This window comes from Cytobacillus sp. Hm23 (assembly GCF_051842895.1).
Classification (GTDB): Bacteria; Bacillota; Bacilli; order Bacillales; family SM2101; genus Nanhaiella.
Genome location: NZ_JBPXRQ010000003.1, coordinates 115,343 through 207,298, shown reverse-complemented (window position 1 = coordinate 207,298; position 91,956 = coordinate 115,343). Strand labels below are relative to the sequence as shown.

The following is a 91,956-nucleotide window of genomic DNA, read 5'->3' as shown; positions in this document are numbered from 1 at the left end:
CAAAATGAGGTTAATGCGTGAGGCATTACAAAACCTTAGAGTAGTATTAAACAAGTCTAAATATTTAGATGATAGGTGGAGAGCCGTATACATTGAGAGGTGTACGTACGGTTCGGAGGAGAGCGTTTGGAAACCTATCGTAGAAATATGACAAGGCGCTGGGCGCTTACCCTACTACTAATTACAGTTATTTCACAATCTGGCGCAAATCTGATATATGAAGATATGCGTCTTTTTTAATTTATGTAATTATTGTTGAAAAACGAAGATAAGGGTAAATGCTAAAATTAGTAAGATAGTATGAAATGTTTTTTCGAGCAAATCAGCGGAAAAAAAAGGACCAATTCCAAAAACCTTTGACAAATATTGGGTATTTTTATATTATATAAGATGTAAAACATGTTTTACACCTTGTTTATGGTGGTGACAAAAAATTGGAAAATAAAATTAAACAATACAGAGAGAAAAAAGGTTTATCACAGGGTAAGTTAGCCGATCTTTGTAATGTTAGTAGGCAGACAGTAAATGCAATTGAAAATAATAAATATGACCCCAGTCTTCAATTAGCTTTTGATATTGCATTTCACCTAAATAAACCTATGGAAGAAGTTTTTAGACCTAAAAGACGAGATGACATATAGAGTAATCAATTATTATACAAAGGAGGAGGAAGGATAAATCATGAGTACTAGAAAAATTGAGGGGCTTATTTTGGGATTAGTTATTTTATCTGTACTAAGTTTTACAATATTTAAAACCATAACAGGTAAAGAAGTTGGGTTTAATGAAATTTTGGTGTTTAGTAGTTTATTTATGATGTTTTTTTCTGCTATTACATGGGGAGGAGAAAAAGAAAAAGATGGGATTTTACAAAATGAAGAATTAGGCAGAAAGATTACCGAGCAAAGTTCAAAAATTAGCTATTATATTTTAGTAGTAATTATAATAATCTTTGTCTTCTTAGATTATTCCGTAAACGGTACATATAACTTCTTTATTTTAGGGATTATGGGTATAGCTATGGTTTTGTTACCATTAGTAGAATTTTTAGTTTCACGAAAGTATCAGTAATTGAATACAGGGTATAGAAAATTAAGTTAAAGAAAACAAAGGGGAAAGAATGAAACCGAGATTAATAAAATTACGACCAAAAGTTCCTTGGGATTACATAAAAGAACAAGATGATAGAGGTAACTATATTCCATATGAAGGTGTAGTTAGCAAAAATACCGATAGACAGAATCATATCAAATCTCTGTTTAGAAAAAATGAAAATCCTCCCCAATTTGCATACCAACAATTTTATCATGCTGACATAGTTATAGATTCTTTAAATAAAACTCTAGGGGTCATTAACACCATTTATAGGCCATATTATGTAGGATCCGAAGATTGGATAATAGATATGAGTAATGGTATCCAATTGATAATTAACACCTATGATGAATATGGTGGAGATAGTGGTATTAAGCTAACAGGCTTAATAACTGATGGAAATATAAATGACAAGGAGGTGTATAAATCTATTAATTGGTTATCGAAGGTGTATCAACTATAGGACACATTGATTATTGAGTAGATTAGTTTTAAGAAATAAGTTCATCTTACTATTGGGCAACAAGAAAATGTAACAAACGTGTTAGAACTGACCAGACGTTGAGGTGTAGAATCCATCTTAAAATAATGGATATATTTTGATTAACTGTTAATGGGGGAAGGTAGGATGGGTAAACAGATTGAACTTTTCAGAAGTGAAAAAAAGAAATCCGAGTATCTAAAAATATATGATCTAGCCTTATCTCAACTAACTACACCATTTACTAGTAAGTATATTGGAACAAGCTATGGTAATACTCACGTTATCCGTTGTGGACTGGAAAATAGTCCGAAGTTATTGATGCTACATAGCATGGGGTTCACCTCCATTGCTTGGCATAAAAATTTAGAAGGGCTCTCTAAGCATTTTGATATTTTTTGTATTGACTTAATCGGAGAACCAAATAGAACAGAAAGTAACAGAATAAAAATAACTCTAACAGACTATTTACAATGGTTAGTAGAAGTATTAGATGCATTAAACTTGAAAAAAACCAATCTGGTTGGGTGGTCATATGGAGGATTTTTAGTAACTGCCTTTGCAATGAATTTTCCTAACCGTATTGAAAGAGTCGTAACAATGTCTCCTGCAGGAACTATTTCACCTTTGACTACTAGTTTTTATATAAAGCTCCTTCCTGCATTATTTAGTGGGAAAGATAAAAAAATCAATAAATTTTTAAAATGGATAAGTGGCAAGGATAATAATAATTACCCTAACCCTGCCTTTTTGTTGTTTACTGAAGGAATGAAGAATTTCAAAGGATGGGCCAGGGGTACAAAAATTATCGTATATTCAGATGATGATTTTATGAAACTTAAAGTACCTTATTTACTATTAATTGGAGATAAAGATCCTATTTACAAAAAAGAAATACATAATCAACTTATAGACAAATTCAATAATATTAGCCCCAATATTAAAGCAAGTATAATAGGTGGAACACACGGATTCCCAATGCAGAAATCTGAAGTCGTAAATAAAAAAATAATCTCATTCCTTACGAACTAAAAAATTGTGACTAATCTTTCTTTTGTTTATTATGCCAGTCTAGGATTTACAAATGTCAGGATGCATAGTTCGTTATTCAAGTAGTTAAAATAGATTGATTCAACAAAAAGGCGCGTGTTTGAAAGGAAGTAGTGATCCAATAAAATAAGCTGAATATTTACTGGAATAAGTAATATTTTAGTCTGCGGGCTGAAGAATATCTGAGTATTATAGGAAATATAATATTTGGGGGAGGCGAATTTTATGGACGGGGATATTTTCTACACATTATCGATTATTGTTACTATAATGTTTGTTTCTATAGCTGCTTTTCAGGTTTTACTTGTACTAGGGTTACCTTTAGGCGAATATGCGATGGGTGGATTTTATAAAGTTTTACCTAAAAAACTACGTATTGTAAGTGCCATAAATGCTATCATCCTTTTGTTTATGGGAATTGTTTTTTTACAGCATAGTGACTTGTTAAATATCTTTAATTTTTTACCTACACATATTTTAGTTTGGATAGTAACAGTTTATTTGGGCTTAAATACGATAGGAAATCTAATATCCAGAAGCAAAAAAGAAAGATACGTAATGACACCTTTATCGAGTATTGCATTTATATTATGTTTAATGGTTTCTTTATCATAGGGTAGAAGATTATCACATTTATATACCTCCACAATCTGGCGCTAATCTGAAATACATATAAGCGTCATTTTTTGTTGTTGAGCCATAACGTTAATTAGTAAGTAGTATAGTTCTATTTTTTCAGAAATGAAAAGTAGGGGAATATTCTATTGGAAATTTTGTATTGAAAATATATAAATACCAAAAAGAAAAGATAATTGTGTGAACGAGTATTTAAGCACAATAATAAAAAATGAACTATGTAACGGCACTAGCACTAGGTATAAAAAAGTAAAGATAGATTTTTATAGTAAAGAACACTTTCGTATACTATTCTAAACTTTTTTCTGTTAATTCTTCTACTATTGTTGATTCTCCAAATCCAGTTACTTTATATTTATGGCCATCATCTAATTGAAATACTATACCTAAAATCGATCTCTCATAACGATCTTTTCGGTCAATGCTCTCTTTAGTAAGACCATCTGAATCATAATGTACGCTACCTTCAATATTAATGAAATTCTCATCTTGATTTTCATTAATATTACTAATCTCATGATTTATCAGCCTACCTTGTATCCATGTCCCTAATACTGGTTCAATGCTATTAATATCTAAAACCATTCCTTCTTTGTAATATAAAGTTATAGAATATTTTACGAATTGTTCACTAAAATCCTCATTGCCTCCGTGTCCATAATATGATTCATATATTCTAAAATCATCAATGTCATTATAAGAGTTAGTACACGCTACTAGTGTTATGATTTGTAAAATAATTATTATTCGCTTCATTAAATCACCCCATACCCATATTATATTTGAATTTGCAAAAAAATAATCTACATTTTTCAAAATGTAGATTATCAAACCTTCTTATTAAATAATCTGGCGCATTTCTATAAGGAGAAGCCACTTTCTTTATGAAAGATCCGCATTAACTTTCTGGACAGTCTCTTTCCATAATAGACCTTCTCGGGGGATAAGGAAAAAACTCAACTAAGTCAAATATGTTTATAGACTATATCCTACTTTTCGATTTGTTGATTTCATTAAGCCCTTAACATACAGAAGAACGGGGAACCCAAGTGAAGAGACTAGTGCCAACACACTAAACAAAGTAAAGTGGTTTGTATAACCGAAATACTCTAACATAAGCCCACCAATCAAAGGACCGAATGAACTTCCAATTGCAGTAAAACCCATCGCACCAAAATACAGACCTTTCATTTCATTTGGTGATATTTGATCAATAAATAAATCTGTCATTGTAAACATCATTACTTCACCGACCGTAAATACGAAGATCGACAAAAATAAAAAGGGTATAGAAGTAAAAAATGCAAAGCCTAGTAACCCAATAGATGTCGTTAACGTTCCAATCATTATTGATGTTAGTGCAGAATAACGTTTTCCTATTCTTGTTACTGGGTATTGGACAATTAATACTGTTATAGCATTAAACACAATAAGGTAAGAGAATACCTCTACACCATTCGTAATAAGTGGTGAGGAGGCTAAATATTGTGGGATGGTTGAACTGAATTGGGAATAACCGCATACCCCCATAACTAGCCCAATGACTGCGAAAAGAAATACACGATCAGCACTAAGTACCTTCAATGCTTTTGCCATCGTTACCCGTTCATTTGTTTTAGTGTTTAAACTATCATCAATTTGGTTTATAGAAAACATGGCAAGCAGAACAATAAAGTAAAGAGAATAAATAACTGCAGTCACAAAAAATGCAGACGTTGAAGACGAGCTACCTATCTTTAATCCAATAAGGGGACCTACTGCAGCACCGATATTAATGGCTGCATACCTAAGATTAAACACCAACAGTTTATTTTTTGGTTTAGTAACCTTTGAAAGTAATGCCCTAGACGAAGGCTCAAAAAAAGAACGACATAAACCATTTAAGGCATTTAAAATAAAAAACGTAACTACACTTTCTGCTAAAGCAAAGCCAACAAAAACAAAAATCCAAATAAAAATGGAATATTTCATGACCTTTTCTTGCCCATATAAATCCGATAAAAAGCCACCAATAAAACCACCAAATAGCCCTACAATTGAACTTATTCCAATAATAGCACCAGCAAAACCTGGACTAACCCCCTTCACTGAAGTGAGGTAAATTGCTAGAAATGGGATTGTCATAAATGTAGCCATTCGAGCAAAGAGTGTACCAATGATTATGGTGAGACTTATTGGATGAATTCTTGTTATTCCCAACCTACACTCCTCCCTCCGAGTATTTACTCTATGTATCCTTTGCTCAACTCTATCGTAGGTTGAAAGAGTTTGATTCTCTAAATCAGCATACTTCATTATACTAAATATGTCTAAAGGACGGTATGAGAATTAAGAATGATATATTAATACAACTTTAGAATGAGAGTTTAGTAATCCATGGAAGTTAAATCAGCTAGGTCGAGTATGTTAATAATATGTAAAATACTAAGTTTGGACAGTAAAACACTAAGTTTGGACAGTAAACCACTGAGTTTGGACAGTAAACCACTAAATTTGGACACTGAATTTATTAACAAAGTGAAAATTCTTTTTTATTGATCAGACTAAATAAGAACACATAAATAATATGGTATAAACTTAATTTTAACTTACGAATATGGATAGGAGTTCGTTTGGAGGGGGAGTAGATTGACCAAAAAAGAGGTATCATATATTTTATTATTGATTTTTGGGGTGTTATTGGGTAGCTTCTCTATTTATATGCCTGCTTTAGGGTATAAAAATATTGAGTATATTGAACAAACATCTAATTATCAGATTACTAATTATAGTTGGTATGGTAAAAGAATACATCAAGAAACTTTTGATGGAGATAATAAGGAAGGATTGGTGATATATCAAAATCAAAGAAGAATTCAAAAAATAGAGGCTTGGATATTATTCTTTACAATAGCGTCGTTGATGTTATGGAGGTTTAGAGATAAGAAATTTCGTATTTATGCCTGTGTCTTTTCAGCGATTGCATTTATAGTAATGGATATTGTATTGGTAAACAAATTCAATTAATCCCTAACCTTTATTCACCATAATAGATAAGTTTAGCTTAAATATTTGATTTGAAATTGTTATTCCAATCTGGCGCTAATTTGAAATAAGGATTAGCGTCTTTATCATTTTAGGACCAGATTGTTGAGAAACGATGTATAAAAACTAGGTGTTATCCTTCTAGAAAGATATTTAGAGTTATTTTATAATGACCTTTTGTTGACCTAAAGAGATTAAATTCAAAGTGTTAGGTATTCGGGGCGACTAAACAGAAAATCTTATTCTATCTTTATCTGTGGGAATACCATTAAACACTTTACGCCATTTCCCGTTCTGAAATAATTCATATTGTTCAAAAGCACAAGGTAACCCATTTGCAGTGACTATATCACTGCTATCCATGAGCTGAAAATGTAAATGAGGGCCAAAAGAATTACCGGAATGACCTACTTTACCGATAACATCCCCCTTTTTCACGCTTTGACCAACTGAAACCTTGATTGACCCTGTTTGAAGATGAACTAATCCAGCAAATACATTATCATCACATTTCATAATGATGTAATTCCCAGCAACAGATTGTATATTGTCTTTGCTTGGATCGAAAGCATAGGCAGCTTTTAATGCAACATACAAGTCTGAAAGTAGATGCGCCCTTGCGCGCTCCTTGTAACCATCCTCTGCCTTGACAATGATCCCATCACAAGGCGCATGCACATCCTTACCCCAACAGTAAAAATTATTCAGAGGAGCACCTAAAAGAAAATATCGTAATGGAAGAACACGATAGCTGGGCCAACTTTTTCTGTCCCAATTCACTTGCAAAAAATCGTAAGCATATCGTGTTCCTAAGCGGTTTGATCCGTGGCTCGGAATTCTTTTTCCTGGAGTATTCGGAGAAATCCACTCACCTCTTAAAGGAAATTCTACAATTATCGGTTTACTCACTTTATCCATGTTAACTTACACTCCTTTCGCTGTGATTATGGCGCAAGTAATGAAATTTAATTCTTGTGTATTTAGAGAAAGATAATGGCTTAGAAGAAGTTTTTTTAAAAAAAGAACGTACATTTTCTAATTGGAATTATTGGAGTTTAAATTTTGTCATGGAATGAGAGGTGATAGTAATGCAATATCTTTAAAAATGATTATAGCAAATGGAATTGAAATCTAAGAATTATCTTTTAAAGATGTATCTAAACTACTTATGATAAACTTAGTTTATCAGAATTTACCAAATGACGAAATATTCATTGTTCCATGAATAGGCAGTAGAGTTGAAAAAGAAGCAGGGGGAAGTAATTTGTTTACAGTGTATGATGTTGTTGTAATCGGATCTTTATTTTTATTGTTCTATATTATTGTAGATTTTATTATGAACAAATCAAAGGATATAGTAAGGAGACTGATTTTTTATAGTTTTGTTTTCTATTTACTTAATGTAGTTCAACTTACTACTGGAGGCATCGTGTTCCCGCCTCAAAAGGACTTTCTACCAACTACTCAATTAATTCCATTTTATTTTATTGGTGACCTGTTTAGTATGTATCGCACTAATGGTTTAGATTGGTTTTTTTGGAATTCTTTTAAGCTAACATTTTTTAACTTGATTATGCTCATGCCTCTAGGTGTTTATATGTCTTTATTTTATAAAGTGAAACGAATATCTAGAGTATTTTTAATTATATTCCTTGTAAGTCTTACTATTGAAACTATTCAACTCACTTTTACTTACTTAGGATTGGTAATGGGTCGAGGATTTAATGTAGACGATTTAATTGTTAATACTTTAGGCGGTGTAATTGGATTTGTACTTTTTGGGCTGACAAAGAAAGGGGTTTTTACGATTATACCAAGCCTTAATATTAAAAAGGAGATAATGTAGAAAGTTGGGGGCTATTATGAGGAGTAGTACAATTTATAAAAGTGAAGAGGGTAAACAATTTATTCAAAAGCATTATGAAGATTATTTACAGACACTAAAATTTAATGTGGAACGAATGTATATAGACACAAGCTTTGGTAAAACCCACATTCTTGTATCAGGTCCAGCTCAAGCAAAACCATTATTTATCTTTCAAGGAGGTAACTGCATTAATCCTATGACAATGTCCTGGTTTTCTCCATTAACAAGCGAGTAAGAAGTATATGCTCCAGATACAATTGGTCATCCAGGTTATAGTGATGAAAATAGAATTTCTGCAAAGGATGACAGTTTCGCTCTTTGGATAAAAGAAATGATGGATTACTTAAATATAAAGAGTAGTGCATTTATTGGCCCATCATACGGGGCAGGTATTATATTGAGACTAGCCACATTTATGCCGGAAAAAATAGATTGTTCCATCTTAGTTTCACCAGCAGGGATAAAATTAGGTTCTAAACTTAGTATGATTAAGGATATTTTACTTCCTTTAATTTTATATAACATCACATCATCAGGTAAACATCTTAATAAAATCACAAAAATTATGTCTTCCGATTCAATGAAGGAGCATGACAAAAAAATTATAGGTGATGTTTTCAAATATGTAAAACTTGAACAAGATATGCCTAAATTAACTGAGAAAAAAGAACTACTAAATTATAAATCTCCGACATTAACTATAGTAGGGAAAAAGGACATTTTCTTTCCTGAAAATAGATTGAAAGAAAAAACAAAAGAAATCATACCAAATTTAATATCATTCAAATCATTCGATATGGGGCATTTTCCTTCCGGAATTTATTTAGAAAAATTAAACAATGAGATAATTGAGTTTCTTAAATTTTATTACTAAAGACTATGAAATTAGTGACAAAATATGAACCTGGACAAACCATTGGATTATTCCATAATCTTGGCCCTAATCTGTAATGAGAGAGGTGTCTTTAATTGTGGAACAGGGATTGTTGAAAAATAGAAGACATGAAAAGTAAAGATGTTATTTAAGGACTGATAGAACTACTTATGAAATAGTATCGATAGCTCCCTGCATAAAAGCAAACATCATTTAAAGGCAGGAACGAAAGAAGATGAACCTTACTTTTATAGAGAATTTATGGAATATTTCACAACCGTATAAAGTAACAGAAATTACTATTGGACATTTTAATAAAATATACAAAATTGATCATTTTCAATCATCATACATCCTAAGAATTTATGAAAGTGAGAATAATATTAATAAAATAAAACGAGAACTAAAGGTACTAAACCTATTAAAAAAAGAGCATTTATCCTTTGCAATTCCCCATTTTAAACAAACAGTTGATAAAGAACAAATTGTATTCTTACCTGATCAAAACACTTATGCGATATTGATGCCTCTAATTAAAGGAGTACATCCGAATTTAGAGGATCACAAACATCAATATCAATCTGGAATGGCATTAGGAGAATTAAATTTCATTTTCTCAAAAATGAAAAAAGGTATTTTTAGTGATTTGAACCCTTCTTATTCAAATCTAAACTCCTTTCATCCAGATATTACAGATATCAAAAAAATTGTAAATCATTTACCTTCATCTAATATAAAAAAAGAACAACTACAATATTTATTTGAAAATATATTCGAAAAAATTGAAGATGTATATAAATATTTACCAAAACAATTTATTCATGGAGACTATACAAATGGTAATCGTTTAATCCATAAGGGGAGTATTTCTGGAATTATTGATTTTGAATTTTTTTGCTTTGATTTAAGAGTTATGGATTTGGCTATTAGTATAGGTGGCGGACCATCTGCATTATGGAAGCATGGCAATGGATGGGGTATAATTGAGGCATTTTGTAAAGGGTACTTCAATAAGTTTACAATTGCAGATATTGAAATAAAGCACATACCATTCTTAATTCAAGTCCGAAGAATTGCAATGTTAATTTACTTTTTTGGAAGATATGAAAAGGGATTGGATGATGAATCTTGGATGAGAGGGATTATAGATTGGGTTTTAGATGCAGATGAGTGGTTAAAGTATCATTCTTCAGACTTAATTTCAAATTTATTGAAGTGGAGAGAATAAAGGTAACTATGTTCTATATTATTTACTTTCCATAATTTTAAATATCCATTTAATTGATCACAAAATAGAAGCATTCGATTTTGATTGTGGTAGTATTAGATATCGTTCTTATGATTTAGCTGTGTTTTGGTGGAATTTAAAACAAAATTATTCCGATTTAGAAAATATGTTGGATCAGTTTATAAATGGATACCTAAGTCAAAAAAGTATAAACGATGATGTTTGGGGAACAAATAGAACAAGATGCAGAGATGTTTAAATTTGGAATATTTTGTAATGGGATTTTGTCTGTTATGGCAATTGAAACTGAATATTCAGGCTTAAACATGTTTGCCATTAAGGGAATCTGAAAAGATACTGTCGTATCCTACCAAAGTCTAATTCAACTTAGACAACACAATGGGTGAAAGAACTTAAATCGATAAAGAAGGTTTACTTTCTATAAAGATACATTGAGTCAAGTACACTCCTCTACTACAGCACATAAGATAATTTGTAAATAACAATAAATTCATCTGAGGGGATTGATGGAAATGTACTGTGTGCCCTATATGTATCAACATTCTAATAACGTGAATAGACCAATTCTTACTTACAGAAATCCTACACCGTATTACGCTCTTTCTAATAAGATATATAGCTCGTATCCACCATTTTATAGTCATAATAGGGTGGTGTTAAGAGATTATGGAGCAAACCCATTTGTTTTAAATATCAATGAAGCTACCAAACAAAATAATTCGTACCGTACAGCAATCTGGACGGGTAAACATTTTCAAGTTACATTAATGAGTCTCAATGTTAGTGAAGATATTGGTTTGGAAATTCACCCTAACACTGATCAATTTTTAAGAGTTGAACAAGGTCAGGGAATTGTACAAATGGGTAAGCAGAGAGAAGATTTAAGTTTTCAAAAAAGAATTTTTGATGACTCTGCCATAATGATCCCTGCTGGAATGTGGCACAATGTGATAAATACAGGAAATGTTCCTTTAAAGCTATACTCGATATATGCTCCACCAAACCATCCATTTGGTACGATTCATAGGACTAAAGCAGATGCAATGGCTTTAGAAGAAGGTTATGGAAATAGAGATGGAATTCAGTAGTTCTTCAGAATAGTCATTTAAAACAGTAGAAGATTATGTAACCTCCCTGTTCCGTGGCATGAAAGGAGGGTGAGCAGGGAGGCTGGCAGAAGGATCCTATAAAATATGGTATGCCAATTATAAAGAATAAGCATGTACTGGTGTACTAGGTAATTTACATCGATTTGTATCTTTTTTTAGAAATTTATCTAGAGAAATATCTATTCTACAAAATTGCGAATAATGAGATGAAAATATTCACACTTTTATTCATCCAAAGTCCGTAATAATTTTAACTATTTCATGCAAACAACCCCAAAAAAAGTCCATGCATCATTCTCAGGGTTGTTAACTGATTTGAATATTGATGATATCATCTAAATTAATTCTATGGACATCCTGGAATTTATCTATTATTCTAATATGTTTATTGATCGTGTCAGCATAAAGAATATGTCCAACAAAAGGTTTAAACTGCCCATTTTCAAAGTATGTCACAATTATTTCAGTTTTTTGTTTTATTGCTTCAACAATAATATTATTTATAACCTCAATTTCATGTTTATCCAATTTAGGTTTTTTGATGTTATAATAATCATCTTTTATATCACGGAGCATTTTCATCTGTTCAGGCTGCATATAAGAAGGCTCCCATTTCATAGATCCTTTACCCTTCAAGTGTATCACTCCTTATATTTAGATCTATTAAGTAAAAAAATGGTATCATTTAGATTACTGTACCACACATCTAAAAATAAAATAACATAATTTGTTAGTGGATGGGATAATCCCGACACCTTCCTTTACTTTTAATGAGTAAAGGCTTTTTTATTTGCACTTAATTATTCATAAAAAAAGAAATAATCTAGTCTAAATATAGGTGAGTACTTAATTGGTTTATGCTTTTTGAGATATGCTTGTATTCATGTAAGGTTAGATAAATCAATTTTGGGCTATCCAAGTGATATTAGAATTGAATTTTGTGTGAAGTAATTAAAGCTTTCTACCCTTATTATGAATATAAATATAATGTACAAACTCCATTAGAATATAAATCTTATTAAGTATTTTGGAGAATGGTGAAATAAAGTGGTGTAATTGTTAATAATTATAATAATTTGAAGTACTGTTATTCTTATAGATTTGTTAGATTTCAGTTAACTATAGAAGGAGGTGAGAATTATGACAAAACATCTTTCAGAAAAATGTTGTAATCCAACTATTACCTTAATAGTTCCGTGTGAAATAAAGTGTCAAAGTGTTATTTCAGGAAAGGTCACGTCTAACGGAGTGTGTCCAGTTGAAGGAGCGAAAGTATGTTTATCGAGTTCGTTACCTGGTATCGTCAATTTTGACCCGAATCCAACAATTACTGATGATAATGGTGAATATACATCTATGGTGACTGTAACCCCTCCTCTTTTAGGTACAGTTGTTACAATCATAGCTTCAACAGAGGTAAACAATGTCCCAATATCTATTACAGAATTTACAGTTGTAAGCTGTCAACAGACATTTGAAACAGTATATGTAACGAATGAATTCTCAAATAATATAACAGTAATTGACGGGCAAGAAAACATGCCGATCACAACTTTACCAGTTCAAAACACACCATTCAGGGTAGCGATTACACAAGATAGAAGTTTTGCTTATGTAGCCAATTTGAATAGTGGATCTGTTTCTGTAATACGTGTATCAGACAATACCATTGTTGGGGACCCTATTAGTACAGGAGGAGGTTCCCAAAACTTAGTCATCACACCTGATAGTGCGTTTGTTTATGTATATAATATTGACGCATCGACAGTATCTGTTATAGAAGTAAGTGAGAATAGGGTTATACAGTGTATTAGTGTTGGTAAAGGATCAAGAGCAAACACATATAACAATATTGCTATTACACCTGATGGTCAGTTTGTTTATATCGCTAATACACAGGATAATACCATTTCTGTCATTCAAACTTCTAATAATGTTGTTATTAAAACAATTTCTGTGCCAAACTCTCCTTTATCTATTGCAAGTACACCCAATAGCCAATTTGTCTACGTTGTTAGTCCTTTTGGGACGATAACTGTTATCGAAACTTCCAATCAAACAATATTTGATACTATAAATACTTCTGCGCCTAACCCTCAGAATTTAGCAATTACTCCTAGTGGTGAATTCTTTTATGTGATTGGTGGTTCACAATTTGTAGAAGCTTTTCGAATAGCGGATAACATGCGTATTGCATCTATAGAATTGTCAAGAGCTAACTTTAGTCTTGATGTTGTGATATCTCCATCATCTGATTTTGTTTACGTTATCGCTAATCAAGTTTTTTCTCCATTCGGCAGTATAAATGTTATTGATATTACTAGTAATACTGTAATAAAACAAGTACAACTTGGAAATGCACCACAACAATTGGCTATTAATACTGATGGAAGTCGAGTATATGTGTCCAATGCAAACCCTGATAGTGTTGAAGTATTCCAAACTTCAAATAATGAGTTGATAGCGAAAATACCTGGTGGAGGAAATGGAGCCCAAGGAATTGCTGTAACGTCTTAATAGCTTTATAACAAATAATAATCATGGTTATAAGGTTAATACAATAGACTATTAGATTCTAAATGTTAGTTTAGAAGTTGAATATACTCATCAAAGAATTGAAATGATAGATTCCCTTAGTCTTCATAAAACATGCAATGGTAGGTATTTTGAGTAAGAATGGGGTAACTAAATAGCTTCTCCTAAATCGTTAACTACCTTATTGTTCTTACTGTAACAATAACGAGATATTATTGATATAGATTATCTTGATATCAACTCTTTCGCAATACTACAGGCGCTAATCAATAAAGGTTAGCGTTTATTGATCTTAGGACAAGATTAACCTTCGTTTAAACAGGTACAACTTAGCCTCTCCTTCTATAATTCTTATATTTACTTTCAACAAACCCTTTCAGTATAATTGGATTGGTAAATTAAAGAATATAAGTTTGATATTGTAAAACAAATATTAATAATTACATTTTTATATGATAAAAGGAGAGGGTAAATTATGACTTTGATAAAGGATAGATGGTTTACGGTTCAAGAAATAGGTAATTCAACTTTTGCTATAAGCGAATATGGGCATTGGGAAAAAGTCCATTCATTTTTATTATTAGGTGATACGGAAGCTGCATTAATTGATACAGGACTTGGTATTGATAATATCAAAAGGATTACTGATCAACTTACTTCATTACCTATAAAGGTTTTAACTACACATGTACATACTGATCATATTGGAAGCCATGGGGAGTATAATGAAATTTATGTACATGAGGGAGATAAAGACTGGTTGGTGAATGGGATCAGAGGATTATCTATAGAACAAATAAGAGAACACATAAGTAGAGACATAACAATACCGACGCCAGAAACATTTAACCCTAATACATACCAACCTTTTCAAGGTGAGCCGACAGGGTTATTGAAAGATGGTGATGTAATTGATCTCGGTAACAGGCAGCTAGAAATTTATCATACTCCTGGACATTCGCCAGGCCATATATCAATATTTGATAGATTAGAGAAATATCTCTTCACGGGTGATTTACTTTATGATCAAACACCAATTTATGCTTATTATCCTTCTACCAGCCCTGTTGATTTAGTTGATTCTCTAGAAAGAATATCAAATATTGAGGACGTTATGATGATATATGGCTCACATAACTCATTAGGTCTTGAAAAAAACATACTGAAGGAAGTTAAAAAAGGAATTAGCTATTTAAAAGAAAATAAGCTTGTGAAATTTGGAACAGGATTACATAAATTTAATGGATTTAGTGTGCAGTTTTAAAAGAGTTATTATTAGAATTATTATGAATTAGTGTATTCTGCTTTAGGGCACTTATTATATAACACGAAAGACGTCTCTTAATATGGGTAAAAAGATTGAGTGAATTTTTCCTGAAATAATTGTAATTAACAAGTTATTAACAATAAATTCTTTGCAAACTTAATTAGGTGATGAGCCTATACAAAAAAATCAAATTCCCTCTCTGTTACAGGACGGGGATTTATTCAATTTTATACACGTCAGTGGATATTGTGCTTACTAGAGATTAAAGTTGTAACCTTTTTGTAATCTTCTTTTAAACAAACCGTAATAAAATACAATCATCAAGAAGAAAAAACAAAAAATTGGAGGTTATACAACATGATAAAAATCATAATTGCTAGTATGTTAACAATGTCATTAGTCGGTGGAGGATTAGTATATCAGAAAACCGATTTTGCAATAAATGATAGTCAGGTTACATTATCTCAGACAGAAGAATCACAAGAGAATCCGATACGAAAAGAAGATATGGAAAATTTTGATGAACTAATGAAGGAGCAAATGGCAAAGTTTAAAGGTCCAAATGAAGAGAGTATGTACGATTTGTTAAATCATACATTTGAAAATCCAGATTGGACCTTTGAAAGTGATGATTATAATGCAATGCTATTTCATGGGACAGAGAATGGTAAAGAATATTATATATTCTTTTACTATCAACAAGAAGATATAAATATTATTTTTGATGGAGAAAGCATAAGAAAAACGAATGAAGAATTCAATGAATGGCTAAGTGAGTTTTCAATAAATGATAGTCAGGTTACATTATCTGAGACAGAAGAATCAGAAGAGAATCCGATACGAAAAGAAGATATGGAGAATTTTGATGAACTAATGAAGGAGCAAATGGCAAAGTTTAAAGGTCCAAATGAAGAGAGTATGTACGATTTGTTAAATCATACATTTGAAAATCCAGATTGGACCTTTGAAAGTGATGATTATAATGCAATGCTATTTCATGGGACAGAGAATGGTAAAGAATATTATATATTCTTTTACTATCAACAAGAAGATATAAATATTATTTTTGATGGAGAAAGCATAAGAAAAACTAATGAAGAGTTTAATGAATGGTTAAGTTCGGAGTTACTTTTATAAAGGCTCTTTTCGTAAGCTTTGTTGCTAATGTTACCAAATTCGTACCATAAAAAGTGTTTTTATATGGTAGTCATCTTTTTACAGATGAAAAGGTGCTACGCTCTCTATTTATGTACGTGAAAATTAAAATTTCATCGATAAGGAAAAATTAGAAAGATTTGTGACGCAAAGTTCATAACGTAATACCAATAGTGGTTGTATCACTCTCTGAAGTAATGGGTTTTACTACTCCTCTTTAAATACTGAAAATATTCACTAACAGGGCGCTAATCTGAAAAGATTATCGTCTCTTTTTTTTAGGGACATATTGTGGAATAACAAGTTTATTTGATTCATAATTTTGTAGGTTGTATGAAGACCCCAAGATAGACTTAATTGCTTGCTAACAATAAACTGAAAAAAATAATAAAATCCCATCTTCGTTACAGAAGTGGGATTTTTAAAATTCTATACCTAGGACAAGTGGCCAACACGTTCTATAAGAATTAGCTAATACCTTGGGGATGAAGCAGTGAATGATTTTAATTTATAAAAAATTAAGGGCAGAAAATAGTAGTATTTAAGGAACGAGTTTGGAACATTAGTGAATCAAATATTGCTGCTCCAGCAACCACAGTGCTGTTATCTATAAATACACGATACAAATGTAAACCTATTCCTGATTTATCTGTCAAAGTATGGTTAGTGATTAATGATGCTCTATCAGGATTATTAAAACCTTCTTTGTCTAGCTGTTACCGTGGATAGATTAGAAAAAGGTCCATTATTGGTAGAGCGTTGAAGAATGTAGTCAAATTCATCAAACGTAGTACCTTGTGGCTGATTGACTGGGTCAGAGAGGGATATTTCAGATAACAATTCAGAAGTTAAATCAAGTTTAACTTCAACATTTTGTTGTTTAAGTAGTAATGATAACGCTAAAATCGATTTCCGTTTCTGTTTGAGTTTTAAATAATCGAGGACATTTAACATCTTTGTACTTACAGTTTCCCATTATTACATCAGTCCTCTTAAAGAATTAGTTGTAAAAGTAGATGTTGAAAAAATATATATGCAACTGATAAAAGACCAAATTTAAGAATATGGATGCACTTGGATTATTGAGTTTATTAGCTTGGAGGGGGCTATTTTAATTAGGTGTGCTAAGACTTATTCGAAACTATGAAACGTTACAGAAAATGAAAACATCTTTATAGATGAGGCTATTCTGACCATGAGAGAATGGTTTAAAAGATACTCAAAGGATCGACTAAGTCAAAATAAAATATCAGTTTTCTAGGAACAGTTATCCATGTCCTTCAATCCTTCTTAACATTAACTAAAGCAATTGTTGATGTAAGGAATACTGCAATTGATCCGAATAATAAAATTATCATTATAAAAAAAGCTGCTACTGCATCATCTCCAAATGATTCTAATAGACCCATTGGAGACATAGCCGTCACAAAGGAAAAAGCTAGAATAAAAATAAAAGAAATAGCTTTAGTCACTTCAAGGTGGTATATGTTAAGATTTTTAATTTCTTTATAATTAGGTTCTTCTGACAATGTTATCACCCCACTTTTTATTTTGGATAATTATACCATGACATTTTATCTAAAACTATATGTTCAAATGTCTTTTAAAACAAAAAAACCTTTTGGAATAGCTTTTCTTTAGAGCTTTGGATGGTATTTTATCATAACCAGTAATAACAAGTAACCTAAACTACATGGTCCGCTCCTTTTAACACATATTGATCGTGTTTATTCCTTACACCAAAGTTCATAAAATACTGAAGGTATTTGTCACTATGCTGTTTTACACTTTGACCAGTTATCAGATGACGTCTTTAGGATTCCAAACAATATATGAAACGTTGACCCGATCCTACATTTGTATATTTGGACGAGTTGAAATCGAGCTGTTTCCTGAATTCACAGGTTTTTCATTCTGATCTGACTACGTATGATAACATAACAACTTGTCATCAGAATTTCGTTATCTTGCTATTACATTCTAAAATACGTACATAAGCTGGGTTTCAGGTTTATACTAAAGCTAGAGGTGATTCAAAATGACAGACGATTGGAAAACGAATCCGCATTGGGCTTTTCAACAACCAGACGCTGACAAGCCAATTCTATCCGCAGTTGTTTCTGATGAACAATGGGAGGCCATTGCCAATAATGATGTTTCTTATGACGGACAATTTTTTTATGCAGTAAAAACAACAGGGATTTTTTGTCGCCCTTCATGCAAATCAAGATTACCTAATAGAGAAAACATTGGCTTTTTTGAAAATGCTGATCAAGCATTAGCCGCGCATTTTCGCCCATGCAAAAGGTGCAAGCCAACTGGGCAAAGGTTGCCAGATGAGGAATGGATTGCTTTCATAACGGAATATGTGGATAGCCACTACAATGAAACTTTGACGCTTGAAGTCCTTGCACTTATGAGCCACGTATCTCCCTATCACTTGCATCGAACGTTTAAAAAAATCAAAGGCATGACCCCAGTGGATTACATTCAACATATCCGGATCGAAAAAGCGAAAATGTTATTGACTACTTTCGATGACTCGGTTGCTGAAGTCGGTAAATCTGTCGGGCTTTCCAATACGCCTTATTTTATTACGTTGTTTAAGAAGAAAATTGGACAAACGCCGGAAGCCTATCGTCGACAGCAAAAACAACGCTTGAAGGAGGCTTTTTCAAATGACACTTAACAAAAGCAGCTCTCTCTATTGGTCCTTGTTTTCTTATGAAAACTGGAAGATTTACATTGCTGCAACAAGCAGAGGCTTATGTTTTGTGGGATCACAAAATCAACCATTTGAAGAATTGGTGAAATGGACAGATCATTACTTTCCTGGAGATGATCTGATTCAAGATGACGAAAAATTGCAACCATTTGCAGATGAGCTTATTCGTTATTTTCAAGGAAAACTCAATCATTTCACGATTCCAATCTTTTATCGCGGAACACTTTTTCAGGAAGCCGTATGGAAGGCACTATGTGATATTCCGTACGGTCAAACTCGATCCTACTCAGATATTGCTCGTCAAATTCGAAGACCTGCTGCGGTTCGGGCGATTGGGAGGGCCATTGGAGCAAATCCAATCCTGATTACGGTTCCATGCCACCGTGTAATTGGCATAAATGGATCGTTGACGGGATATCGCGGCGGAATGGAAATGAAAACACAACTGTTGAAACTTGAACGAGGCTCAACTACAAATGAGAAGGAGCAACAATATGTCTAAACAACATATAACATCTTTATCCAATCTTAAATGGGCCGAGCTGCATCAAATGCTTGATGAACAGGGCTACGCCAAACTGCCGCCACTTTTAAATACGGACTCGTGCACTAGTCTGATCAAAGGCTATGAAGACGAATCTCTATATCGCAAGACCATCGACATGAAGCGATATCGTTTCGGAAAGGGAGAGTACAAGTATTATCAAACTCCTCTTCCAGATCTATTACAGCAACATCGCGTTAAATTGTATCCGGAGCTTGCCAAGGCGGCCAATCGTTGGTTGGAACAGATGAATAGATCACCTAAGTACCCAGAAACCTTGGCGATGTTTCTTGATCAATGTCATCAGGCGGGGCAGGATCACCCCACTCCACTAATTTTGAAATATGAAGTAGGGGGCTACAATTGTCTCCATCAGGATTTGTACGGTGATATCTTCTTCCCTTTTCAAGTCGTGTTTACTCTGAACCAACAGAATGAAGATTATACAGGCGGTGAATTTTTACTCATCGAACAGCGACCACGGGCACAGAGCAGAGGTCATGTCATTACGCTGAATCAAGGTGAAGGTCTCATCTTTCCAACCCAACATCGACCGATATTAGGTACACGTGGCTATTACAGGGTGACTCTGCGACATGGCGTTGGCACGGTCACCTCTGGAACGCGGTATAGTTTAGGGGTTATATTTCATGATGCGAAGTAAACCCAAACCGACATGTCATCCATATAAGCATGTAACAAATCAGAATTGCTACTTCTTGTCTAATCCGTACGTAAAATATGGTTTAGCAGGTGGTTGCAGATGACAATTGAGTATTTATATAAAACGCCGAAAACATTGCTGAATAAGGGAACTGGTTTTTTATCCGGATATAGTCACTCGTTAAATCCATATACGGGATGCGCATTCGCTTGCTCGTATTGCTATGTGCGGCAAATGCCTGTCTCTACTTTTCGTAACGCAGAATGGGGAACTTGGGTAGACATTAAAAAAGATGCTGCGTCCACATTCCAAAAAGAATTGCTCAGAGCTAAGATCAAAGGGCCGGTCACCATCTTCATGTCATCTAGCACGGACCCATATCAATCAATCGAACACAAGGAGAAGATTACGCAGTCTTTACTGAAAATCATGGTGAAAAATCCTCCGGACTTCTTGCTTGTTCAAACACGAAGCCCGCTTGTTCGCAGGGACATTAAGATGTTGCAACAGTTGGGAGCCAAGGTTCGGGTAAGTATGACAGTAGAGACCGATAGCGAAGATATTCGCAAGTATTTTACGCCTTACGCTCCTCCTATTCCGGCAAGGCTTAAAACACTCCAACTGCTTGCGGAGTTCGGTATTCCCACACAGGTTGCCATCTCACCTGTATTACCGAGTAGCGATCGATTTGCAGAATTATTGCGTCCCTTGGTTAACAGAGTATGTATTGACGATTATTTTATGGGGGACGGCAGCGGTGGTAAACGAACACACAAGTTGGGCTTACAAGAATTATATAGAAACCTGGAAATGGAAGAATGGTATGATCCTTCCGCCTATCAAATGGTTTATAAGCGAATGCGGCAGTATTTTTCAGAAGATGAACTTTTCATTAGCCAGAGAGGTTTTGAACCATAGTGCTACCATAATGACCACCTTATCTTACTTACGTCGTACAGGATTTTTAAAAGTATCATTTCATGTAGCAAAAAAATGAATGATTACAAAATGACCGCAACCTATGGTTTTAGCAATTAATGTTTTTGTTCTTTGTTTAGTTAGATTAGAAATTTAAAGGCTTTATTGACGAGCACCGTCTTCACCTTACCTATCTATTAATAGGTTGATTATATGATATAACAAGTGAGTTTTTCCTTATACTATGGTCATTTGCCCCCACTCAATCTTCACTCGCTTGGCATTGTTTTTGTTTGAAGTGGGGGTCTTCTAACTGGAAAATGATAAATATGAATTAATGGGGTTGTATTATGAAAAATAACAAACATCTTAATTTTTACAAGCTTTGGCTAGGACAGTCTATAAGTTTGCTAGGTACCCAGTTTACATTAGTAGCTTTGCCTCTTTTTGCATTAGAGGTACTAGAAACAAGTGAGGCGAATGCTGCCTTGCTTCGTGGGATTATATTCATACCCTACCTAATTTTCGGATTAGTAGCCGGTGCTTTAATAGACGTCCTCCATAGAAAAAAGGTTTTGCTAATTTGTAGTATATGCCAAGGCATTTTATTTTTATCAGTATTCATACTGACAGTAACAAATATAATGACGTTCCCTTTATTAGTGTTTCTCATGTTTTTTAATGGCATATTTACTACTTTTTACAACATTGCAATTCCTTCTTTCTTACCGGAAATATTAACAGATAAAAACAACTTAAAAAAAGGAAATGCTCAACTAGCTCTTTCAGAGTCTCTTTCTATAGTAATTGGTCCTATGTTAGCAGGAATTGTTATTACTCTAGTTGGATTAACAGGCTCATTCACTGTTGACGCAGTTACGTATTTTGTTTGCTTTGTATTTGTATTATTTATTTCAAGGTTTAAACCGCAAACAGAGGGCTCTTTAAAAAACGTAAATATAAAATCCATATATAAGAACATATATGAAGGGTTGATATATTTTAAAAAACACCCTGTATTAGAACCAATTGTAAGTTGTGGCGCTGTTTACGGCTTTTTTAAATACATACTAAATAGCATTTTAGTAATATTCCTATATAAGGTAATGGGTCTATCTGAACTTGAAATAGGATTTATTGTAGGTTCAGCAGCGGTGGGATTTTTAATAGGAAATACGATACTTATGAAAAAAAGTCAACAATTTAATAATACAAAAGTGCTTATTTATAGCGCTACTGTATCAGTTATTGGTCTATGCTTTATACCGATAATGGGATATTTGGGAACCGTTATCGGTATAGTAGCTGCAAGTATCATACATGGTATGGGAGAAGGTGTATTTGGTCCTTACGCTGCAACCATACGACAACTTGCCTCACCAAGCCACATGCTAGGTCGAGTAAATGCTGTACAACGTACGCTTAATTGGGGAGCTTGGGCATTGGGGAGCTTTGCTAGTGCATTGTTAGTTTCTATATTTGGGCTTCAAACTACGTTATTTATAGGAGGCTTCGGAACAACATTGTGTTTAATAGTGTTGCTAAGGCGAGGCGTATCAAAAGGAACCAACATTGAATATATGAGTTCAATTTAGAGGAGATGATTTTGATGAATAAGATATTAAAAGGAACTGACATAGAAAATGCACCACACATTTTATTTGTAGGGGGATGGACAAAGCCTATGCAAGATGCTTTAGACAGGGGGTATACTGTTTCGTATATAGGGTCTTACACTAAACACATATATTTCGATGGAACGATCTTAGAAAAGTGTTTCTATAAAAAAGAAATAGACACAACAAACATACCAGTATGTGTATACTACGCTGAAGAATTGTACAAAGAGAAACCGTTTGATATGGTCGTATCTTTCAACGAAACGGCCTTAGATACAGCTTCTATAATTGCAAAGATTTTTGATGTTAAAGGAGCTTCTTTTAACGCTAATATGATAACCCGTAATAAAGACATGATGCGTGAAATTCTAGCAGGTAAGGACTTTTCGATAGATTCGTTAGTTTGCAACAATATAAAAGATATTGATGAATTTTTAAACAAAAAAGATAGTATTATAATAAAGCCTCCTAGTGGTGCAGGTGGTAAAGAGGTATCTAAGCTAGACATAGGAGATGACGTAGAGGTATTTATTAAAGATAACGGTATTCAGCTACCTATTTTAGTGGAAGAGTACGTTGAAGGTGACGTGGTTTATACGGTCGAAGCCGTTTCTTATAACAAAAAACATTCTATACTAGCTATATCAGCTGAAATATTTAAAGAAGATACGTTTTTAATAAACTATACTATTATGCCGGCACCTATAGATGAATCTCAAAAAAAATTAATCATTGAGAAAGTAATGCTATTTTTGGACGACATGGAGCTGGAAGACGGCATTACTCATACAGAGGTAAAGATAGACAAACAAAATAACCCAATAATCATAGAGTCTCAAGTCAGAATAGGTGGAGGAAACATTTGGAGAATGGTAGAATTAACAACCGGCATATCTCAATTTGGATACTATTATGATGCGTTAACAAATAAAACGATCGATGAATATAGATGTGTACCTTCTAAATGTCAAGCTATGTCTTTAAGTTTGATTCCAAAACCAGGTTGCTTAAAAGAAATTAAGTATAAAGGGTTAGCTAACATATCTGAGGTCGTATTAATTGATCTATTAGTAAAAGAGGGCGACACCATACCAACTATTGTAGACAGTACTCAGCGTAAAGGATATATATTATTTGTGGCTAATGATATAAAACATATGTATGAAGTTGCAGACAAAATATGTGACAATATAACGTTTGTTTATCAGGATTTATCAGAATGGAAACCTTCTTTTAAAAAAATATTTAAAAGGAATGTGGCACATGACTGGTCTTTATCTCATGAAAAAGGACAAGTTAAACCACAACTGTCGATTAACTAAAAATAGGTAGACTACTCCCGTCAATAAATTCGTAGCTTTTCAATAATAGAATTCATCTTAGAATACCAATCGATGAGTAAGTTGCTTTCAAGGAATCTTCTTGAAAAGAGACAGAGGATTATTATAGATATTCAATCTTATTTATCAGAATTTGGTTCAAATTTCTTTTTAGAGAGGGAGGAGAATCAAATTTTGATTGTCAAAAAAAGCTATAAAAACAAGATAAGGGGGTGTTGTGTTGGTTAATGTAGAAGTACCGTTAAGGTGCACAGGTGTTGCGGCTGTATTATTAAAAAAAGTAGGAGCAGATTACAAAGTTCTATTGCTTAAACGTGATACAGCAGTTTTACAAGATGTTTGGTGTTACATAGGTGGTAGTATAGAAGAAGGAGAAAAAGCGTGGGAAGCTGCTCTCAGAGAAATTCAAGAGGAAACAGGGATTACTTGTAATTCACTCTATACATCGAATCTATTTGATCAAATTTATTCACCTCAAGGAAATTACATTTATATTGCTCCGGTCTTCATAGGTTATGTGGATGAAACACAAAAGGTAAGTTTAAACTATGAACATAGTGATTATAAATGGGTTTCCTTCAAGGAAGCATTTGAAACAGTTTCATTACCAGGCAACGAAGAAGTCCTTCGTTCTATAGAAAAACACTTTGCTAATCGTAAACCATTACATAATTTACGTATACAACAATAGAAGCATGTCTGTACAGGAAATAAAAAGTGTTCAAGCAAAAAGTTCGTGATAAATGAGAAATAATGAATGTTGGGTAGGGTGGATAGTCTTGTAAGGATGATTTTCTAACTCACAGAAGTTATTACATTTCTAAATCTAAAAAGAAGAAAAAATTCTTTTGAATTAAACTGAGATAGGAGAACTAGCAAACAAGAGGAGAAAGCTTGGGGTTCCACCTTGTAAAAATAATGATAGGAAGATACGGATGTACAAAAACTAAGCAGTTGTGATTATCAACATCTATGTTTATCCAGTTAGGACAACTACGTTTTAATAATTGTCTTCAAAAAATTCTTGAGTTAATTATCAACAGTTAATACACCTAAAAGGTCAATCCAAAATTTGATTGACCTTTTAGCTATTATTAATAATAGTGAAGCTTTTTGTTTGTTAATAGAGGGATCATTTTTCCAACCACAAGTCTCTATATTCTATCCAACCGAGTGCATTTAGAGAGACACCTTTTAAGCTGTTATGATGTACTGCATTTTGTCTGTTGTGATATAAAAATATAACGTTATAGCTGTTTCTTATGATATTTTCAATGTTATTAAATATTTGCAAACGCTGTTCTTTATTTGATGTTTTTAATGCTGTTGTTATTAAGTCATCTATTTCTTCTTCATATTTTTCTCCTATAAGAGAACCGATAAATGAACCGTTCTCTTTGTATACACCGATTAATTCAATTTCAATATTTGCATCAAATACTTCACCTGCTACAATAAGATCAGCTTGCATCATAACATCCTTTTTTCTTAATTCCTCGATTGGAAATATCGATATATCGATGTGAACACCTAGCTTTTCAGCTGCCCTTTTTATCCACTGAGCATCTTCGATATTTAAAGGCATTTCATAAGTATACAAATGAATGGTTTCTCCAGAGTAACCACTTTGAGCTAGTTTTTCTCTAGCTTTATTCATATCGTAGTCGTTAATATATGTTGATATTTGATTACTGGACAGGAAACCACTTGCAGGTTTATGCCTTAGTCCACCAAGGTCTTCTATTAATGAGGCCCTATTAATTGTAAGATGAAATGCTTTACGAAAATTCACATTTTGATATGGGGATTGTTTATGTAAATTGAATGCCAAATAAAAACTCTCATTTTCAAATTGGTTTAACTCATTGAAGCCTTCGCCATCTCTCAATGAATGAGTTATATGTAAATATTTAAAATTAAGTTTTTTTAGTTTGTGTTCAGCTTTAAAATCTGGCCATATCCATATTTCAATTTGGTCTAGATGAGCTCTTTCTTTGAAATAGTGTTCATTTACTTGTAATAATAGTTTAGACTTGTCGTTTTGTTTAATAGAGAATGGACCTGTTCCAACTGGGAGTGTTGTAAATTTTTCATGTTCATGTAAATCATTAGGGACAATAGACAATTTAGAAGAATTTAGAACATTTACAAATAAAGAGTTAGGTTCAAAAAGTTCAATCTGAATCGCATGTTCATGAATACAAGTAATTTTATTTATTCCGTTAACCATCCATTGATGTGGTGATTGCGTTTCAGGATTCTGTATTCTTTGTAAGGTATAGGCCACATCTAATGATGACATCGTTTTTCCATGATGAAAACGTATACCCTTTCGTAAATAAAATGTCCACACCTTGTATGTTTCATCATTAGTCCAATAATGGGCAAGGTGAGGTTCGATAGCTTTCGTTTTCGGGTTAAAGATAACCAATGTGTCAAATACTTGTTTAACGATATGAACTTCAGTTCGACGCATTGTAAATGCAGGGTCTAGAAATGGTATTGGTCGATAAAATGGGAATCGAAGGGTGTCCAATTGCTGTTTTGAACTTTCTTTTTGATGATACCCTAGTTGTTGTTCCAGCCAGTTGGAGAACATTACACTGCCTTCATTGCTGACATCATATCCATTTAATAAAGTATGCGCGCTATGTAAGTCACCTGACAAAACTCTATGTTTAGCAAGATCTACTAATAAAAGATCTTTCTCTTTTAAAAACATAATTTTAGAAGATTTCCCTCTACCTCTTCCAGAAGACCACTTTATCCATTTACGGTCTTCCATTTTTTTGATTAGATGATTGGTATTTCTTATTGTGCTATATAGAATTTCACTGATTCTCGTTAATTTTACTTCAATCCATTCCCCGTTCTGTTCGTTTGGAAAATGGGTTCGTAATTGTAGGTAGTGCTCTTCCACTAACATTTGTCACACATCCTAATAGGTAGATTTTTAAAAAGACGTTGTTGTTATTATCTTTCATGATTTGATTAGGTAAGATCACTGGAATCAAGTGAAAGCGAGATATAGTTGGATTAGGTATTAATCATGCTCTTACAATAACAAACATGTAGTAGCGAAGATGTGTTTGCGATCAATTTACTAATAATATATCAATTATACCCTTTTTTATTTTATTATTGACTATGCTAACCTCGAATATATATTTACTAAGGACGTTAAGACTAACTAATAAAAGTCAACGAAAGTAAAAGTGTGAGAGGGCTTAGGTTATATCCTTGTGACGTACATGGGAACAAGGATAAAATCTATGGATTACTTTGAGAGTTCTATAGTGGGAACTAGAATTACATTGAGTTCCATTCTTACGAGTCAACGGTGTGGCGATGTGGGGCATACAAATGTTAGTAAAAAGGTGAAAAACGTTAACAAATAATTGATTGTCACATAGTCTTTACTCTATATGGAGTAGGGGTTTTTTTAGAAACAATAAAGTAATAGAACACTTTAACTAACATAAAATCAAGCTTTCATAGATAGCTATGAAGCTCTCAACAGTGTAGTTTTTTCTTCATTCCCCACTGGTAGTTAGCTGAACGAGACAGTTGATACGAGATAAAAGGTGAAAAAACAATATAATTCTTTCAGCTTTATTTCACCTTAATTGAGTTTAAACTAATAAATAAGCTCTTTAGGTAAACTTTCTTGCTATAGTTCCTAAATTTAGAAGTTAAAGGTGTCATTTTATTCATAAATCATCTTTGTGTTGCTACGAAATCTAGTTGTATTTGTGTTTATTTATTAGTAAGAAATCTATACGGAAACAGCCAATAAATAACAGTAGAAAGGGGAAGATTATGAATCTACCTAAACCAAAAGAAAACATATCTATTCAACAAGAGAACGAACATTCATCACTATGGACGAATAAAAATTTTGTTATTCTTTTCATCACTGGATCAATTATTGCTTTTGGAAGTAAAGTTTATGAATTAGCGCTTCCGTTGATTTTATACACTTTAACAGCATCCTCAGTAGCTATGTCCACAATGAGAGCTATTGAATTTCTACCTAATCTATTATTGGCAATGTTTATTGGTGTTATCGTCGATCGTGTCAATAAAAAAAAGTGGTCTTTATGGGCGATCTTTTTACAAATTGTTGTGCTTTTTCTGTTATTCATGTTCATCCAAATTGGGTTTGAGAACTTAATTGTTTTCTACAGTGCTGGATTCATGTTGATGACTTGTAGTTATGCTTATTTTAATGCAAGGGCAAGTATCATTAAGCAAGTATTACCAACAGAGTTATTAACACCTGCTAACGCATCATTTGCATTTATTACTACATTTATTGGGATAATGGGCCCTGCAATAACAGGTTTAATATTGTTTTTTTCTAATTTGCATATCGGTTTACTTATTACAGCAATCGCTTTTACCGTTGCATTCTTCCTACTCATGTTATTGGATTCAAACGAAGCTGAAATAGAGAGAAATACAAATTTTCGTGAAGAATTAAAAGAAGGCTGGAAAGAACTTAGAAATAATAGACCACTCTGGCTGATCACTATTCTAGTGATCTTTACTAACTCCACTTCGGGAATGGTAGATACAATGATTATCTTTTTTGCTAAGGATGTATTACAACTGAATAATTCACAATTGGGAATCGTCTTATCATGTGCTGGTCTTGGAGGGTTGGTGGGGAGTAGTGTCGTTACGTGGATTCGCAAAAAAATGGCGGTCGGTGTGATTCTCGGAATGACGACATTATTATCTGGTTTAACATACTTTATGTTATTTATTGCAAATAACATCTGGGTATTAGGATTCAGTTTGTTTTTATACGGATTATTTGGAACGATTTCATCAATTTGTATTTGGTCATATCGCCAAGAAACAACACCACATGAACTCATTGGAAGAATTAGCGGGATTACTGGTTCAATGTTTAAGATTGGTATGCCTATCGCAATTATTGCATCAGGCTGGATTGCAGAGTGGTATAATCCTTCGCTAGTATTTTTACTTGCTTGTATTTTTAGTCTATTAATTTTTCTATGGGTTCGTAAATCACCTTTGTGGAAATTGATATAAACCTAAGAAGGGTTTTAAATAATTGGTAGCAAACAGCTGACTGAGTGAGCATATAGCATATTGAGTAGAAAAATATATCACCTTATTCGCATAGGTTATGGCATTTGGCAAGACAACTATGGCTAATCAGCTTGCTGAAGTACTTCGAAACAGAAGTGAGAACGTGATTGAAACGAGAATCTATCATTTTTATAATCCAAAAGACATTCAGTACAGACAGGGTAGGAGGCCAAAGCGTGGATGCCCATGATTATGAGTCTTTTAAGCAAAAGTTTCTTATGACGTTAGGACTACATTACCAAACAATCATCTTAGACTTAGGGAAGGAGCTTTCATTTTTTTAGTATGTATTATGTATCTATCGATCTTTGTTGAGTGAAAGCGTACTAAGTAGAAGTGATCAAAAAGAAATTTTCGTAAGTTTATTACCACAAGTATTTCTTCCCCATTTAAATTGCAATTAAATCGGATAACAGTAAACTTATAGGAAAGAAATCAAACAGTTATTTCACTATATTAGCTTAAGCTTGAAAAATAATAATGGAAAATAATTGAGATAGGCTCTCTCATTTGATACGGATAACCGTGTGGAAATTGAGAACGGATGAAACAGTATTCGTGAAGTGCATATCGTAAAGTATTGTTTTTAATATTGTAACAAAGAAAAGCATATACGTATTAATATTGAATGTTAGGAGTTGTATTATTTGAAAAAGGGTTGGGAGCGTTCAAATGAACAAATCATATTAAATAAAGATGAAATAACAAAAATGATCAAACCATTTTTAGATGGAAGAACACTAACTGATGTATCTGTGTTAAGTGGTGGATTAAATAACTCAAATCTAAAAATTACTACTGACATGAATCAATCATATGTTTTACGTTGTTATGCTCATGATGATATCAAAGGGAAAATTGAACAAAGTATTTTAAAATTTCTAAGAAATGATAGTCTAGTTCCCGATGTGCTGTATGAAGATTTTACCTGTAGAAATTTTAAAACGCCATTTATGATAATCAGCTGGATGGATGGTATACAGTTGTCAGAATTTATGACAAGAGATGAAAATTTTGATCTTATTAAGGATATAGCTCTGCAAATAGGGAAGTACTTAGCTACATTGCACTCGATAGAGTTTTCTCAAGGTGGTTTCTTTGATGAAAGTTTAAATATAAATGAGTCTTTAGAAATTAATTCAACACTCTATGGGAAATTTATTTATAATAGCATCTTTTTAGAAAATGGAAAAAGGTGGTTGGGTGAAGAGTTTTCTAATAAAGTTTGGGATTTCGTTAAGGAATTTGCATATTTAATGGATGATCTAGGAAACCAATCTGCTTTAGTACATTCTGATTTTAATCCATTAAATATCCTCGTGAATTCTAATGAGAAAGTAGTAACATTATCAGCAATATTAGATTGGGAATATGCTTTTAGCGGTACCCCTTTAGTTGATATAGGAAATTTATTGCGTTATGAAAACACATCTAGTAAGATTGTTCACCCACTTATATATGCTTATAAAGAATCTGGGGGAGTATTACCGAGTGATTGGTTGAAAAAGGCCAAACTATTAGACTTAATTGCTTTATGTCAATTGTTAAATAATAAGAAAAGTCAACCTAAGAGAATTGAAGACATAAAACGGTTAATTCTTTTAACAATGGAACAGTGGAGTGAATACTAAATATAAGTAACTAAAGGCTAGATATCATAATAGAGAGTAATTTTATTCTAAGATTACTAAAGAGTTACCTCCCTGAGAGTCAATATAAAGGCTTCTTTTTTTTGAAAAGACCATAATCTGGAGTAAGGAAGGAAAATGATTAAGTCACCTTGAATTCTAAATTATGCCGTTAGGGGCAACTGTCCGGCGTAATATTCAAAATAAACAGAGGTGAGCTGATGACTATTTTAGTATCTAAAGAAAATGCTGTAATGGTTGAACAATCTGAAATAGACGCATTGGAAGATAGGCTAACATTAGTTAAAGAACTAGAGGGAAATCCAATGGGTGTTGAAATAAAAAAGTTTGGGAATGCAGTTGCTTTCTCTGTAAAGAATATTCCTGGACCTTCTTTTAATACTATTAAGGGGATCTGTAGTAATAATGTTGAAGACATCGATTCAATGTTAGATTTTTACTCTAGCAGGGGTATTCCTGCTAGATTCGAAATTGCTCCAACCAATTCAACTACAGACCTTCTTAGAACCCTAAGCATTAAAGGTTATTTTCAAAGTGGGTTCCATACCTCTCTTTACCGAGGGTTGGATGAAGACGTACAATTAGCTAATGAACGACAAACTTCTATACTTATCCAAGAAATTAGTAAAGATGATTTTAATATTTATGGAGAAATTTACACTAAAGGGTTCGGTATGCCTTCGTTCTTAAAAGACAATGTTACAGAAAATAACGAGGTTCTTTTAAATAACGGTAAATGGACATTTTATATAGCAAGTGTAAAAGGAGAGCCAGCTGGAGTTGGAGCCTTATTTGTGAAAAATGGAGTGGCTACTTTAGCTGCATCTGCCACAATTCCAGAGTTAAGGAATAAAGGCGTTCAAACTGAACTTATAAAAAAGCGAATAGAAAAAGCAATTGAATTAAGATGTAAAATAATTGTCGGACAAGCTGCATATGGAAGCGAGAGTCAAAATAATATGGAACGAGCAGGGTTGAAAATAGCTTATACAAATGCTATTTGGGAGAAATTCAAGTGAATTTCCTATGTTCAAGAAAAGGAGAGCTTTAGTGAAAGCCTTTATAGAGGAGTTCCCTACTGGAGACACTGAAACAATGATGTTTGTCCATTAGCCTTTGTTTATGAGTATGCACTGTATCGTTAAGTATGGAAGACACACACTTTCTAATATTTGAAGTACAAAAAATGTGTTGTACCGAGACTACCTGACAAACTTGACCCTAATCAAAAAGAATAGATTCACATGTCTAATTTAGAGAATGTAGAGCTTTATGCCAAGCTAGGAAAGTAAATCAAAGATTACACAAATATTGATATGCTTCAAGAACATAAGGTTATACTCGAAACTACACAAAAAATAATGCCATAATCTTCAGCCTTATGACGCGATGACCTTAAAATCATCGTGTTTTTGTATACACCAGAAAGTTGTTGTAAGCAACAAATCATTTTAGGAATTATAAGTATTAAATAAAAAAGTAATATTTTCATAGGTGGAATAAATATGACAAAACCAATTGTTGTTCTTAGTAATTATATCCAAATTGGGATAATCAATTTGGATATGAAAAAAATAGAATTCTTAATGTTCTAGGTGATAAAATTGTTGGAATCGAACATATTGGAAGTACTTCTATAAAAGGATTAGATGCTAAACCGATAATTGATATTATCGTAGGTGTACAAGATTTGAATGAGATATCAAACTTTGTTAGTCCTTTAAGTAAAATTGAATATGAATATGTCCCTCAACCTGAGTTTAAAGACAGAGAGTTTTTTAGGAAAGGATTATGGAGACAGGGTACTTCGCATCTACATATTTGTGAATTTAATAGCAGTGAGTGGATTGAAAAATTATTGTTTCGTGATTATCTTAGAGTACACCCCCATGCAGCAAAAGAGTATGCCTCACTAAAACAAGAACTTGCTTTTAAATATAAGTTTGATAGACCGACTTATACAAAGAAGAAAGAACCGTTTATAAAAACGATTATAGAGAAGGCCAGGAGTGAGATAGAAAGTAAATAACATCAGTTATTTTAGTATCAGTGGTGCTTGTGAAGAAGAATTAGAAATCTGAGGATGAAGCAACTTTTATTTATTCCGAAATCTGGCGTTAATCTGCAAAAGGTTAGCGTCAATTTCGTTTTAGGGCCATTATCTTGAAGGTTAGCAGGCGCTGCTCAGTAATTTTTTAGTTAGGAGAATTTCAATTTCAATCTGTTTGTTGAAAAGTGATAAAAGGATCATAACTATTAGTCAGTATTCTTCTAATTAGGTATGATCCTTCTATGGATAGAGAAAATTTAAGCTTTCAAAGAAGAATTTATGATAACTCTGCCACTATGATACCTGCTGGAACGTAACGCAATGTATTATACTCCCTGGCATCAAACATTGTGTTGTAATTCTGTAGAAGCGTTGCCGATTTCTTAATTGTTGACTAGGAACAGAATCTCTTCTTTGACTGTTTGCCAGGCGGAAGAGGTAGTATTTGTCAACATGAGATGTTCTGCAGTAAGAAGGTTAACATATTTTACACTATCTCCTGCACTTTCTGCTTCACGGTGAAAGTGATCACTAATTCCGATCGGTACGTGGATATCAAGTGCACCATGAATAAGTGTTTGGTGGACACCGATTGGAAGAAGTTCAACAGGAGAAGCATGTTTGTAGCGCGTTGGATATTCCTCTGGCGACCCCCCAATTAATTCAGCTGTTGGATTATCTGGTTCGCGAGATAGCACCTTGTCACGATAATGATGCACACCATGCATCATTTCAAGGTCGTTCACTCCGGCAAGGCTAACAGTACCGCGAATAGAGATAGGGTCTTCGATGAAAAGCTCGCTATCCCTTGCAATACGATGGCGTGCAGCAATCCAGGTCGCGAGATGACCACCAGCGGAGTGACCAACTGTGACAACTTTATTCAGGTCGAGTGGATAAGATTTTGAAAGGGTACGTATATAGTCACTCGCATTCGCAGCATCAATTAATGTACCTGGCCAACCTCCACCTTCTTGACCAGTGCGACGGTATTCAATGTTCCATGTTGCGATCCCGCTTGCTGTTAAATCCTGAGCAGCCTTTCTCATTCTCTCAAGCGTGACTCGTTTTCGCCAGAATCCACCGTGAATGACAATGGCGACAGGATGAGGCCCTTCACCTTCAGGAAGAAGTAGTTCACCAAATTGATTTTGGTTTGTTCCGTAAAATATTTTTTCCATTCTTCTTTCACCTCAATTGTTGATGATTGATTCCAATTTTATTAAAACATAGTTTTCATTCGAAACAAAGTTATATTAAGAAAGCTGTTAGTCTACTTTGAGGAGGGTATCCCTCTGTCCATGAAGGAAGAAAATGGTTGCTAATTCATTTGAAAGATTTGTCTCAACAACACAACTTTGCTCGTTATTTTTAAGATTAAAAAGTTATCGTTACTGGATAATAATTAACAAGTAAGTATTCTTGATTAAACACAAGAGGACTTTTCTTGAAAATTGAATTTGTAATATAAATGAATGTATATATGATATTGTGAGGGAATTTAAAGCTAAATTTAATGGAGAAAGAGAGGGTAAAGTTATGTTGAAGAAAACGTTAGATGTCATTTTAGTATTAATGGGTATTACTTCCTTCTACATCATTTGTTAAAAAACTAGGAAATAATCCTAGTTATTGGCACAGAAAACTATTCAAGAGCAAAAGCTATAGGTATTGTATCTGAAAGACAAAAAAAATCTTAGATTGAATAGGAGAATTCCACCTTTTTTCAGACAAAAAGAGGCTTGTGGAAATGAATAACGATGAAATGAACTTTTTAGCTAATAATATTAAATTCCATAATCAATAGGTTAAACCCTTACTATCAGCTTCTTTCTCTTTACTAGTCCCAATAATCCCAGAACCGATAACAATACCTATAGCTGTTCCAAAACCTGGACCTAGAGCTACACCGACGCCGATATTATCTATACCCGATCCTATAACCATTCCCATAATCAACCCAATACCACTGCCCATGGCAATCCATATACCTACATAACGTCCTATTAAAGCTCCTTTTTCGACATACCCGAATTCTTTTTCAACAGCCTCCTGGATGTTGTGAAAATATCGTCTATACACTTTAATTTTGGTTTTATTGTAATGTTGTATGACTTCTGTTAGAAGTTTCTTTAATTCATCAAAATCACTCAATAATTTATGATTAGGTTCATCTTTAAGCATGTTTAGCATTCGTAGCAATACATCAATCTTAAGTTTCTTTTTCTTTTGTTCATCCAATTCTTTTACTAAATTTTCTATATCTATAATATATTCCTTCATTTTTCCACCCCTTGATTAACAGATATAGTTTACCTATGGCTACACCTCAAATAAAAGCAGTGATCATGGTACAAGGATATATATTTTATATAGGTACTTTTTTGCTCTATTTTGAAAAAAAATTTAATAAGTTAAAATTGTTTTAACAATTGATATGCCTAAATTGATCTAATTATACATGAGGAGTAATTAGCTCTTAAGGATTATACGGGTGATAACAAAGTGTAAATTTGGATAAATAATGAATGACAAAGAAAGTCAAATATATAGTTAACAAAAGTTAGTTTGCGCAGGATTCGTTAACAGAAGTTACCTTATTATTTTTAAAGAGAAATAAATTTTATAAAATATATGAAAAAGATATTTGACATTAAACTAACTTCAAGGTTTAGGATATACATATGGTAATAAAAACCTATCAATACCTAATACCAGTAAATGGACTCTAGAATTATATTATCCGGGGGAGAAAGTATGGAATTTAAAAAGCTTGAAAAAACATTTAAAATTGTCGGAATGAAAAATAAAGGGGAATTTAAAAACTTTGGAAACGAAGTACCGATGAATGCTCAGAAATTTATGAGTAGAGTAGACGAAATCTCGAACCACATAGGAACAGAAATAGCCCTCTTTGAGCCTAAAAAGGGTGATGACCATCTTGAAGGAGAATATTTTGTAGGAATTCTTGTGCCTGATTCTATAACGGAACTTCCTTCAGAAATGGAATATATTGAAGTAAAGGATGAATTTGTTGTAACGAGAGGGAGTATCATGGAAGTCGGTGAACTTCATTCTAAATTAGGAGAATGGGCGAAAGAACAAGGGTATCATAATAAACAAGGTTCATACATAATAGAAACTTATCATCCTATAGAAAACGGTGAAGAGGTGGAAATCTATATACCCATCAGCTAGTTACAAAAGAAACACATTAGGTATGATAATATGATGGATGCTTACTAACAATCTGTGGCAGACATAAAGAAAAGAAAAGCGTTATTTTCATTTTATTTCCAGATTGATGGTCGAAAATAATATTTTTGATAGATTAGTACATAATGATTTCAAAAAATGCAGGAGGGTTTACCTGCTTTGATGCGTAATCTTATAGCTACATAATGTAATAATGCCAGTGATTGGTTCCAGTACATAGCGCATTTCTAGAGAAAGAAATGCGCTTTTCTTAATGAATTGGGCAAGTGAAACGCAAGGTAGAAGAAACAATGTAAGGTAATCACATTCCCCGTTCTTCACAATATTCATCAACTAGCTGTTCAATTTGATTAAGCTCTGGATATTTACCAGAAAAGGAGAATTTTACTTCATCAACAAGCTGCCCCTTTTTATATACGTGAATTGCCCCATTTTTCTCAATTAAACTATATTCAGGTTCAAATCTATATCCATTCCGGTCAATTGCACCCATTTGTTCATAACCAGCTCCTTAAACGTAAGTTAACTCTGCATTTATTATTGCACGAATTATACATTAATAATCTCAATTCTTTCTGTCCATTCTGAGTTAATCAAAAATGCCAACTAGAACTTTAAAACCAATAACTAATTGATGAAATCTGTGATCACATTATAATAGTAAGTTTTTCAAATAAAGCAATAAAGCGCCTTTCTTTATGGATGTGTCTATATATTAGAATTCGTTAAATTGGCTGTTGAGAAATAGCTATCTTACATGAAAGGGAATTAGGTTGATCTAATTCCTTTAATAAAGAAGGAGAGAATTCATTGAATAGATAAAGAAAAATTTTAAAACTGGTTTACAAATTCCATAAAATACAATATCATGTAAATTATTAAATTGATAAGGAGGCTCTTCAAAATGGTAATCATGAAGCTTATTTCAACGAATTTAATAAAATACTTTGAAGACCCTCTAACGGATACTTCGCATTAATCTTTTTTACATGTGTAAGCCACAGAGAGTCTCTCTATGGCTTTTTAATAAGATGGAATTACTATAGTTTACAATTAAACTCAAGTACTCCTGTCTAGTATTAATTTGTTGTCAAGCACATCCCTTTAATATTAGAAATAACTAAAAAGACCATAACTGGTCTTTTTTATTTTGTCCATAAGACATGATTAATAGAGAAGATAACATTATTAACAATGATTTCTTGGTAAAGAGAAAGGAGTATTGGAAAATGAATCAAGATCAATTAAATAAGGAACTGAGGAAAAAGAAAATAAACGCGGTTTACATTACTCATAAGGGAAAGAATATATATGAATATTACAAAAATAAAAAACAAAAGGACAAACTTCATAAAATAAACTCATGTACAAAAAGTGTCATATCTATATTGATTGGTATTGCGCTAGATAAAGGATACTTAGACTCAATACATTTGCCTGTACATAAATTTTTTCCTGAACTTTTTGAAGCTCAGGAAGACAAGAGAAAAATGGACATAACCATATATCATTTATTAACTATGACCGATGGACTGCATTTCCCAGAGTTTGGTGAATGGAATTGTTTTGCTCCAATGACATATCATAACGATATTGTTAAGTTTGTAATTGACCGCCTAATGGTACACTATCCTGGAAATCATATGAACTATAATTCAGGTTGTTCCCACGTTTTATCAGCAATAATACAACAAGTAACAAAAATGAAAACAGAGGATTTCGCAAATGAATATTTATTTAAACCGTTAGGAATTCAACAATACCATTGGTATGCTGATAAAATGAAAATTAACAAAGGTGCGGACGGGCTTATGTTAAAAATTGAAGACATGTCGAAGATTGGGCTATTAATGTTGCAAAATGGTACGTTTAATGGAAAGAAAATCGTATCCTCACATTGGATAAAAGAAGCTACAACTCCTCACTTATGTACATATGATTACATTGGCCATTACGGGATGCACTGGTGGGTGAATAAATTAGACGAGGAACAAGAATTTTCATATGATAATACTTTTTACTTCGCACTAGGTTTTGGAGGGCAATATATAATTATTTCTCCAACAAAAAATCTTGTAGTTACAATAGCTAGTGAGACGTATGATGATAGTTTCAAGCCAATGAAAATTATTCGTAATATCGTGTTAGACAATAAATTTGGAGAAAATGAAATCTAAAATAGATGGCATGAATGCCTGACACGGAGAACGGCCCTTCATTCTACAAATGTCATTATGGAACACAGTGATTAATAAGTCGCATAGTTCTAAGGTAAACTTAGCTTACTATTGGATTACAAGGAAAGGTTATTAAACAACCTGGCTTTTGAAGGGAGCCCACAATCAGATGATTTAATAAAAAGTGCACCGTTAACTTAAAAGGTTTGTTTGAATTAGCCCCTTTGTTATAAAACACAAAGGGGATTTTTTATAAAACTATGTAGTTGGCTTTACAAGTATACGGGAGATTCTTTGTGAAAAATTGAGTAATCAAACAATAGAAATGTTATTCATGGAATGGGCGGGTAGATAGGTGATCTAAGGGCTAGCTTTGTTAAAGTTTTTCACCTTATATTTAGCGCATTTCTCAAACTCAAGAAATGCTTTCTTTATGTATGGGGACATTTACTTGAAGATTGTTTACTTTTTACACTAAATTGAACATTCTATATCGTAGTCATTTGAGGTTTGCTAATTGTGTACGCCTAATAATGAACATAATAACTATGATGAATATTATAGAGCTGTATTTGCAGCTTGGTTGAGTTTTCAATTGTGAAAGGTATCCTTGAAAATGAAATAGTTATAGTAAAAGATGATTAATATAATGAATTTTACGTAAACCTACAAAAGCAAAAAACGTCAAGAAATCTCAAGCTGAAAAAGATAGAATTAAACAAGAGAGGAGAGTTAAACTACAAATGGGATATCATTATTCGATTCAGAAAGTGATTGATTATATTGAGTTAAACCTACAAAATGACTTAACACTTGAAGAACTAGCCAATAAAGCTAACTTTTCAATCTATCATTTTCATAGAGTATTCCATACGTTGGTAGGAGCATCTGTAATGGAGTACGTTAGAAAAAGGAGGTTAGTACAAGCAGCTTATAAAATTTCCTGTACAGATATTCGAGTAATTGATATTGCTTTGGAAAATGGATTTAGATCTCATGAAACGTTTACACGTTCTTTCAAAAAATTATTTAAAATGACACCTAGCGAATATAGAAAACGACATATTAAAACACAATTATATCCAAAGGCAAATGTACTGCAGCGTCGATATAATCCCTATTTAGGGGGAATTGAAATGGATTTTCGTATTGTTAAAAAGCCAGAATATAAAGTTGTTGGGTATGAGCTAAGAACGACAATAGATGATGGAAGGAATTTTAAAGAAATTCCACATTTTTGGAAGGTGTATAAAGAGCGAAATTTGGGCGGTAAGATAAAAAATTGTATTCATAATGACACAATGGTTGAGTTAGGCATTTGTACAGATTTTAATATAGAAACTGGAGAATTTTTATATATAATTGGAGCAGAAGTGAATGATTTTGATCAAGTAGAGGAAGGTCAAACTTTTAGAGTATTTCCAGAAACAGAGTTTGCTGTTTTTACTACACCAAAAGTAAAACCAGCAGATTTTAGTAAATCAATTCAAGAAACTTGGCGTGTAATATATGAAGAATGGTTCCCACACTCTGGTTATGAACATGCAGGTACTACCGAGTTTAGTGAGAGGTGTAATATAAATTCCCAAAATTTATTACAAAATAATATTTATGTTCCTATAAAAAAGGTTTCGTTCTAAGTTAATTAATGATACTCAACTACAATTCTAAGTATTTCTTATTTAAAATTTGAATCCCATCTGTGGAATAGATCATTTCTATTTTTAAGGAAAGAAGAAGCTTAGGTATTTCATTGAGTTGGGATATGGGTGAAAATAACTCTATATTAATAGGAGCTGGATTTTATGAATGAAGAAATGTTTGCCGGCTATCGAAGAGTCGAGCTTACTGACGAACAATTAGATGTAACATTTTCAATATTTGTAATGTATCCAACGAATATTCCCGCAAAAGTGGATAACATTGGACCATATCAATTGAATATTTCGAGTGATGCTAAACCTCAAGAAGGTATGTTCAAATTGGTGTTAATATCTCATGGCACCGGTGGCTCACCTTTAGTTTATCGAACGATTGCTTCCCATTTGGCTCGCAAAGGATTTGTTGTAGGAATGATTGAGCACCCATTTAACAATATAAACAACAACACATTTGAAGGAACTATGGATAACCTAACGATTAGGCCAAAGCATATTTCTATGGCGATCGATTGGTTCTTTAATAATAAAAATTTCATGAAAATTTTAAAACCTGATTCTGTCTCAGTTATCGGACATTCTATGGGAGGGTACACAGCATTAGCTGCAGCAGGAGGAGTACCAACCTCTTTTCCATATGAATCTTCTGATGGAAAAGTTCATTTTATTAATGTTACACCAGATTACAGAATTAAATCTTTAATTCTGTTAGCACCAGCTTCAGTTTGGTTTAAAGATAAGGGTGCTTTGCAAGACATAAACATCCCTATTTTGATGTATGTAGGGGAGAAAGATCAAATTACACCTTATTTTCATGCAGACATTATATTGAATGGGATACCTGACAGTACAATGATCCAACATAAGATTATTAAAAATGCAGGACATTTCTCGTTTCTTAGCCCATTCCCAAAAAAAATGACAAATTCATCTTTTCTTCCATCACAAGACCCACCTGGATTTAATAGAAAGCAGTTCCACCATGAACTAAATGAAGAAATTACACAATTTTTATTTGAAAATCTATAATGAAAATAATGACATTGTTAAAATATACTGAGAAGGGTGAATGTACTAACTCATGGTTATTCATGGTGCAAGAATGTTGTAAAGCTAGAATAATAGTAATAGCATTAAAAAACAGAGAACCAAAATTGACTAGTTGAACTCTTAATCCGAATGACCTCTGATAAAGCATAAGAGAAGAGTTGATTTATATCTAATAAGAACTGCATAAAGAACCTGTAGGAAAGGTAGAAAATCCTTTTTATGGCCTTGCTATATTTTCTACTGGTTATTTTTCTCGTACTCGATCTCTTCTTGTTCTTTGACTTTCTCAACTAATTTATAATAAACATGATGATCAATAAAGCTTATTAAGGAAATAAGAAAAGCATACGGACCTATTACTCTTCTAATAGGAGTGTCTAACACGTACAACACTATTACTGACACGCTACCTATCAATACAACATAATTCAGAATCGACATCCCCCAATATTTACGCTCTGATAACTTCATTAACATTATTATTGTTTTGTTTTCTATCATAAAAACTACTTCCTTTCCAGATTCTCTTGCTATAATTCTACCACTAGTATTTTTTATTTAATAAGTTGCTTCAACATGTTTTACTATAAATCTGAAATAAAGATAAGCATCTTTTTATACGCCATATTCTGTAAAAATGGATTGCTTAAGTACTGAACATTTGAAATAATCAGTGTAAAGCATTGATTATTGTTTTCATATTAAGAAGCAAAACTTACACAAAATGAGTTCGTGGCATCTTTTCTTCTGTACAACTATGCCTAACAATTTAAAGTAACTTTTTTTAGCACTAATTTGATAACAATAGCAACAATGTTTACGAAATGAGCCTTTAATGAATGTAAACGGTTGTAAAGGAGATATTTATGATTAAGAGAAAAGAATTCACAGCTAAAGAATATATAGACACATCTTTAGTTTACTTTATTATCTCGGGAGTAATGTTTTTAGGAATGATAATTGCTATCTTAATTGAAGGTCTGGACAAAAGTGTCATACCAATACTTCTTTTGATAATAACATCTTTTATGGTGGGAGTTTCATACAGAAGGAAAGGAAAAAAACAAAGTTTGTAACGTGTATTGTTATATAAACTATTGTCATATTATTAAGTAATAAGAAGGATAAATGGTATCTAATTATCACCAAATCAAGTATTATTTTATCAAGAATAGTATTTTGTTTGTAGACAAGGGAGGCTCTAAAGTATGAAAATCGTTGTTACTAGTATATTCGTACAAGATCAAGACAAGGCACTAGATTTTTATTCAGGAAAGCTTGGATTTGTAAAAAAGGAGGACGTTCCTGCCGGAGAATTTAGGTGGATAACACTCGTTTCTCCCGATGACCTGGACGGTACAGAGCTTTTACTCGAACCGAATGAACATCCTGCCGCAAAAGAGTATCAGGAGAAGATATTTGCCGATGGCATCCCAGCAACAATGTTTGGTGTTGCAGATATTCAAAGAGAGTACAAACGATTAAAGGAAAAAGGCGTAAAGTTTTCTATGGAGCCAACAGCAATGGGTGAAGTGACAATAGCTATCTTCAATGATACATGTGGCAACCTAATTCAGTTAGTGCAGAAGTAACCTATTACTAATCAGCAAGGTTTTTTACTGCGACATAATCTAACTTACCGAGAAATCAACTATATTTACATAAGAAAACATTATCTCTAAAATTCAGGAATAATATTCCCTTGATCATGTGAGAAGGTTGGGTAACGAAAAATTTACAATAGTTAACTGTATTGAGAGAATTCGGCTTTATAGAAAAATATTTACAAATTGAATTTCAATATATAGAATTTTAAAAAATATATCAAATAAACGCTTTGATTAGGAGTATTAAGGACAAGTTATTGTATAGAGAGCTGTCGGAAGGTGCAAGACAGTCAATAACATCCCCAACTCGCCTAGGAGTGGATAGATGGATATTTAAGTCTATACGGTTAACTTCCGTAACAAAGTCCTAAGATGTTTCGTTTAACGAAAATGAAACAAGAAGAGTGGTACCACGATGAAAATCCTATCGTCTCTTTATGAGATAGTAGGATTTTTATTATATAAAAAAAGAATTTATATGAGGTGAATTATTGTGGAAGATTGTTTTATTTGTAACAAGCATACTGGAAATATTCAAACTTCAGGAGTAACCATTTATGAGGATGATTTTGTTTATGTTAGTCACATCGATCAAGATGGCAAACCACATTATTTAGGTCATATAATGATTGACTTAAAAAGACACATTCCAACACTCGGTGATATGACAGTTGATGAAGCACAGGTATTTGGAATGGTCATGGCAAAAGTAAGCAAAGCTCTTATAGAAAGCGAAAATGCTGAACATGTTTATTCATATGTTTTAGGTGATGCAGTTCCTCATCTTCATATGCATATAGTTCCACGTTATCCAAATACCCCGAAAAAATATTGGGGACCTTCAGCTGTTTATGACTGGGAAAATGCTCCTATGGGTGATAACGTCGAGGTTGTAAGGCTGTGTAATCGTTTAAAAGCATATTTGGAGAATCATTGATATGGGAAATTCCATTAGTGAATTTAGTTGGGTTGGGAGCCAAGCAAATTTCGTAGACTTAATAAATGTAAATAATTTTAAGCATGTATCCTTAGGAAGGTTCGGTGGTAACTCCCTGGAAGGTCAGTATAAAAATGAAGATGGCTGCTTAATTTGGATAGATGAAAAAGCAAATTGGGAGTTTACTGTTATTTTAGATGCACATAATTCAGCCCAAAGTGCTGAATTAGTATTAGAGCAATTCTCAAAGAGAAAGTCAGATATACAACTTATATTATCCTTACCATATGAACAGACATTAAAAAATATAGAGGGAACAATTCTAAACTTGTTTCAAGAAGATGCGTTTCTTACTGCTTGTCGAAAAGTTAAAGGGGAAACAGCTTGTCTGATCGTTCTAAGAAAGGATAAATATGTTTGGTGGTTTTCTATAGGAGATTGTATTTCTTACGTATTTCATCCAGAGCTTGCGAATCTTGGTCAGTATCAAATAAATCAACGGCAATTCTACGAATGGGTTGGACTAGTCAACACATTTGACCAAGTAGTTCCCTGTTACAGTAGTGGTATAAGAGAACTAAGAAAAGGAATAAACTGTATATTTTTAACAACTGATGGGCTGATTGAATGTCCTAAAGAACCGTACTCTTCTCCGAAAGAGATTTATAATGTAATGAAAAGTCAGCAAATTGATGAAGGAATTCTAAAATTATTAAAAACTATTAAGGGAAATAATGTGAAAGATAGTACAACAATTATTTCTTGGGAAGTAAAAGTAACAAAAGAAGTGGCAAGACCAAGTGAAGAATAAGCTTATTCAACTTAAGTGAGCAGTTTCTTAATGTCCAGATAACTAATAACAAATGCCTCTATTTGTAAACTTTGTTGCTATAGTTCCTAAACTAGAAGTTAAAGATACCGAGTTCTCTCAACAGTCATCAAGAAGAAAAGATACCACGAAATCTAGTTGTTTTCGTTTTTTTTATTCGTATGAAAAACAACAACCTATGAGAATAAGCCAAAAAAAATAATCTATCTATATGGCGCCTTTCTAGAAGAAGAGCTTCTTTCTTCATTGAAAGGGCCATTATTTATTATCTTAGGAATCATCAATACTAGTGTTTAAAATAATCTTAACCCACTATATTCATAAACTTAAGGTGTACGTTGTTACGAAAATCTTTTCTAAGGTTGAGGTACAATATCTTTTGTTAGATAAGCATCAAACGTAACCCCAAGATTTTCACCAACTGTAAATGGAGTTAGGTTGATCTTGAAATACCCACTAGCACCTATTTCAATATTGAAACCAACCATGGTCGTTGAAGACTGCATGTCTAGTTGTGCTACGCCATCACTATTACTAAATTGTTGATCCTTTTGTACTTGGTTTCTTACGAGACGTACATCTGCACCTTCTAAAGGCTTTCTTTGTGCCAACAAATCATCTACGGTTTTAATTCTATTTGGCGCACTTAATGAGTAAACTGTGATTTTGGTAGTGTTAGTTTGATTAAGTATTAAATCAAGGTTCGGTGGCACTGAGATAATAGGTGTTGTGAAGTTCAGTGTAACCGTAACACCTTCCATATCATTGGTGGCAAAGCTAGTTCCACTAGGGGGATGAAATGTGGGAAAAGTAGTTACTGTATTCACACTTTGACCGAGACCGTTGGCAGTAGCTCGTCCAAATCCATTGGAATCTGTAGTTAATGAATTGATCGAAACCGAAGGGTTATCTGTCGTAGTCACTACTTGAACTCCTTGAAGAGGCATAAGGTTGCCCTTATTATCTTTTCCAAAAGTATAAACTTGTAGAGCATCTGACATAATTTCACCTCATTTCTTTTAAAATTGTACAAATATTTTTTAAGATATTTCACCTCATAATGATAATTTAAGATATTAAACGATGTAATAAATATTACAACTGAGACCCATTATATATTCTAAGAAACTAGTAAAATGACCTGGATCGATAGAGTGGGTCAAAATGGTGAAATATAATATTGTGATCGATGTAATAAATTCTACTCTTTTATAATATATGTTGGATTAGCTTTCTCGTTCGGGAAAATCAGTAATTATCTCTCAGAACATAATTTTTTTACTGAAAAAACAAAAAAATGTAATTATGTTTAATAAATTAGGTCAAACCTGAAATAAAGATTGGTTTCATATTTATTTCAAGGATATGCTGAAATGAATATGATTTAGGTTACAAGGAGCTGAAAACGTTCTTTAATAATGGTGGAGTATCTCTCTAATAGAGAAATAGCTTTTTATATGACTATTATTTTCTTTGACTCGAATGATGTCATAATTTATAATTAAGCAGATATTTCCAACTATTAATATATTGAAAGGAGAAATTTTATGGTTAGCATTGGGAGTTTGTTAGCTTTTGCATTAGTTTCACTTGGTATTGTATGTTCTCCGGGACCTAACATGATTTATCTTATTTCTCGTTCTATTACTCAAGGACGAATTGCAGGAATTATCTCTCTTTTAGGTGTTATGCTTGGATTTGTGATTTACTTATTTGCGACATTACTCGGACTTGCTTCACTATTTAATGCAGTTCCCTTTATTTATGAATTAGTGAAATGGGCAGGTGTTGCTTACCTACTTTGGCTTGCTTGGAATTCATTTAATTCAAAGACTTCAATTTTGACCCCGCAAACTCTTTCCATTGAGTCCCCGAGAAAATTGTTTCTAATGGGATTCATGACTAATTTACTAAACCCTAAGATTGCAATTTTGTATGTATCTTTACTTCCTCAATTTCAAGATCCAGCACAAGGATCATTACTTCTCCAAGGTGCTACTCTAGGTCTTACGCAACTTATAATAAGTTTTTTCGTTAATCTGCTCATTGTTTTAACAGCTAGTAAAATATCTGTATGGTTTTCAACACGTCCTACATGGCAAAAGATTCAACGTTGGTTCATGGGGAGTGTGTTGACTGGTTTAGCAGGACACCTAGCTTTTGAACGAGTAGGTAAATAAATAGTTGTTATTAAACAATAAGCACTTTTATGTAACACATCAGAAAAGTGTTTATTTGCGAATATGGAAAAATATCAACATTCACTCATTACTATTAAGATTTCAACTGTAAGAGAAGAGAGGGGATTGTAATTTAGTTCTTATTGTGTGGGTATTCATTTACATATCACTGCCTGGTATTCTAATAAAAATATAGACAAATAATGTTCTATTCATATGTGATAGTGTGATAACTAATATTTAATATAAAAGACTAAAAAGGAGGAAGTTGTAATGCACTCAAAATTGTACTTTGCTGTACCCTTGTATATGGAAAAAAACTCAGATGTAGCAATCCCTATATCTTATGATTACTGGATACCTCTAATTACATACTTTTCAACACAAAGTAATACGGTTGAAATACATTGTTGGAATGTGGAAAAGAAAACTATAAAGGAATTGGTGTCAATAAAAGGTACTAATATAAAACACGTACTAGACGAGATCACTATTTTACAAACTGAATTACATCCTCATTTGATAAACTATCTGTTATCCGATTACTTGGATAACATGGGGAGAGTGAAATGGTTTTCTCTCTTTTTTTATAATGATGAAACTGAATGCTTTAACTCAGGACATTGGGGAACAGAGTTTTTTGTTCATAGAACAAACAAAGACGAAGTCCATAAACTCCGTACTATTATGCCAAATGATACTATTTTTCATGAAGACATTTAGCAGATTTGTGGATTAAACCACTTTATACTGACTCTACATAAGCTATGTGTTTCAGTGTAGTAATTAAACTAACTAGGAATTATGGTGTATAGAGTATGAAGAGTTGGAATTTATTAAGAGACAGTAAATATAATTTCGTAAACTTTTACGTACGTTCATTAAATCTTATTGGTGAAGTGTATAAAAGCGGTTTTCTGAAAAAATCTAATACGGATTATAAAAATGAATTTATGAACTTGTTTTAAATTATCGCTTTAAAAGAAATTGTGTTAATATTTAGTTGCCTAAATATTATGAATACTAATTAGGCAATATTTTGTTAAGGAGGTAGATATTATGACTAACAAAAAATCTATCGACGTAAAAAATACTATGGGGAATACGTCTAATTAACTAATATAGCGTTTCCCCAAATTTGAAAGGGGAAAATCATTTGAAACAAATATTATTAATTATTGATGCTCAACAAGAACTAATTGATGGGAATCAAGAAGAAAGTGCGGTTTTTAATAAAGAGCAACTTATTAGCAATATTAATTTAGTCATTGAAAAAGCAATAATGTCAGGTGTTTCAGTAATCTTTGTAAGGGATCAGGATGTTGCTGAAGGTAAAGGAAAAGGATTTCAAATTCACGGTGATATTACTGTACCTTCGAATGCAAAGATTTTCGACAAAGCTGCTACAAATGCATTTCATGGGACTGGACTTTTAAATCATTTAAGATCTCAAGAAATTGAACATGTTGTTATTATGGGCTGTGCAACACAGCACTGTATAGATAGTGCTGTAAGAACAGCTACTATTAGTAGTTTGGATGTCACATTAGTCAGTGATGGACATTCAACAACGGATAGTGATGTTTTAAGTGCAGAAGAAATTATAAAGCACCATAATAAAACTCTCCACGGCCATTACAATGTTGAACACTTTTCAATGGTTAGAAATGCTGAAGAAGACTTATTTCAACCAACGCATGATTCATACAGATAAATAAAAAATGCTACACACATGTGTCATAAAAATGATATAAACTTATAACAAATGCTCACTTGAATCAAAGTTTGTACCATTTTGAATAAAATAACGTATACATCCACAAAAAAAGAGCCCGTTTGATCAATCTTTATCAAAATGGGTTCTTTTTGTTATTTGGAATGATTATTGAGTTGATAAAGTTTTTAACGTAAATGTTATTCCACAAGCATGGTACTTGAATCAGATATACGAGTTTTAACAACTTTACTATTATATTATTAATACTGTAAACAGTTTATATGTAAGTAATTATATTAACCTCGTAAATGAATTTTGACGAGGTTAATAATTGTATTGGTGGAACGAAATTTAACAACTACCGTTATTCAATAATATGAGTATTCATTAAGGAACACTACACGTATCAATTCGTTCATTTAGGGTAATCTCACTTATTTTGCAGGTGAAGTTCATACCTTTTAAACGCTTAAGAGGAGACGTTTAAAAGGTATGAACATGTGAAGATACTATTTATTCAAGTCGTAACATATCAAGTACTTTGGAAATGTGTTGCGATGTATATATATCAGCTCCACCTAGTCGATCAATCCATCTAGGAAGAAGATCGTCATTAGCTACTTTAATTACTTCATTATAATAAACATCCATGACATACCAAGGGTTCTCAAAACCTACTCTTTGACCAATTTCAAATTGACTTACCTCTTGCATAGCAAGTTTAGTAGTTTCAATTATATCTTCGATGTATTCTATTTGAGTTTCTACATCCTCACGTGTGCCTAAGCGAGTAACGTGACCAGAAACTAAAGTGTCAAAGTCATATTCTAATATTTTATAATGCGCATCTATCCACCCTGGAATATTATCAGAAAGAGCTAAATATCGAAACGGTACCCAGCCTGGGAAAACGATATCCACAGCCATTAAAACTTTTTGGTCTGGTACAGAAATAAATATGTTTCCTTCTTGATGATTATCTCCAATGTAATCTAACTGAAGCTTCTTATCTCCAATTGATAACACTTTTTTATCGGCTTTAAAAGTTTGTGTAGGGATAGGGCGGTTAGGGTCTTTTCTTTCTTCTAATATGTTTGCTGTTTCTTCATGCGCAATAATCTTTACATCATCAGGGAACATTGACGCAGCGCCAATATGATCTTGGTGTGCATGACTATAAATGACATATTTTATCGGTTCATCCGTTACTTCTTTGATCGCTGCTAAATACTTATCTCCAAGTGTAGTTGGGGCATCCACTGCTATAACTCCTTTTCCAGTAGTCATAAACATCGTACTGAAAATACCATCCATTACAGCATAAATTCCATCTCCTATTTCCTCAACTAGATACCCTTTATCCATAGGGATCATAGCTCCTTTTGCATTATCAGGAAGTGGGGCTGGATATAACTCACTATCTTCATTTTCGGAACTTTCATCTTGAATTAGTTTTTCATTGTTGTCATTAAGCCCAGCTGCAAAAGAGCTTCCGATTATACCAAACATTAACAAAAGTGAGAGTAAAGCAACTAAATAATTTTTTTTCATAATTTACAGCACCTTTCTGTAGTTGAATTTTAATTTATATTGATAACTGGCCAGTTATACAATAAAAAGATTATTTATCCTAATTTTATATAATCTAAAATTATATATTCTAATATTATATATCTCAAAACTAGGATAATTCATATAATAGATGATGATAAACACTTTGTCAATATTTAAGTATAGGGCTTATATGTATGCGATATGTGTATCAGTAAGAAGAATTTTTTCTTGAATTGGTTAAACTGATAAAATATTTTGGGGCATGCAGAAAGATTCAGTAAAAAATCAAGATTTTATTCGTGAAAGCTTCTTTAGGAGTTACTACACAAATTGTTAAATTAATAATTGAACTAGCTTCTAGAACTCTAGTTGTGTACATATTTTATTTCTTAATATGAAAAACAAAATCAATGCGAATTCAAATGATAAAAGGTATTCGCTCTTCAATAAAATGGTGTTAATCCGAAATAAGACAAGGATTTTTTTATTTAAGTAAAATATTTGGTGAAAAAAGATTGCCGAAATATTAAACATTTGAAATAATTGGTCTTAAGTTATAGGGCAGAATTTGGAATAAGGTAGATGTTTTAAAGAGTTATACAAACCTATTACTAGTAGAGAGGTAAATATATGAAGAAGGTTCTTGACTTTATTAAAAATATGTTTTTAGATGTATTTGCGTCAGTCAGTGGATTTTTTTATGGGTTCATAGTAGTAAGTTTAGGAATTGTTGTTATTACAGCAATAATTTATTTGTTTTTATTCACAAAGAAATTAATTATGTAAAAGGATACATTAACAGGCTGTTATCTGCAATAATCTTGAAAATAAGTGAATAACTGAACTAATACATACTAAAAGGTTGAAAAAATGAAAATATATGAAACTGAACGTTTAGTTTTAAGACAAATAGATAAATCCTTCGTAGAGGAAGTACTTGCCTATTATCAAAGGAATAAGGACTTCTTAGCAGAATGGGAGGCACAAAGACCTTCGGATTTTTATACTCTAGAGATTCAAGAAAATAATATAGCAAAAGACCTCGAATCATATAATGAGGGAACTTCTTTTAAGTTATGGATATTTAAAAAAGTAGACCAAGACTATACTAGGATTATAGGCTGTATTTCTTTTAGTCTAATTGTTCGAGGGATACTGCAGTCTTGTATTCTTGGCTACAAGTTAGATAAGGATGAGTTAAATAAAGGGTTTATTACTGAAGCTTTAGAAAAGGCCATTAAAGTGATGTTCCAAGACTTTGGATTACACCGTATTGAAGCACCTATTATCCCAAGAAATAAAGGATCTATTCAAGTAGTAAAGAAATTAGGCTTTGAATTTGAAGGTTTATCTCGAAAAATGATAAAAGTAAATGGTGTTTGGGAAGACCATATGCGCTGGGCAATAGTAAACGAATAACGGGAAATTCTGATTGGGTCGACAGAGATAGGAAAGCTAGTTAATCTACAAAACGGCTCAAAAGAATTGAACAACGATGGACTGTTGATCAGTCCATTTTTTTTGATCATTAATTAATTATTAGGAGGCGTTGGAAAAGGAAAAACATTTAAGATGAGTTATAAGCTATGATAGGATTTAATAGTTTATTATTTCTTTATATTCGAGTTGTCTGATGGTTGCTGATGTTTATTAATAAGAATGCAGGTCAAATGTACAGTCGTAATAAATAATAATTGATTAAATAATAATAAACTAATTCGAAAAGGGGGTACTAGATACTCCCTTTTATGTGTGTGCCACGTATAGCAGCTAGTGTTGAAAGTCCACTGTGGGGTAACAGAGCATCCACCTCCCACTCGGGAAGTAGAAGGTTCTTTTTTAGCAACAATTTGGTAACAACTTTTTAGTAGAATAATATTTGAAAATGGTTTTTTAAGAGGGTGTATATTATTAAAAAAGAAAAGACGATACTAATAATAGAAGATGAAGAATCTATTCTAGATATTCTCACCTATTCCTTGTGTAAGGAAGGGTACCGTGTACACGGAGTTGCGACAGGTGAAGAAGGACTCAGAGTTTTTGAGGGAGTTGGGCCGGATGTCGTAATTTTAGACTTAATGTTACCCGATATAAGTGGTTTTGATATATGTAAAAAGCTGATAACAACAAGTAGTGTTCCTGTAATGATGCTAACAGCACGGGATGATATTGTTGATAAAGTATTGGGTCTTGAGATTGGTGCCGACGATTATATGACAAAGCCTTTTGATGTCAGGGAGGTCACTGCTAGAGTGAAAGCACTTATTCGTCGGCGTAATCCTACCACTCAATCATCATATATAGCTATAAATGACTTGGTGAGAATTGAACCTCGATCACATACTATTTATAAAGATGACCAGTTAATAGCTTTAAAACCTAAAGAATACGAATTATTACTATTGTTCGCACAACATAAAAATAGGGTATTCTCTCGTGAAGAAATTCTCGATACTGTATGGGATTTTGATTATGATGGAGATTTACGTACAGTCGATGTCCATGTTCAACGGATTAGAAAAAAACTTGATTCTCCTGTACTTCCTTCCATCATAGAAACAGTTTTTGGTGTTGGATATAAAATGAGGGGAGAATGACTAAATGAAGTGGACAATTCGGAGAAAATTCTTCCTTGGATTTTGTATACTATTTACTTTAGCCGCAATTGTTGTTAACCATGTATTGAAGACATCATTAGAAACAAATTCTCATGCGATGATTGAAAGTGAGTTAGGGAAACTTCAATACTCATCTAGAGAGCACATAAAAAAATTCTCCCAGCTTCATCCAACTGATGAAAATTTACTAAAAAAATATGGTAGTACGATAGCTCAAGAGTTAAGTAAATTGTATAAACAAAGTATATCAATATATGATCAAGAAGGAGTTTTTTTATATGAAGCAGTACCAATTGACCGACCATTATTATTGGGGAATCAAACATTTCAATCAAATCTTGAAGCAAACGAAAGCGTAAGCTTGAATCAAGCCTTTAATAATAAATCAGCATTTTCTGTTAATCATGTGGCAAATGGGAGTCTAGTTTACTTTTCTTACCCTTTATATATTCAAGGAGAATTTTATGGTGTTCTTCGTTTCACAGGTGATTATACTGAACTTTTTGCTAATAACAGAGAAATTTTAAAGAGTTTTACTGTCTTAACATTTAGCCTATTTTTTGGTGTCTTTATCATATCCTTATTGCTAACTAATCAAATCATCAAACCTTTACATAGATTAACAGCAGCGACTAAATTAATGGCAGCTGGAGATTATAGCACTAATGTATATGCAAAAACAGGGGATGAAATAGAAGTTTTAACGACTAGTTTTAATGAAATGAAGAAAAAAATACAAGGCCATATCGAGATTATTGAGAAAGAGAAGGAAAAGGTTATGTTACTTGAAAAAAGTAGAACAACTTTTTTCAATAATGTTACACATGAGTTAAAGACTCCTCTTGCAACGATCTCTGGATATGCACAAATTATTGGTGAAAAAGACTTTAATGATGCTTTCTTCTTACAAAAAGCAGCCAAAAAAATCAGATTGGAAAGTAATAGACTTAATGAGATGGTCATTGAGTTATTAGAACTATCTAAAAAAGAAGCAGATCCCATCTTAAAAAAGAATGAAGTTCTTCACTTATATCCTCTCTTGTCTTCAGTTTGTGAAGATATGAGCTTGAAAGCTGAAAGACAGCAAATGAAGATAGTTCTGTTAGGAGATGACTTTGTAGTACAAGGAAATGAGGATGAACTTAGGCAGGTTTTCATCAATGTACTAGACAATGCAATTAAATATGGATTAACAGAAGAACAAATTGTTGTATCAATAACTGGAGAAACAATTACAGTAGTAAATAGAAGTCATTCAATTGCTGAATCAATAGTAGAACATGCTTTTGAACCTTTCGTTCATACACAAAGACGAGGGAGTAGTGGCTTAGGTCTATATATATGTAAGCAAATTATATTAAGACTTAATGGGACAATTTCTTTTCATTATGAGGATGGACGAGCTATTACTACAATTAACCTTCCACGTTGGCAACAAAACGGCAACAACTTCTGAAAAGTTGGCAATATCAATTGTGTATTCTAAACCTGTACACGAGATAAAGAGGAGGAAAAGTGGATGGTTACTAAGTTAAAGGGATTTTTGGTACTTGTATTGATAAGCATATTTTCAGTAGGTTGCTCTTTGCAAGGAACAGCACAAGAAACAATAACAGATCATGAACAAATTGTTATTATTAATGACGATGTTCAACTGGAAAGTGCTTTAGCAGATAGCACATTGGACGTAACTCGCCAACAGAATATTGAAGTCGAAGAAGAACTTAATTACGATTGGTTTCGTGGAAGTAAATTCTATTATTATGATAAAGGATTATTCAAAACATTGGCTACAACTACTAAACAAGAAAAGAGCATAACGGATCAAGAAATCATTGCGCTTTCAAAAGATGGTAATAGGGCTCTATCATATAAAGGAGAAGACATTTACGTTCATAATTTGATAAATGGTGAGAAGAAATTCCTTAAGAAAAAAACACCAGAGAATGCTTATTTTGCAGATTCTGAAGGAGATTCGGTCATAGATGTGATTTTTGATTTTGACAATTCCATTCTAGAAGTAAATCTTATTCATGTTGAATCAAATGAAACAGTTACTTGGGACGCGAGTAAGTCATTTACGCTTGAGGGTTTTTCGGCTAATTCTATTAAAAAAGCTCCAGATGGTATTTATGTTGATGGTAACTCTCTTAAAGAAGGACCAGGTATATTTAAGATAAATAAAGATGGCGAGGTTACACCAGTATTAAGTTTACCAAATTCCCCTGATCACATATCGAATTATGATTTCTTACAAAATGATCGAATGATTTTTGATGGAATATATGAGGGGAAAAGTGGGGTATTTATATTGGATCAAAAAACAAATCATGTGGAGCTACTTGTAGCTGGTGGTAAAAGTAGTGAAGGAATATGGACACCTTCTTATAATATATCTCCTGATGAGCAAAAAATCATGTTTGATACACCAGTACAAATTGGGGATGAATTTAAAACAAACGTCTATATGGCAGAGCTTCAAAATGATAAATTAACGAATACTACACGAATAATGGAAAATGCAGATTTATATGCTGTTATTTCTAAATCAGGATATTGGAGTGAGGATTCCAACATAGCTTTTATTGCTACCGTCGATAAAGAGAATGAAGGTAGAACACCAATCGCAGTTTTTAACATAAAATAAACATTTATAGAATTATCCGCAATTACGCGCATTTCGGTACACCCTTTTTATCCTATACATATAGTAGCCATACCAAAAAGGCACATCTCTTCTTTAATTACATTAGAAGAAAATGATAGTGAATTATTACTTGAACTGTTCGATCTAATAAAACAGGTTGCTTCGAAAGTTACTGAGGAACATGGTGCTTGCAGAGTAATGACTAACCTAGGTGATTACCAAGATTCTAAGCATCTTCATTGGCACATAATATGTGGAGATCCTATAAAATAGAGAGTACGCTGAAATGGTTAAATGAGGCTAAGGTATAGTAAAAACAAATAATTTATTGATGCATTGAAAACATAATAGAAATTATAGCTATCAAAATTCAAATAAAAACTATGCTTCTGAAATATATATATAAGCATAGTTTTTTTATTTCTATATACAAGTCCAAGCTATTCTCTCATTAATGAATATTATGAACTATAAAGGTTGAAGGAGGTGTATTAATGGCCAAGGCAAAAGTACGAACTACTGGTGTCTTGTACAGAGAAGTCGGTGCTGATAATGGACATACAGAGATTATAAATCGTGGTGAAGAAGAATGTACAATTAGAGCTACAGCATTTGATTGGGAAGAACGAGATCAACCATCAATAATTAAAGAAGAGACAATAATGATTCCTCCAGGTACTCGTAGAACATTTGATTTTGATATGACTCGACACGCTGAACTCGTGATAGAAACGGAGAATAAATGTAAATGTATGTGTGTATTTGCAAACCTGTATTTTCGTGACAGAGATAACTGTACGGTAGGTACACCTGTATATAACAATGATTTCGTAGAAGTACCATGTGATTGTTACTAATCAGAAGTTTATTATTATTAATCTATAATTGACTTCATTTTAAATGATAAGATACTAAGAATACTTGGTTTATACGTATTTAGTTCTTAGTACGAAAAGCAACAATCAATGCGAAAACAGCCTATAAATATTTAAACTCTCTCTGTTTTCGTGAAGACAGGAAACAGGGAGAGAATGTGATAATTTTATAATGTACTATATGTTAGCAGTTTCACAGCTATCTATTATTGTAAAGAGAAATAATTACCTACACAACAACTATCAATCCCATTGCTATTACATATGATTTCTATTTTAGTTATATATGTCTTAATATAGAGGGTTGTGTGAGAAATAAGCGTAAAAACCATATATGGCTCGTGATTGAAGAGGTATACGCCGTTCAGACTGTAGACAAAAACTTACTAGATTTGTTGTGGGTATAGTGTGATTTGTAAGTGGGGTAGTTAGCAAAATAAAATAGAGTATCCTAAATTGACATTAAAATAAGTTTAAATTATAATCGTTATTAAAGACCTTTTAAGTCTGTAATAATTGTTAAAGTGAGGTTGGAAAATGAAATTTTCAAAAGCAACAAGTCACGCTTTGCATACGATGTTATACTTAGCCACAATAAATGCTAATAAACCTGTTGGAGTACAAGTTCTTGCCGAAAAATTAAATGTTTCACCGACATATTTATCAAAAATATTAACGAAACTTGTTAAAGAAGGCATGGTTACTTCTGCGTCAGGAGCTAATGGAGGATATTCATTGTCTCATGGGTGGGAATCAATTTCATTTCTCGATATAATTGATGCAATTGAAGGAAGGTCTTCATTATTTGATTGTTACGATCATGGACCTGAATGTCCGATACAAAAAGTCATGTTAAGTTCAGAAGAAAAAATGGAAGAAGAATTAAGAAAGCGTAAAATTTCTGACTTAATTAAATAAAGGTTTTTTCCATATACTTTGTTGCTATTGTTTCTAAAAGAAGAATAGATGTCGTATAACTCAACAGTCGTTTTATAGAAGAAAGTGTTAAGAAAACTAGTTTTATAAGTGTTTATTTTGTTGTACAAAAACAACATACTATACGAAAGCAGCTTAAATAAAACAACAGTCAACGTTGTTTTATAATCTAATTACGGATATAAAATGTCTTTAATGTCATTGAATTTAAAGTTATATGGAAGGAGTAATCATAATTGAGAAGCGACTTATTTAATCAAAAAACATGGGAGTCTGCTTGGGAAAATGATCCTAATACAAATGTGAAAATAATGCAAAGATTGGGGCAGGTGGGATCTTATAATACAGAAGGATTCAGAAAATGGGCTAAGTCTTATGATGAAATGTCGTTCAGTGATGAAGGTAGACAACGAAGCAATAGAATTTTAACATGGATTGAACAACAAGGTGTTAGCTTTGAGGGGATATCTGTGTTAGACATAGGAGCAGCATCTGGTGTATTTAGCATCCCTATGGCAAGAAAAGGAGCAGAGGTTACAGCTATCGAACCTTCTTCAGACTTAGCTACTATGTTAGCGGAACATGCAAAAAAACATTCTGTTCAAGTAAATATCATTCAAAAGCAATTTGAGGATTTAGTAGAAGACAATAATAAACAATCCTTTGATCTCGTCTTTTCATCTATGTGTCCGGCTATAAGCAATTGGAATATAGTTGAAAAAGCATTCAGTTTTGCGAAGAAATATTGTTATATAAGTGGGATGTCTAGTAGAAAAGAAATTTATTTAATGGATGAACTATTACCAATTATAGGGGTAGAGTCGCAAGGAATTGGCTCCTCTGATATGGCATATCTTTTACAACTACTTTTTCTAAAAGGTTACTCTTATCAATCTTTGATTGAAAGACATGTAAAAACTGTGGACATAGATATCGAAAACGTAGTATCTAAATTATCGGAATGGTTTGTTGAATACGGAATCCCTATAGAAGATAAGCAACTTAAAAAATCCGAAGAATATTTACTTAAAACATATACAGGTAAAATTCCTTTAAAAATGGGAGGGAGATTTGGTAAGGTACTTGTTCAACTTTAACTTAATTACAGATATAAAAGGTCTTTAATGATTGTTATAAATATAAAACAGAAAAGGATGATTCAAATGAATATTTTTGATTGTATTGTTATAGGTGGAGGAGCTGCGGGATTAAGTACTAGTTTAACTCTAGGAAGGGCAAGAAGAAATATTGGCTTGTTTGATGATGGAACCAATAGGAATAGAGTCACTCAAGAATCTCATGGATTTATAACTAGAGACGGAACGAAACCACATGAATTTAGAGAAATAGGGTTAAAAGAATTAGAGAAGTATCCTTCAATTTCTTACTTTAATACAAAAATTAATGAGATAACTAAAGATAATGGAAGATTTACTGTTAGAACCGAAGGAGATAAAGAATTTATTGCGGAAAAAATAGTCTTAGCCACTGGTGTTCAAGAAGTATTTCCTTTACCATCTATTAGAGAATATTATGGTAAAAGCATTTTTAGTTGCCCATATTGTGATGGCTGGGAGATGAGAGAACAGCCATTAATTGTTATCGCAGAAGATGAAGAATATATGCTTCATATGACTAAATTAGTTTACAATTGGTCTAAGGATTTAGTGCTCATCACAAATGGTGTTGAAATAAGTGAAGGTGGAGCCTTAGAGCTGCAAAAGCATCATATACAAATAAAGATGGAGCCAGTTAAAAAATTAATAGGTGCTGATGGGTATTTACATGAAATAGAATTTGAATCAGGAGAAACAATTGCGAGAACAGGAGGGTTTGTTGTACCAAAGTTTTATCGCCCCATTTCATTTGTTGAACAGCTAGGTTGTGAAATTGATGAAAATGGAGTTGTTGTAACAGATGGAATGGGAAGGACAACTCAAAAAAACATCTATATAGCTGGGGAAACCGAAAAGTTGGTTCCTTCATCACTATTGATTTCGGCAGCAGAAGGAAATAAAGCTGCTATTGCTGTAAATACTGATTTTACTATGGAGCGTTTTTGAGTATTTTAGAAAAATATCGCAAAAACAACCTTATTTAAACGATAGGGGTGTTTTTGCTTTTCTTTATAATTGGGCTAAATAAACTTAGAGTAGTAATGGATAAAAGCTGTTGGTTCGGTTTAGATGATGTACCCCGTAACCTTTATGGGGGGTGAAAATTTGTGTTTGATGGAGCAAATGAAGGAGGATCATTTCAGTCATAAGTATGAGAGAAAAACAAATCTTTTGCTCGGTTTCAGAAAATGGGTATCAGCCTATACTTAAAGTATCAAAACTAAAGGGTGATAACATTGTTAAAAGGTATATTGAAACGCAAACGAAAAAATTCATCTAATGTAGATATATTTAAGGAAATTGAAGAAAGAAAGCAAGAGCTTTTAATGAAATATTACATAAATATTTGATTATAAAAAGCAGCCCCACATACTTAGTAGGGCTGTTTTTTGAGTCAATATCTTGATTGACTTTTAAAACTCATACCAAATGAACCTTGATAACAGCTAATATTGAAGATGCAGATAAGCTACTAAAAGTTGTACGAGGGGAAAGGGCTAAATACAACTTAGGCATATATGTACCTCCCTGTTCCGTTCATGAAAGGAGGGTGATCAGGGAGGTTGGCGGAAGGATCTTATAAAATATAGTATGTTATTTATGTGTAATAAGCGTGTATTTGTGTACTAGGTAATTTTCATTAATTTTTGATTTTTTTTCACTTTAAAGAGCCCTTATTTAGAAAACTGATACTAAAAACAATAAAACTTCATTTAAATGATTAACTTACTTATAGAGAGCTGAATTATCCACACTCCCGAATGCTACTGATTTGGGGGAAAGTGGGTCTGAGGAAAAGCTTTAACGGTAGTATTTGATGCAGTTGGTGTGAATTAATTATTGTTTGTATAAAAGAAAATAGACTCTCATTTTATAAAATGACGAGAGCCCATTTACTTTCTGTTAAAAGGTAGTAATTGTGTTCTTTAAAGACTGCTTTCACTTTGATTGTTGTTTTTCGTATATGATAAAAACATATACATAACTGAGTTCGTGGCATCTTCTCTTTGCTAAAATGATGACCAACGTATAATACGACATTTTGCGGTTCGAATTTGGTAGCAATATCAACAAAGTTTATGAAAAGAGCCATTTATTAAGCCATGCTATTCCTTAGGGATAGGTTAGTCCGAATCCATAAGGGAATAGTGGATCGTAGGGAGTGTCTCCAACATTAATTGGAATTTGATCTTCTGTGCGAGGCCAACTTAGTGGTAGTGTACCAGTAAAGTTGTAATCTCCAAAGAGAACATCTGACACGCCTTGACCTTCTGTTCCAGGAAGCCATGCTGCAATAAATGCATCCCAATTTTCTAGCTGATCAGTGACGATCATCGGTCTTCCAGAAACTAAAATAACAACAGTAGGGACACCAGACCTCTTAATCTTTTGAAGAATTGCAATATCTGTTCTATCAAGTCCTAAATTGGTAGGTCGATCTCCATTACCTTCTGCATATGGTGTTTCACCAATCACAACTACAGCTATATCATAACTAGAGTCTAATCCGATACCTCTCTCATTATACGTAACTTCAGTATTCTGAGAAACTGTGCTTTGAATACCTTCTAATATAGTTGTTCCAGGTGTAATATCTCCACTACTACCTTGCCAACTAATCGTCCAACCACCAGATTGATTCCCAATATTATCAGCATTTTTCCCTGCGACAAATATCTTATTTAAATCTTTTGATAATGGGAGAATACTATTATCATTTTTAAGGAGCACTTGAGATTGTCTTACAGCATCTCGAGCAATATTTCTATGCTCTTGCGATCCTATAGTTGATGTGAACGTTCTATCAGTCAAAGGTTGTTCGAATAAGCCGAGTTCAAATTTTTTGGTTAGAATTCGTTCTACTGCGTCATCGATTCGTGAAATTGATACACGACCTTCGTTTACCTCTGTACGTAATGTATTTATAAATGTTATATAGTCATCAGGAACCATTACCATATCTATACCTGCATTTATAGAAGTTCGGACATCACTAGCATAATCGCCAGCCAATTGATCGATAGCTGCCCAGTCTGAAACAACAAATCCTGTAAATCCTAGTTCTTCTTTTAAGACATCTGTAATGAGATACTTATGTCCATGGAGTTTTTCTCCATTCCAGCTACTATATGAAATCATAACTGAACCGACACCTTTTTCAATAGCATCTATAAATGGTGCTATATGGATGTCTCTCAATTCTTGTTCAGAAATAATAGTATCACCTTGATCATCGCCACCTAATGTACCTCCGTCACCTACCCAGTGCTTAGCATTTGCTAAAATAGAGGAAGGGTCATTTAAACTTGTACCCTGTAATCCCTCAATTATCGTAGAGTATGAACTAGCAATCTCTGGATCTTCACCGTAGCTTTCATAGGTTCTGCCCCAGCGTTCATTTCTATTGACACATAAGCATGGAGCAAACGTCCAATCAATTCCAGTTCCAGCTACTTCTTTGGCAGTAGCTTCACCAATTTCCTTTAATAATGTAGGGTTACGTGTAGCTCCTAAGCCGATATTGTGCGGGAATATGGTTGCCCCATATACATTATTATGACCATGTACAGCATCGATTCCATAAATAATTGGAATTTGAAGGTTTGACGAGAGTGCAATTGATTGGTACTGATCATACATGTCAGCCCACGCTTCCGGTGTATTAGGAGTTGGGGCTGATCCACCACCGCTTAATAACGATCCAATATGATATGATGCGATATCGTTATCAGAATTTAAGTACCTTCTGTCTACTTGTGTCATTTGTCCAATTTTTTCATCTAGTGTCATTCGAGAAATTAAATCAGTAACTCGATCGGGTATAGGTGCATTTGCATCTTGATATAATGGGACAACTTCTCCATTTGCGATATGATCAGTACTGAACAATGATGTCCCTATTCCTATTATGATGATTGCACTTAGTATCATAGTAATTAATTTTTTTCCTATTGGCCTTTTAGTCAAATAAATTACCTCCATTACATTATAAGTTATTTAAGATACAACATAGATACAAGAAACCTCATGAAGCTTTCCTAAGAACCATAAAATTTTTAAACATCTACTATAACCATATAGGAATAGGTGGATTTAAATGTGTTAGAATATGCAAGTTAATTACATTAATAGATGGTTATAAAGGATATATTTTATCTAACAGATTGTAACAATTGGAGTTACACCATAAAGTGTTGTAACGAAAAAAAATGTGATAGGAGTAGATGTTCTAAAAAAGAAAGGAATAATCTTTAAACATTGTATAAATAAAGGAATAGGATTGGTCTTTTCAATCACCTCCAAAAAGCTTTGTTTATATATTCTTGTTTCTCTCACGAAACCCTTTGACTATAATTGGAGGAATTTGTCTTTATATAGGAGTTATTAGATAATAGTAATTCATAATTACAAGTGAAACGAAAACCAGCAAATAGAAGTGCTAATATTTCCAATACAATTGGAATCTCTCTTCAGATTTAACTTGGGCTATTTAATAAAGAGTTTGAAATTGAGTAACGTTTCTTTACAAGAATTCCGGTCTTCTTGATAAAAAAATTAGAAATGCTGGAGGTTTATTATGAGTGATGAATTACAAGGTCTTCAAAATAAGATAAAGTTGCTTCAGAATGCTACCAAAATAGAAAGACTCTTAAAAGGGTATTCTCCTGATGAAAAATATGTAGTACATGTTGATGAAAAAAAATTATTGTTACGTGTAGGGAGTATGAAAGAATATGAACGGAAAAAGGTAGAGTTTCAAATAATAAATAAGATGCAACAGTATAATGTTCTTTGTCCCCGTTCAATTGAAATAGGTTTATTAGATGATCTTGATTCTTGCTACACTATATATTCTTATATTGATGGTATCGATGGAACAGAGGCACTACCTACTCTTACAGAACAAGAGCAAATGAAAATAGGGATTGAAGCTGGTAGACAACTATCTAGAATGCATTTATATAAAGCACCTTTGACAATTAAACCTTGGTACGATCGAGCAATGGAAAAGCATTACAAATATCTAGAAGCATATAAATCCTGCGGGATCAAGATTAACAATGATGATAAGATTATTGAATTTATAGAGAGAAATAAGCATTTTATAAAAAATCGTCCAAATAACTTTCAACATGATGATTTTCACCTTGGAAATATCATCATGAAGGGAAATAAGTATGCAGGAGTTATAGATTTTAATAATTTTGACTGGGGAGATCCATTTCATGATTTTGTAAAAGTAGCCTTGTTCCAAAGAAAACTAAGTATACCATTTTCAATCGGACAAATAGAAGGATATTTTAATAACAATATACGGGAAAATTTTTGGAGGATTTATGCTATATATGCTGGGATGGTTATCTTTTCATCAGTTGTATGGTCAATAAATTATATGCCTCAACAATTAGACGAAATGATTGAACGCTTATACAATATTCTGGAAGACCACAAAAATTTTGAAATCTTAAAACCTTCATGGTACAAAACAAATTTGATATTAAGTTAAAGGGTCTTTAGTTTAAGGAGATTTAAATCTATTGTATCTTCCATGAAAATGTATCAAAAATGTGCTTATTTTGCTATGTGTGGGAGAATTTTTAATATGCAAATTGGATAATAAAATATTATGTTATTGTTAAATAGATGAAATTTTATATATTTTTGGCAGGAGGAATGACAGAATGAATACAACACAACAAAACAGCACTGCTTGGGATAAGAAAGTAGAAGAAGGTTCTAGGTACACTAAATCTGTAAGCAGTAAAATGATAGAAAGAAGTAGAAATGATGAATGGGAGATCACAGTGACAACTGAAAAACCTGTCCCTAGAAATTGGTTTCCTTATTCGTTAAAGGGTCTAAAAATACTTTGTCTTGCTTCTGGTGGGGGACAACAGGCTCCTATTCTTGCTGCAGCAGGAGCAGATGTAACAGTAACTGATATATCTAAGAAACAGTTAGAACAAGATGAAAAAGTTGCTAAACGTGAAGGTTTAACGTTGAAAGCAATACAAGGAGATATGGTTGATCTTAGCGATTTTGAAGATGAATCTTTTGATATGATTATCAACCCTGTTTCAAATTTATTCGTAAAAGATGTACATCCAGTATGGAGTGAAGCATCTCGAGTATTGAAAGATAGAGGAATCTTGATAACAGGATTCACTAATCCTCTATTATGGATTTTTGATGACACTCAAGAAAGAAAAGGAATCTTAGATGTGAAACATTCTATACCTTCATCTACTCTAGATTATTTACCTGACGATGAGGTTCAAGATTATCTCAATTCACATCAAACGATAGAATATGCTCATACTTTGGAAGACCAAATTCAAGGTCAAATAGATGCTGGCTTTGTCATTGCAGGTTTTTATGAAGACGATTTTGGTGGAACTAGAATTTTAGATAAGTATATTAAAACTTTTATTGCTACGAGGGCGCTAAAGATAAATGTGTAACGAATAGAAAACAAGATAACCCTATCTTCCGATCATAGAGCAGAAAGCGTCTATTGTATTGCGTTCACCGAAATCTAAATGAATCGATTAGTAAGTTGAAAAAATTAAGCGTTTCTGTAAAAGTAAGGCTTTGTTAGTGAAATCTATATTATCTAATAATTATTTAACATGTAAAATAGATATAGGTGTTATTAATTTAAAGGCTGTTTATATGAACAAAGAAACGGGGAAAAACTATGATTTTACATACAAATATTATTGGTGAAGGAGAAGCATTAGTCCTTATCCACTCTGGTGGTATGACGGGATTGACCGAGTATCAGGAACAAAGTGATTACTTTACTGCTAGGAACTTTCAAGTAATTAGACCTGATTTAAGAGGGCACGGGAAGTCGGTTGGAAAAATTGATAATTATTTTAGTCGTTGTGTAAAAGATTTAAATGATACTTTAGAATCTCTAAATATTAAACAATGTCATATTGCGGGAGTATCAATTGGTGGAGTTGCAGCTTTGCTTTTCGCTAAAGAATTCCCTAATAAAGTAAGGTCTCTCAGCTTTTCGGGGATATTTCCTGTTGAACCCGCTAATTGGGCGGAACTTTCAAGAGAAGAAGCTGAAGGCTATGAACAATTGTTTAATAACGAAGAAGCGGTAGCATTCTTGAACGAAATTCATGGGACAAATGATTGGAAATCGTTACTTCAATCTTTTAATGGTGATAAATTTTATCCATTTGATGAAACAGGTGATGTAGCTAATATCAAAGTCCCAGCTCTATGTATTGTTGGTGAAAAACAAGAGCTAGAGGTTTCTGCTGCTATCACTTACAAGCAATTAAACGCTAGTATAAATATTGCTATTATTCCTTTTGCGGGTCACTTAGTACATAGAGAGCAACCTGATTTATATTCTCACATTTTACATACGTTTATAAAAAATTCTGTAGAGTTGTAATAATAATAGAAATTACTCTCTAGTTTTAAGTCGGTTATTATGAAAAAAATTGTTGGATATTTGTAAACACTAATTAATGACCAATTACAATAACTTGAACAACCTGGCGTAAATCTGAAATAAAGATGAGCGCCAGGTTGTTATTTTTGCATAGATTATTGTTTTTCGTACCAACAATAAACACGTATATAACTAGATTTCGTGACATCTTTTCTTCTGTAAAACGATATGTTTATCTCCTAGTTTAGGAAAAGAGCTTTTTCATTTACGGGATATATATATTGTAAAAGGGATTGTCTAGACGTTGAATATTTGAAATAATTGGTATTAAGGTAAATGGCAGGATTGCTTAAATAATAGAAATGGTGGTTGAAATGATAACATTTGAAACGAATGACATAAGTAAATGGCAGATTGAGCTTGAGATTATGAATTCAAATTCAAATTATAACCTTATGTCTAAAAATAAAAACATAATTAATTTTGAAGATATACAGTCAGAGTATGAAGAGTCTAAAAAGTTGAATACCACACGCCTTTTAATCAAAAAGAATAAAAGTTACATAGGCTTGGTAGATTACTGTCTTAATAACTCATCAGATAATACACCTTGGATAAGCTTGTTTGTCATCCATAAACAGTATCAAGGTGCAGGTAATTCGCTTGTAGCATATGAGCATATAGAAAACCTTATTAGACAGGGGCAAAAGGAAAAGTTACGTTTGGCAGTTCATAAAGAAAATAGTAGAGGGATAGATTTTTGGAGTAAATTAGGCTTCAAAAAATATAAAGAAGTAATTTTTGAGGATAAGCCTCATCTCTGTTTAGAGAAAAACTTATAAAGTCTTCTTCCATAAACGTGGACAATTGCTGAACATAGTAGCTGCCATACAGTTAATATAAGAGGGGTAAAGAATGAACTTAGAGTTTTTTACAATAATCATACAGCACAGGGATTTGGGGAGGTTTTTCTAATGGAAATAAGAGAATACGACTCTAGTGATTTAGCACAACTCACAAGTTTAATGGCTGATTTAGGCTACCCTGCATCAATTGATGATATGAAAGTAAGAATGGAACGTATCGAATCCAATCCAAATTACTACACTTTTGTTGCAGAAAAGGAAAAATCTCTAGTGGGGATGATTGGAATATCAGTACATACAACATACACAAGTAACGAAGCAAAGATTCAAATAACCTCGCTCGTTACGAAAAGGCAATATCGCGGTCAAGGTATTGCAAAATCTTTGGTTAAATTTGTAGAAGGCTGGTCAATAAGAAGAGGCTCTAATTTTATCTATCTTTTAAGTGGGAAAAGTGAGAAGAGAGTAAAAGCGCACGAACTATATAAATTTCTTGGTTATGAAATAACGGGCTATAGGTTTGTAAAGCATTTGTAACCCTGACATCTCTAAACTCTCTCATTTCTGTTAAAAGGTTATTAGTGAGGTGTGTGTATTATGGCTGATCCTAAATTTATTATGAAAAAGATGTGGACTGATGTTGATTTTTTTGAAGTGAATTTATCAATATTCGGAAGTGATTGTAATGTAAATTTAGATATCTATACTGATAATGAAGAGTTAGAAGAGCTACGCCGAGGTATTGAACTTTTCTCTACACAACTTGGAGAAAATGAATTTATCTGGACAACAGGAAATAGAACTAAACATACTACACATTTTTTATCTATGCGTTTTTTTCTTCAAGATAAAAGAGGAATTATTGGAATTGAATTTAAAGTAGATAACAAGTCAAAACCCCCATATACCATGTATGCTAATTTCTACATCATTACTGAAATAAATCAAATAGATGAATTGACAAGAAAGATAGAGAAGTTTATAAGAGGTGAAATAGTCAAAGTTGAAAGCCTTAAATAACAATGTTTTTTAACTAAAGTTTTTATAGAGAAAGGTTGTTATATCGAGTTCGAATCTTTTATAAGACAAGACTATTCTTAAAGAGAAGTATCAATACTTTTTCAAAAAACAAAAGCTTGTATTAAGGTATTCTGAGCGAATCAACAGATTGTTACAGCGTAGATTAAAACAATTTCATATGAATTAAGGGTGATTAATCATGATTATTCGGAAACTAAGCATAGATGAAGAACCTCCGATGGAATTGTTGTTACTGGCTGACCCTTCAAGAGATATTGTCAATGATTATGTAAATAGGGGCGAATGTTATGTAGCCGAAAGTGAACAGCAAGTTATTGGAGTTTATGTACTACTTCCAACAAGGCCTGAGACAGTTGAGTTGGTGAATGTAGCAGTTGTAGAAAAGCTACATGGTACAGGAATAGGAAAGCAATTGGTGATAGATGCAATACAGGTAGCAAAAGCAAAATGTTATAAAACGATTGAAATTGGAACTGGAAATTCAAGTATTGGTCAATTGGCTCTATACCAAAAATGTGGTTTTAGAATTAATGGTGTTGATTTGGACTTTTTTATTAAACATTATGAAGAAGTAATTTTTGAGAACGGTATACAGTGCAGAGATATGATTCGATTATCCCAAGATTTATAAGCTAAAACAGGAAAGATCTTTGTTCCACAAAATCGTACGTTTATGAAATAGCACATGTCTTTATTCATTGTAAAGGCTTATGTTGTAAAACAACAATGTCGTAGTCAAATTCAGAGTTGTATGTATCTAACAAATTGCCCCTTATAATAATACTAGACAGCAATAGGAGTAAGAAATGAATGTTAAAGAAGATATTTAGTTCATATAATACGTTTCTGTTTTCATTATTAGTATCGAGGGTTGGAGATGCTTTATATACTTTTGCTATTCCTTGGATTTCATATGAGTTAACACAATCAGCTTTAATAATGGGTACAATTTATGCTATTAGTGTTCTTCCAATTGTATTGTTTGGACCTATTGTCGGTGTTTTAGTTGATAAATGGGACCGTAAAAAATTAATGTTATTGTCAGATGCTTTACGAGCAGTTTTAATATCTCTGATCCCATTGTTTCATTTTATGAGTATTTTACAAATATGGCATCTATATGTTATCTCTTTTGCATTAACTGTTTTAAGCTTGTTATTTGATGTAACTATTATTACTGCTATACCGAACATTATAAAAAAATCATCAGGTAAAAAACTAACAACAGCGAACGCATCATTTCAGTTAGTTAATCAATTAGCTGATATCATTGGTCCTATACTAGCGGGTGCATTAATTGTTATAATAGGTGGATTTAATATTCTTTGGATCGATGTAATTTCATTCGGTCTTACATTTCTAGCAATATTGAAACTACCCAACTTAGGGAAAAACAGTGGAGAAACTAATATCAAAAGTATATATAAGGATATGAAAGAAGGATTAATGTGGTTATTAAAAGATCGACTGAATTTAAGTTTCTCACTTCAGGCGATGGTCGGTAACTTAGGATATAGTGCTGTTTATGCTGTTCTCATGTTTTATTTGCTTTCATCATTACAATTGAATGAGAACCAAATAAGTCTAAATTATGCATTATTAGGTGTTGGTGGTCTGTTAGGGAGCTTTATAGTATTACCTTTGGAACGTGTGTTACGTAGAGGCGTCCTTATTCCTATGCTTTTATTAATTGGTACCATTGGTTTTACTTATGCAATAGTTAGTGATTTTTGGCTTGCACCTGGGATATCTTTAGGTCTAGTTGCTACGTGTAATGTAGCTTGGAATACATTAGTTATGACCGTACGACAAGAGAGTGTTCCCAAATTAATGTTAGGGAGAGTACTAAGTTTCTCAAGAGTATTTACACGTTTAGCTATGCCTTTAGGTGCATTGTTAGGTGTATATGTGGCTGACCATTTTCATCCTGGAGGAGTTTTTATCGTTGCAGGAATTGCAAAAGGGATAGAGGTAGTCATTGCATTATTATCTCCAATTCGTAGGTTATAAACTAATAAGCTATTAGATAAAAAATGAGGTAGTATAAATACATTAAGTATCTATAAAAATAACCTCCTTTCATTTTTGTATTTCTTAAGCTAAATTGCTGTTCTACCCTGGCTACCTTAAGGAAAATAGCAATGAATAATATGATACGATCTAATGGAAGTTCAAGTGATCTTTCACAATGTGGCACATTCCTTGAGGAAAGTGATGTTTTATTTTTTTTCAAGAATAAAGATATTAGGGCAAAATCAACACATTCTTAATTCGCAACTAAAAGGTAGGACTTATGGATGGACAAGGAAAAATTACAACAAGAATATCAATTAGAAGGTATTCAGCATATAAGGGAATTAACGTCAGGTAATACATCAAAAACTTTCCTAATAGAAACAGAGAACAGAAAGTATATTTTAAGATCGCTTTTATCAATTGAAGCAGCATGCTTTGAGTACGAGTTGCATTCGCATATACAGTCTCGCTCTAATGTTGCAATTGTCCCAAATATTCTCCAAACAATTGATGGAAAATCATGGATTGATCTACATGGGGAGGTCTACCATCTACAATCTTATTGTTCACCAAGTTCAGTGAAACCAACTATACAACAATGGACACAGAAACTTGTTTTGTTAAGGAAAGCGCTACTAGGTTTTGAGTGGGATGGAAAAAGAAATGACAGATTTAACTTAACTACAACTTGGAATAACCTTCGAGATGAATGGTATAACGTGAAAAAAGGGGTACTGACATTTAACATGGATACAATGATAAATCGTTTGAGCCGTATAGACCAAGATGATAGCTCGTGGATCCATGGAGATTTAGGTAGTTGGAATACAATATATAATGATAAAACTAATGAATACTTTTTTATTGATTTTGGCGAATCAAGAAGAGGTAATCATTACTTTGATATTGCAGCGCTATTAACCTCCCAAGCTCCACATAATTCTTGTTCAAACGATATGGAATCTTATATAAAGAGTTTTACAATCGAATATATGAAATATGATTACATTGATATAAAACAATTAAGTGAGTTTGTTCAACTTTGGTTTATTAGGGGAGCTTTAACAGCTTTTGCGCAAAATACAATGTCCCCTTATTGTGATTATTTCTTAAAGATGCAAGAAATATATAGTGCCGCATTCATGGAAATATCATGAAGGAAAAATAATATTAATATTTATCATATGAACAATAAGGCACAACAATATCATGTGAGTTGACCGCTCTTCAAAGCTATTAATATATCACTCAGTATACAAAATTACATATAACATATTAGAAAAATGGAGGGCTATAAATGCATACATATATTTACATGGTAAGACACGGGGAGTCACCAAAGGGTGAAAATGAAAGAACAAGAGGGTTAACGGAAAAAGGTAAATTAGATTCTTGTCGAATAACTGAATTATTACATGGAGAAGGGATCGGGGTTTTCGTTTCAAGTCCATACCAACGGGCAATTTTAACGATAGAAGAATTAGCTCAACGTTCGGGACAAAAAGTAATAATATTTGAAGATCTTAAAGAAAGGATTTTCATCAATGGAAACAAGAGAATATCTGATGAGGAATTATTACCTCTACTGAATAAGTCATACTCTAATCCTGATTTTGCTTTGCCGGGAGGGGAGTCTAATTCAAGTTGTCAAAATCGAGCTATAAAGGTCTTGAATAAATTATTGGAAGAGAACAAAGGACAAAAAATAGCATTAGGTACTCATGGAGCAGTAATGGCTTTGATGATGGAGTATTATGACAGTAAATACGATTTGAATTTTTTGTTGAGTACTTCCAAACCAGATGTATACAAAATGGAGTTTAATGGTCAGACATTAATAGATGTAACAAGATTATGGAGTACATAAAATTCAGTATGTACAAACTGAGCTTTACCCCTCTAGATATTGTTATCTAAAGGGGTATTTCTATGTCAAAAAGAAAAAGAACATCTACAGTTACGAATGTATGCAAGTGGGGAAGGTTCTCATATCGGTTATCTACTTACCGTGACAGTAGTTTGCTTTTTAGTCGTTACAATTGCTTCATTCGTGATGATAAGCGTTTTTGATAGCATAATTTAAATTTGTTTTGCTAATAAGAAGCTTGTATGGAACTAGATAAATTATTACCACCATATGGCGCAAGATATGCGCCTTTGTCATTTGCTAATGGTTACTTTTTATAATTGGATATTTTTCTCATTAATACCTTGCATTACAAGTTAATTATGCATATACTAAATATATACCTTGTAAAACAAGATAATAAGAATGGTGGAACGATAATGTCACAAACACAAATGCTGAAAGGAATCTTAGATGGTTGTCTATTGGCAATTATACATGGCAAAGAGTGCTATGGATATGAGATGGCTGAACGGTTAAGTGAGTATGGGTTTGGTGCAGTAAGTGAAGGAACAATCTATCCTTTGTTAATGAGAATGCAGCGTGAAGGCCTCGTAACCTCTGTACGTAAAAGTTCAACAGCAGGACCAAAAAGAAAGTACTATTCACTTACAGAAAAAGGAATTAATGCTTTGGATGATTTTTTAAGTAGATGGAGTCAACTTGAGAAAAGTGTTAATGCAGTTATTAAACAAGAAACAAAAAGGAAAGGTTGAGACAATGAAACGACATCAACTATCTGATAAAAGTAAGGAATTTATTGATGATTTAAGGTTGTACTTATTTTCAAGTGGAAAAAATGATAGTGAAATTAATGAAATTGCTGAAGAGCTTGAGGTTCATCTTATTGAAGCTGAAAAGCATGGTAAGTCAATTGATCAAATAGTGGGGGCTTCACCCAAAGAATATATGAAAAATATTTCAAATGAGATGAAGACCGATTATAAGTTGTGGGCGAAATATGTTCCCCTCTTTGTTATTAGTACATTGTCATTTTCTATCTTAGGAGATTTATTTCAAGGTACATTAAGTTATAGTCTATTGCAAATCGTAGGAACAATTTTGTTTAGTTTGATGTTCGCTGGAGGCGTTTTTATAACTTTTCGCTATACTGCTAGCAATCAAGTTTCAAAGTTAACAGAATTTCTTATTTTGTTACTTCCAATTATTATTACCTTAACATTCTTTGTAGGTTTAATGGTAGTCGATACATTTTATAAAACCCCGACTATCAACTTTGATTGGTTAGGTAGTCTAGTTATTGGCTTCATTGTTCTGACTTTTTTAGTTTTATTTTCAATTTGGGCAAAGACTCCTGTTATGTTTGTTATTTTGATAGCACTTCACCTACCGACATTTATATTATCGCTCACTACATATAGCGAAGATGTACGGTTGATTATTGGGATGGTTATAACATATTTCATAATAGGAATCTATTTGTTCTTGGAATTTAAGAAACTAAAGAGAAAAAGAATGACAGATGCTAAATAAAACTATATTCGGCGTTGATAATGGGAGCTTTCATTGAGTGAAACTGAACATTTATGTTGATAAAATCTTACATCAAAAGACATGTTTCTAGTAGTGACATGTCTTTTTTATTGTTTTTTTTCATAGTTTCCATTTCATGAGAATACTTCTAATTTATCATTCGTGGCATCTTTTCTACTTTTAAGAAGTTCGATTCGGCTAAAACCTCACCTTGATGCCTACTGTTAATAAAAGTACAACAAGAGCCATTTTTAGATGAGGAATGTTTAGAAAGCTATTAGTATACTAATTAATATATCTGAGATTTCTCTAAATTTTATATTTACTTCAATTAAATGCTTTCTGTATAATTAATTTGGTAATTTGATACATATTTGTGTGTGTCAACTAAACTTCAAGCAACAAATTTACGAAAAGAGCCTTTTAAAAAAATGATTATCTAAACCATATTAGGAGAGAGATTATTTGAAAAATATTAAGCTAAAGAAGGTACTTTTAGCTATTTTAGTCATTTCAATTGGTTTTAATTTATATTTTGTTGGAAATTGGAAACTCAATAGGGATCGGTTGACTAATGCCCAATTTGGAAAAATAGAAGATGGTATTGAATATGCTTATAATTTCGGTGATATATTACAAAGAAAATGGAGTGAGACTTCAACAAGTGAAAAAGTAGAATACTTAACTGCTATGACATGGAGTTTATATTTATCAGTACATATGTTGGAAGTGCTTGAAACTAATAATGAAAATTATATACATTTAGAAAAGCTATTATCAATTTATAGCCACATTCCACTTGACGACATAGGAGTGTTAGTAAAAGCTAGAAGTGTAATTGATGAAGAAGTATTGGGCTTACTACATTCATGGTTAGAAGATATGGAATTTCTAAAGAGGAAAATAAACTTTAGTATTTTATCTAACATGAGCAATAAAGAATTTGAAAGTTACTTTAGAGATTTGTTGAAAAATTTAAAGTATGAAGATGATGAGTTAAATAAAGTCAAAAAAACATTTGAACACATGGAATGAAAATTAGCAGTCAGTAATAGATTCTTAATCTTAGCCTGCTTCAGCTAATAGAAACTCAAATATTTTTTAATCAAAGAGGTCATTTCTTGAATTAGCTTATGTACGTATAGTAGCAATAAGGGGGAGAAAAGGATTAAAAATCTAAAAGTTTTGTGGGGTTGTATTGTTATCCTAATTTTTTTAAGTTTCTATTTGTTGTATCACTTATATGAAAAGAATATCTCACATCAGCGGGATATTGAAAGTGTTGAAGAGAGAATTTTTAGAACTTTCATAAAGAATTTTGGTGCAAAGCAATTGTATGATATTGGTGAAACATTAGAGCTATATAATGAAGATTTTAATGATACAGAACAAGCTTTGTTTACTAATGCACTTAACAAAGACTTCAAAAAAATAAACCAGGATGGAGGCGACCTGGTGTATCTTCAACAAATAGAGGGTATAGATTTACTATATTATGAACATATTTGGCATATTGAGAATTTACTTATTGACATAAGTTCAAGGTCAATATCTAATAATGATATTCATAGCATCGCTGCTATTATGAAAAAGCACAGTGACTCTTTTCGGGAAATATTTTATGAAGAAGGTATTTCACCTGAAGAATTTAACACTGAGGAAAACATAGGTAGAATGACAAATATCTTGGTGCAGTTAAATAAGGATATAGAAATGGTTCTTGATAGATAGTATTTAAAAATAACCCAGTTTTCTCATTGATTGTTGTTATTCTTACTAAAAAGGTGAAAGTCACATAATACCATAGAATACTGCTTCTATTAATAACAAAAGCAGTAAATCCTAAGTGGAAAGTCTAAAAACGACCTGATATTAAACTCAAAAAATAATTTATATTTACGGAAGAGAGCCTATTAGGACCAAATAGAAGGTTAAGTTCTGAAAAAAGGAACATGTTTTTGCAACCATTCTTGTTCCTCTTCAAATAGGTGGTTCCACTTCTTTTTGATATAAACATATAATGATTGAATTTCATTATATTGATCATAGAATGGATGCAAAAACGCTATACCAATCGTAATTTCAGAGGGATAGGATTCCACTACTCTTTGTCGAGAGGCTACTTTTTTTAACCTATTGCAAACAGGGATAATACCTCTTTCATCTCCAATTTCAGCCAAAGTATGAGTTAGTGTTTCTTTTACATATCTTGATTTGCTTTTTTCAAGCAACTCAATAAATAACGGAACTTGTGACTCCCCTCCAAGTTGTGCAAGTGCACCAATACTACACGTTTTAACATCTCCGCTTTTATGATATAGTAACGGTTGAATTAATGGGATTGCTCTTTCGGTTTTGACCCCAGCTATCGCTGCAGTTAGTTCAAATTCGTCTTGTGACGTTTTTAATACTTCTAAAAATATTTCTTCCGTATCGGGCGTTTCACAAATTGTTAGTACCTCAAGTGCTTCAGACCTAATGGTGGAGTATTTGTGCTTCACAAGTGGAACTACATTTGACCCATCATGAATCTTTTCTAAGCGCATTAAATCCATTAATAGAAATGAAAGCACATTACGGTTTTGTTCTTTTAGTAGTTGTTGAAGAAGAAAATTTTCAATCTCCCTATTATTCGTACTTAACGCGAGGTGGGAAAGAATAAAGTATATATTCATTTTTTCACTGTTTGTAATTTTCTTTTCAATTAAGGATTTTAAATAAGGGAAAATAGATAGATCTTTTATCTTTTCTGCTCTTCTAGTTGCACTCCAGGATACAGCATCATTGTCACTATCCATCTTTTTTATCAAAGTTATTAATTCTGTTTCATTCAAAGAAGTCCCACCTTTCATCAAATTACTATTGATGAGTAAATAGTATCTTATCAATCAAGTATTCATATATTAGTTTTAGAGAAAATCTAATGCATAAAATGTTTCCGCACTATCTAACATTACAAAATATATACGTAAGGCTGCCAGACGCTTTGTCATCAAGTTTATATTATATCATGCAAAACTAACATAACTTTAACCCTTTATCCAATTAGAAAAAATTGGGATATGTTAACTGAGTAAAATGAGAGTCATTAAAAGAGCATCAATGAAGATTATTAGCATAGTTGTTGGGAATAAGATATTTTACTCACCTTAATGGATATCTTTTCTTTAAATGAGTGAAACTTTATAAGAAAAACCTACGTCTTCTAATGTAAGAGAAATAATTGGTAGTTATTTGGAATATATGGACTTAGCTCAAGCTAGTTTTCCAATGTTTCTTCTACTAAAAAATGAATACGTGTAAAACATCATTTCGTTATGTGAAGGAGAGTTGAATATGGAGAATAAGAACAATGAAGAGGATGGAGCAAAATCAGATAAGGAGACTATGAAAGAACGTGGTACAGTTTCTATTGAATGGGGAAAATTCTTTAAAGACCTTGATCATACCCTCGAATCAAATGGCTGGAAAGGAAGAAAGCCACAAATGGACGATGAATAAGATAGTTGTATTAAGAAACAAATAAGTCTACACATAGAGTTCATGAATCATTTCATACACATCAATTTTAAAATGTAAGTTGAAAAGGCAACAAAGCTTATGAAAAGAGCCATTAATAAACATACAGTGCACTGAAACAATGGTTTGAACCAACGTAATACTAGTTATAATACTAAATTACTTACTTAAAAAAAGTTAGGTGATTTCTTATGAAAAAGGTATTATCTTCTGTATTAATAATTTCTATAGTCATAATAATGACAGGTTGTAACGTATTGGATAATACAAATACACCATTAGATGATGCTAAGTCCGATGATTTAAATAGTAATAAGCAGCCCGTTAAGTTAGCAGAATTCACAACATCTGAAAGTAAAGACCTTTTAACAGAATTGATCGAATTTGATAATAACAATGGATATATAGTTTTAATAAAAGATGCTAATTCAGTACAATTAGTTGTAGATGTTTATAACTTAGAAAAAGGAAAATACACGGTTGCAATAGTAGACAATCATGGCAATGGAGTCTTGGTTGGAGAAGGTAATGTAAGTATGAACTATGGACAATTAATAGATGAAGTAACTTTTACACCTAGTAATTCAAATAAGTTACTTTTGTGGACTGTCCATCCTACAAGGTTATTTGAGAACGATGAACCTATGAATTTAGTAATTAAAAACTCTAATGGTGAAGAAATAATTAATGAAGAACTTACGATCAAAGGGGAATAACCCCATTCTAATAAGGTCAGGATGAGTGATTTTTAAAATTAGTCATTAAACTAGAGTCGGAAGAAGTTCAAGGTGGAACTTATGCTATATATTACTATTTTTATGGGATTACTTGCTGTCTTATCTTTTATGAAAACAATTCTAAACTAAAATTTTTTGAGGTGATTAAGTACTGAATTCAGTCCTTAGTCACCGTTAGATTCTCATCATAGCTGTAAAATATAACTATTACATACTAACAAAATAACTTCGTACAATAGTACGTTAGATGATCTTCTTTTTTCTCGAGTGGTTTTAATTCTCCCTTAATACTCATTGCTTGAAGGGAGAGGTATTCTCGCCTTCTAATCTTATGGTTTCTTCTAATACATATGTTTGCTTACGTTTTCGTACTATGCTCATCATTCCTGCAATTAAGAATAGCAGAGCTGTTAAATAACCTAGGATTTCATTCAATAAAGATGCTACTAATGTTATGAAGGTAATTGGTACCGCAGCAATAATTAACGACGTTCCAGCTAGTAGTGGCTTCTTATTTCCTCTCAGGCTAAAGACGGCAATTAAACCTAACATCAGACTAATAAAACCCGCTACCATAACGAGCCATGCTGTACTAGCCATGCTTTCAATAAAATCAGTTATATTGGATACTGCCACATCAGGATAATCTAAAGCTAGCTCATCCTCCAATTCACTTAAAAATTCTTCGTTTTTTAAATAATATATCATTCCAGCTCCAATAATAGCTATTATTGCACTTAAGATGGATGCTATCCCTGAAATAATAATTTCTCCTGTTCTCTTCAAAGTAACATCTCCCTTTCTACGGTGATTATGTGAATATATTAACATGATTATGTTGATTTATCATAGTTTGTAAAATATGATAAAATCAATAGTTGGAATATTAAGATTATTACTATGGCGGAGAATACTATATTGACCTTATATTGGAGTTTGTCTGAATATGATGATTCGTTTTAATACTAATGTAGAAATTGAATTTCTCTTAATGTGGGAAAAAAAGTTTTAAAAGATAGCGTTTAGCACAGTATATTGTTCTCCAAGATGAATATTTGACCCGTATACATAGTGATTTGATCCATATAACTGAGGATTTAACCCGTAAAGGTGTTACATGCTTGTTCCTTAATATGTATTCAAATATAGGATTTATATAACATTCTTCCGTTAATTCCTATACAAGTGGAACTAGATCAGCGAATGCTACTTGAAGTCTTTTGTTGGAAATATACTCTAATATAAAAAGTGGTAATTAAGTAATGGATAAGGGATTATGGCCCTTATCGTAAACTGTATAAAAATGTAATGAATTTGCATGGTTAGATAGGTGCTTTGCCTTACTACCATTGTTAATGAAGAAAAAATACTACGGTCAGAGTTGAATCTGTGCTGAGTGAATTTTTACTATTTACATATGAGGTCATATTGATTGTTGAAAGTATGATGAAATATTTTAGCTTTTTAACAAAACAATGACTAGTATTACTATTCCACCTAAAATAAGTATTGAAATAGGGAGAAGTATAACAAGAGATAATGGCCAACTCCAACTTTGAATTTCTGCAACAATAAATAATATGATTCCAATACCAATCAGTATCTTCCCAGGCATGGAACGATTTTTAGGAGGTAATTCTTTAGTTATCCACCAAGCGAAAACAACAATGAAAAAGGGTACTCCAATAAAGAATAAACTTTGTACCAACATTATTTTTTTCTACTCCTTTACATTATCCTTTTAACAAATTTCTCTTTACCATATCATTAGCATACATGATATATTGCCGTGATTTTTCATTAATAACTCTAGCTACTAATAATACTAGATAATTATTAATATATATATGAAGAATTTCTTAAGGTTTCTAAACCTATAATTTTTACACGGTTTATGTGGCAACTAACATTAATCCATCATGATTATTGAGTCGATAGTTTTTGTTTTAGCAATGAATAAGTGGGGAGTTAGGAGCACGATCAATCGATTATGCTATTGTTACGAAATTTGAACCGACACATGCAGTTTTAAACGTTTGTCATCGGATTAGAAAATAACAGATGCCGCAAACTTTAGTTGTGTATATGTTTATATTTATATCTTTTAAGGAAAACAACAATTAATACGAAATAACCATATAATAAACTAAGCTGCCAATATGGAAATAATGCCAAAGTTAACATGAATATATAGATTAGAATTTATTTTGTAAAGCCGATTTCTAGGGTGTTACCCCTGATCATATATAGTAGAGTCTCTATATGATTAACAGATATTTAAGTTTGTTTTGCTTATAAGATTTTCACTACTATATTTAACAGCTTTGGAAAGATAAAACCTAAACAAGTGTGATAATAGAAGGGAGATAATAATGACTAATTCCATCTTATCTACGAAACTCAATATCCCAATAATGAGGCGAGAGTTAGTTGTACGAAACCGTTTAATTAAGCAGCTAAACGATGGGATGTACCGGCATTTGACTCTCATATCAGCTCATGCAGGTTTTGGGAAAACGACATTAGTGAGCGAATGGCTTGCCAACTGTAATTGTGCTGTAGCTTGGCTGTCGCTAGAAGAGGGAGATAATAACCCTCACTCTTTTATCTCTTATATTATTGCAGCATTACAGACAATAGAGGAAGATCTAGGTGATGAACTTTTGAGTTTACTCCGATCTCCCCAGCCACCCAAATTGGAAGATATCTTAACTTCTCTTCTTAATGAAATCACTTCAATTCCATATAACTTTATTCTCGTACTTGATGACTATCATACGATCCATACACAACCTATAAACGATGTCATGACATTCTTTTTAGAAAATATGCCTCCACAGATGCATTTAGTAATTACAACTCGTGAAGACCCTAAACTTCCTTTGGCACGTTTACGAGCAAGAGATCAGCTGACGGAAATACGCAACTCAGACTTACGCTTTACTAGCTCTGAAGCTGCTAGCTTCCTTAATCAAGTGATGAATTTGAAGCTGTCAAATTACAATATCGATAACCTAGTAACTAAAACGGAGGGATGGATTACTGGCCTTCAATTGGCTGGGATTTCAATGGGCGGACATGATGACCCATCAAGCTTTATAAAATCATTTACAGGAAATCACTCTTTTATAGTTGACTATTTAGTAGAAGAAGTCCTTAAACAACAGTCAGTATATATCCAGAATTTTTTATTGCAAACATCAATTTTAGATCGTTTATGTGGCTCATTATGTGATGCAATAATGCAAGATACATTTCTTAAAGGGCAGCAATCACTTGAGTTTATAGAAAAATCGAATCTGTTTATTATTCCTTTGGATAATGAGCGTCGCTGGTATCGGTATCACCATCTTTTTGCAGAGTTGTTAAAACAAAAATTGTTGCATAGCAGTGATGATACCTTAGTGAGCAGTAGTATAGATATTGCGCAATTACATATACGCGCAAGTATTTGGTATGAAAAAAACAACTACGAAATTGAGGCATTTCAGCATGCTACAGCTGCTGGTGATGTAGAACGAGCTGAACGTATATTGTTGGGGAATGGGATCCCTCTTCACTTTCGTGGAGCTGTTGTCCCTGTAATGAAATGGCTTGAAACATTAACAACAGACACATTGGATGCTCATCCTACATTATGGGTTATATATGCTTCAGTACTCTCTATGTCTGCTCAATATAACGAGGTTGAACCAAAACTACTCGCTGCTGAAAGAGCCTTGTATGGACTTGAGAAAAATATGAAAACTCGGAACCTTGTAGGGCATATTGCTGCCATACGTGCACTGCTGGCTACAGCACAAAATAATGTAGACGTAATAATTTCCGAATCTCTTATTGCACTAGAGAACCTAAGCCCAAGTAACTTAGCGGTTCGAACTGCAACTACTTGGAAGCTAGGTGTAGCCTACGAACTACAAGGAGACAACAAAAAAGCGAAACAAGCATATTCAGAAGCTATTGCTACTAGTAATGCGTCAGGTAATAAAATAATTGCAATATTATCCACAGTTGCGCTAGGAAACTTACAAGTAAAAGAGAACCTGCTCATGCAAGCATGTAAAACATACGAGCAAGCGCTAAAAATGAAAGATGATACGCCGTCATCATATTCGTATCATGTATATATTGGTTTAGCTCGTATTTATTACGAATGGAACGATTTAGATGTAGCCATTGAATATATAGAGAAAAGTAAACATCTAGCGAAATATATAGAAAATTATAATCAAATCATTACGTGTAACCTACTCTATGTCCAAACATTACTTGCGAAAAAAGACCTTGATGTCGCAACTAATATCTTAAATGAAATAAAGCAGTATGTTTTTCAGTATGACTTAGAAGATCGAATGTCAGAAGTCTGTGAGACAGAGGTACTTTTATTGTTAAATCAGGGAAATGTTCATGCTGCACGTAACTTAGCCGAAACGTACAAACTCCCACATAGTCAGGCAAGAGTATATCTTTCTCAAGGAGACATCGCTAAAGCTCAGCATGAGTTAAACACTTACTACCAAAAGGTAAAGCAAAATGGCATGAGAGAGAAAATGTTGAAGGTAAAGATTTTACAGGCAGTAGTTTCTTATATAGATGGTGAAACAGACGATGCATTGCAATTGTTAACAGACTATCTATTAGAAGCAAGCTCTGGTCGTTTTGTTCGAACTTTTCTTGATGAAGGGGAGCATATGGAACGATTATTGACCAAAGCATATGCTAATGGGATTATGCCAGAGTATATAGACCTTTTACTACAAGCATTTAAACTTGATTATGTAGCACAACAAAATATGACTCAATCCCAGGTCCAATTTGATGCTTTGAGCGAACGTGAGCTTGAGGTTTTACAGCTAATAGGTCAGGGGTTTTCAAACAAAGAAATTAGTAAAAAACTATTTATTGCATTAGACACTGTTAAAGGACATAATCGAAGGATTTTTGAAAAGCTTCAAGTTAGAAGGCGCACTGAGGCTGTAGCCAAAGCACGTGAGATGGGGTTACTGTAAAATCCTTCAGCTTCGGCATAATGAGCTTCCATAATTTCCTACAGTTCAGCATAGTTCGTAAATTGTTTGATTAGCTTACACCTACATGTTGAAAAACAACACTAAAGTGTCTATAGGTTTATAAAAAATGGGAGTAAAATAAAATACAGGCTTCAAAGACGCTGCTATAAATAACTAAGTAAAAAGTTCATAAGGAAGATAACATTATTATTTTGAAGTTATGGGGAAATTATAAATTACCAACCTTAGTTCCCAAAAAGGAACTAATAGAACTAATGAAGAGGCTATTTGTAGGTTTTTCATAACCTAGACAGCCAGTGGTCGGTATTGTATTCTCTGGAGTCGTTAAATGAGTAGGTAAAAATAATAGCTAATTTAACAAAAGATGAAAGGGGAACAAATTAATGAAAGCATACAGAATGACTGCACTGATCGTAGGTGTCCTCTACATTATCGGAACATCATCAGGGATTTTAAGTAAGATAGTTACCAGGGATCTACTTGCTGGGGAGGATTTTTTAAGCAAAATTGCTGCCAATCCTTATCAGCTTAACCTAGGTGCATTTTTTATTCTCATGATGGGGCTTTCTCTAGCGGCGATGCCTGTTTTCTTATATCCACTCTTCAAAAAAAAGAATGAAGCCCTGGCACTAGGGATGGTCGTATTCCGAGGGCCATTAGAGGGAAGTGTATATATCCTAGCGGTAGTAAGCTGGCTATTGTTAGGCGTGTTTAGTAAAGAATTCACGGCGGCTGGAGCAGAGGCGGCATCTTTACAGGTGATTGGTAATGTCCTGCTTCAGGCAAATGACATCTTGAGTCCCGTTACGACTATTGTTTTTATCATCGGGGCAATGCTGCTGTACACTCTTTTCTATCTCACCCAACTTATCCCTCGTTGGTTGTCTGTCTGGGGTTTGATCGGAGCGGTTATCTATCTGGCTGTCGACTTATTAAAGTTATTTGGACTAAACCTTAGCTTAGAAATGTTGTATGTTCCGTTGGGTGTACAAGAGATGGTAATGGCACTTTGGTTGATTATCAAGGGATTCAATCTAGCCGCACTTGATGAGTTGCTGACTGCTAAGCACAGCAAATAAACGCCAATTATCATTTCAAACGCACAGTAGGTAATATATGAAAAGCTTGACGTGAGATTATTTAGACCTAATTACTATAAATAAGATTCTTTTCGAAATTTGTTGCTCTTTCACTAAAACTCGATTAACTGAGATGTACTATATGTTTTTTAGTCTTTAGAGAAAAGAAGCTACCGAACGTGTATATTTTTTTAAAACGAAAACAGCCTATTACAAAAAGCATGATCTGAACGGAAGAAATAGGTTGATAAGTAGTTATGATAATTGTAAGGAGGAGATATCTATAAAAGCGATTACATGCATTAAATATGGTCCACCTGAAGTCCTTCAGCTTAAAGAAGTGGAAAAACCCATTCCAAAAAACAATGAAGTACTCGTAAAAATACACGCAACTGCAGTAACTGCAAGTGACTGTGTAATTAGAGGCTTTAACATGCCTGGCAACCCTAGCTTCCCTAAAAAGCAAATCATGGAACTGATGATGAGAATATTCCTTGGGTTTTCGAAACCAAGAAATCCTATAATTGGACTCGTATTCTCAGGGGTCGTAGAATCAGTAGGTAATGATGTTGAGCTATTCAACAAAGGTGACCAAGTGTATGGATTTACAGGTAATAGCCGTGGAACATATGCTGAATACAAATGTGTATCTGCGAAAGAAATTGAGCAAGGGGAATTGGCGCTTAAACCGAAAAATATAAGTCATAAAGAAGCGGCAGCGATAGTGTATGGTGGTGCTCTCGCAATGCACTTCATGCAAGATGGTGATATCCAAGACGGGAAGAAAGTGCTTATTTATGGCGCTTCGGGAGCAATAGGGACGACCGCGGTACAACTAGCAAAACAATTAGGTGCTGAAGTCACTGCGGTATGCAGTTCAACAAATAGAGAATTAGTGAAATCTCTAGGTGCAGACAAAGTAATAGATTACACTAAAGAGGATTCATTAAATCAATTAGAACGTTATGATTTTATCCTTGATGCTGTTGGAAAAAACAAAAGCTCGAAACTAAAAAGACAATGTGAAACAGCACTTAGTAATAATGGAAAATACGTGTCAGTAGATGATGGATTTTTAAAGATACATCCACAGTATCTTATTAAACTCAACAAGTTAATTGAAGCAGGACACGTTAAGGCAGTCATAGACAGGAATTATCCATTAGAACAGATTGTTGAAGCTCATAAATACGTAGATCAAGGTCACAAAAAGGGGAATGTAGTCATTACTGTATAATATTTTGGGAATATTGGAGGCTTAATAACCTTACTACCTTAATAACTTAAGCTAGAACTGACCCTTTATAGCAGCTAATTCAATTTTGACTTATGGCACTGTTTTAAAAGCCAGTTGAAAAATTATTAGGAATAAATATGAACATGCTACTTTAAGTGAGCAGGACAATGTCAAGTATACTTTATCAAAATGGCGCCTCCTTCCAAAAGAAGGCGTCTTTTTTATGACATGGAGCAGGTTTATGGAATAAATATATTGCGCATTTTCCATAGTACTATTGTTAATCAAGCTACTCGTTTCCTTTAATTTTTGTATAGCGATATCGTATGATTCCTCTTTTACTATGTCACCCCGTTTCACAGCCCTTAAAATGCCAAGCAATGAACCCTAATAACTAATTATTAGTAAAGACTTAAGAAATTCTTCACTATTATGTATCGAGGTTCTTAAGAATCACTTAGTAATATTAGTATCAAATAAATGGTAGGTTGATATTTTTACAATATTGAAATTTAAGAAGAATTTATCAACCTTCCTGCAATAGATGCATCAAGGTCCTATATATAACGTGGGGTCTGTTATAAGTGAAAATGAATTGGAGGTATCCTTATGATTGAAGTGAATAATGTCATAAAAAAATATGGTAGAAAGTGCGTATTAAAAGATGTTTCTTTTACTGCTAAAAAAGGGGAGGTTACTTGTTTAATTGGTATTAATGGTGTAGGAAAAACTACCATTATGAAATCCATTATGGGCTTAATGCCTATAGATAGTGGTGAAATCCTCATAGATGGTGAAAGGCTCCATAAAGGGAGCTATGAGAAAATTACCTTTATTCCAGATTCAATAACGATGTTACCACATATGAAAATACATGAAGCCTTTACATTCATGGCTGATTTTTACGATTGCTGGAACCAACAACGTGCCATGGAGCTGCTTCAATTCTTTAAATTAAATGAAGCTGACAGAATCTCAGATTTATCGAAAGGAAATACAGCAAAAATGAATCTTCTACTAGGGTTAGCGATGGATGTTGAGTATATCCTAATGGATGAGCCATTTTCAGGTATTGATGTGTTTAGTCGTGAAGAAATTGCAGATGTGTTCACTAGTGAATTAATAAAAGATCGTGGCGTCATCATCACGACACATGAAATAAACGATATTGATCATTTAATAGATAAAGTTGTTTTACTAGAGAAAGGTGAAGTTTTAAAAGAGTTCGATACAGAAGAAGTCAGAAAGAGCCATGGGAAATCAATCATCGATGTGATGAGAGAGGTGTATAGAGTATGAAGCGTTATATGAAGTTAATAGATTTTGAGTTTAATCGTTTTATAAAATTATATGTTGTATTAATGGGGCTGACGTTCTTTTCACAAATGGTCGGAGTCATTTTTCAATCAAGAAGGTATGTAAATCGAGCTAATGAACAAATATATGGAAATTTTATTCCGAAGGATGTGTTTTTGCAAGAGAATGGAACGATGTCTTTTCTAAATATTTCAGAAACGCTATTTTTTAAGGCACCAATATTATTTGCTATCGTAACGTTAATACTTTGTGTGTTTTTTATATGGTACCGTGATTGGTTCGGTAAAAATACATTTAGTTATCGTTTATTAGCGTTACCAACTGCACGTATTAACCTTTATTTAGCAAAGGCGACAACGATTTTACTACTAATATTAGGTCTAGTAGCATTCCAGTTATTATTGTTACTCGTTGAAGGTCAAGTTTTCCAATGGATGGTCCCTCATGAGTTTCGGACCGATTTAACTTTCATTGAAATTACAACTCAAGACACATTACTAAAAAATTTAATTCCAACAACTTTTACTGAATTTCTACTTTATTACGGAAGTGGCATGACATTGGTATTTATTGCTTTTACTGTTATTTTGTTTGAACGATCTTATCATTTAAAAGGGGTGTTCTATGGCATTATCTATAGTGGTTTATGCCTTTTCATTTTGTTGGCTCCTTTATTAATAAATAAACTTGTTTTAAATGATTATTTGTATCTCAAGGAACTATTTTTTGTGGAACTAGGAATTGGAGGAATTATCTTAGTTGGAAGTATTTTGATAGGTCATTTCCTTTTAAAGAAAAAAATTATGGTTTGATAGGAGGCCAAAATTAATGAAACGATTTGGAAAAACAATTTTGCTTTGTATTGCTACAGTAATAATAGTAGGAACTTTTTATATGAAATCTAGTATAGCTGCTACAGATAATAGACTGCTTGAATGGAAAAAAGTAAGTGGAAATGAGGATGCAGTAGAAAATATAGAAATATTGGCAGGCGGTTATACAAAAGAAACGCGTGAATATCACAACTTGCAAATTACAAATAAGAATACAATTAATCGAAATAACACGCCGTCTCTGCTTGAACAATTGTCAGAGAGTTGGATACACCCCATTATTTTGGAATGGAGAGAACAGTACAACAATTTTATGCGTGGTAAAAATTCAATTAACTTAAATCACTATTATGAAGATGATAACGTACTTGTTTATGTTGGTGATATTTGGGATTATCAATCTCGATCTAACATTTCATTTAATATTGATATTCTTAATAAAAAATCTGAAGAAGTTACCTCAATCCAGTTGAAGTTACCAAATAATGAAAGTTATGATTTCCTAGACGTAAGAGAGGTTCAATTAATTAATGGCATAGCTAAGGTCTTTGCAAGTGGTCAGCGGAACGATGGAGGAGAGGATTTAACGGTTTACACGTTTGATATAGATGAGCAAGAGTTCGTAAATAGTGAATTACTACTTTCTACGCCGATTATACCAAGTACTATAAGCAATTTCTATGCAACCATAACGATGATGAATGATTTAAAATCTGTTGAGCCTCAAAAATACCTTCTAATGAAAGCAGATGCTACGATTTATAGTGAAAATGGTGAGGTGGTACAATATGACGATGGTTCAGGTTCAGATCCTAATGAACTTGTCATATACAACATAGAGACGAATCAATCCAAACCATTGACTATACCAGATGATATGTTAATATCTTCTAATTCATCTACAATTGTTGGTTCAATGCTATTCTTCCCATCTCAACAAGAAGATGAATTTGGAGTCATTATGTATGATATAGAAAAGGAAGAATGGGGCGATAAAATAACTTTCGATTTTCTTAATGAACAAACTGGTTATGATATAAAATATCAGTTAATAAATGGAAAAATAAATATACTCCACCCAACAACCAATGGTTATGCCCTTTATGTTAGTGATTTATCCTCAGGGGAATTATTATATGAAGGAGAACTTACAAGTGAAAAGTATGATCAATTGGGTATTCAAAGTTTAAGTTAATGATTTAAAGCAGCCCAATAATGGATTATTTGGGGCTGCTTGTCTTTATTACATTGATGAGAGATTTTATCTTAAAAATGCAAAATAATATTCTTAGTAGAGATTAATGAGCGAAACAGTAATTTCTTAGTTGGAAAACTAAGCGAAAACAACCTCAGTAAAAGATCAAGAAGGGAATGTAATTATATGTATTTAAAGTTTCCACGCACCTTTTAACAATTTGATACCTTCTATAATCTCAGCTTCAGATAAGCCTCCATAACCTAGTATTACTTTAGAATCTTCATGCTTTGTAGATTCGTCGTAATATGTTGTTAAAGGATATACTTTTACACCAACCTCTAGAGCTGAAGTAACTAGCTCTTCCTCTACCATTTCGTTACTAACTTCTAGAATAATATGTAGCCCTGATTTTTCGCCAATGATATTTACTTGATTCCTAAAATCATTAGTAATAGATGTTATTAACGTATGTTGTTTCTTCCGGTATAATGTTCTCATTTTATTTAAGTGACTGTCCCAGTACCCTTCTTTCATAAATCGAAATAATGTATCTTGATGTAACCTTGAAGCTGTTTGTTTATAAATAGAGAAATACTCTTCATACCGTTCTATTAGATGTGGAGGTAATATCATATAACTTATACGAATAGATGGAATTAACGATTTTGAAAAACTTCCTAAATATATTACATTGTCATACTTATCGAGTCCTTGTAATGATGGAATTGGTTTTCCTTTGTATCGAAATTCACCATCATAGTCGTCTTCAATGATATAGGCCTTGTTTTCATGAGCCCATTTTAATAAATCAATCCTGCGTGAGATAGGCATAACCATTCCAAGCGGAAACTGATGGGATGGAGTAACGTAAACAACACTCGCTCCGCTTTGTCTTAGCGCATTCATATTAATTCCGTCTTCATCAACAGGAATTGCAGCTGTCTTATTTATTTGATTTTTTATAACTGCCATTGTTCCATTAAATCCAGGATTTTCGAATGCAAATACATGGTTTATTCCTATTATTGTGCATAATTGACTTATTAATTGCTGTGTGCCAGCTCCAATAACTACTTGGTCCGCGGAACATCTAACGCCTCTGGATGCAAAAAGATGTTTTACGATAACCTCTCGAAGTGATAATTCTCCTTGCGGGTGCCCAAAATTAAAAAGTTCTCCTTGGTCTTCATATAATGACTGGATAGTTAATTTTCTCCATAATGTATATGGGAACTTTTCTAAATCTACTCTTCCGACGTTGAAATCAACTTTAATGTTTGTACTTTCTACTTTTCTATTATTGATTTGTTGTGGGTGAGGGTGATTATGAGATAAAAAGATGCTGTTATCTAAATCCGTTACAAAGTATCCTTTTCTTTGTATGCTTCTTACATAGCCTTCAGCACATAACTGATCATATGAGGCCTGAATGGTGTTAAGGCTAATACCTAGATGTTGTGATAACTTTCGTTTAGACGGGAGTTTCTCTTTTGGTTGAATACTTCCTGCTATGATTTCTTTTTTAATATAATTAGTCAATTGAATATAAATAGGTTTTTCACTCTTAGTATTTAATACGGGTGTTAATTCAATCAATGTGAATTCCTCCATTTATTTCTGGTACCATTCATTTTGTAAAAACTGATACTTTTAATTATATCAATCTATGGTTAAATATGAATAAGAAACGCTAGGATTTAGTTGAACTTAAATTAAAAACAAATGTAAATGATCAAGATGAATTTTTATAACGTACATAGGAATCATTTAACATAAGTTATGGTCAACTAATTATTGTAATTGTGGATGTTATTCAAACTTATGATATGAAGTACAACTTGTTCAATAAAATAGAAGGGGAGTTTGTTATGAAATATAGACCATTAGGTAATACAGGTATTCATGTATCGGAAGCAGGGTTTGGCTCATGGCAACTTGGAAATAGGAAAGATTGGGGAGTAATGAATGATGACCAAGCAATTAGGCTAGTTCATGAAGCTATTAATCAAGGTTGTAATTTCTTTGATACGGCACCGAACTATGGATTAGGAAAAAGTGAAGAGCTGTTAGGAAAAGCATTAGTTGGCAAAAGAGACCAAGTGATTATTAATACAAAATTTGGCTACCATTCGAATAATACTCAAAATTTTGATGTGAACCTATTACGTCAATCAGTCGAAGGAAGCTTAAACCGTCTAAATACTGATTACGTCGATTCGATATTATTGCATAATCCTCCGTTTCAATTTCTTAATGGAGAAAGTCCTCATTATGAATTATTAGAGCGTTTAAAAGAAGAAGGGAAAATTCGTGCATATGGTGCTTCGGTTGATTCAAGTGTTGAATTATTTGAATTACTAGAAACTACAAATAGTCAAGTGGTTGAAGTCATGTATAACATCTTCCATCAGGAGCCTGCTAAAGCATTTCAATTAGCAAAAGATAAAGGTGTTGGCCTTATTATTAAAGTCCCACTAGATTCTGGTTGGCTTTCTGGTAAATATAATGCACAAAGTTCATTTGAAGGTGTGCGTAGTCGTTGGTCGAAAGAACAAATTGAAACAAGAGCAATATTATTGTCTAAGCTACGTTTTCTAACAAACGATGGAACAACGATGGTGCAAGCTGCTTTACGGTTTATTTTAGCTTGTCAGGAAGTTTCGACGGTAATTCCAGGAACGAAAAGTATTCAACAGCTACATGAAAATAATTCAGCTACAGAAAAGGCAATGTCATTAGATATGGTCAAACAAATACAACGGTTTTGGGAAAAGGAATTGGAAAATCAGCCGTTACCATGGTAGACGTTCTCATTTGATAACTTCATATTACTCTTTTAATATGTTTAATAGTTTATCTTTTTGACCCAAGCTATAGTTGAAGAAGTTTGCTTCACCAAATATGTAAATTTAACAAAATCGAAAGAATACTAGGTTGAGGAGAAATGTAACATGGCTGTATGGGAAAGGTGGGTACCAGTTGAAGGGCTTCCTTCAAAAATATATAATTCCTCACTTATAGATAATAAGGAAGGACTGACTTTAACATTTATTGATGAATATAACGAAACAGAAATAACTATGAAATTTGATGTAGGTGTATTATCTTATTCAAATACTGAAGAAGGCTCATTAATTAAAATGCTTTCTTCATTATATAACAATTATGACGAAAGATTTTATAGTGAGTGGTCTCTATTTAAATTAGGTGATTCTGAATATTTAAGTTGGTTTCTTGAAGAAAATGCTGGTTTATACGACACTATTAAAATTAGTCATTACGTATTTCTTACACCAAATGATGTAATAGAAGTTCTGTCAAAATACCCACCTACTATAGCATTAACAAAGCGTGTTTAAGGCTCTTATTCGTAAATATAAAAGATAAAAACTGTCGTTTTATACAAGACAAGGTGCCTCGAATCTTAGTTGTTCACGTGTATATTTCTTCGCACGAAAAACAACAATTAATGCAGAACAGCCTTGTTTAGAGATGTAGGTGGTTTATTTTTTGATAATCTCATATGGTAGCCCAAGTAAAATAGCTTGTTAGGAAATTCTACTATAGAAAAAATTGAGATTAGTTTACCTGACAACTAAGTTAAAACTTATTAATCTATTGATAGCACTTTTCTTTCTAAATAATCATGAATGACAGTGCTCATTAACTTAGGGAACTGCATCCACATATATGCATGCTTAGACCCTTCGATATGCTTAATTTCACTTTCTTCTACTAATGTAGAGAATTTTATCATTATTTCTCTAGCCTTTAAGTTGTGCCACTCATCATCACTCGGTAACATGAGAATAGGACATTTAACTTTCTTATAATACTCTTCAAATTGAAAATCCCAATAGTGCTGAATATATTCCTGTCTTGCAAGTAATGGAAAACAGTTAGTAAAGTATCCGTCTTCAGTTTTTAAGATATTATGTTTAACAAAATTTAAAAAATGTTCGTTCCATATACCTTGCTTTTTAAAGTCATTTATCATTGAATTAACGAAATCATCTATTGTGTTGAAAGTTGGTCTTGTAAAATCTATTAATTCTATACGTCTTTTGTCAATTGTTTCTTTTATTATTTCTTCATTATCATTTATTAAGCCGTAAGGTCCAAATTCATTATATAAAGCCCCTTCACAAATAACTGATTTGACCATGTCCGGATAT

The 91,956-nt window shown here is 32.8% G+C and carries 89 protein-coding genes, 1 pseudogene and 1 other annotated feature (1 of these 91 running past the window's edge); of the genes and pseudogenes, 71 read left to right on the top strand and 19 right to left on the bottom strand.

All coding sequences use genetic code 11. The annotated features are described in order from the left end of the window. Positions 1-434: 434 nt before the first annotated feature. From ACSVDA_RS03540 to ACSVDA_RS03520, 5 genes are all read left to right on the top strand, one after another. Entirely contained in the window at positions 435-641 is a 207-nt protein-coding gene (locus ACSVDA_RS03540; protein WP_485880884.1) for a helix-turn-helix transcriptional regulator, read from the top strand. A gap of 40 nt (positions 642-681) precedes the next feature. Then, positions 682-1,071 carry a hypothetical protein gene (locus ACSVDA_RS03535; protein ID WP_485880883.1) on the top strand — a complete coding sequence of 130 codons (390 nt, stop codon included), beginning with the start codon at positions 682-684 and terminating at the stop codon, positions 1,069-1,071. A gap of 49 nt (positions 1,072-1,120) precedes the next feature. After that, positions 1,121-1,558, top strand: a complete 438-nt coding sequence (locus ACSVDA_RS03530) for a hypothetical protein (RefSeq protein ID WP_485880881.1) — start codon at positions 1,121-1,123, stop codon at positions 1,556-1,558. A gap of 165 nt (positions 1,559-1,723) precedes the next feature. Then, on the top strand, positions 1,724-2,608 hold the full coding sequence (locus tag ACSVDA_RS03525; RefSeq protein WP_485880880.1) for an alpha/beta fold hydrolase: 885 nt from the start codon (positions 1,724-1,726) through the stop codon (positions 2,606-2,608). Between the two features lie 243 nt (positions 2,609-2,851). Continuing rightward, complete coding sequence (locus tag ACSVDA_RS03520; RefSeq protein WP_485880878.1) at positions 2,852-3,241, top strand: hypothetical protein; 390 nt, start codon at positions 2,852-2,854, stop codon at positions 3,239-3,241. A gap of 309 nt (positions 3,242-3,550) precedes the next feature. Here the strand turns inward: ACSVDA_RS03520 and ACSVDA_RS03515 are convergent, their stop codons facing one another. Both ACSVDA_RS03515 and ACSVDA_RS03510 read right to left on the bottom strand, forming a co-directional pair. Beyond that, the gene (locus ACSVDA_RS03515; protein ID WP_485880877.1) at positions 3,551-4,018 is read right to left on the bottom strand and encodes a hypothetical protein; all 468 of its coding nucleotides are present in this window, start codon (positions 4,016-4,018) and stop codon (positions 3,551-3,553) included. Positions 4,019-4,237: 219 nt separating this feature from the next. Then, positions 4,238-5,461: an MDR family MFS transporter gene (locus ACSVDA_RS03510; RefSeq protein ID WP_485880875.1), complete on the bottom strand. Its 1,224-nt coding sequence runs from the start codon at positions 5,459-5,461 to the stop codon at positions 4,238-4,240. 429 nt (positions 5,462-5,890) lie between these two features. Between ACSVDA_RS03510 and ACSVDA_RS03505 the strand changes: the two genes are divergently transcribed. Continuing rightward, positions 5,891-6,268 carry a hypothetical protein gene (locus ACSVDA_RS03505; RefSeq protein ID WP_485880873.1) on the top strand — a complete coding sequence of 126 codons (378 nt, stop codon included), beginning with the start codon at positions 5,891-5,893 and terminating at the stop codon, positions 6,266-6,268. A gap of 243 nt (positions 6,269-6,511) precedes the next feature. On the opposite strand, the gene ACSVDA_RS03500 is transcribed toward ACSVDA_RS03505, so the two are convergent. Continuing rightward, on the bottom strand, positions 6,512-7,204 hold the full coding sequence (locus tag ACSVDA_RS03500; protein WP_485880871.1) for a M23 family metallopeptidase: 693 nt from the start codon (positions 7,202-7,204) through the stop codon (positions 6,512-6,514). Positions 7,205-7,559: 355 nt separating this feature from the next. Here ACSVDA_RS03500 and ACSVDA_RS03495 point away from each other — a divergent pair, with 355 nt between their 5' ends. The 6 genes from ACSVDA_RS03495 (at position 7,560) to ACSVDA_RS03470 (ending at position 11,364) form a co-directional block, all read left to right on the top strand. Then, complete coding sequence (locus ACSVDA_RS03495; RefSeq protein WP_485880901.1) at positions 7,560-8,132, top strand: VanZ family protein; 573 nt, start codon at positions 7,560-7,562, stop codon at positions 8,130-8,132. A 16-nt stretch (positions 8,133-8,148) separates the two neighbouring features. Continuing rightward, the gene (locus tag ACSVDA_RS03490) at positions 8,149-8,388 is read left to right on the top strand and encodes a hypothetical protein (protein WP_485880869.1); all 240 of its coding nucleotides are present in this window, start codon (positions 8,149-8,151) and stop codon (positions 8,386-8,388) included. Between the two features lie 96 nt (positions 8,389-8,484). After that, positions 8,485-9,027, top strand: coding sequence for an alpha/beta fold hydrolase (locus tag ACSVDA_RS03485; RefSeq protein WP_485880867.1), 543 nt, complete (start codon positions 8,485-8,487; stop codon positions 9,025-9,027). Between the two features lie 235 nt (positions 9,028-9,262). After that, the gene (locus ACSVDA_RS03480) at positions 9,263-10,255 is read left to right on the top strand and encodes a phosphotransferase (protein ID WP_485880865.1); all 993 of its coding nucleotides are present in this window, start codon (positions 9,263-9,265) and stop codon (positions 10,253-10,255) included. Positions 10,256-10,470: 215 nt separating this feature from the next. Next, on the top strand, positions 10,471-10,605 hold the full coding sequence (locus ACSVDA_RS03475; RefSeq protein ID WP_485880863.1) for a hypothetical protein: 135 nt from the start codon (positions 10,471-10,473) through the stop codon (positions 10,603-10,605). 183 nt (positions 10,606-10,788) lie between these two features. Next, complete coding sequence (locus tag ACSVDA_RS03470; protein ID WP_485880900.1) at positions 10,789-11,364, top strand: cupin domain-containing protein; 576 nt, start codon at positions 10,789-10,791, stop codon at positions 11,362-11,364. 327 nt (positions 11,365-11,691) lie between these two features. Here ACSVDA_RS03470 and ACSVDA_RS03465 read toward each other — a convergent pair whose 3' ends face one another. Continuing rightward, positions 11,692-12,021 carry a YolD-like family protein gene (locus tag ACSVDA_RS03465; RefSeq protein WP_485880862.1) on the bottom strand — a complete coding sequence of 110 codons (330 nt, stop codon included), beginning with the start codon at positions 12,019-12,021 and terminating at the stop codon, positions 11,692-11,694. A gap of 504 nt (positions 12,022-12,525) precedes the next feature. On the opposite strand from ACSVDA_RS03465, the gene ACSVDA_RS03460 reads away from it, so the two are divergent. The 3 genes from ACSVDA_RS03460 to ACSVDA_RS03450 all read left to right on the top strand — a co-directional run bounded on the left by ACSVDA_RS03460 (position 12,526) and on the right by ACSVDA_RS03450 (position 16,324). Then, positions 12,526-13,902 carry a beta-propeller fold lactonase family protein gene (locus ACSVDA_RS03460; RefSeq protein WP_485880860.1) on the top strand — a complete coding sequence of 459 codons (1,377 nt, stop codon included), beginning with the start codon at positions 12,526-12,528 and terminating at the stop codon, positions 13,900-13,902. A 493-nt stretch (positions 13,903-14,395) separates the two neighbouring features. After that, positions 14,396-15,184: an MBL fold metallo-hydrolase gene (locus tag ACSVDA_RS03455; RefSeq protein ID WP_485880858.1), complete on the top strand. Its 789-nt coding sequence runs from the start codon at positions 14,396-14,398 to the stop codon at positions 15,182-15,184. Positions 15,185-15,544: 360 nt separating this feature from the next. Continuing rightward, entirely contained in the window at positions 15,545-16,324 is a 780-nt protein-coding gene (locus ACSVDA_RS03450; RefSeq protein ID WP_485880856.1) for a hypothetical protein, read from the top strand. Positions 16,325-17,035: 711 nt separating this feature from the next. On the opposite strand, the gene ACSVDA_RS03445 is transcribed toward ACSVDA_RS03450, so the two are convergent. After that, entirely contained in the window at positions 17,036-17,296 is a 261-nt protein-coding gene (locus tag ACSVDA_RS03445; protein WP_485880854.1) for a hypothetical protein, read from the bottom strand. Positions 17,297-17,622: 326 nt separating this feature from the next. Next, positions 17,623-17,871 carry a hypothetical protein gene (locus ACSVDA_RS03440; RefSeq protein ID WP_485880852.1) on the bottom strand — a complete coding sequence of 83 codons (249 nt, stop codon included), beginning with the start codon at positions 17,869-17,871 and terminating at the stop codon, positions 17,623-17,625. A 509-nt stretch (positions 17,872-18,380) separates the two neighbouring features. On the opposite strand from ACSVDA_RS03440, the gene ACSVDA_RS03435 reads away from it, so the two are divergent. The 7 genes from ACSVDA_RS03435 (at position 18,381) to ACSVDA_RS03405 (ending at position 24,843) form a co-directional block, all read left to right on the top strand. Next, positions 18,381-19,031: a bifunctional transcriptional activator/DNA repair enzyme AdaA gene (locus tag ACSVDA_RS03435; protein ID WP_485880851.1), complete on the top strand. Its 651-nt coding sequence runs from the start codon at positions 18,381-18,383 to the stop codon at positions 19,029-19,031. Continuing rightward, positions 19,021-19,569 (top strand): methylated-DNA--[protein]-cysteine S-methyltransferase, encoded by a 549-nt coding sequence (locus ACSVDA_RS03430; RefSeq protein WP_485880849.1) that lies wholly within the window; start codon positions 19,021-19,023, stop codon positions 19,567-19,569. The genes ACSVDA_RS03435 and ACSVDA_RS03430 overlap by 11 nt, the downstream gene beginning before the upstream one ends. After that, on the top strand, positions 19,562-20,275 hold the full coding sequence (locus ACSVDA_RS03425; protein ID WP_485880847.1) for a 2OG-Fe(II) oxygenase: 714 nt from the start codon (positions 19,562-19,564) through the stop codon (positions 20,273-20,275). The genes ACSVDA_RS03430 and ACSVDA_RS03425 overlap by 8 nt, the downstream gene beginning before the upstream one ends. 99 nt (positions 20,276-20,374) lie before the next feature. Next, the gene (locus ACSVDA_RS03420; RefSeq protein ID WP_485880846.1) at positions 20,375-21,193 is read left to right on the top strand and encodes a radical SAM protein; all 819 of its coding nucleotides are present in this window, start codon (positions 20,375-20,377) and stop codon (positions 21,191-21,193) included. Positions 21,194-21,543: 350 nt separating this feature from the next. Continuing rightward, on the top strand, positions 21,544-22,788 hold the full coding sequence (locus tag ACSVDA_RS03415; RefSeq protein ID WP_485880844.1) for an MFS transporter: 1,245 nt from the start codon (positions 21,544-21,546) through the stop codon (positions 22,786-22,788). 14 nt (positions 22,789-22,802) lie between these two features. Next, the gene (locus ACSVDA_RS03410; RefSeq protein WP_485880842.1) at positions 22,803-24,134 is read left to right on the top strand and encodes an ATP-grasp domain-containing protein; all 1,332 of its coding nucleotides are present in this window, start codon (positions 22,803-22,805) and stop codon (positions 24,132-24,134) included. A 235-nt stretch (positions 24,135-24,369) separates the two neighbouring features. Then, a complete protein-coding gene (locus ACSVDA_RS03405) occupies positions 24,370-24,843 on the top strand; it encodes an NUDIX hydrolase (RefSeq protein ID WP_485880841.1) in 474 nt (157 codons plus the stop codon). A 441-nt stretch (positions 24,844-25,284) separates the two neighbouring features. Here ACSVDA_RS03405 and ACSVDA_RS03400 read toward each other — a convergent pair whose 3' ends face one another. Beyond that, on the bottom strand, positions 25,285-27,078 hold the full coding sequence (locus tag ACSVDA_RS03400; protein WP_485880839.1) for an ABC transporter substrate-binding protein: 1,794 nt from the start codon (positions 27,076-27,078) through the stop codon (positions 25,285-25,287). An 893-nt stretch (positions 27,079-27,971) separates the two neighbouring features. Here ACSVDA_RS03400 and ACSVDA_RS03395 point away from each other — a divergent pair. The 4 genes from ACSVDA_RS03395 to ACSVDA_RS03380 all read left to right on the top strand — a co-directional run bounded on the left by ACSVDA_RS03395 (position 27,972) and on the right by ACSVDA_RS03380 (position 32,951). Next, positions 27,972-29,213: an MFS transporter gene (locus tag ACSVDA_RS03395; protein ID WP_485880838.1), complete on the top strand. Its 1,242-nt coding sequence runs from the start codon at positions 27,972-27,974 to the stop codon at positions 29,211-29,213. 707 nt (positions 29,214-29,920) lie between these two features. Further along, on the top strand, positions 29,921-30,904 hold the full coding sequence (locus tag ACSVDA_RS03390) for a phosphotransferase family protein (protein WP_485880836.1): 984 nt from the start codon (positions 29,921-29,923) through the stop codon (positions 30,902-30,904). Positions 30,905-31,122: 218 nt separating this feature from the next. Further along, positions 31,123-31,941, top strand: coding sequence for a GNAT family N-acetyltransferase (locus tag ACSVDA_RS03385; RefSeq protein WP_485880835.1), 819 nt, complete (start codon positions 31,123-31,125; stop codon positions 31,939-31,941). A gap of 560 nt (positions 31,942-32,501) precedes the next feature. After that, entirely contained in the window at positions 32,502-32,951 is a 450-nt protein-coding gene (locus tag ACSVDA_RS03380; RefSeq protein ID WP_485880898.1) for a GrpB family protein, read from the top strand. A gap of 404 nt (positions 32,952-33,355) precedes the next feature. On the opposite strand, the gene ACSVDA_RS03375 is transcribed toward ACSVDA_RS03380, so the two are convergent. Next, a complete protein-coding gene (locus ACSVDA_RS03375; RefSeq protein ID WP_485880833.1) occupies positions 33,356-34,153 on the bottom strand; it encodes an alpha/beta hydrolase family protein in 798 nt (265 codons plus the stop codon). A 619-nt stretch (positions 34,154-34,772) separates the two neighbouring features. After that, the gene (locus tag ACSVDA_RS03370) at positions 34,773-35,255 is read right to left on the bottom strand and encodes a hypothetical protein (RefSeq protein ID WP_485880831.1); all 483 of its coding nucleotides are present in this window, start codon (positions 35,253-35,255) and stop codon (positions 34,773-34,775) included. A gap of 474 nt (positions 35,256-35,729) precedes the next feature. Here ACSVDA_RS03370 and ACSVDA_RS03365 point away from each other — a divergent pair, with 474 nt between their 5' ends. Next, the gene (locus ACSVDA_RS03365) at positions 35,730-36,170 is read left to right on the top strand and encodes a GyrI-like domain-containing protein (RefSeq protein ID WP_485880829.1); all 441 of its coding nucleotides are present in this window, start codon (positions 35,730-35,732) and stop codon (positions 36,168-36,170) included. A gap of 319 nt (positions 36,171-36,489) precedes the next feature. Here ACSVDA_RS03365 and ACSVDA_RS03360 read toward each other — a convergent pair whose 3' ends face one another. Then, positions 36,490-36,681 (bottom strand): YbxH family protein, encoded by a 192-nt coding sequence (locus ACSVDA_RS03360; protein WP_485880828.1) that lies wholly within the window; start codon positions 36,679-36,681, stop codon positions 36,490-36,492. 736 nt (positions 36,682-37,417) lie between these two features. On the opposite strand from ACSVDA_RS03360, the gene ACSVDA_RS03355 reads away from it, so the two are divergent. The 3 genes from ACSVDA_RS03355 to ACSVDA_RS03345 all read left to right on the top strand — a co-directional run bounded on the left by ACSVDA_RS03355 (position 37,418) and on the right by ACSVDA_RS03345 (position 41,052). Then, positions 37,418-38,365 (top strand): serine hydrolase domain-containing protein, encoded by a 948-nt coding sequence (locus ACSVDA_RS03355; RefSeq protein WP_485880827.1) that lies wholly within the window; start codon positions 37,418-37,420, stop codon positions 38,363-38,365. 743 nt (positions 38,366-39,108) lie between these two features. Beyond that, complete coding sequence (locus ACSVDA_RS03350; protein ID WP_485880826.1) at positions 39,109-40,005, top strand: AraC family transcriptional regulator; 897 nt, start codon at positions 39,109-39,111, stop codon at positions 40,003-40,005. A 165-nt stretch (positions 40,006-40,170) separates the two neighbouring features. Next, the gene (locus ACSVDA_RS03345) at positions 40,171-41,052 is read left to right on the top strand and encodes an alpha/beta hydrolase family protein (RefSeq protein ID WP_485880824.1); all 882 of its coding nucleotides are present in this window, start codon (positions 40,171-40,173) and stop codon (positions 41,050-41,052) included. Positions 41,053-41,310: 258 nt separating this feature from the next. Here ACSVDA_RS03345 and ACSVDA_RS03340 read toward each other — a convergent pair whose 3' ends face one another. Continuing rightward, on the bottom strand, positions 41,311-41,574 hold the full coding sequence (locus ACSVDA_RS03340; RefSeq protein ID WP_485880823.1) for a hypothetical protein: 264 nt from the start codon (positions 41,572-41,574) through the stop codon (positions 41,311-41,313). Between the two features lie 365 nt (positions 41,575-41,939). On the opposite strand from ACSVDA_RS03340, the gene ACSVDA_RS03335 reads away from it, so the two are divergent. From ACSVDA_RS03335 to ACSVDA_RS03320, 4 genes are all read left to right on the top strand, one after another. After that, on the top strand, positions 41,940-42,149 hold the full coding sequence (locus ACSVDA_RS03335) for a hypothetical protein (protein ID WP_485880822.1): 210 nt from the start codon (positions 41,940-41,942) through the stop codon (positions 42,147-42,149). A gap of 132 nt (positions 42,150-42,281) precedes the next feature. Next, positions 42,282-42,665 carry a VOC family protein gene (locus tag ACSVDA_RS03330; RefSeq protein ID WP_485880821.1) on the top strand — a complete coding sequence of 128 codons (384 nt, stop codon included), beginning with the start codon at positions 42,282-42,284 and terminating at the stop codon, positions 42,663-42,665. Between the two features lie 236 nt (positions 42,666-42,901). Beyond that, positions 42,902-43,118 (top strand) — a binding site (T-box leader). 55 nt (positions 43,119-43,173) lie between these two features. After that, a complete protein-coding gene (locus tag ACSVDA_RS03325; protein WP_485880820.1) occupies positions 43,174-43,617 on the top strand; it encodes an HIT family protein in 444 nt (147 codons plus the stop codon). Position 43,618: 1 nt separating this feature from the next. Further along, a complete protein-coding gene (locus ACSVDA_RS03320) occupies positions 43,619-44,428 on the top strand; it encodes a PP2C family serine/threonine-protein phosphatase (protein ID WP_485880819.1) in 810 nt (269 codons plus the stop codon). Positions 44,429-44,802: 374 nt separating this feature from the next. Here ACSVDA_RS03320 and ACSVDA_RS03315 read toward each other — a convergent pair whose 3' ends face one another. Then, the gene (locus tag ACSVDA_RS03315) at positions 44,803-45,447 is read right to left on the bottom strand and encodes a hypothetical protein (protein ID WP_214483672.1); all 645 of its coding nucleotides are present in this window, start codon (positions 45,445-45,447) and stop codon (positions 44,803-44,805) included. Between the two features lie 546 nt (positions 45,448-45,993). On the opposite strand from ACSVDA_RS03315, the gene ACSVDA_RS03310 reads away from it, so the two are divergent. The 3 genes from ACSVDA_RS03310 to ACSVDA_RS03300 all read left to right on the top strand — a co-directional run bounded on the left by ACSVDA_RS03310 (position 45,994) and on the right by ACSVDA_RS03300 (position 48,340). Beyond that, positions 45,994-46,626 (top strand): LysE family translocator, encoded by a 633-nt coding sequence (locus ACSVDA_RS03310; RefSeq protein WP_485880818.1) that lies wholly within the window; start codon positions 45,994-45,996, stop codon positions 46,624-46,626. 273 nt (positions 46,627-46,899) lie between these two features. Beyond that, entirely contained in the window at positions 46,900-47,349 is a 450-nt protein-coding gene (locus ACSVDA_RS03305) for a hypothetical protein (protein ID WP_485880817.1), read from the top strand. Positions 47,350-47,782: 433 nt separating this feature from the next. Continuing rightward, on the top strand, positions 47,783-48,340 hold the full coding sequence (locus ACSVDA_RS03300; RefSeq protein ID WP_485880816.1) for an isochorismatase family protein: 558 nt from the start codon (positions 47,783-47,785) through the stop codon (positions 48,338-48,340). Between the two features lie 516 nt (positions 48,341-48,856). On the opposite strand, the gene ACSVDA_RS03295 is transcribed toward ACSVDA_RS03300, so the two are convergent. Continuing rightward, positions 48,857-49,894 (bottom strand): MBL fold metallo-hydrolase, encoded by a 1,038-nt coding sequence (locus ACSVDA_RS03295; protein WP_485880814.1) that lies wholly within the window; start codon positions 49,892-49,894, stop codon positions 48,857-48,859. Positions 49,895-50,527: 633 nt separating this feature from the next. Between ACSVDA_RS03295 and ACSVDA_RS03290 the strand changes: the two genes are divergently transcribed. The 10 genes and pseudogenes from ACSVDA_RS03290 (at position 50,528) to ACSVDA_RS03245 (ending at position 59,036) form a co-directional block, all read left to right on the top strand. After that, positions 50,528-50,683 (top strand): hypothetical protein, encoded by a 156-nt coding sequence (locus tag ACSVDA_RS03290; RefSeq protein ID WP_485880812.1) that lies wholly within the window; start codon positions 50,528-50,530, stop codon positions 50,681-50,683. An 84-nt stretch (positions 50,684-50,767) separates the two neighbouring features. Next, the gene (locus tag ACSVDA_RS03285) at positions 50,768-51,316 is read left to right on the top strand and encodes a GNAT family N-acetyltransferase (protein ID WP_485880810.1); all 549 of its coding nucleotides are present in this window, start codon (positions 50,768-50,770) and stop codon (positions 51,314-51,316) included. A 482-nt stretch (positions 51,317-51,798) separates the two neighbouring features. After that, complete coding sequence (locus ACSVDA_RS03280; RefSeq protein WP_485880808.1) at positions 51,799-52,494, top strand: response regulator transcription factor; 696 nt, start codon at positions 51,799-51,801, stop codon at positions 52,492-52,494. 4 nt (positions 52,495-52,498) lie between these two features. Next, on the top strand, positions 52,499-53,971 hold the full coding sequence (locus ACSVDA_RS03275; RefSeq protein ID WP_485880807.1) for a HAMP domain-containing sensor histidine kinase: 1,473 nt from the start codon (positions 52,499-52,501) through the stop codon (positions 53,969-53,971). A 63-nt stretch (positions 53,972-54,034) separates the two neighbouring features. After that, positions 54,035-55,162 (top strand): hypothetical protein, encoded by a 1,128-nt coding sequence (locus ACSVDA_RS03270; RefSeq protein ID WP_485880805.1) that lies wholly within the window; start codon positions 54,035-54,037, stop codon positions 55,160-55,162. 42 nt (positions 55,163-55,204) lie between these two features. Next, a pseudogene (locus ACSVDA_RS03265) lies at positions 55,205-55,435 on the top strand (HIT family protein); the annotation flags it as partial. Positions 55,436-55,656: 221 nt separating this feature from the next. Beyond that, positions 55,657-56,019, top strand: a complete 363-nt coding sequence (locus ACSVDA_RS03260; RefSeq protein WP_485880803.1) for a hypothetical protein — start codon at positions 55,657-55,659, stop codon at positions 56,017-56,019. 555 nt (positions 56,020-56,574) lie between these two features. Next, a complete protein-coding gene (locus tag ACSVDA_RS03255) occupies positions 56,575-56,955 on the top strand; it encodes an RrF2 family transcriptional regulator (protein WP_214483682.1) in 381 nt (126 codons plus the stop codon). A gap of 254 nt (positions 56,956-57,209) precedes the next feature. After that, positions 57,210-58,070, top strand: coding sequence for a class I SAM-dependent methyltransferase (locus tag ACSVDA_RS03250; protein WP_485880801.1), 861 nt, complete (start codon positions 57,210-57,212; stop codon positions 58,068-58,070). A gap of 66 nt (positions 58,071-58,136) precedes the next feature. Next, the gene (locus tag ACSVDA_RS03245; RefSeq protein WP_485880799.1) at positions 58,137-59,036 is read left to right on the top strand and encodes an NAD(P)/FAD-dependent oxidoreductase; all 900 of its coding nucleotides are present in this window, start codon (positions 58,137-58,139) and stop codon (positions 59,034-59,036) included. Between the two features lie 1,167 nt (positions 59,037-60,203). Here the strand turns inward: ACSVDA_RS03245 and ACSVDA_RS03240 are convergent. After that, the gene (locus ACSVDA_RS03240) at positions 60,204-62,057 is read right to left on the bottom strand and encodes a glycoside hydrolase family 3 protein (RefSeq protein WP_485880797.1); all 1,854 of its coding nucleotides are present in this window, start codon (positions 62,055-62,057) and stop codon (positions 60,204-60,206) included. 610 nt (positions 62,058-62,667) lie between these two features. Here ACSVDA_RS03240 and ACSVDA_RS03235 point away from each other — a divergent pair. The 14 genes from ACSVDA_RS03235 (at position 62,668) to ACSVDA_RS03170 (ending at position 74,562) form a co-directional block, all read left to right on the top strand. Next, positions 62,668-63,597: an aminoglycoside phosphotransferase family protein gene (locus ACSVDA_RS03235; protein WP_485880796.1), complete on the top strand. Its 930-nt coding sequence runs from the start codon at positions 62,668-62,670 to the stop codon at positions 63,595-63,597. Between the two features lie 175 nt (positions 63,598-63,772). Continuing rightward, entirely contained in the window at positions 63,773-64,552 is a 780-nt protein-coding gene (locus ACSVDA_RS03230) for a class I SAM-dependent methyltransferase (RefSeq protein WP_485880794.1), read from the top strand. A gap of 236 nt (positions 64,553-64,788) precedes the next feature. Continuing rightward, positions 64,789-65,508, top strand: coding sequence for an alpha/beta fold hydrolase (locus tag ACSVDA_RS03225; protein ID WP_485880792.1), 720 nt, complete (start codon positions 64,789-64,791; stop codon positions 65,506-65,508). Between the two features lie 374 nt (positions 65,509-65,882). After that, positions 65,883-66,350, top strand: a complete 468-nt coding sequence (locus ACSVDA_RS03220; RefSeq protein WP_485880790.1) for a GNAT family N-acetyltransferase — start codon at positions 65,883-65,885, stop codon at positions 66,348-66,350. 132 nt (positions 66,351-66,482) lie between these two features. Then, the gene (locus ACSVDA_RS03215; RefSeq protein ID WP_485880788.1) at positions 66,483-66,911 is read left to right on the top strand and encodes a GNAT family N-acetyltransferase; all 429 of its coding nucleotides are present in this window, start codon (positions 66,483-66,485) and stop codon (positions 66,909-66,911) included. Between the two features lie 60 nt (positions 66,912-66,971). Beyond that, entirely contained in the window at positions 66,972-67,394 is a 423-nt protein-coding gene (locus ACSVDA_RS03210; RefSeq protein ID WP_485880787.1) for a hypothetical protein, read from the top strand. 199 nt (positions 67,395-67,593) lie between these two features. Further along, positions 67,594-68,046 carry a GNAT family N-acetyltransferase gene (locus tag ACSVDA_RS03205; RefSeq protein ID WP_485880785.1) on the top strand — a complete coding sequence of 151 codons (453 nt, stop codon included), beginning with the start codon at positions 67,594-67,596 and terminating at the stop codon, positions 68,044-68,046. A gap of 179 nt (positions 68,047-68,225) precedes the next feature. Beyond that, positions 68,226-69,425, top strand: a complete 1,200-nt coding sequence (locus ACSVDA_RS03200; protein ID WP_485880783.1) for an MFS transporter — start codon at positions 68,226-68,228, stop codon at positions 69,423-69,425. Positions 69,426-69,712: 287 nt separating this feature from the next. Continuing rightward, positions 69,713-70,588: a phosphotransferase gene (locus ACSVDA_RS03195; RefSeq protein ID WP_485880781.1), complete on the top strand. Its 876-nt coding sequence runs from the start codon at positions 69,713-69,715 to the stop codon at positions 70,586-70,588. Positions 70,589-70,728: 140 nt separating this feature from the next. Then, on the top strand, positions 70,729-71,298 hold the full coding sequence (locus ACSVDA_RS03190) for a histidine phosphatase family protein (protein ID WP_485880780.1): 570 nt from the start codon (positions 70,729-70,731) through the stop codon (positions 71,296-71,298). Positions 71,299-71,717: 419 nt separating this feature from the next. Next, positions 71,718-72,053, top strand: a complete 336-nt coding sequence (locus tag ACSVDA_RS03185; protein ID WP_320211501.1) for a PadR family transcriptional regulator — start codon at positions 71,718-71,720, stop codon at positions 72,051-72,053. Then, the gene (locus ACSVDA_RS03180; protein WP_485880778.1) at positions 72,016-72,831 is read left to right on the top strand and encodes an HAAS domain-containing protein; all 816 of its coding nucleotides are present in this window, start codon (positions 72,016-72,018) and stop codon (positions 72,829-72,831) included. Before ACSVDA_RS03185 ends, ACSVDA_RS03180 begins: the two co-directional genes overlap by 38 nt. Before the next feature lie 465 nt (positions 72,832-73,296). After that, a complete protein-coding gene (locus ACSVDA_RS03175; RefSeq protein WP_485880776.1) occupies positions 73,297-73,866 on the top strand; it encodes a hypothetical protein in 570 nt (189 codons plus the stop codon). 192 nt (positions 73,867-74,058) lie between these two features. After that, positions 74,059-74,562, top strand: a complete 504-nt coding sequence (locus ACSVDA_RS03170; protein ID WP_485880774.1) for a hypothetical protein — start codon at positions 74,059-74,061, stop codon at positions 74,560-74,562. A gap of 200 nt (positions 74,563-74,762) precedes the next feature. Here ACSVDA_RS03170 and ACSVDA_RS03165 read toward each other — a convergent pair whose 3' ends face one another. Beyond that, positions 74,763-75,665, bottom strand: a complete 903-nt coding sequence (locus ACSVDA_RS03165; RefSeq protein WP_485880772.1) for a HEAT repeat domain-containing protein — start codon at positions 75,663-75,665, stop codon at positions 74,763-74,765. A 502-nt stretch (positions 75,666-76,167) separates the two neighbouring features. Here ACSVDA_RS03165 and ACSVDA_RS03160 point away from each other — a divergent pair. Continuing rightward, positions 76,168-76,332 carry a hypothetical protein gene (locus ACSVDA_RS03160; protein ID WP_485880770.1) on the top strand — a complete coding sequence of 55 codons (165 nt, stop codon included), beginning with the start codon at positions 76,168-76,170 and terminating at the stop codon, positions 76,330-76,332. Positions 76,333-76,541: 209 nt separating this feature from the next. Next, positions 76,542-77,066 carry a hypothetical protein gene (locus ACSVDA_RS03155; protein ID WP_485880768.1) on the top strand — a complete coding sequence of 175 codons (525 nt, stop codon included), beginning with the start codon at positions 76,542-76,544 and terminating at the stop codon, positions 77,064-77,066. Positions 77,067-77,378: 312 nt separating this feature from the next. Here ACSVDA_RS03155 and ACSVDA_RS03150 read toward each other — a convergent pair whose 3' ends face one another. Continuing rightward, positions 77,379-77,873: a DUF4064 domain-containing protein gene (locus ACSVDA_RS03150; protein ID WP_485880767.1), complete on the bottom strand. Its 495-nt coding sequence runs from the start codon at positions 77,871-77,873 to the stop codon at positions 77,379-77,381. Between the two features lie 670 nt (positions 77,874-78,543). Next, positions 78,544-78,798 carry a hypothetical protein gene (locus ACSVDA_RS03145; RefSeq protein ID WP_485880765.1) on the bottom strand — a complete coding sequence of 85 codons (255 nt, stop codon included), beginning with the start codon at positions 78,796-78,798 and terminating at the stop codon, positions 78,544-78,546. 661 nt (positions 78,799-79,459) lie between these two features. Here ACSVDA_RS03145 and ACSVDA_RS03140 point away from each other — a divergent pair. The 6 genes from ACSVDA_RS03140 (at position 79,460) to ACSVDA_RS03115 (ending at position 87,778) form a co-directional block, all read left to right on the top strand. Then, positions 79,460-82,096, top strand: coding sequence for a winged helix-turn-helix domain-containing protein (locus ACSVDA_RS03140; protein ID WP_485880763.1), 2,637 nt, complete (start codon positions 79,460-79,462; stop codon positions 82,094-82,096). A gap of 404 nt (positions 82,097-82,500) precedes the next feature. Continuing rightward, positions 82,501-83,196 (top strand): DUF4386 domain-containing protein, encoded by a 696-nt coding sequence (locus ACSVDA_RS03135; RefSeq protein WP_485880761.1) that lies wholly within the window; start codon positions 82,501-82,503, stop codon positions 83,194-83,196. A 283-nt stretch (positions 83,197-83,479) separates the two neighbouring features. Further along, on the top strand, positions 83,480-84,433 hold the full coding sequence (locus ACSVDA_RS03130; protein ID WP_485880896.1) for an NAD(P)-dependent alcohol dehydrogenase: 954 nt from the start codon (positions 83,480-83,482) through the stop codon (positions 84,431-84,433). Positions 84,434-85,042: 609 nt separating this feature from the next. Continuing rightward, entirely contained in the window at positions 85,043-85,732 is a 690-nt protein-coding gene (locus ACSVDA_RS03125; RefSeq protein ID WP_485880759.1) for an ABC transporter ATP-binding protein, read from the top strand. Continuing rightward, a complete protein-coding gene (locus tag ACSVDA_RS03120; RefSeq protein ID WP_485880758.1) occupies positions 85,729-86,562 on the top strand; it encodes a hypothetical protein in 834 nt (277 codons plus the stop codon). Before ACSVDA_RS03125 ends, ACSVDA_RS03120 begins: the two co-directional genes overlap by 4 nt. Before the next feature lie 16 nt (positions 86,563-86,578). Beyond that, a complete protein-coding gene (locus ACSVDA_RS03115) occupies positions 86,579-87,778 on the top strand; it encodes a hypothetical protein (protein WP_485880756.1) in 1,200 nt (399 codons plus the stop codon). A 192-nt stretch (positions 87,779-87,970) separates the two neighbouring features. Here the strand turns inward: ACSVDA_RS03115 and pdxR are convergent, their stop codons facing one another. Then, on the bottom strand, positions 87,971-89,377 hold the full coding sequence (gene pdxR / locus ACSVDA_RS03110; protein ID WP_485880754.1) for a MocR-like pyridoxine biosynthesis transcription factor PdxR: 1,407 nt from the start codon (positions 89,375-89,377) through the stop codon (positions 87,971-87,973). A gap of 272 nt (positions 89,378-89,649) precedes the next feature. On the opposite strand from pdxR, the gene ACSVDA_RS03105 reads away from it, so the two are divergent. Both ACSVDA_RS03105 and ACSVDA_RS03100 read left to right on the top strand, forming a co-directional pair. Further along, positions 89,650-90,585 (top strand): aldo/keto reductase, encoded by a 936-nt coding sequence (locus ACSVDA_RS03105; protein WP_485880752.1) that lies wholly within the window; start codon positions 89,650-89,652, stop codon positions 90,583-90,585. A 147-nt stretch (positions 90,586-90,732) separates the two neighbouring features. Beyond that, positions 90,733-91,140 carry a hypothetical protein gene (locus ACSVDA_RS03100; RefSeq protein WP_485880750.1) on the top strand — a complete coding sequence of 136 codons (408 nt, stop codon included), beginning with the start codon at positions 90,733-90,735 and terminating at the stop codon, positions 91,138-91,140. Positions 91,141-91,391: 251 nt separating this feature from the next. On the opposite strand, the gene ACSVDA_RS03095 is transcribed toward ACSVDA_RS03100, so the two are convergent. Then, positions 91,392-91,956 carry the 3' portion of an alpha/beta hydrolase gene (locus ACSVDA_RS03095; protein ID WP_485880748.1) on the bottom strand. The gene runs 326 nt beyond the window's last position, so 565 of the gene's 891 nt are visible here — the last part of the coding sequence; the start codon falls outside the window, past its right edge; its stop codon occupies positions 91,392-91,394.

Excerpts from the sequence above, each read along its gene's own strand:
- ACSVDA_RS03425 (WP_485880847.1), top strand. The coding sequence starts at position 19,562 with ATGTCTAAACAACATATAACATCTTTATCCAATCTTAAATGGGCCGAG.
- ACSVDA_RS03500 (WP_485880871.1), bottom strand. The coding sequence starts at position 7,204 with ATGGATAAAGTGAGTAAACCGATAATTGTAGAATTTCCTTTAAGAGGT.
- ACSVDA_RS03195 (WP_485880781.1), top strand. The coding sequence starts at position 69,713 with ATGGACAAGGAAAAATTACAACAAGAATATCAATTAGAAGGTATTCAG.
- ACSVDA_RS03410 (WP_485880842.1), top strand. The coding sequence starts at position 22,803 with ATGAATAAGATATTAAAAGGAACTGACATAGAAAATGCACCACACATT.
- ACSVDA_RS03525 (WP_485880880.1), top strand. The coding sequence starts at position 1,724 with ATGGGTAAACAGATTGAACTTTTCAGAAGTGAAAAAAAGAAATCCGAG.
- ACSVDA_RS03340 (WP_485880823.1), bottom strand. The coding sequence starts at position 41,574 with ATGATAGAAAACAAAACAATAATAATGTTAATGAAGTTATCAGAGCGT.
- ACSVDA_RS03290 (WP_485880812.1), top strand. The coding sequence starts at position 50,528 with ATGAAGAAGGTTCTTGACTTTATTAAAAATATGTTTTTAGATGTATTT.
- ACSVDA_RS03225 (WP_485880792.1), top strand. The coding sequence starts at position 64,789 with ATGATTTTACATACAAATATTATTGGTGAAGGAGAAGCATTAGTCCTT.
- ACSVDA_RS03430 (WP_485880849.1), top strand. The coding sequence starts at position 19,021 with ATGACACTTAACAAAAGCAGCTCTCTCTATTGGTCCTTGTTTTCTTAT.
- ACSVDA_RS03100 (WP_485880750.1), top strand. The coding sequence starts at position 90,733 with ATGGCTGTATGGGAAAGGTGGGTACCAGTTGAAGGGCTTCCTTCAAAA.
- ACSVDA_RS03260 (WP_485880803.1), top strand. The coding sequence starts at position 55,657 with ATGGCCAAGGCAAAAGTACGAACTACTGGTGTCTTGTACAGAGAAGTC.
- ACSVDA_RS03330 (WP_485880821.1), top strand. The coding sequence starts at position 42,282 with ATGAAAATCGTTGTTACTAGTATATTCGTACAAGATCAAGACAAGGCA.
- ACSVDA_RS03105 (WP_485880752.1), top strand. The coding sequence starts at position 89,650 with ATGAAATATAGACCATTAGGTAATACAGGTATTCATGTATCGGAAGCA.
- ACSVDA_RS03245 (WP_485880799.1), top strand. The coding sequence starts at position 58,137 with ATGAATATTTTTGATTGTATTGTTATAGGTGGAGGAGCTGCGGGATTA.
- ACSVDA_RS03140 (WP_485880763.1), top strand. The coding sequence starts at position 79,460 with ATGACTAATTCCATCTTATCTACGAAACTCAATATCCCAATAATGAGG.
- ACSVDA_RS03400 (WP_485880839.1), bottom strand. The coding sequence starts at position 27,078 with ATGTTAGTGGAAGAGCACTACCTACAATTACGAACCCATTTTCCAAAC.
- ACSVDA_RS03475 (WP_485880863.1), top strand. The coding sequence starts at position 10,471 with ATGATGTTTGGGGAACAAATAGAACAAGATGCAGAGATGTTTAAATTT.
- ACSVDA_RS03185 (WP_320211501.1), top strand. The coding sequence starts at position 71,718 with ATGTCACAAACACAAATGCTGAAAGGAATCTTAGATGGTTGTCTATTG.
- ACSVDA_RS03305 (WP_485880817.1), top strand. The coding sequence starts at position 46,900 with ATGCACTCAAAATTGTACTTTGCTGTACCCTTGTATATGGAAAAAAAC.
- ACSVDA_RS03295 (WP_485880814.1), bottom strand. The coding sequence starts at position 49,894 with ATGAAAAAAAATTATTTAGTTGCTTTACTCTCACTTTTGTTAATGTTT.
- ACSVDA_RS03355 (WP_485880827.1), top strand. The coding sequence starts at position 37,418 with ATGAATCAAGATCAATTAAATAAGGAACTGAGGAAAAAGAAAATAAAC.
- ACSVDA_RS03335 (WP_485880822.1), top strand. The coding sequence starts at position 41,940 with ATGATTAAGAGAAAAGAATTCACAGCTAAAGAATATATAGACACATCT.
- ACSVDA_RS03320 (WP_485880819.1), top strand. The coding sequence starts at position 43,619 with ATGGGAAATTCCATTAGTGAATTTAGTTGGGTTGGGAGCCAAGCAAAT.
- ACSVDA_RS03385 (WP_485880835.1), top strand. The coding sequence starts at position 31,123 with ATGACTATTTTAGTATCTAAAGAAAATGCTGTAATGGTTGAACAATCT.
- ACSVDA_RS03220 (WP_485880790.1), top strand. The coding sequence starts at position 65,883 with ATGATAACATTTGAAACGAATGACATAAGTAAATGGCAGATTGAGCTT.
- ACSVDA_RS03490 (WP_485880869.1), top strand. The coding sequence starts at position 8,149 with ATGAGGAGTAGTACAATTTATAAAAGTGAAGAGGGTAAACAATTTATT.
- ACSVDA_RS03145 (WP_485880765.1), bottom strand. The coding sequence starts at position 78,798 with ATGTTGGTACAAAGTTTATTCTTTATTGGAGTACCCTTTTTCATTGTT.
- ACSVDA_RS03160 (WP_485880770.1), top strand. The coding sequence starts at position 76,168 with ATGGAGAATAAGAACAATGAAGAGGATGGAGCAAAATCAGATAAGGAG.
- ACSVDA_RS03415 (WP_485880844.1), top strand. The coding sequence starts at position 21,544 with ATGAAAAATAACAAACATCTTAATTTTTACAAGCTTTGGCTAGGACAG.
- ACSVDA_RS03310 (WP_485880818.1), top strand. The coding sequence starts at position 45,994 with ATGGTTAGCATTGGGAGTTTGTTAGCTTTTGCATTAGTTTCACTTGGT.
- ACSVDA_RS03460 (WP_485880860.1), top strand. The coding sequence starts at position 12,526 with ATGACAAAACATCTTTCAGAAAAATGTTGTAATCCAACTATTACCTTA.
- ACSVDA_RS03180 (WP_485880778.1), top strand. The coding sequence starts at position 72,016 with ATGCAGTTATTAAACAAGAAACAAAAAGGAAAGGTTGAGACAATGAAA.
- ACSVDA_RS03455 (WP_485880858.1), top strand. The coding sequence starts at position 14,396 with ATGACTTTGATAAAGGATAGATGGTTTACGGTTCAAGAAATAGGTAAT.
- ACSVDA_RS03360 (WP_485880828.1), bottom strand. The coding sequence starts at position 36,681 with ATGGGTGCAATTGACCGGAATGGATATAGATTTGAACCTGAATATAGT.
- ACSVDA_RS03285 (WP_485880810.1), top strand. The coding sequence starts at position 50,768 with ATGAAAATATATGAAACTGAACGTTTAGTTTTAAGACAAATAGATAAA.
- ACSVDA_RS03200 (WP_485880783.1), top strand. The coding sequence starts at position 68,226 with ATGTTAAAGAAGATATTTAGTTCATATAATACGTTTCTGTTTTCATTA.
- ACSVDA_RS03450 (WP_485880856.1), top strand. The coding sequence starts at position 15,545 with ATGATAAAAATCATAATTGCTAGTATGTTAACAATGTCATTAGTCGGT.
- ACSVDA_RS03420 (WP_485880846.1), top strand. The coding sequence starts at position 20,375 with ATGACAATTGAGTATTTATATAAAACGCCGAAAACATTGCTGAATAAG.
- ACSVDA_RS03210 (WP_485880787.1), top strand. The coding sequence starts at position 66,972 with ATGGCTGATCCTAAATTTATTATGAAAAAGATGTGGACTGATGTTGAT.
- ACSVDA_RS03315 (WP_214483672.1), bottom strand. The coding sequence starts at position 45,447 with ATGTCAGATGCTCTACAAGTTTATACTTTTGGAAAAGATAATAAGGGC.
- ACSVDA_RS03485 (WP_485880867.1), top strand. The coding sequence starts at position 8,485 with ATGATGGATTACTTAAATATAAAGAGTAGTGCATTTATTGGCCCATCA.
- ACSVDA_RS03275 (WP_485880807.1), top strand. The coding sequence starts at position 52,499 with ATGAAGTGGACAATTCGGAGAAAATTCTTCCTTGGATTTTGTATACTA.
- ACSVDA_RS03190 (WP_485880780.1), top strand. The coding sequence starts at position 70,729 with ATGCATACATATATTTACATGGTAAGACACGGGGAGTCACCAAAGGGT.
- ACSVDA_RS03255 (WP_214483682.1), top strand. The coding sequence starts at position 56,575 with ATGAAATTTTCAAAAGCAACAAGTCACGCTTTGCATACGATGTTATAC.
- ACSVDA_RS03215 (WP_485880788.1), top strand. The coding sequence starts at position 66,483 with ATGGAAATAAGAGAATACGACTCTAGTGATTTAGCACAACTCACAAGT.
- ACSVDA_RS03345 (WP_485880824.1), top strand. The coding sequence starts at position 40,171 with ATGAATGAAGAAATGTTTGCCGGCTATCGAAGAGTCGAGCTTACTGAC.
- ACSVDA_RS03205 (WP_485880785.1), top strand. The coding sequence starts at position 67,594 with ATGATTATTCGGAAACTAAGCATAGATGAAGAACCTCCGATGGAATTG.
- ACSVDA_RS03370 (WP_485880831.1), bottom strand. The coding sequence starts at position 35,255 with ATGAAGGAATATATTATAGATATAGAAAATTTAGTAAAAGAATTGGAT.
- ACSVDA_RS03515 (WP_485880877.1), bottom strand. The coding sequence starts at position 4,018 with ATGAAGCGAATAATAATTATTTTACAAATCATAACACTAGTAGCGTGT.
- ACSVDA_RS03530 (WP_485880881.1), top strand. The coding sequence starts at position 1,121 with ATGAAACCGAGATTAATAAAATTACGACCAAAAGTTCCTTGGGATTAC.
- ACSVDA_RS03470 (WP_485880900.1), top strand. The coding sequence starts at position 10,789 with ATGTACTGTGTGCCCTATATGTATCAACATTCTAATAACGTGAATAGA.
- ACSVDA_RS03155 (WP_485880768.1), top strand. The coding sequence starts at position 76,542 with ATGAAAAAGGTATTATCTTCTGTATTAATAATTTCTATAGTCATAATA.
- ACSVDA_RS03125 (WP_485880759.1), top strand. The coding sequence starts at position 85,043 with ATGATTGAAGTGAATAATGTCATAAAAAAATATGGTAGAAAGTGCGTA.
- ACSVDA_RS03375 (WP_485880833.1), bottom strand. The coding sequence starts at position 34,153 with ATGGAAAAAATATTTTACGGAACAAACCAAAATCAATTTGGTGAACTA.
- ACSVDA_RS03135 (WP_485880761.1), top strand. The coding sequence starts at position 82,501 with ATGAAAGCATACAGAATGACTGCACTGATCGTAGGTGTCCTCTACATT.
- ACSVDA_RS03435 (WP_485880851.1), top strand. The coding sequence starts at position 18,381 with ATGACAGACGATTGGAAAACGAATCCGCATTGGGCTTTTCAACAACCA.
- ACSVDA_RS03395 (WP_485880838.1), top strand. The coding sequence starts at position 27,972 with ATGAATCTACCTAAACCAAAAGAAAACATATCTATTCAACAAGAGAAC.
- ACSVDA_RS03230 (WP_485880794.1), top strand. The coding sequence starts at position 63,773 with ATGAATACAACACAACAAAACAGCACTGCTTGGGATAAGAAAGTAGAA.
- ACSVDA_RS03365 (WP_485880829.1), top strand. The coding sequence starts at position 35,730 with ATGGAATTTAAAAAGCTTGAAAAAACATTTAAAATTGTCGGAATGAAA.
- ACSVDA_RS03445 (WP_485880854.1), bottom strand. The coding sequence starts at position 17,296 with ATGTTAAATGTCCTCGATTATTTAAAACTCAAACAGAAACGGAAATCG.
- ACSVDA_RS03270 (WP_485880805.1), top strand. The coding sequence starts at position 54,035 with ATGGTTACTAAGTTAAAGGGATTTTTGGTACTTGTATTGATAAGCATA.
- ACSVDA_RS03480 (WP_485880865.1), top strand. The coding sequence starts at position 9,263 with ATGAACCTTACTTTTATAGAGAATTTATGGAATATTTCACAACCGTAT.
- ACSVDA_RS03535 (WP_485880883.1), top strand. The coding sequence starts at position 682 with ATGAGTACTAGAAAAATTGAGGGGCTTATTTTGGGATTAGTTATTTTA.
- ACSVDA_RS03120 (WP_485880758.1), top strand. The coding sequence starts at position 85,729 with ATGAAGCGTTATATGAAGTTAATAGATTTTGAGTTTAATCGTTTTATA.
- ACSVDA_RS03235 (WP_485880796.1), top strand. The coding sequence starts at position 62,668 with ATGAGTGATGAATTACAAGGTCTTCAAAATAAGATAAAGTTGCTTCAG.
- ACSVDA_RS03350 (WP_485880826.1), top strand. The coding sequence starts at position 39,109 with ATGGGATATCATTATTCGATTCAGAAAGTGATTGATTATATTGAGTTA.
- ACSVDA_RS03115 (WP_485880756.1), top strand. The coding sequence starts at position 86,579 with ATGAAACGATTTGGAAAAACAATTTTGCTTTGTATTGCTACAGTAATA.
- ACSVDA_RS03520 (WP_485880878.1), top strand. The coding sequence starts at position 2,852 with ATGGACGGGGATATTTTCTACACATTATCGATTATTGTTACTATAATG.